Origin of the sequence: Pseudomonas soli (assembly GCF_021283165.2) — a bacterium.
In the GTDB taxonomy this organism is placed as follows: Bacteria; Pseudomonadota; Gammaproteobacteria; order Pseudomonadales; family Pseudomonadaceae; genus Aquipseudomonas; species Aquipseudomonas soli.
The window spans coordinates 5,190,001-5,303,767 of record NZ_CP128543.1 but is presented as its reverse complement, the minus strand read 5'-3'; the positions used below and the strand labels follow the sequence as shown (position 1 = coordinate 5,303,767).

At 64.2% G+C, this 113,767-nt stretch carries 103 protein-coding genes and 2 tRNA genes (2 of these 105 running past the window's edge); 49 read left to right on the top strand and 56 right to left on the bottom strand.

Annotation, left to right across the window (positions count from 1 at the left end; all coding sequences use genetic code 11):
* On the bottom strand, positions 1-1,044 hold the 5' portion of the coding sequence (locus tag LU688_RS24495; protein WP_094012228.1) for an Hsp70 family protein. It extends 228 nt beyond the left edge of the window; only the first 1,044 of its 1,272 coding nucleotides appear in the window; the start codon lies at positions 1,042-1,044; the stop codon falls past the left edge of the window.
* Positions 1,045-1,207: 163 nt separating this feature from the next.
* On the opposite strand from LU688_RS24495, the gene cbpA reads away from it, so the two are divergent.
* Both cbpA and LU688_RS24485 read left to right on the top strand, forming a co-directional pair.
* Positions 1,208-2,173, top strand: a complete 966-nt coding sequence (gene cbpA, locus LU688_RS24490; RefSeq protein WP_094012229.1) for a curved DNA-binding protein — start codon at positions 1,208-1,210, stop codon at positions 2,171-2,173.
* A 2-nt stretch (positions 2,174-2,175) separates the two neighbouring features.
* Positions 2,176-2,481: a chaperone modulator CbpM gene (locus tag LU688_RS24485; protein WP_023630087.1), complete on the top strand. Its 306-nt coding sequence runs from the start codon at positions 2,176-2,178 to the stop codon at positions 2,479-2,481.
* A gap of 33 nt (positions 2,482-2,514) precedes the next feature.
* Here the strand turns inward: LU688_RS24485 and LU688_RS24480 are convergent, their stop codons facing one another.
* From LU688_RS24480 to urtA, 6 genes are all read right to left on the bottom strand, one after another.
* Entirely contained in the window at positions 2,515-3,027 is a 513-nt protein-coding gene (locus LU688_RS24480; protein WP_023630086.1) for a GNAT family N-acetyltransferase, read from the bottom strand.
* 31 nt (positions 3,028-3,058) lie between these two features.
* Positions 3,059-3,757, bottom strand: a complete 699-nt coding sequence (gene urtE, locus LU688_RS24475) for an urea ABC transporter ATP-binding subunit UrtE (protein WP_023630085.1) — start codon at positions 3,755-3,757, stop codon at positions 3,059-3,061.
* Positions 3,758-3,802: 45 nt separating this feature from the next.
* Positions 3,803-4,660, bottom strand: coding sequence for an urea ABC transporter ATP-binding protein UrtD (gene urtD / locus LU688_RS24470; protein ID WP_094012231.1), 858 nt, complete (start codon positions 4,658-4,660; stop codon positions 3,803-3,805).
* Complete coding sequence (gene urtC / locus LU688_RS24465; RefSeq protein WP_062572703.1) at positions 4,657-5,736, bottom strand: urea ABC transporter permease subunit UrtC; 1,080 nt, start codon at positions 5,734-5,736, stop codon at positions 4,657-4,659. Before urtC ends, urtD begins: the two co-directional genes overlap by 4 nt.
* Positions 5,736-7,223: an urea ABC transporter permease subunit UrtB gene (gene urtB, locus LU688_RS24460; protein WP_177182943.1), complete on the bottom strand. Its 1,488-nt coding sequence runs from the start codon at positions 7,221-7,223 to the stop codon at positions 5,736-5,738. The genes urtC and urtB overlap by 1 nt, the downstream gene beginning before the upstream one ends.
* Positions 7,224-7,334: 111 nt before the next feature.
* A complete protein-coding gene (gene urtA / locus LU688_RS24455; protein ID WP_094012233.1) occupies positions 7,335-8,600 on the bottom strand; it encodes an urea ABC transporter substrate-binding protein in 1,266 nt (421 codons plus the stop codon).
* A 516-nt stretch (positions 8,601-9,116) separates the two neighbouring features.
* On the opposite strand from urtA, the gene LU688_RS24450 reads away from it, so the two are divergent.
* Positions 9,117-9,416 (top strand): hypothetical protein, encoded by a 300-nt coding sequence (locus tag LU688_RS24450; protein WP_028691297.1) that lies wholly within the window; start codon positions 9,117-9,119, stop codon positions 9,414-9,416.
* 86 nt (positions 9,417-9,502) lie between these two features.
* Here the strand turns inward: LU688_RS24450 and cycA are convergent, their stop codons facing one another.
* The 13 genes from cycA to cbiE all read right to left on the bottom strand — a co-directional run bounded on the left by cycA (position 9,503) and on the right by cbiE (position 21,341).
* The gene (gene cycA / locus LU688_RS24445) at positions 9,503-10,918 is read right to left on the bottom strand and encodes a D-serine/D-alanine/glycine transporter (RefSeq protein WP_094012234.1); all 1,416 of its coding nucleotides are present in this window, start codon (positions 10,916-10,918) and stop codon (positions 9,503-9,505) included.
* 246 nt (positions 10,919-11,164) lie between these two features.
* Positions 11,165-12,529: a PepSY-associated TM helix domain-containing protein gene (locus LU688_RS24440; RefSeq protein ID WP_104444852.1), complete on the bottom strand. Its 1,365-nt coding sequence runs from the start codon at positions 12,527-12,529 to the stop codon at positions 11,165-11,167.
* 58 nt (positions 12,530-12,587) lie between these two features.
* Complete coding sequence (locus LU688_RS24435; protein WP_160290815.1) at positions 12,588-14,654, bottom strand: TonB-dependent copper receptor; 2,067 nt, start codon at positions 14,652-14,654, stop codon at positions 12,588-12,590.
* A gap of 69 nt (positions 14,655-14,723) precedes the next feature.
* Complete coding sequence (locus LU688_RS24430) at positions 14,724-15,149, bottom strand: DUF2946 domain-containing protein (protein WP_023631117.1); 426 nt, start codon at positions 15,147-15,149, stop codon at positions 14,724-14,726.
* Between the two features lie 20 nt (positions 15,150-15,169).
* Positions 15,170-15,655: a copper chaperone PCu(A)C gene (locus LU688_RS24425; RefSeq protein WP_023631116.1), complete on the bottom strand. Its 486-nt coding sequence runs from the start codon at positions 15,653-15,655 to the stop codon at positions 15,170-15,172.
* A 47-nt stretch (positions 15,656-15,702) separates the two neighbouring features.
* The gene (locus LU688_RS24420) at positions 15,703-16,092 is read right to left on the bottom strand and encodes a DUF2946 domain-containing protein (protein ID WP_094012237.1); all 390 of its coding nucleotides are present in this window, start codon (positions 16,090-16,092) and stop codon (positions 15,703-15,705) included.
* 111 nt (positions 16,093-16,203) lie between these two features.
* The gene (locus LU688_RS24415; RefSeq protein WP_023631114.1) at positions 16,204-17,058 is read right to left on the bottom strand and encodes an SPFH domain-containing protein; all 855 of its coding nucleotides are present in this window, start codon (positions 17,056-17,058) and stop codon (positions 16,204-16,206) included.
* Between the two features lie 26 nt (positions 17,059-17,084).
* Positions 17,085-17,522, bottom strand: coding sequence for an NfeD family protein (locus tag LU688_RS24410; RefSeq protein WP_088852331.1), 438 nt, complete (start codon positions 17,520-17,522; stop codon positions 17,085-17,087).
* Between the two features lie 72 nt (positions 17,523-17,594).
* Positions 17,595-18,005, bottom strand: a complete 411-nt coding sequence (gene vapC, locus LU688_RS24405; RefSeq protein ID WP_028691288.1) for a type II toxin-antitoxin system tRNA(fMet)-specific endonuclease VapC — start codon at positions 18,003-18,005, stop codon at positions 17,595-17,597.
* Entirely contained in the window at positions 18,005-18,235 is a 231-nt protein-coding gene (gene vapB / locus LU688_RS24400) for a type II toxin-antitoxin system VapB family antitoxin (protein WP_094012238.1), read from the bottom strand. The genes vapC and vapB overlap by 1 nt, the downstream gene beginning before the upstream one ends.
* Before the next feature lie 82 nt (positions 18,236-18,317).
* Positions 18,318-19,046 (bottom strand): cobalt-precorrin-6A reductase, encoded by a 729-nt coding sequence (locus tag LU688_RS24395; protein WP_160290816.1) that lies wholly within the window; start codon positions 19,044-19,046, stop codon positions 18,318-18,320.
* On the bottom strand, positions 19,043-20,137 hold the full coding sequence (locus LU688_RS24390) for a cobalt-precorrin-5B (C(1))-methyltransferase (protein WP_094012239.1): 1,095 nt from the start codon (positions 20,135-20,137) through the stop codon (positions 19,043-19,045). The genes LU688_RS24395 and LU688_RS24390 overlap by 4 nt, the downstream gene beginning before the upstream one ends.
* Positions 20,130-21,341 carry a precorrin-6y C5,15-methyltransferase (decarboxylating) subunit CbiE gene (cbiE, locus tag LU688_RS24385; RefSeq protein ID WP_160290830.1) on the bottom strand — a complete coding sequence of 404 codons (1,212 nt, stop codon included), beginning with the start codon at positions 21,339-21,341 and terminating at the stop codon, positions 20,130-20,132. The genes LU688_RS24390 and cbiE overlap by 8 nt, the downstream gene beginning before the upstream one ends.
* A gap of 111 nt (positions 21,342-21,452) precedes the next feature.
* Between cbiE and cobG the strand changes: the two genes are divergently transcribed.
* From cobG to cobJ, 4 genes are read left to right on the top strand one after another with little or no spacing between them, the layout of a single operon-like run.
* Entirely contained in the window at positions 21,453-22,778 is a 1,326-nt protein-coding gene (gene cobG / locus LU688_RS24380; protein WP_038706878.1) for a precorrin-3B synthase, read from the top strand.
* Positions 22,771-23,397 (top strand): precorrin-8X methylmutase, encoded by a 627-nt coding sequence (locus LU688_RS24375; RefSeq protein ID WP_011535884.1) that lies wholly within the window; start codon positions 22,771-22,773, stop codon positions 23,395-23,397. The genes cobG and LU688_RS24375 overlap by 8 nt, the downstream gene beginning before the upstream one ends.
* Complete coding sequence (locus tag LU688_RS24370) at positions 23,397-24,128, top strand: precorrin-2 C(20)-methyltransferase (protein ID WP_031316572.1); 732 nt, start codon at positions 23,397-23,399, stop codon at positions 24,126-24,128. The genes LU688_RS24375 and LU688_RS24370 overlap by 1 nt, the downstream gene beginning before the upstream one ends.
* Complete coding sequence (gene cobJ, locus LU688_RS24365; RefSeq protein WP_160290817.1) at positions 24,116-25,816, top strand: precorrin-3B C(17)-methyltransferase; 1,701 nt, start codon at positions 24,116-24,118, stop codon at positions 25,814-25,816. The genes LU688_RS24370 and cobJ overlap by 13 nt, the downstream gene beginning before the upstream one ends.
* 12 nt (positions 25,817-25,828) lie before the next feature.
* On the opposite strand, the gene LU688_RS24360 is transcribed toward cobJ, so the two are convergent.
* From LU688_RS24360 to LU688_RS24310, 11 genes are all read right to left on the bottom strand, one after another.
* The gene (locus LU688_RS24360) at positions 25,829-26,425 is read right to left on the bottom strand and encodes a MarC family protein (protein WP_023633040.1); all 597 of its coding nucleotides are present in this window, start codon (positions 26,423-26,425) and stop codon (positions 25,829-25,831) included.
* A gap of 129 nt (positions 26,426-26,554) precedes the next feature.
* A complete protein-coding gene (locus LU688_RS24355) occupies positions 26,555-29,329 on the bottom strand; it encodes a hybrid sensor histidine kinase/response regulator (RefSeq protein WP_038706876.1) in 2,775 nt (924 codons plus the stop codon).
* Positions 29,330-29,465: 136 nt separating this feature from the next.
* Positions 29,466-30,758, bottom strand: a complete 1,293-nt coding sequence (gene purD / locus LU688_RS24350; RefSeq protein WP_038706875.1) for a phosphoribosylamine--glycine ligase — start codon at positions 30,756-30,758, stop codon at positions 29,466-29,468.
* 98 nt (positions 30,759-30,856) lie between these two features.
* Positions 30,857-32,464 (bottom strand): bifunctional phosphoribosylaminoimidazolecarboxamide formyltransferase/IMP cyclohydrolase, encoded by a 1,608-nt coding sequence (gene purH, locus LU688_RS24345; RefSeq protein ID WP_023630842.1) that lies wholly within the window; start codon positions 32,462-32,464, stop codon positions 30,857-30,859.
* A 79-nt stretch (positions 32,465-32,543) separates the two neighbouring features.
* Positions 32,544-32,864, bottom strand: a complete 321-nt coding sequence (gene fis, locus LU688_RS24340; protein ID WP_011535876.1) for a DNA-binding transcriptional regulator Fis — start codon at positions 32,862-32,864, stop codon at positions 32,544-32,546.
* Positions 32,861-33,874, bottom strand: a complete 1,014-nt coding sequence (gene dusB, locus LU688_RS24335) for a tRNA dihydrouridine synthase DusB (RefSeq protein ID WP_038706874.1) — start codon at positions 33,872-33,874, stop codon at positions 32,861-32,863. Before dusB ends, fis begins: the two co-directional genes overlap by 4 nt.
* A gap of 204 nt (positions 33,875-34,078) precedes the next feature.
* Entirely contained in the window at positions 34,079-35,398 is a 1,320-nt protein-coding gene (locus LU688_RS24330) for a DUF3426 domain-containing protein (protein ID WP_104444855.1), read from the bottom strand.
* 43 nt (positions 35,399-35,441) lie between these two features.
* Positions 35,442-36,320 (bottom strand): 50S ribosomal protein L11 methyltransferase, encoded by an 879-nt coding sequence (prmA, locus tag LU688_RS24325; protein WP_046854052.1) that lies wholly within the window; start codon positions 36,318-36,320, stop codon positions 35,442-35,444.
* Between the two features lie 167 nt (positions 36,321-36,487).
* Complete coding sequence (locus LU688_RS24320) at positions 36,488-39,298, bottom strand: FAD-binding and (Fe-S)-binding domain-containing protein (protein WP_160290818.1); 2,811 nt, start codon at positions 39,296-39,298, stop codon at positions 36,488-36,490.
* Between the two features lie 71 nt (positions 39,299-39,369).
* The gene (gene lldD / locus LU688_RS24315) at positions 39,370-40,515 is read right to left on the bottom strand and encodes an FMN-dependent L-lactate dehydrogenase LldD (protein ID WP_038706870.1); all 1,146 of its coding nucleotides are present in this window, start codon (positions 40,513-40,515) and stop codon (positions 39,370-39,372) included.
* A gap of 63 nt (positions 40,516-40,578) precedes the next feature.
* Complete coding sequence (locus LU688_RS24310; RefSeq protein WP_038706869.1) at positions 40,579-42,249, bottom strand: lactate permease LctP family transporter; 1,671 nt, start codon at positions 42,247-42,249, stop codon at positions 40,579-40,581.
* Positions 42,250-42,509: 260 nt separating this feature from the next.
* Between LU688_RS24310 and LU688_RS24305 the strand changes: the two genes are divergently transcribed.
* Positions 42,510-43,277 carry an FCD domain-containing protein gene (locus LU688_RS24305; RefSeq protein ID WP_104444857.1) on the top strand — a complete coding sequence of 256 codons (768 nt, stop codon included), beginning with the start codon at positions 42,510-42,512 and terminating at the stop codon, positions 43,275-43,277.
* 118 nt (positions 43,278-43,395) lie between these two features.
* Here the strand turns inward: LU688_RS24305 and smpB are convergent, their stop codons facing one another.
* Positions 43,396-43,878 carry an SsrA-binding protein SmpB gene (smpB, locus tag LU688_RS24300; RefSeq protein WP_023629355.1) on the bottom strand — a complete coding sequence of 161 codons (483 nt, stop codon included), beginning with the start codon at positions 43,876-43,878 and terminating at the stop codon, positions 43,396-43,398.
* Between the two features lie 161 nt (positions 43,879-44,039).
* Between smpB and LU688_RS24295 the strand changes: the two genes are divergently transcribed.
* Positions 44,040-44,474: a type II toxin-antitoxin system RatA family toxin gene (locus tag LU688_RS24295; protein WP_038706868.1), complete on the top strand. Its 435-nt coding sequence runs from the start codon at positions 44,040-44,042 to the stop codon at positions 44,472-44,474.
* A gap of 88 nt (positions 44,475-44,562) precedes the next feature.
* Here the strand turns inward: LU688_RS24295 and LU688_RS24290 are convergent, their stop codons facing one another.
* Positions 44,563-45,081: an outer membrane protein assembly factor BamE gene (locus tag LU688_RS24290; protein ID WP_023629354.1), complete on the bottom strand. Its 519-nt coding sequence runs from the start codon at positions 45,079-45,081 to the stop codon at positions 44,563-44,565.
* Between the two features lie 97 nt (positions 45,082-45,178).
* On the opposite strand from LU688_RS24290, the gene fur reads away from it, so the two are divergent.
* A complete protein-coding gene (gene fur / locus LU688_RS24285) occupies positions 45,179-45,583 on the top strand; it encodes a ferric iron uptake transcriptional regulator (protein WP_028691268.1) in 405 nt (134 codons plus the stop codon).
* 77 nt (positions 45,584-45,660) lie between these two features.
* Here fur and recN read toward each other — a convergent pair whose 3' ends face one another.
* Entirely contained in the window at positions 45,661-47,334 is a 1,674-nt protein-coding gene (recN, locus tag LU688_RS24280; protein ID WP_232888236.1) for a DNA repair protein RecN, read from the bottom strand.
* Positions 47,335-47,517: 183 nt separating this feature from the next.
* On the opposite strand from recN, the gene grpE reads away from it, so the two are divergent.
* The 8 genes from grpE to LU688_RS24240 all read left to right on the top strand — a co-directional run bounded on the left by grpE (position 47,518) and on the right by LU688_RS24240 (position 57,852).
* Positions 47,518-48,072 (top strand): nucleotide exchange factor GrpE, encoded by a 555-nt coding sequence (gene grpE, locus LU688_RS24275; protein ID WP_023629352.1) that lies wholly within the window; start codon positions 47,518-47,520, stop codon positions 48,070-48,072.
* Between the two features lie 101 nt (positions 48,073-48,173).
* Positions 48,174-50,099, top strand: a complete 1,926-nt coding sequence (gene dnaK, locus LU688_RS24270) for a molecular chaperone DnaK (RefSeq protein ID WP_023629351.1) — start codon at positions 48,174-48,176, stop codon at positions 50,097-50,099.
* A 212-nt stretch (positions 50,100-50,311) separates the two neighbouring features.
* A complete protein-coding gene (dnaJ, locus tag LU688_RS24265; RefSeq protein ID WP_028691264.1) occupies positions 50,312-51,436 on the top strand; it encodes a molecular chaperone DnaJ in 1,125 nt (374 codons plus the stop codon).
* 13 nt (positions 51,437-51,449) lie between these two features.
* Complete coding sequence (gene dapB / locus LU688_RS24260; RefSeq protein ID WP_038706867.1) at positions 51,450-52,256, top strand: 4-hydroxy-tetrahydrodipicolinate reductase; 807 nt, start codon at positions 51,450-51,452, stop codon at positions 52,254-52,256.
* 226 nt (positions 52,257-52,482) lie between these two features.
* Entirely contained in the window at positions 52,483-53,619 is a 1,137-nt protein-coding gene (gene carA / locus LU688_RS24255) for a glutamine-hydrolyzing carbamoyl-phosphate synthase small subunit (protein ID WP_023629348.1), read from the top strand.
* A 105-nt stretch (positions 53,620-53,724) separates the two neighbouring features.
* Positions 53,725-56,946, top strand: coding sequence for a carbamoyl-phosphate synthase large subunit (gene carB / locus LU688_RS24250; RefSeq protein ID WP_031314636.1), 3,222 nt, complete (start codon positions 53,725-53,727; stop codon positions 56,944-56,946).
* Positions 56,943-57,425 (top strand): transcription elongation factor GreA, encoded by a 483-nt coding sequence (gene greA, locus LU688_RS24245; RefSeq protein ID WP_023629346.1) that lies wholly within the window; start codon positions 56,943-56,945, stop codon positions 57,423-57,425. The genes carB and greA overlap by 4 nt, the downstream gene beginning before the upstream one ends.
* Positions 57,403-57,852, top strand: coding sequence for a hypothetical protein (locus LU688_RS24240; RefSeq protein ID WP_023629345.1), 450 nt, complete (start codon positions 57,403-57,405; stop codon positions 57,850-57,852). Before greA ends, LU688_RS24240 begins: the two co-directional genes overlap by 23 nt.
* A gap of 12 nt (positions 57,853-57,864) precedes the next feature.
* Here LU688_RS24240 and LU688_RS24235 read toward each other — a convergent pair whose 3' ends face one another.
* Complete coding sequence (locus LU688_RS24235) at positions 57,865-58,173, bottom strand: YhbY family RNA-binding protein (protein ID WP_027595032.1); 309 nt, start codon at positions 58,171-58,173, stop codon at positions 57,865-57,867.
* A 102-nt stretch (positions 58,174-58,275) separates the two neighbouring features.
* Between LU688_RS24235 and rlmE the strand changes: the two genes are divergently transcribed.
* The 16 genes from rlmE (at position 58,276) to LU688_RS24155 (ending at position 74,245) form a co-directional block, all read left to right on the top strand.
* Positions 58,276-58,902: a 23S rRNA (uridine(2552)-2'-O)-methyltransferase RlmE gene (rlmE, locus tag LU688_RS24230; protein ID WP_011532133.1), complete on the top strand. Its 627-nt coding sequence runs from the start codon at positions 58,276-58,278 to the stop codon at positions 58,900-58,902.
* A gap of 203 nt (positions 58,903-59,105) precedes the next feature.
* The gene (gene ftsH, locus LU688_RS24225; RefSeq protein WP_038706866.1) at positions 59,106-61,013 is read left to right on the top strand and encodes an ATP-dependent zinc metalloprotease FtsH; all 1,908 of its coding nucleotides are present in this window, start codon (positions 59,106-59,108) and stop codon (positions 61,011-61,013) included.
* A gap of 8 nt (positions 61,014-61,021) precedes the next feature.
* Positions 61,022-61,873, top strand: a complete 852-nt coding sequence (gene folP / locus LU688_RS24220) for a dihydropteroate synthase (protein WP_160290820.1) — start codon at positions 61,022-61,024, stop codon at positions 61,871-61,873.
* A gap of 16 nt (positions 61,874-61,889) precedes the next feature.
* Positions 61,890-63,230, top strand: a complete 1,341-nt coding sequence (gene glmM, locus LU688_RS24215) for a phosphoglucosamine mutase (RefSeq protein ID WP_077418147.1) — start codon at positions 61,890-61,892, stop codon at positions 63,228-63,230.
* 66 nt (positions 63,231-63,296) lie between these two features.
* The gene (gene tpiA / locus LU688_RS24210) at positions 63,297-64,052 is read left to right on the top strand and encodes a triose-phosphate isomerase (RefSeq protein ID WP_077418144.1); all 756 of its coding nucleotides are present in this window, start codon (positions 63,297-63,299) and stop codon (positions 64,050-64,052) included.
* Positions 64,053-64,055: 3 nt separating this feature from the next.
* Positions 64,056-64,448, top strand: a complete 393-nt coding sequence (gene secG / locus LU688_RS24205) for a preprotein translocase subunit SecG (protein ID WP_077418140.1) — start codon at positions 64,056-64,058, stop codon at positions 64,446-64,448.
* 20 nt (positions 64,449-64,468) lie between these two features.
* A tRNA-Leu gene (locus tag LU688_RS24200) sits at positions 64,469-64,554 on the top strand.
* A 98-nt stretch (positions 64,555-64,652) separates the two neighbouring features.
* Positions 64,653-64,729: transfer RNA gene (locus tag LU688_RS24195), tRNA-Met, on the top strand.
* Between the two features lie 129 nt (positions 64,730-64,858).
* Entirely contained in the window at positions 64,859-65,317 is a 459-nt protein-coding gene (gene rimP / locus LU688_RS24190; RefSeq protein ID WP_038707604.1) for a ribosome maturation factor RimP, read from the top strand.
* Between the two features lie 59 nt (positions 65,318-65,376).
* The gene (nusA, locus tag LU688_RS24185; protein WP_038706865.1) at positions 65,377-66,858 is read left to right on the top strand and encodes a transcription termination factor NusA; all 1,482 of its coding nucleotides are present in this window, start codon (positions 65,377-65,379) and stop codon (positions 66,856-66,858) included.
* Between the two features lie 27 nt (positions 66,859-66,885).
* Positions 66,886-69,423: a translation initiation factor IF-2 gene (gene infB, locus LU688_RS24180; protein WP_023629338.1), complete on the top strand. Its 2,538-nt coding sequence runs from the start codon at positions 66,886-66,888 to the stop codon at positions 69,421-69,423.
* Positions 69,424-69,540: 117 nt separating this feature from the next.
* Positions 69,541-69,939, top strand: coding sequence for a 30S ribosome-binding factor RbfA (gene rbfA / locus LU688_RS24175; RefSeq protein WP_023629337.1), 399 nt, complete (start codon positions 69,541-69,543; stop codon positions 69,937-69,939).
* Between the two features lie 3 nt (positions 69,940-69,942).
* Positions 69,943-70,860: a tRNA pseudouridine(55) synthase TruB gene (gene truB, locus LU688_RS24170; RefSeq protein WP_046854068.1), complete on the top strand. Its 918-nt coding sequence runs from the start codon at positions 69,943-69,945 to the stop codon at positions 70,858-70,860.
* Positions 70,861-71,010: 150 nt separating this feature from the next.
* Positions 71,011-71,280, top strand: coding sequence for a 30S ribosomal protein S15 (gene rpsO / locus LU688_RS24165; protein ID WP_023629335.1), 270 nt, complete (start codon positions 71,011-71,013; stop codon positions 71,278-71,280).
* 248 nt (positions 71,281-71,528) lie between these two features.
* A complete protein-coding gene (pnp, locus tag LU688_RS24160; protein ID WP_023629334.1) occupies positions 71,529-73,634 on the top strand; it encodes a polyribonucleotide nucleotidyltransferase in 2,106 nt (701 codons plus the stop codon).
* A gap of 260 nt (positions 73,635-73,894) precedes the next feature.
* Entirely contained in the window at positions 73,895-74,245 is a 351-nt protein-coding gene (locus LU688_RS24155) for a BON domain-containing protein (protein ID WP_023629333.1), read from the top strand.
* Between the two features lie 95 nt (positions 74,246-74,340).
* Here the strand turns inward: LU688_RS24155 and LU688_RS24150 are convergent, their stop codons facing one another.
* Complete coding sequence (locus LU688_RS24150; RefSeq protein WP_023629332.1) at positions 74,341-74,643, bottom strand: heme-binding protein; 303 nt, start codon at positions 74,641-74,643, stop codon at positions 74,341-74,343.
* Between the two features lie 60 nt (positions 74,644-74,703).
* On the opposite strand from LU688_RS24150, the gene LU688_RS24145 reads away from it, so the two are divergent.
* On the top strand, positions 74,704-75,117 hold the full coding sequence (locus LU688_RS24145; RefSeq protein ID WP_046854071.1) for a VOC family protein: 414 nt from the start codon (positions 74,704-74,706) through the stop codon (positions 75,115-75,117).
* A 111-nt stretch (positions 75,118-75,228) separates the two neighbouring features.
* Here the strand turns inward: LU688_RS24145 and LU688_RS24140 are convergent, their stop codons facing one another.
* The 16 genes from LU688_RS24140 to dksA form a co-directional block, all read right to left on the bottom strand.
* Positions 75,229-78,165, bottom strand: coding sequence for a DUF748 domain-containing protein (locus LU688_RS24140; RefSeq protein WP_160290821.1), 2,937 nt, complete (start codon positions 78,163-78,165; stop codon positions 75,229-75,231).
* 79 nt (positions 78,166-78,244) lie between these two features.
* Positions 78,245-79,114, bottom strand: a complete 870-nt coding sequence (locus LU688_RS24135; protein WP_232888235.1) for an oxygenase MpaB family protein — start codon at positions 79,112-79,114, stop codon at positions 78,245-78,247.
* Between the two features lie 31 nt (positions 79,115-79,145).
* Positions 79,146-79,499, bottom strand: coding sequence for an antibiotic biosynthesis monooxygenase family protein (locus tag LU688_RS24130; protein ID WP_160290823.1), 354 nt, complete (start codon positions 79,497-79,499; stop codon positions 79,146-79,148).
* A gap of 35 nt (positions 79,500-79,534) precedes the next feature.
* The gene (locus tag LU688_RS24125) at positions 79,535-80,518 is read right to left on the bottom strand and encodes a zinc-dependent alcohol dehydrogenase family protein (protein ID WP_160290824.1); all 984 of its coding nucleotides are present in this window, start codon (positions 80,516-80,518) and stop codon (positions 79,535-79,537) included.
* 183 nt (positions 80,519-80,701) lie between these two features.
* Positions 80,702-81,004, bottom strand: coding sequence for an ArsR/SmtB family transcription factor (locus tag LU688_RS24120; RefSeq protein WP_023631021.1), 303 nt, complete (start codon positions 81,002-81,004; stop codon positions 80,702-80,704).
* An 81-nt stretch (positions 81,005-81,085) separates the two neighbouring features.
* Positions 81,086-83,020, bottom strand: coding sequence for an acetate--CoA ligase (gene acs / locus LU688_RS24115; protein WP_160290825.1), 1,935 nt, complete (start codon positions 83,018-83,020; stop codon positions 81,086-81,088).
* Between the two features lie 156 nt (positions 83,021-83,176).
* Positions 83,177-84,841 (bottom strand): glucose-6-phosphate isomerase, encoded by a 1,665-nt coding sequence (gene pgi / locus LU688_RS24110; protein WP_038706862.1) that lies wholly within the window; start codon positions 84,839-84,841, stop codon positions 83,177-83,179.
* Between the two features lie 190 nt (positions 84,842-85,031).
* The gene (gene panC / locus LU688_RS24105) at positions 85,032-85,895 is read right to left on the bottom strand and encodes a pantoate--beta-alanine ligase (RefSeq protein WP_038706861.1); all 864 of its coding nucleotides are present in this window, start codon (positions 85,893-85,895) and stop codon (positions 85,032-85,034) included.
* Positions 85,892-86,692 carry a 3-methyl-2-oxobutanoate hydroxymethyltransferase gene (panB, locus tag LU688_RS24100; protein ID WP_094012256.1) on the bottom strand — a complete coding sequence of 267 codons (801 nt, stop codon included), beginning with the start codon at positions 86,690-86,692 and terminating at the stop codon, positions 85,892-85,894. The genes panC and panB overlap by 4 nt, the downstream gene beginning before the upstream one ends.
* Positions 86,693-86,942: 250 nt before the next feature.
* Positions 86,943-87,422 (bottom strand): 2-amino-4-hydroxy-6-hydroxymethyldihydropteridine diphosphokinase, encoded by a 480-nt coding sequence (gene folK, locus LU688_RS24095; protein ID WP_023632696.1) that lies wholly within the window; start codon positions 87,420-87,422, stop codon positions 86,943-86,945.
* Between the two features lie 2 nt (positions 87,423-87,424).
* The gene (locus LU688_RS24090; RefSeq protein ID WP_094012257.1) at positions 87,425-88,819 is read right to left on the bottom strand and encodes a polynucleotide adenylyltransferase PcnB; all 1,395 of its coding nucleotides are present in this window, start codon (positions 88,817-88,819) and stop codon (positions 87,425-87,427) included.
* Between the two features lie 759 nt (positions 88,820-89,578).
* Positions 89,579-91,021, bottom strand: a complete 1,443-nt coding sequence (locus LU688_RS24085) for a sigma-54-dependent transcriptional regulator (protein WP_038706859.1) — start codon at positions 91,019-91,021, stop codon at positions 89,579-89,581.
* Positions 91,022-91,025: 4 nt separating this feature from the next.
* The gene (locus tag LU688_RS24080) at positions 91,026-94,001 is read right to left on the bottom strand and encodes a sensor histidine kinase (protein ID WP_172670868.1); all 2,976 of its coding nucleotides are present in this window, start codon (positions 93,999-94,001) and stop codon (positions 91,026-91,028) included.
* A complete protein-coding gene (locus tag LU688_RS24075) occupies positions 93,985-94,161 on the bottom strand; it encodes a hypothetical protein (protein ID WP_003250005.1) in 177 nt (58 codons plus the stop codon). The genes LU688_RS24080 and LU688_RS24075 overlap by 17 nt, the downstream gene beginning before the upstream one ends.
* A gap of 209 nt (positions 94,162-94,370) precedes the next feature.
* Complete coding sequence (gene gluQRS, locus LU688_RS24070) at positions 94,371-95,258, bottom strand: tRNA glutamyl-Q(34) synthetase GluQRS (RefSeq protein ID WP_094012258.1); 888 nt, start codon at positions 95,256-95,258, stop codon at positions 94,371-94,373.
* 99 nt (positions 95,259-95,357) lie between these two features.
* The gene (gene dksA, locus LU688_RS24065; protein WP_046854085.1) at positions 95,358-95,804 is read right to left on the bottom strand and encodes an RNA polymerase-binding protein DksA; all 447 of its coding nucleotides are present in this window, start codon (positions 95,802-95,804) and stop codon (positions 95,358-95,360) included.
* Between the two features lie 213 nt (positions 95,805-96,017).
* Between dksA and LU688_RS24060 the strand changes: the two genes are divergently transcribed.
* Both LU688_RS24060 and sfsA read left to right on the top strand, forming a co-directional pair.
* Positions 96,018-97,190, top strand: coding sequence for a pyridoxal phosphate-dependent aminotransferase (locus LU688_RS24060; protein WP_038706857.1), 1,173 nt, complete (start codon positions 96,018-96,020; stop codon positions 97,188-97,190).
* A gap of 3 nt (positions 97,191-97,193) precedes the next feature.
* Positions 97,194-97,907 (top strand): DNA/RNA nuclease SfsA, encoded by a 714-nt coding sequence (gene sfsA, locus LU688_RS24055; protein ID WP_094012259.1) that lies wholly within the window; start codon positions 97,194-97,196, stop codon positions 97,905-97,907.
* Here sfsA and LU688_RS24050 read toward each other — a convergent pair.
* A complete protein-coding gene (locus tag LU688_RS24050; RefSeq protein WP_023631907.1) occupies positions 97,897-98,214 on the bottom strand; it encodes a Rieske (2Fe-2S) protein in 318 nt (105 codons plus the stop codon). The two genes, sfsA and LU688_RS24050, sit on opposite strands and share 11 nt — an antisense overlap.
* A gap of 162 nt (positions 98,215-98,376) precedes the next feature.
* On the opposite strand from LU688_RS24050, the gene LU688_RS24045 reads away from it, so the two are divergent.
* From LU688_RS24045 to LU688_RS24030, 4 genes are read left to right on the top strand one after another with little or no spacing between them, the layout of a single operon-like run.
* Positions 98,377-99,261 carry a heme/hemin ABC transporter substrate-binding protein gene (locus tag LU688_RS24045; RefSeq protein WP_232888234.1) on the top strand — a complete coding sequence of 295 codons (885 nt, stop codon included), beginning with the start codon at positions 98,377-98,379 and terminating at the stop codon, positions 99,259-99,261.
* Between the two features lie 50 nt (positions 99,262-99,311).
* A complete protein-coding gene (locus LU688_RS24040; protein ID WP_172670917.1) occupies positions 99,312-100,295 on the top strand; it encodes a FecCD family ABC transporter permease in 984 nt (327 codons plus the stop codon).
* Positions 100,295-101,062, top strand: a complete 768-nt coding sequence (locus tag LU688_RS24035) for a heme ABC transporter ATP-binding protein (protein ID WP_160290826.1) — start codon at positions 100,295-100,297, stop codon at positions 101,060-101,062. Before LU688_RS24040 ends, LU688_RS24035 begins: the two co-directional genes overlap by 1 nt.
* A gap of 12 nt (positions 101,063-101,074) precedes the next feature.
* Positions 101,075-101,968, top strand: coding sequence for a ChaN family lipoprotein (locus LU688_RS24030; protein WP_094012262.1), 894 nt, complete (start codon positions 101,075-101,077; stop codon positions 101,966-101,968).
* Positions 101,969-102,139: 171 nt separating this feature from the next.
* Here LU688_RS24030 and LU688_RS24025 read toward each other — a convergent pair whose 3' ends face one another.
* The 3 genes from LU688_RS24025 to LU688_RS24015 form a co-directional block, all read right to left on the bottom strand.
* Complete coding sequence (locus LU688_RS24025; RefSeq protein ID WP_023631425.1) at positions 102,140-102,424, bottom strand: TfoX/Sxy family protein; 285 nt, start codon at positions 102,422-102,424, stop codon at positions 102,140-102,142.
* A 263-nt stretch (positions 102,425-102,687) separates the two neighbouring features.
* A complete protein-coding gene (locus tag LU688_RS24020) occupies positions 102,688-103,041 on the bottom strand; it encodes a pentapeptide repeat-containing protein (RefSeq protein ID WP_094012263.1) in 354 nt (117 codons plus the stop codon).
* Positions 103,042-103,141: 100 nt separating this feature from the next.
* Positions 103,142-104,704, bottom strand: a complete 1,563-nt coding sequence (locus LU688_RS24015; RefSeq protein WP_094012264.1) for a bifunctional aminoglycoside phosphotransferase/ATP-binding protein — start codon at positions 104,702-104,704, stop codon at positions 103,142-103,144.
* 119 nt (positions 104,705-104,823) lie between these two features.
* Between LU688_RS24015 and mrcB the strand changes: the two genes are divergently transcribed.
* The 8 genes from mrcB to msrP all read left to right on the top strand — a co-directional run.
* The gene (mrcB, locus tag LU688_RS24010; protein WP_160290827.1) at positions 104,824-107,145 is read left to right on the top strand and encodes a penicillin-binding protein 1B; all 2,322 of its coding nucleotides are present in this window, start codon (positions 104,824-104,826) and stop codon (positions 107,143-107,145) included.
* 26 nt (positions 107,146-107,171) lie between these two features.
* Positions 107,172-107,951, top strand: a complete 780-nt coding sequence (locus LU688_RS24005; protein WP_046854095.1) for a tetratricopeptide repeat protein — start codon at positions 107,172-107,174, stop codon at positions 107,949-107,951.
* Entirely contained in the window at positions 107,948-108,280 is a 333-nt protein-coding gene (locus LU688_RS24000) for a YqcC family protein (RefSeq protein ID WP_038706850.1), read from the top strand. The genes LU688_RS24005 and LU688_RS24000 overlap by 4 nt, the downstream gene beginning before the upstream one ends.
* Before the next feature lie 407 nt (positions 108,281-108,687).
* Positions 108,688-110,412 (top strand): acetolactate synthase 3 large subunit, encoded by a 1,725-nt coding sequence (locus tag LU688_RS23995; RefSeq protein WP_094012269.1) that lies wholly within the window; start codon positions 108,688-108,690, stop codon positions 110,410-110,412.
* 1 nt (position 110,413) lies between these two features.
* Entirely contained in the window at positions 110,414-110,905 is a 492-nt protein-coding gene (ilvN, locus tag LU688_RS23990) for an acetolactate synthase small subunit (protein ID WP_003250040.1), read from the top strand.
* 54 nt (positions 110,906-110,959) lie between these two features.
* Entirely contained in the window at positions 110,960-111,976 is a 1,017-nt protein-coding gene (gene ilvC, locus LU688_RS23985) for a ketol-acid reductoisomerase (protein WP_038706849.1), read from the top strand.
* A 150-nt stretch (positions 111,977-112,126) separates the two neighbouring features.
* A complete protein-coding gene (pssA, locus tag LU688_RS23980) occupies positions 112,127-112,978 on the top strand; it encodes a CDP-diacylglycerol--serine O-phosphatidyltransferase (protein WP_028691215.1) in 852 nt (283 codons plus the stop codon).
* Between the two features lie 77 nt (positions 112,979-113,055).
* On the top strand, positions 113,056-113,767 hold the 5' portion of the coding sequence (gene msrP, locus LU688_RS23975) for a protein-methionine-sulfoxide reductase catalytic subunit MsrP (RefSeq protein ID WP_160290828.1). 302 nt of this gene lie beyond the right edge of the window; 712 of the gene's 1,014 nt are visible here — the first part of the coding sequence; the start codon lies at positions 113,056-113,058; its stop codon lies off the right edge, out of view.

Genomic DNA, 113,767 nt, shown 5'->3' with positions numbered 1-113,767 from the left:
ACCGTCAATTGCATCTTCGAACAGTGCCCGGGTCAGCTCGGCCGACAGCTGCGGTTCGATCCGGCCAAAGTCGATGCTCCGGCTGTCGCGCTCGGTCAGCTCGATCTTGCTGGCTTCCACCTCCATCGCCAACCAGTGCCCGGCGCGCTGCTCGATCAGCTTGAACAGTCGGTCGATGCCGAGGGTGTCCTCGATGTCATAGCGCATGCTGCCCAGGGCCAGTTGCGACTTCTGCGCATACAGGGCGTTGATGGTGTGCCAGGTGGCCAGGTTGAGGTGGTAGCTGGTGGGCATCAGCGCGCCGCTCTTCATCCGGCTGCCGTAGCCGAACAGCGGCATCACGCCCTGCAGGCTCAGTTGCTTGTCGAAGTCGGTACCGCCGATGTGCACGCCGCCGGTGGCGAGGATGTCGTCATGGCGCTCGGCCACCAGGTGGCGCTCGGGCGACAGGCGGATCAGGGTAAAGTCCGAGGTACCACCGCCGATATCGACAATCAGTACCAGCTCTTCACGGCTGATGCCCGACTCGTAGTCGAAGGCCGCGGCGATCGGTTCGTACTGGAACGACACGTCCTTGAAGCCGATCTTGCGCGCAACTTCCGCCAGGGTATCCTCGGCTTCCTGGTCGGCGGCCGGGTCCTCGTCGACGAAGAATACCGGGCGGCCCAGCACCACCTGGTCGAATTCGCGGCCGGCATCGGCTTCGGCGCGCTTTTTCAGTTCGCCGATGAACATGCCCAGCAGGTCCTTGAACGGCAGGGCGCTGCCCAGCACGCTGGTGTCGTGCTTGATCAGCTTGGAGCCCAGCAGGCTCTTGAGCGAGCGCATCAGGCGGCCTTCGTAGCCCTCCAGGTACTCGTGCAGGGCCAGGCGGCCATACACCGGGCGACGTTCCTCGATGTTGAAGAAGACCACCGACGGCAGGGTGATCTTGCCGTCTTCCAGGGCGATCAGCGATTCGGCGCCAGGGCGGTGCCAGCCGACCGTGGAGTTGGAGGTGCCGAAGTCGATGCCGAGGGCGCGGGCCGGGGATACGTCAGACATGAAGGAGAGCTTCCGGAGGCAAAACGGCCGCGCAGTTTATGCCAGTCTGCGGCTAAATCAAGACCGGTCGTCTGCGATAGCGCAACCCCGGATGAACCTTGAAAGGCTATGCTTGACCCCAATCTTCAGTAGCAATACGTACATTCACATCGGTGATCCATAGATGGACTTCAAAGACTATTACAAGATACTCGGCGTCGAGGCGAGCGCGGACGAGAAGGCGATCAAGGCCGCTTACCGCAAGCTCGCGCGCAAGTATCACCCGGATGTCAGCAAGGAGCGTGACGCCGAGGACAAGTTCAAGGAGGCCAACGAGGCCTACGAAGTGCTTGGCGACAAGGACAAGCGCGCCGAGTACGACGAGATCCGCAAGTATGGCGGCCAGCATGGCCGGCCTTTCCAGGCACCGCCTGGCTGGCAGTCCCGTGGCGGCAATGGCGGCGGCGGTGGCTTCGAGGGCGGCGATTTTTCCGATTTCTTCAGCTCGATCTTCGGCGCCCGGGGTGGCAACCCCTTCGGTGGCGGCGGTGGCCGGCAACAACGCAGTACCGGCAGGCGAGGGCAGGACGTGGAACTGGAGCTGGCGGTGTTCCTCGAGGAAACCCTGAACAAGGAATCCAAGCAGATCAGCTTCCAGGTGCCGCAGACTAACGCTGCCGGCCAGCGCACCGGGTTCACCACCAAGACCCTGAACGTGAAGATCCCTGCCGGGGTGACCGACGGCGAGCGCATCCGCCTCAAGGGCCAGGGCGCGCCGGGCGTGGGCGGTGGCGCCAATGGCGACCTGTTCCTGACCATCCGCATGGCACCGCACCCGCTGTTCGATGTCGAAGGTCATGACCTGATCATCACCGTGCCGCTGGCACCGTGGGAGGCAGCGCTCGGCGCCAAGGTGGCCGTGCCGACCCTGACCGGCAAGATCAACCTGACCATCCGCCCCGACAGCCAGAGCGGCCAGCGCCTGCGGGTCAAGGGCATGGGCCTGCTGAACAAGCAGGGCGAGCGCGGCGACCTGTACGCCCAGCTCAAAGTCGTGATGCCCGCCCAATCCGATGACGCAACGCGTGCACTGTGGACCCAGCTCTCCGAGAAAGCCGCGTTCAATCCGAGGACTCAATGGAGTAAGTGATCATGAGCAGCACCCTGATCGTTCAACTGGACATGCGTACCCTTTGCCAGGAAGCCGACCTCACGGCCGATTGCGTGATCGAGATCGTCGAGCACGGCATTGTTGAACCTTCGGGGCGAACGCCGGAGGAATGGGTGTTCGACGACCGCGCGCCGGTCACCCTCAAGCGCGCGGTGAAGCTGCATGATCAGCTGGAGCTCGAATGGGAAGGGGTGGCCCTGGCGCTGGAATTGCTGGAGGAAGTGCAGCAGTTGCGCAGCGAGAACCACATGCTGCGCCAACGGTTGGGCCGGTTTACCCAGATGTGAACGTTGTGGGGCCGCACGGCGGCCCCTCGGGTTTCACGGCTGCGCCCCTGGATCGAGCATCAGTTGCATGAAGGTCAGGTCCAGCCACCGGCCGAACTTCACGCCCACCTGCGGCATCTGCCCGGTCACCACGAACCCCAGCCGCTCATGCAGGCGCACCGACGCGGCATTGCCGCTTTCGATGGCGGCGACCATCACATGCTTGCCACAGCCCCTGGCCCGCTCGACCAGTGCTGCCATCAGCACCGGCCCCAGACCTTTGCCGCGCTGGTCTCCACGGATGTACACCGAATGTTCGACCGTATGGCGAAAGCCCTCGAACGGCCGCCAGTCGCCGAATGAGGCGTAACCGAGCACGCCGCTGTCATCCACCGCCACCAGGATCGGATAACCCTGCTGCGCACGGGCCTCGAACCAGGCCAGGCGATTGGCCAGGTCCACCGGGGTTTCGTTCCAGATCGCCGTGGTGTTGGCCACGGCGTCATTGTAGATGTCGAGGATGCCCGGCACGTCGTCGATCAGGGCGTCGCGGATCTGGTAACTCATGACAGCGTCTCGCAAGGGAAGTGGTTGCAGATTAAATGGTAACCAGGCCGCGCACACCTTCGGCCTGCATGTTTTCGCCGCGGCCGCGCTGGACGATTTCGCCACGGGCCATGACCAGGTACTGGTCGGCCAGTTCCTCGGCGAAGTCGTAGAACTGCTCCACCAGCAGGATGGCCATGTCGCCACGGTCGGCGAGCTTGCGGATCACCGCGCCGATCTCCTTGATCACTGAGGGTTGGATACCTTCGGTGGGCTCGTCGAGGATCAGCAGGCGCGGGCGGCTGGCCAGGGCGCGGCCGATGGCCAATTGTTGCTGCTGGCCGCCGGACAGGTCGCCGCCACGGCGTTGTTTCATCTGCTCCAGCACCGGGAACAGTTCGTAGATGAATGCCGGCACATCCCGTGCCTCGCGGGCGGGGAACCGCGACAGGCCCATCAGCAGGTTTTCCTCCACGGTCAGGCGCGGGAAGATCTCGCGGCCCTGGGGCACGTAGGCGATGCCGGCCTGCACTCGTTGTTGTGGCTTGAGTGTGGTGATCGCTTTGCCTTCCCATTCCACGCGGCCCTCGCGGGCCGGCAGCAGGCCCATCAGGCAGCGCAGCAGGGTGGTCTTGCCCACGCCGTTGCGGCCCAGCAGGCAGGTGACCTCGCCGACCTTGGCCTCGAAGGACAGGCCGCGCAGGATGTGGCTACCGCCGTAGTACTGGTGCAGGGTGTCGATTTTCAGCATGTCTTGCCCTTGTGTGATTTGTGCGTGAGAGCGGGCTTCATAGGCCTATCTACCGAGGTACACCTCGACCACTCGCTCATCCTCCTGCACCTGCGCCAGCGACCCTTCGGCCAGCACACTGCCCTGATGCAGCACCGTCACATGGTCGGCAATGCTGCCGACGAACCCCATGTCATGCTCCACCACCATCAGCGAATGCCTGCGCGCCAGCGAGCGGAACAGCTCGGCGGTGAACTCGGTCTCGGCATCGGTCATCCCCGCCACCGGCTCATCAAGCAGCAGCAGCTTCGGCTCCTGCACCAGTAGCATGCCGATCTCCAGGAACTGCTTCTGCCCGTGGGACAGCAACCCCGCCTGGCGCTGGGCCAGGGGCAGCAGCCGCAAGGTGGTCAGCACCTCGTCGATGCGCTGGCGCTGCTCGCCGCTCAAGCGTGCCAGCAGGCTGGCCCACACCGACTTGTCGGCCTTGAGCGCCAGCTCCAGGTTCTCGAACACCGTCAACGCCTCGAACACCGTGGGCTTCTGGAATTTGCGGCCGATGCCGGCCTGGGCGATCTGGCATTCGCTCATGCGGGTCAGGTCGAGGGTGTCGCCGAAAAACGCGGTCCCCGTGTCGGGCCGAGTCTTGCCGGTGATCACGTCCATCATCGTGGTCTTGCCGGCGCCGTTGGGGCCGATGATGCAGCGCAACTCACCGACGCCGATGTACAGGTTCAGGTCGTTGAGCGCCTTGAAGCCGTCGAAACTGACGCTGATGCCCTCCAGGCTCAGCACCGTGCCGTGGCGGGTGTCGAGCCCAGTCTCGCGGCGCCGACCGAGGCCGATCGCCTCGCGACCGCTGCCGATCTGGTCGAAGATCGGTTCGAGCATGAATTCCGGATGTACCGGGGGCACGCTTCTCATGGCTGGCTCCTTTTCTTCACAAGGCCGACCACGCCCTTGGGCAGGTACAGGGTGACGAGGATGAACAGCGCGCCGAGGAAGAACAGCCAGAACTCGGGAAACGCCACGGTGAACCAGCTCTTCATGCCATTGACCAGGCCGGCGCCGAGCAGTGGCCCGATCAACGTGCCGCGCCCGCCCAGGGCCACCCACACGGCGGCCTCGATGGAGTTGGTCGGCGACATCTCGCTGGGGTTGATGATGCCCACCTGCGGCACGTACAGCGCCCCGGCCAGGCCGCACAGCACGGCGCTGAGCACCCATACCAGCAGCTTGAAGCCACGCGGGTCGTAGCCGCAGAACATCAGGCGGTTCTCGGCGTCACGCACGGCAGTGAGCAGGCGCCCGAACTTGCTCTGGGTCAGGCGCCAGCACAGGAACAGGCTGCCCAGCAGCAGGCCGACCGTGAGCAGGAACAGCACGGCCCGGGTGCCCTGGGCGGCGATGTCGAAACCGACGATGGTGCGGAAGCTGGTGAAGCCGTTGTTGCCGCCAAAGCCTGTCTCGTTGCGGAAGAACAGCAGCATCCCGGCGAAGGTCAGGGCCTGGGTCATGATCGAGAAATACACGCCCTTGATCCGCGAGCGGAAGGCGAAGAAGCCGAACACCAGCGCCAGCAGCCCCGGCGCCAGCACCACCAGGCACAGCGCCCAGGCGAAATGCTGGGTGCCGGCCCAGTACCAGGGCAGCTCGCTCCACGACAGGAAGGTCATGAACCCCGGCAGGCCGTCGCCGGCCGCCTGGCGCATCAGGTACATGCCCATGGCGTAGCCGCCCAGGGCGAAGAACAGGCCATGGCCGAGCGACAGCAACCCGGCGTAGCCCCAGACCAGGTCCAGGGCCAGGGCGACGATGGCGTAGCAGAGGACCTTGCCGACCAGGGTCAGGGTGTAGGCCGAGACCTGCAAGGCGTGCCCGTCGGGCAGCAGCGACAGCAGCGGCAGGGCCAGCAGCACCAGGACGACAACGGCGCCGACGGCCATTGAAACCCGGGTGCCGGCCTTGCGCGTGGCAGTGACAATCAATGGCTGGTTCATCAGTCGATTACCCGTCCCTTGAGGGCGAACAGGCCTTGCGGGCGCTTCTGGATGAACAGAATGATCAGCGCAAGGATGAGGATCTTGCCCAGCACCGCACCGATCTGCGGCTCCAGCAGTTTGTTGGCGATGCCCAGTCCGAAGGCCGCCCACAGGCTGCCAGCCAGTTGGCCGACACCGCCGAGCACCACCACCAGGAACGAGTCGATGATGTAGCTCTGGCCCAGGTCCGGCCCCACGTTGCCGACCTGGCTCAAGGCCACGCCGCCGAGCCCGGCGATGCCTGAGCCGAGGCCGAAGGCGAGCATGTCGACGCGGCCGGTGGACACCCCGCAGCAGGCGGCCATGTTGCGGTTCTGGGTGACCGCGCGCACGTTCAGGCCCAGCCGCGTGCGGTTGAGCAGCAGCCAGGTGAGCAGCACCACGGCGAGGGCGAAGCCGATGATCACCAGGCGGTTGTACGGCAGCACCAGGTTGGGCAGCACCTGGATGCCGCCGGACAGCCAGGCCGGGTTGCTTACCTCGACGTTCTGCGCGCCGAAGAGCAGGCGCACGGCCTGGATCAGGATCAGGCTGATGCCCCAGGTGGCCAGCAGGGTCTCCAGCGGGCGGCCATACAGGTGGCGGATCACCGTGCGCTCCAGGGCCATGCCGACCCCGGCGCTGACGGCGAAGGCCACCGGCAGGGCGATCAGCGGGTAAAACTCGATGGCACCGGGGGCATAGCGCTGCAGCAGCACCTGGACCATATAGGTGCTGTAGGCGCCGAGCATCAGCATCTCGCCGTGGGCCATGTTGATCACCCCGAGCAGGCCGAAGGTGATCGCCAGGCCCAGTGCCGCCAGCAGCAGAATCGAGCCCAGCGACAGACCGCTGAAGGCCTGGCCGAGCAGTTCGCCCACCAGCAGCTTGCGCTGTACCTGGGCCAGGCTGGTTTCGGCGGCGGTGCGCACGGCTGCGTCGGTTTCGGCGTTGGGTTGTAGTAGCGCTTCAAGCCGGGTGCGGGCCAGCGGGTCACCGGTTTCGCCGAGCAGACGCACGGCGGCCAGACGCACTGCCGGGTCGCTGGCGCCCAGTTGCAGGTTGGCCAGGGCCAAGCCGAGGGCCGCGTGCACGGCGGCGTCGGGTTCGGCGGCGAAGCGCCGGTCGAGGAAGGCCATCTGTGCCGGCTGGGCGCTTTTCTGCAACTGCTGGGCGGAGGCCAGGCGGATTGCGCTGTTGTCGCTGAGCAGCTGGTGGCTGGCCAGGGCGTTGTCGATCAGGCCGCGCAGGCGGTTGTTCAGGCGTAGTTTGCGGGTGTCATTTTCAGCGATGCGGCCCTGGCGCAGGTTGTCCAGCAGCGGCAGGCGGGCGGCGTCGGGTTGCGCGGCCCAGGTTTCGAGCAGGCGCGCCTGTTCGGCGGGTTTGGCGCTGAGGAAGAATTCGCCTTCGCTGGCTTGGGTGGCCAGGGGCAGTAGCAGTAGAAAGGTGAGCAGGAGTCTGAGCATGCGGGCCATCCTGGAAATCGGCGGTGGATTCATCGCGGATGAATCCGCTCCTACACGGACCTGTAGGAGCGGATTTATCCGCGATAGGGCTGCGCAGCAGCCCCAGTGCACTCAGTTACCCTTCACCGCATAATCCGGCCGCTTGTCATTCCCCGGAATGAACGGGCTCCACGGCTGCGCCCGCAACGGCTCTTCTGTCTGCCAGACCACACTGAACTGCCCGTCATCCTGGATCTCGCCGATCATTACCGGCTTGTGCAGGTGGTGGTTGCTCTTGTCCATGGTCAGGGTGAAGCCCGACGGTGCCTTGAAGCTCTGCCCGGCTAACGCTTCACGTACTTTGTCGACGTCCGTGGACTTGGCTTTCTCGGCGGCCTGCGCCCACATGTGAATGCCCACGTAGGTGGCTTCCATCGGATCGTTGGTCACCGCCTTGTCGGCCCCGGGCAGGCCCTTGGCCTTGGCGTAGGCCTTCCAGTCGGCGACGAACTTCTGGTTCACCGGGTTATCCACCGACTCGAAGTAGTTCCACGCCGCCAGGTGGCCCACCAGCGGCTTGGTGTCGATGCCGCGCAGCTCTTCTTCACCCACCGAGAACGCCACCACCGGCACATCGGTGGCCTTCAGCCCCTGGTTGGCCAGCTCCTTGTAGAACGGCACGTTGGAGTCGCCGTTGACCGTGGAGATCACCGCTGTCTTGCCGCCCGCCGAGAACTTCTTGATGTTGGCGACGATGGTCTGGTAATCGCTGTGGCCGAACGGCGTGTAGACCTCTTCGATATCCTTGTCGGCCACGCCCTTGCTGTGCAGGAATGCGCGCAAGATCTTGTTGGTGGTGCGCGGGTAGACGTAGTCGGTGCCCAGCAGGAAGAAGCGCTTGGCGCCGCCACCGTCCTCGCTCATCAGGTATTCCACCGCAGGGATCGCCTGCTGGTTGGGCGCCGCGCCGGTGTAGAACACGTTCGGCGACATCTCTTCACCCTCGTATTGCACCGGGTAGAACAGCAGGCCATTGAGCTCCTCGAACACCGGCAGCACCGACTTGCGCGACACCGAGGTCCAGCAGCCGAACACCACCGCCACCTTGTCCTGGGTCAGCAACTGGCGGCTCTTCTCGGCGAACAGCGGCCAGTTGGACGCAGGGTCCACCACCACCGCCTCGAGCTGCTTGCCGTTGACCCCGCCCTTGGCGTTGATCTCGTCGATGGTCATCAGCGCCATGTCCTTGAGCGAGGTCTCGGAAATGGCCATGGTCCCGGAAAGCGAATGCAAGATGCCGACCTTGATGGTCTCGGCGGCCTGGATGCTCCAGCTCAGGCCCATTGCGGCAATCGATGCGCTGAGGGTGAAGGCCTTGATCAGACTGCGTCGCTTCATGTGCTCACTCCGATGTGATGGTGGGTGTTGGCCAGATCGGAGATTGCAAGGGCTGTGCCGAGCGATGGAATGTGCTTGGTAGAGCGGTTATGCGACGAATCGGGGCGCGGGGTGTGGCCAGGATGGTGCTTGCTGCACAGGCTTGCACAGGATTGGGGCCCGGGGCGATGAACACTTTTGACACATAAGCGGTACTTGAGTACCGTGCCGCACCGCAGTAGTTTCTGCGGTTCGGGATTGGCGTCCCGCTGTCAGAACCGGGCACATCGCACCTGCGATAGCGTGTCCTGCATGGTTGCACCCGTTATGGGCGGAGCCGTGTGTGGGAGCCTTCGGGCTCACCGGACCTTCTGACCGGCAACGCCAACCCGCACGGCTCCGTCCACCCATATTGGCGTATGGGCACGGAGATACACTTCAGAAGGCTGCAAGGAGTCGCACCATGCTCAAGAAGATCGTTCCAGATCCACCGTTCGCATTTGTCGAGATCGCCACCTTTCATCGAGAGGTGCAGCCATGAACCAGGAATCGTTGGTCAACCTTACCCCGCGCAAATCACGTCCCGTCACCGCTTGTTCCCACTTTGGCACCTGCAATCACGCCCATGATCCGATTCTCTCGGTACGTGCTGGCGTTGATAGCGAGGATGCGCTGGTGTGCGCCGTGGCGGCGTTGAAGGCGGCGTATGAGACCAATGCTGCCGCGTTGGAGAAGGCGGGGGAGCCGTTGCGCAGTTTGCTGACGGCGACGGAGAACTCGCTGGAGAAAGGCCTGGCGTTGGCCGAAGCCGTGCTTGAAGGGTTGGAGCAAGGCTAGCGGGCCTCATAGCGGGGCAAGCCCGCTCCCACGCCGACCTCACACGGCAGGCGTGGGAGCGGGCTTGCCCCGCGATGGGTTCAGGATCAGTTGTTCGACGCCCCACGCACGGCGGTACGCGGCTGACGCCTGCTGCGCACGAACTGATAGGTCACCGCCAGAATCACGAACCAGATCGGCGTGACCACCAGCGCCGAGCGCGTATCCGCCTCCAGGCTCAACAGCACCAGAATGCCGGCAAAGAACACCAGGCACACGTAGCACATGAAACGCCCGCCGGGCATCTTGTAGGTGGACTGCTCATGCAGCGCCGCGCGCTGTTTGCGGTAGCTCAGGTACGACAGCAGGATCAGCGTCCATACGAACATGAACAGCACCGCCGACACCGTCGTCACCAGGGTGAAGGCTTCGATCACATTGGGTACCAGGTAGATCAGCACCGCGCCCAGCAGCAGGCATGTGCAGGAGAAGTACAGGCCGTTGGCCGGCACCGCGCGGCGCGAGAGTTTCTCGAACGCCTTGGGCGCATCGCCCTCCTGGGCCAGGCCGAACAGCATGCGGCTGGTGGAGAACACGCCGCTGTTGGCCGACGAGGCCGCAGAAGTCAGCACCACGAAGTTGATGATGCTTGCCGCCGCCGGCAGGCCGGCCAGCACGAACAGCTCGACGAACGGGCTCTTGCCCGGCACCACGTCGCGCCATGGGGTCACGGCCATGATGGCGATCAGCGCCAGCACGTAGAACACGATGATGCGGATCGGGATCGAGTTGATCGCCCGCGGCAGGGTGCGCTCGGGGTTCTTCGCTTCGGCGGCGGTGGTGCCCACCAGTTCGATACCGACGAAGGCGAATACGGCGATCTGGAAGCCGGCGAAGAAGCCCAGCAGGCCATTGGGGAACATGCCGCCGTCATTCCACAGGTTGGTCAGGGTGGCGGTGTGCCCACTCGGCGACTGGAAGCCGGTGATGACCATGTACAGGCCGGTGGCGACCAGGCCCATGATGGCGATGATCTTGATCAGGGCGAACCAGAATTCCATTTCGCCGAACATCTTCACCGTCACCAGGTTCAGCGACAGCAACAGCGCCACGCAGCTCAGCGCCGGTATCCACTGCGGCAGGTCGGGGAACCAGAATTGTGTGTAGGCGGCAATCGCCACCACGTCGGCGATGCCGGTGACCACCCAGCAGAACCAGTAGGTCCAGCCGGTGAAGTAGCCGGCCCAGGGGCCAAGCAGGTCGGCGGAGAAATCGATGAACGACTTGTAGTTGAGGTTCGACAGCAGCAGCTCGCCCATGGCGCGCATGACGAAGAACAGCATGAAGCCGATGATCATGTAGACGAAGATGATCGACGGGCCGGCCAGGCTGATGGTCTTGCCCGAGCCCATGAACAGGCCGGTGCCGATGGCGCCGCCAATGGCGATGAGCTGGATGTGGCGGTTGGTCAGGTTGCGTTGCAGGTGCTGCTCTTCGGAGGGTGTCTGGGAGGTCCGGGTCATAGGCTGCATTCCATTGAGGGTCAGTCTTTTTGTGAGCGAAAGCCGAGTAGGCTATCACGTCGCGTTCCAATCGCGGGTGTGGCAGATCGGCACGATCTTGGCGGTACAGCGCGATGCTCGACATGACTGGAGTCAATGGTTGCATGGGCTGGCATCATCGCTGGCAAGCCGGCTCCCACAGGGATCGCATCCACCCTTGTGGGAGCCGGCTTGCCGGCGATCAGGCCGGAACAGCCAAGCAAGGTCTCAGGCCCGGGCCAAGGCCCGCTGCCGCACCACCAGGCTATCCACCCCCCACATCACCACCATGGACAACCCCACCAGCGGGAAGGCGAGGCCCAGCACCAGCATCACCGCCACCGCCGTCTTCCAGCGCGGCAGGTCATGGCGCAGTGGCGGCACCCCCAGCCCACCGGCCGGCTTGCGCTTCCACCACATCACCAGCCCGCTTACCGAACCCAGCAAGATCATCAGGCACACCAGCAGGATGACGAGCTGGTTCAACGGCCCGAACATCTTGCCCTCGTGCAGCATCACCCCCAGCTCCGTGGCGCGGGCCACCGGGCTGTAGTCCTGCCAGCGCACGTCGGCCAGCACCTGCCCGGTGTACTGGTCGACATGCAGGGTGGCGTCGTTGCGCGGATCGTCGGCGAACACCGCGATGGTGAACACGCCGTCGGCACTGGTCGGCAGGGTGATGCTGTAGCCCGGTTCGACCTTGCGCAGGGTGGCGACATCCTCGACTTGTTGCAGGCTGACCTGCGGCGCCGCTGGTGCGTGATCCATCATGTGATGCCCGGCATGCTCGGCATGGGCGCCGGACACTGGCATCGGCGTGTTCTCCATCGCCCACGGCACGGTCTGGCGGTGGGCGCTGTTGAGGTCGCGGGCTTCTTTGTCGGACTTGGGCACGTCGTTCCACATGGCCGCCGGGAAGCGGTTCCACAGGTCGGCGTACTGTTTGCCCCACAGCCCGGTCCAGGTCATGCCGCTGAGCAGCATCAGCAGCAGCAGGGCCGAGCCCCAGAAACCGGTGACGGCATGCAGGTCGCGCCACAGCAAGCGGCCGCGCGCGCTGAAACGTGGCCACAGCACGCCCGCGCTGCTGCGCCCGCGTGGCCACCAGAGATAGAGCCCGGACACCACCAGCACAATGCCCCAGCCCGCCGCCAGTTCAACCAGCCGGTCACCGACCGTGCCGACCATCAGTTCGCCATGCAAGGCGCGTGCGATGGCCTGCAGGTTCTGTTTGCCATCCTGCTCGCCCAGTACCTGGCCGCTGTACGGGTCGACGAAGACATTCAGCTCGCGCCCGCCGTCATGCACCACGAACTGTGCGCTGCGCTCGGCGCTCACCGGCGGCAGATACTGTCCCACCTGGCCTTGTGGATAAGCCTGGCGCACGTTGGCCAGCAGCGTGTCGGCGCCCTGTCGGTGATGGCCGGCCTCGACCACCATCAGCTCGCGGTACATCAACGGATCGAGTTGCGGCTTGAACAGGTAGATGATCCCGGTAAGCGCCAGCAGGATCATGAATGGCGCCACGAACAGCCCGGCATAGAAATGCCAGCGCCACGCAAGGTTGTAGAAGGAAACGTTTGGTTTGCTCATTAGAGCCTCCCGTAGACCTTAAGTGGGCGCGGTCAGGTCCCGCGCCCGTTTGTTGTTGTCAGAAGCTGAAGTCGACCTTGGTCCAGAAGGTCCTGCCTGGCTCGTTCACCGGGTCCGTGGCGCTGGCCGGGTAGCCGAACCCGGCGTTCCCGGCCAGGTTCAGGTGCTCGGCGTAGGCCTTGTCGAACAGGTTGTCGACGCCCGCGCTGAGCTTGAGGTTGTTGTTGACCTTGTAGGCGCCGTTGAGCGAGAACACGCCGAAGCCTGAGCTTGCGTCGTAATCCTTGCCGACCACGTTGCCCTGGTTTTTGGCAATGCGGGTCTGCTCGGCGACCAGGCGCCACAGGGCACCGACGCTCCAGGTGTCGCGGCTGTAGGTCAGCCCCAGGCGGCTTTCCAGCGGTGGCATCTGTGGCAGGGCCTTGCCGTCGCTGCTGTTCTTGCCCCAGGCGTAGGCCAGGGTGGCGTCGGCCTTCCAGTTCTCGGTCAGTTTGTAGGCCGCGCCCAGTTCGCCGCCCATGATGCGGGCGTCGACGTTCTGCGCCTGGGAGGTGAGCGAGCCCATCATGTTGCGCTGGTAGTCGAACAGGATGTAGTCGCGGACCTGCCCGACATAACCCGAGGCCCAGGCCTCCAGGCGCTCGTCGCGGTACTGGATGCCGAAGTCGAGCTGGGTGGTCTTCTCCGGCTTGATGCCGTCGAAGGCGTTGACCGAGCCGGCCGGGGCGCGCTTGGGCGAGAACAGCTCCCAGTAGTCGGGGAAGCGCTGGGTGTGGCCGAGGCCGATGTAGGTGGTGGCCGGAATCGCCGCCAGGTCGTGCTCGTAGCGCACGAAGCCGCTGGGCAGGGTGTCGGCGCGGGTGTCGCCTTCGGTGGCGCTGCCCTTGCGGAAATCGCGGGCCGAGGCACGGTCCAGGCGGGCGCCGGTGACCAGGCGATCCTCACCGGTCGCATACCAGGTGAGCTCGCCGAAGGCGCCGTAGTTGTGGAAGTCGGCGTCCTTGGTCCAGGGCTGGCCCTTGTGCGCGTTGACGCCCATGCCGCCGCGCTGGCGGTGTTCGTTGGTCTGCGCGTCGATGCCGCTGATCAGTTGCACGTCGGCCCAGCGCCAGGTGGCCTTGATCCGTGCGCCCATGGTACGGCGGTCGACGTTGCTGACCATGGGCATGCCCATCATGCCGGTGCCCGACGGAGTGCGCAGGGTGTAGTTGTCCATCACGTGGTCAGCGTAGTTGTAGTAGACCTGCGCCTCGACCTTGTCGAGCACCTCGCCCAGGTTGGACTTCTCGAAGCGCAGCCCCAGGCTCTCGCGCTTGAACTGCGAACCGTCCATGCCGCGTCCGGCGGAGCGAGCCTCGCCGTCGCCCTTGCCAGCGGTCAGTTCCAGCAAGGTGTCGGCGTCCGGGGTCCAGCCGAGGCTGACGTCGCCGTTCCACTTGTCCCAGCGCGACGGCACGGTATCGCCGTTGCCGTCCTCGAAGTCGTCCGAGTGCGACTGGTTACCGATGAAGCGCACGTAGCCGAGCTGGTTGCCGGCCGCGGCGTCGAGGACCTTGTCGAAGCGGCCGTTGGAGCCAGCCAATACGCTGCCGTTGACCCGGCTACCCAACTCGCCGAACTTCTCCGGCTCACGCTCGAAGAGAATGGTGCCAGCCGAGCCGCCCGGCCCCCAGATCACGCTCTGCGGGCCCTTGATCACGGTGAGGCGGTCGTAGGTTTCCGGCGAGATGTACGAGGTTGGCGCGTCCATGCGGCCCGGGCAGGCGCCGAGCATCATGCCGCCGTTGGTGAGGATGTTCAGGCGCGAACCGAACATGCCGCGCAGCACCGGGTCGCCATTGGTGCCGCCAGCGCGGATCACCGAGAACCCGGGGATGGTCTTGAGGTAGTCACCGCCGTCGCTGGCCGGCACGGGCTGGCGCGGGTCCTTGGGGTTGGTGACCACGGTCAGCGGCGAGCTCGGGGCGATGGCGGTGATCACCGTCGGGCTCAGTTCGGCCGCGTCGTGGATGTGGCCTTCGTGGCCGGTTTCGGCGGCAAGGGCCAGTGGCGCGAGCAGCGAGCCGCAGAGCACGGCGATGGTGCCGCGCAGGGAAAGGGCAAAAACAGGGGTGCAGCCGGACATAATGATTCCAGTCGATCAGTCATGAGTCAGCGCGAAGCCTCCTGGCTTCGGGCGTTTATCGGGTTGTGTTCAGGCGACGATCGAACCGGGCGGCGCGCGGCTGCGGGCGCCGGGGAATACAGCCTGCCGGGCATGGCCCTGGCGCGTGGCATTGGCGAGGTGGACAGGGGGGAGTTGGCTGCCCGCAGTCAGCGGGCTGAGGGTCTGGGGCAGGGCGGGGCAGTTGAACAGCAGGCTGCAGTAGCCGCACTTCTCCCACATGACATGCAGCTGGCCATCGTTGCCGTGGCCATGGTGCTCGTCGTGAGCGTGGGCCATGGGCATGCTCATCGACATGTCCATGGGCATGCCGGCGTGGTGCTCCATTGGCATCGACTGGGAAACCAGCGGGCCGATGAAGATCATCCACATGGCGAACAGGCTCAGCCAGCCGCCACCGACGCGCCTGCGATCAGGGCGGGTGCTGCGGGCGGAGCTGTAGCGCGGCAGGCTCATGGCGAGCGCCTGTCAGTCGGTCAGTGCGTGTGTTCGTGCGCTGCGGCTTGTTCGGCCGGCGGCTGCTTCTGCACCGCGACGTCGACCGTGACGTCACCGGCTTTCTCGAAGTGCAGGGTCAGCGGGAAGCGTTTGCCATCGGTGAGCAGGCTGCGGTCCTTGGGCTGCATGATCATCACGTGGTAGGCGCTGGGGGCGAACACCACATCCTTGCCGGCCGGGACCAATACGCTAGGTACATGCTGCATCTTCATGGCGCCGGCGGCGCTCATCACATGCTCGTGCAACTGGGCGTCGTCGGTGATGGGGCTTTGCACCGAGAGCAGGCGGTCATCGGCCTTGCCGTTGTTGTGCACGACAAAGTAGGCCGCGACGTTAGGCGCGTTCGGCGGCAGCTCCAGCGACCAGGGGTGGGCGATGTGCAGGTCGCCGACGCTGTACTCGTGGGCGTTGGCGTAGGCGCCGGGCAGCAGCAGGGCGGCCAGGACGAGGGCTTGCTTGAGCATGGGTGAGTCTCCGGTCTGTTCAGTTTCTGAAGGACAGCGTAGTGAAATCAGACCAGCGGAGAGGCACGAGGATTGAGCGCGGGCCAGAGCTGGCGCGGCGTGGGTTGGTAGTCGGCGAGGTGCGGCAGGTGCCTGGCGATCAGAAGCGGCGGGTTGTGCAACTGTGGCGGGTAGCTGGGCAAGGCCAGCAGTGGCGCCGCGCCCAGGCAGCACCAGCAGTTCATCATGCTGGCGCTTTCGTCGCTTTGCTGCCCCAGGTCGATCTTGGCCAGGGCCTGGACATCGACCTTGGCCTTGTTGGCCATGCTGGAGCAGAAAGCCCCCCACAGCAGCTGCTCGGCCGGGCCTTTGGGCGCGGCAGAAGACAGCGGCATGGCCAGCAGGTTGAACAGCACTGCAAGGCAGGCTATCCAGGCAATGTGCCGACGTGGGGGCATGGAGAGATCCGGTCAGGAATCGTGATGGCTATTGTACGGCGGAGTATAGGTAAAAAAGCCGGGGTGCGGTGAAGTGCCGCACCTGGGGCTGCACAGCAGCCGCAGGTGATATCAGGCCTTGCCGCGCCCCATCAGGCCGCGCACGGTTTCCTGCAGGTCAGCCGGCAGCACCACGACTTTCGAATTGTCGCTGGCCGCCAGGTTTTCCATTGCGCCAATGTAACGCTCACCCAGCAGGTACATGGCCGGCACGGTCTCGCTACCCACGGCTTCCTTGACCAGGGTGATCGCCCGCGCCGACGCCTCGGCCAGGTTCACCTGGGCCTCGGCATCCAGCTTGGCCGCCTGCAGGCGCGCTTCGGCCTCGAGAATCGCCGCCTGCTTGTTGCCCTCGGCGCGGGTCACGTCGGCTTTACGTTCACGCTCGGCGGCGGCCTGACGCTCCATGGCGGTCTGCATGCTCGGCGACGGCTTGATGTCCTGGATCTCCACCGAGCGCACGGTCACGCCCCAGTCTTCGGTTTGCTCGGACATCGCCTCGCGCAGGCGCGCCTTGATCTGCTCGCGGCTGGACAGCGCCTCGTCCAGGTCCATGGCGCCGACGATGGCGCGCAGCGAGGTCATGGTCAGGCTGGTGACGGCGAACGAGAAGTTCTGCACGCCGTACGAGGCTTTCTGTGGGTCGACCACCTTGGCGAAGCACAGGGCGTTGGCGACGATCACCGCATTGTCCTTGGTGATGATTTCCTGCTGTTGCACATCGAGGATGATGTCCTTGGTCGGCAGGCGGTAGGCGACCACGTCCATGTACGGAATGACGATGTTCAGGCCCGGCTTGAGAGTGCTGTGGTAGCGGCCCAGGCGCTCGACGATCCATTCCTCGCCCTGGGGCACGATGCGCACGCCCTTGAACACGGTGATGAGGACGAATACAGCGAGGGTGGCGACGACGATGAGGCTGGTCATGGTGCGAACTTCCTTTTAGTGCGGATTCAGGCCCGGGTAACCCGGGCGGTGTTGCCTTCGATGGCGGCCAGGCGCACGCGCTCGCCGGCGGGGATGTCGCTGTCGGCGACGCAGGTCCATTCCTCGTTGCCGAGGATCGGTTTCTGGAAGCGCACCCGGCCTTTCTGGAACTGCGACACGTTGGCGGTCAGCAGGCCGACCTCGCCGATCACGCTGTCGGCGGTCCAGCGCACGTCTGGCTTCTTGCGGCGGAACACCTTGAACCAGAGCACGGTGGTGATCGATGAGAACACCACCCACAGCAGGCCCTGCATATCGAGTTGCAGGCTGGGCGCGAGCAGCGAGACGAGCGACACCAGCACGGCGCCGATGCCGAACCAGAGGATGAAGAAGGTGGGGAGTACCAGTTCCAGCAGGATCAAGGCCACGCCGAAGACGAGCCAGATCCACCATTGCATTTCCATATGGGTGGAGCCTTCCAGAAGGGGAGAGGTGATTTTACGGCAGGATCAAGGCACAGGGCCATCTCGCGACCGTCAGCGTGGATGTGTCACCCAATCTTCCACACGCAGCCCCGGAACACGCTGGAACTCGCGCAGGTTGTTGGTCACCAGCGTGAGGCCGCGCGCGCGGGCGTGGCCGGCAATCATTCTGTCGTAGGGGCCGATGGGCGTGCCGGCCTTGGCCAGTTCCGCACGTAGCTGCGCGGTGTGAGCTGCGCCCTGAATGTCGTAGTCAAGCACATCGAGCCGTGCGGCGAACCCCTCGACAATGGCCAGATTACGCTCCGGCGCGGCGGACTTTTCCGCACCGTAGATCAACTCCATCAGGGTTACCGTGCTGATGGCCAACTGGCCGTGGTGCCGATTGAATGCCTCGCGCACCACTTGTGGCTTGTTCTTGATGGTGAAAATGCAGATGTTGGTATCGAGCATGTACCTGAGCATCAGAATCCTTCGCGCTCCTGGTCGGCTGGCTGTTCCCTGCTCGCCATGAAGTCCGAACTCACATCGTCACCCTCGAACCAGCTGTCCCAGCTTTCGCCGGCAGGCGAGATGATACGGGAACGGCCCACCGCGACGATGTCCACTCGGGTGACGTCGTCTGGAAGGGCGAGGGCTTTTGGCATGCGGATAGCCTGGCTGCGGTTGCTTTTGAAGACTGCACCTTGCTCCATGATGGGCCTCCTTGAAAGCGCAAATGTATGTCCGGAGTTTAATTCCAGGAGTGGATATGTCAATGGGATATACGTAGCATGATCAGGCCTTGAACAGGCCGAGTGCCTCTAGCAGCGACCCTGCATCGTGAAATGCCCGATCCACTTCCGGCAGCACCGGCCGCTCGAGCACCAGTACTGGAATCCCGCGCTCCCGCGCCACTTCCAGTTTCGGCTCGGTGGCCGTGCTGCCGCTGTTCTTGCTCACCAGCACGTCGATCTGCCGACGTTCGAACAGGGCACGTTCATCGTCGATGAGGAATGGCCCGCGCGCACCGATCACTTCGCAGCGGTCATTGCCGGGGCACGCCTCGAGGGCGCGCAGGGTCCAGAACTGGTGTGGCGGGATTTCGTCCAGGTGTTGCAGGGGCCCTCGACCCAGGGTGAACAAGGGGCGTTCGAATGGGGCCAGCGCCGCGATCAGCCCGGCCCAGTCCTCGACTTCGCGCCAGTCATCACCGGGCTGCGCCTGCCATGCCGGACGGCGCAGGGCCCAGCAGGGAATGCCGGCGCAGTGTGCGGCGAGGGCGGCGTTGCGGCTGATCTGCGCGGCATAGGGATGGGTGGCGTCGATCAGCAGGTCGATGCCTTCGGCGCGCATGTACTCGGCCAGGCCTTCGGCGCCGCCATAGCCGCCGACTCGCACCTGGCAGGCCAGGTCCTGGGGAATGCGGCCGATGCCGGCGAGGCTGTAGACATGTTGCGGACCCAACTGGCGGGCGATGGCCAGGGCTTCGGTGACGCCGCCGAGGAGCAGGATGCGCCCGTTCATGCCACACCCGCCTTGCCGACGATGCCACCCTGGCGGTCGATGGCGAACACTTCCACCTGCACCTGGGCCGGCACCACGCTGCGGGCGAAGACCAGGGCGTGGCGGCACACCTCGTCACCCAGGGCGATGCCGGCGGCATGCGCCAGGGCGAGGGCCTGCTGGCTGGTGTTGGCGGCGACGATCGCCTGTTGCAGGGCCTGGTCCGCGCCAATGGCCGCCGCCCAGCCCGCCAGTTGCGGCAGGTCGATGCTCGAATGACGGCTGTGCAGGTCCATGTGCCCGGCGGCCAGCTTGCTGATCTTGCCGAAGCCGCCGCACAGCGTGAGGCGCGGCACGGGTACCTTGCGCAGGTGCTTGAGCACGGCGCCGACGAAGTCGCCCATCTCGATCAGGGCGATTTCCGGCAGGTCGTAGACCCGGCGCATGGTGTCTTCGCTGGCGTTGCCGGTGCAGGCGGCGATGTGCGTGTAGCCGTTGGTGTGGGCGACGTCGATGCCCTGGTGGATCGAGGCGATGTAGGCCGAGCAGGAAAACGGCCGGACGATGCCGCTGGTACCGAGGATCGACAGCCCGCCGAGGATGCCCAGGCGCGGGTTCATGGTCTTCAGGGCCAGCGACTCGCCGTCCTGGACATTGACCGTGACTTCAAAACCGCCGTCATAGCCACATTCGCAGGCCAACTGTTGCAAGTGGTCGCCGATCATCCTGCGCGGTACCGGGTTGATCGCCGGCTCGCCGACGCCCAGCACCAGCCCCGGGCGGGTCACGGTCCCCACGCCTTGCCCGGCGACAAAGCGAATGCCGGGCTCGGCCAGCAGGCGCACCTGGCTGTAGAGCAGGGCGCCATGGGTGACATCGGGGTCGTCGCCGGCATCTTTCAGGGTGCCGGCTTCGGCGGCTTCGCCTTTGAGATGGCAGAACTCCAGGCGCATCTCTACCACCTTGCCCTTGGGCAGGGTGATGTGCACCGCGTCATTGTGCTGGCCGGTCAGCAGCAGGCGCGCCGCCGCCAGGCTGGTGGCGGTGGCGCAGCTGCCGGTGGTCAGGCCGCTGCGCAGGGGCGCGGGCTGTTCGCGGGTTTCTTCACGCATCGACGGGTTTCACCACATCGAGCAAAGTGATCGGCAGGGCCTGGCGCCAGGTGTCGAAACTGCCCAGCGGCTGGGAGTGGGCGATATGGATACGGGTCAACTCGCCGCCATGCTGGTCGCGAAACTGCGCCAGGGCGACCTCGCTTTGCAGCGTGACGGCGTTGGCAACCAGGCGCCCGCCCGGCAGCAGGCGCTGCCAGCACAGGTCGAGCACGCCTTCGCGGGTGACGCCGCCGCCGATGAAGATCGCGTCCGGACGCTCCAGCCCGGCCAAGGCCTCGGGTGCCTTGCCGCGGATCAGTTGCAGGCCGGGCACCCCGAGGGTGTCGCGGTTGTGTTCGATGTAGCCCTGGCGGCCTTCGTCTGCCTCGATCGCAAGGGTGCGGCAGCTGGGATGGGCGCGCATCCATTCGATGCCGATGGAGCCGCAACCGGCGCCTACGTCCCACAGCAGTTCGCCCGGCTGCGGTGCCAGGCGGGCCAGGGTAATCGCTCGTACGTCGCGCTTGGTCAGCTGGCCGTCGTGACGGAAGGCGCTGTCGGGCAGGCCGGCCACGCGAGGCAGGCGTGGGGTATCAGGTGAGGCCTGGCATTCGATGGCGACCAGGTTGAGCAGGGCGATGTCGGTATGTGGCCAATCGTCGGCGGTGCCGCTCAGCGTTCGTTCCAGTGGGCCGCCGAGGTGTTCGAACACCTGGAGACGGCTGGGGCCGAAGCCACGTTCGCGCAACTGCGCGGCAATGGCCGCGGGGCTGCTTTCGTCGTTGCTCAACACCAGCAGGCGCATGCCGCTGTACAGGTGGGCATTGAGCGCCGCCAGCGGGCGGGCGACCACCGAGACCACCTGCACGTCCTGCAGCGGCCAACCCAGGCGGGCGGCGGCCAGGGCGCAGGAGGAGGGCATCGACAGCACCTGCAGTTCCTCGGCGGGCAGCTGGCGCGCCAGGCTGGCGCCGACGCCGTAGAACATCGGATCGCCGCTGGCCAATACGCATACCGGCTCACCGCGCAGGGCCAGGACCGGGGCCAGGGAGAAGGGGCTGGGCCAGTGCAGTTGCTCGGCGGTGACGCAGCGGGGCAACAGGGCCAGCTGGCGCGGGGCACCGATGATGCGCGTGGCTGCTAGCAGGGCGCGCCGGGCCTGTTTGCCCAGGCCGCTGAAGCCGTCTTCGCCGATGCCTATTACTGTCAGCCAGGGGGCCATCTGTTCCTCGTACCGTTCATTGATCGCGGGGCGTTCGACCACCGGTTTTTCATGCCGCCGGACAAAGCAGGCATAATACCGCGCCTTCTACACTGAAGCGCACTTTCACGATTGCCGGATGCCCCCTTGACGCCGCCCCTGCCCCCCGAAGTTTCGCCCCGTCCCTCGGCCTGCCCGGGGTTGTGGCGTATCGTCGCCGCGCGCGATGGCGGCATCTGCCGGATCAAGCTGCCCGGTGGCCTGCTGCTGGCCGACCAGGCCGATGCCGTGGCCGACGCCGCCGAGCGTTTTGCCGGAGGCGTGATCGAGGCGACCAACCGGGCCAATCTGCAGATTCGCGGCATCGGTGATGATCACCGGGGCCTGGTCGAGCATCTGCTGGTTGCCGGGCTCGGCCCGCGTGACGCGGCCGGTGATGATGTGCGCAACCTCATGGTCAGCCCATTGGCCGGTCTCGATCCGGCCATGGTGTTCGACACCCGACCGTTGGCCGGGCAGGTTCTCGACCTGCTGGAAAGTACACCCAGGTTCCACAAGCTGTCGGCCAAGTTCGCCATGCAACTCGATGGCGGCGAAGCGCTGGCGATGCTCGAGCACGCCCATGATCTGTGGCTGTCCGCGATGCAGCGCGAAGGACGCATCTGGTTGCGGTTCGGGCTCGCCAGCAGCCTGTCGAATAGCCAGGCGCTGGGCGCGGTGCCGGTGGACCAGGGGCTGGCGTTGGTGCGTGCAGTGCTGGAGCGCTTCCTCGACCTGGCGACGCCCGAGCAGTCGCGCATGCGTCAATTGCTGCAGGTGTGCCCGGTGGAGCACTTCCTTGAAGGGCTGCCCCTGCAAATCGACACCTCATCGCTGGCTTGGCAGCGCCCGGCAACGACAAGTGCCTGGCTTGGCGTGCTGCCCCAGCGCCAGGGCGTGGCCCTGGGCGTCGCGCCACCCCTTGGTCGCCTGACTCCGGCCATGCTGCGCGGCGCCGCCCATGTCGTCCGCCAATGGGGCGATGGCAGCTTGCGCCTGACGCCTTGGCAGAGCCTGGTACTGACCAACCTGAACCCGACCCATGTGCAGCCTGCCCGCGAACACCTTGCGGCCCTGGGCCTGCTGTGCCACAGCGAGCACCCGCTGGCGCGGGTCGTCGCCTGCACTGGCTCCAGCGGCTGCGCCAAGGGCCAGGCCGACACCAAGGCCGATGCCGTGACCCTGGCCGGCTTGCTGCACCACGGCGCCCCAGGCAGCGTGCACCTGTGCGCCTGCCCACGTTCCTGCGCCATGGCCCACACGGCCCCGGCCACCCTGCTGGCCCGCGCCCCGGGCCGCTATGACCTTTACTTGCGCGATGCGCGCCAGCCGGGCTTCGGCAGGCTGCGCGGCGCCGACCTCACCCCAGAAGAAGCAGGCGCCATGCTCGACCTGCCGACGGAGCACCTTGATGATTGACTACATCCGCGATGGTCAGGAGATCTATCGCAATTCCTTCCGCATCATCCGCGAGGAAGCCCGGCTCGAGCGGATCCCCGCCGATCTTGAAAAGCTCGCTGTGCGCGTGATCCATGCCTGCGGCATGGTCGAGGCCATCGATGGCCTGCAGTTTTCCGAAGGCGCCGGCACTGCCGGTCGCGAGGCCCTGGCCAAGGGCGCGCCGATCCTCTGCGACGCGCACATGGTCGCCGAAGGCATCACCCGCGCCCGTCTGCCTGCCAACAACCCGGTGATCTGCACCCTGCGCGACCCGAGCGTGCCGGACCTGGCCAAGGCCGAAGGCAACACCCGTTCCGCCGTGGCCCTGGAGCTGTGGCGTCCGCACCTGGAAGGCAGCGTGGTGGTGATTGGCAACGCGCCGACCGCGCTGTTCTACCTGCTGGAAATGCTCGATGCCGGTGCACCGAAACCGGCGTTGATCCTCGGCTTCCCGGTCGGCTTCGTCGGCGCCGCCGAATCCAAGGCGATGCTCGCCGCCGACAGCCGCGGCGTGCCGTTCGTGATCATGCAGGGCCGCCTGGGCGGCAGCGCGATGGCCGCCGCGGCAGTCAACGCCCTGGCCACGGAGGTGGAATAATGCAGGCACGCGGACGACTGCTGGGCCTGGGCGTGGGCCCAGGCGACCCTGAGCTGATCACGGTCAAGGCCTTGCGCCTGCTGCGCGAGGCTCCGGTGGTGGCGTACTTCGTCGCCAAGGGCAAGCGCGGCAATGCCTTCGGCATCATCGAAGCGCACCTGCAGGCCGAACAGACCCTGTTGCCGCTGGTGTACCCGGTGACCACCGAAGCGCTGCCCGCGCCGCTGTCCTATGAGCAGGTGATCAGCGACTTCTACGACGAAGCCAGCCTGCAGGTGGCCGAACACCTGGATGCCGGCCGTGACGTGGCGGTGATCTGCGAGGGCGACCCGTTCTTCTACGGCTCCTACATGTATCTGCACGACCGCTTGGCCTCGCGCTACGAGGCCCAGGTGATCCCGGGCGTGTGCTCGATGCTCGGCGGCGCCTCGGTGCTCGGAGCGCCGCTGGTGTATCGCAACCAGACCCTCACCGTGCTTTCTGGCGTGTTGCCCCATGAGGAGCTCAAGCGCCGTCTGGCCGATGCCGACGCCGCAGTGATCATGAAACTGGGACGCAACTTCCCCAAGGTGCGCCTGGTGCTCGCCGAACTGGGCATGGATAGCCGTGCGCTGTACGTGGAGCGGGCGACCATGGCCAACCAGAAGATCGTCGCGCTGGACGAGGTCGACCCACAGTCCTCGCCTTACTTCTCGCTGATCATCGTGCCGGGTGAGAAATGGCAGGGATGAACAAGGCTCCGGCAATCGTCATTCTCGGCCCGGGCAGCCTGGCCACCGCGCGGCGTATCCAGGCCTGTTATCCACAGGCGCTGATCCATGGCCTGGAAGGGCGCGTTGAAGGGGCCGACCGCTACTACGCAGCATTTGGCGACACCCTGCGGGCGCTGTACCAGCAGGACACGCCGATCATCGCCCTGTGCGCGGCGGGTATCGTCATTCGCACCCTGGCGCCGCTGTTGAGCGAAAAAGGCGTCGAGCCACCGGTACTGGTTGTGGCCGAGGACGGCAGCGCCGTGGTGCCGCTGCTCGGTGGCCTGGGTGGGGTCAATGTCATGGCCCGAGAGATTGGTGAGGCGCTGGGTGTGAGCGCGGCGATCACCACCAGTGGCGAACTGCGCTTTGGCACCTGCCTGCTCAACCCGCCCGAGGGTTACGCGCTGGGGGACCTGGAGCAGGGCAAGCGCTTCGTCTCCGACCTGCTGGCGGGCGAGACGGTGCGTGTCGAAGGCGACGCGCCGTGGCTCGAACACGCGCAGTTGCCCGCCAGTGACGAGGCGCAACGCACTATCCACGTGGGCAGCGCACTGCGTCCGGCCAGCCGGGACGAACTGCTGATCCATGCGCGTTGCGTGGTGGTGGCGGTCACGGCCGGTAGCGCCGACCTGGTGCACCAAATACGCGAGGAACTGCTGCGGGCGAACATCGCCGAGCCCGCGCTGGCCTGCCTGCTGGCGAGCGAAGCCGAGATGACGGAGCCGGCGCTGCACGAAGCTGCACAGGCACTGAATGTCGCACTGCGCTTCGCCCCGGCTGCCGAAAGCCTGGAGCGGATGCTGGCTGATGCAGTGCCGCAAGCGCGGGTAGGTTCGGCCGTCGGGCTCGCCCACGCCGTTTGCCCGGCACCTGTCGACATCGGCCGCGTTGGCCGGCGCCGTGGCCGCCTGGCCGTGATCGGCCTGGGCCCTGGTGCCGCCGAGCTGATGGTACCGGCGGTCAAGGCTGAGCTGGCGCGTGCGCAGGATGTGCTGGGTTACGAAACCTACGTGCGCATGGCCGGCCCCTTCCGCAACGATCAGGTGCTGCATTGCACCGACAACCGCGAAGAGATGCAGCGCGCCCGCCATGCCTTCGAGCTGGCGGCGCAAGGGCGTTCGGTGGTGGTGGTGTCGTCGGGCGATCCGGGCGTGTTCGCCATGGCTGCCGCAGTGCTCGAAGCGCTCCACGAATCCAGTGACCCGGCCTGGCAGCGCGTCGAGCTGGAGATCCTGCCCGGTGTCTCGGCCTCGCTGGCTACCGCAGCCCAGGCAGGGGCGCCACTGGGCCACGACTTCTGCGTGATGTCGCTGTCCGACAACCTCAAGCCCTGGTCGATCATCGAGAAACGCCTCGACCTGGCGGCCCAGGCGGATCTGGTTCTGGCGTTCTACAACCCGATCTCCAAGTCCCGGCCGCATCAGCTGGGCGTGGCGCTGGAGCTGGTACGCCGCCATCGCGACGCAGGCACCCCCGTGGTGCTGGGCCGTGATATCGGCCGGCCAGGGCAGACCCTGCGGGTGGTGACCTTGGGCGAACTGCTGCCGGAGATGGTCGACATGCGCACCATGGTGCTGGTCGGCTCCTCGACCACCTGCACCTTCCCCCGTGCCGATGGCGGCCAGTGGGTGTACACGCCGCGCTGGTACCCCGCCAAGCCCTGAGCGCAGCCGGGGTCAGGGCAGCAGGTAGCCCTTGATCCCGGTGAAGATGATCTGCGCCGCGAGGGCGCAGACGAACAGCCCCATCAGGCGGCTGACGATCTGCAGACCCTGGTCGCCCAGGATCCGTTCGATACGGTGCGAGAGGTACAGCACCAGGCCCACGGTGAAGCTGGCCAGGGCGATGCTGACGATGGCCAGCAGCTTGTCGTCCCAGTGTGGCTGGCCCACGCCCATCACCAGCAGCGCGCCGATGGTGCCGGGGCCGACGGTGAGCGGAATGGTCAGCGGCACGATGGTCACGTCCTGCTGCACGTTGTCGGTCTGCACCGCCGACTTGCCCTGGGCCATGCCCAGCGCGGAGATGAACAGCACCGAGCCTGCGCCGATGCGGAAGGCGTCGGCGGTGATGCCGAATACCCCGAAGATCACCCGCCCGAACAGGTACAGCAGCACGCTGGCGACCAGCGTGGCAATGGCTACCCGCCAGGCCAGTTGCTTGCGCTCCTTGCTGGAGTGGCCGCGGGTCAGGCCGATGAAACATGAGAGCACGAAGAAGGGGCTGTAGAGCACGAGCATTTTCAGGTAGACGCTGAACAACTCATGGAGCATGGCGCTGGGTCCGCGACGGGAATGGGTGGCACCTGTATAGCACGGAACCTGTAGGAGCGGCTTCAACCGCGATCACCCGCGAAGCGGGTGCAAGATTGTGTGGTGGTTGCCTCGCGGCTGAAGCCGCTGCTACAGGATCTGCGTGGTGCCGTCGGACACCACCTGCCGCTGCCCCGCCCAGAACTGCACCAGCTCGCGCAATTGCGACAGCTCCACCGGCTTGGCCATGTGCCCGTCCATGCCGGCCAGGCGCGCGCGTTCCTTGTGCTCGTTGAGGATATGCGCGGTCAATGCCACCACCGGGGTGCGCGGGCGCTGGTTGGCGGTCTCCCAGGCGCGCAGCTGCTGGGTGGCGGAGAAACCGTCGAGCACTGGCATCTCGCAGTCCATCAGTACCAGGTCGTAGTGCTTGGCCTTCATCGCCTGCAGGGCCTCTTCGCCGTTGCTGGCGGTATCCGGCTCGAGGTTGAGCTTGCCGAGCATGCCGCGGATGACCTTGGTCGAGATGCTGTTGTCCTCGGCCACCAGGATGCGGAAGTCGCCGGGCAGGTCCAGCGGCACCGGGGTGCCGACCGGCAGTGGCGGCGCGGCCTGCTCGCGGCCGCGCAGGGCGAGTTCCTCGGCAAGGGTGGTCTTGAGCGTGTAGCCGGCCACCGGCTTGGCCAGGATGCGCTTGACCCCGGCGTTGCGGGCGATGATCTTGCTCGGCGCGTTGCTGATGCCGGTGAGCATCACCACCAGGATGTCGTGGTTCAGGCTCGGGTCTTCCTTGATCTTCGCCGCCAGTTGCATGCCGGTCATGCCGGGCATGTTCTGGTCGAGCAGCACCGCGTCGAAATAGTCGCGCAGGTGCGCCTTGGTGCGCAGCAAGGCCAGTGCCTCCTTGCCCGACGGCACCGCGCTGACGTTCATGCCCCAGGCGCTGCATTGCTGCACCAGCACCTTGCGGCAGGTGTCGTTGTCGTCCACCACCAGCACCCGGGCGTCGCGCAGCGGGCCGTCGAGGTCGGTAGGCGGCTGCTCCAGGCGCAGCGGGTCGAGCGGCAGGGTCAGCCACAGGGTGTTGCCCATGCTGGTGCTGGTCTTGATGCCGAACTCGCCCTGCATCAGGCCGATCAGTTGCTTGGCGATCACCAGGCCCAGGTGGCCACCGAGCTTGTTGCTGGAGAGGAAGTGGCGGCTGTGCAGCTCGGCCTGAAGCAAGGCGTCGCGCTCGGCCGGCGGCATGGGCTCGCCGCTGTCCTGCACGGCGATGCGCAGGCGCGGGCTGTCGCCACGCTGGTCGAGGGCCACCACCAGCAGGATCTCGCCCTGGGTGGTGTTTTTCAGGGCGTTGTCCAGCAGGCTCGACAAGGCCTGGCGCAGGCGCGTCGGGTCGCCGCTGACCACTCGCGGCACTTGTGGCTGGGTGAAGCTGATCAGCTCGATGTTCTGCTGTTCGGCCTTGGCCCGGAAGATGTTCAGGCAGTCCTCGATCAGGGCGTTGAGGTCGAACTGCACGTCGTCCAGCTCGATCTGCCGCGACTCGAGCTTGGAGATGTCGAGGATTTCGTTGATCAGGGTGAGCAGTTCGTTGCCGGCGCTGTGGATGGTCTGCACATAGTCGCGCTGCTTGACCGACAGCGGCGTGCCGAGCAGCAGCTCGGTCATGCCCAGCACGCCGTTCATGGGGGTGCGGATCTCATGGCTGATCTTGGCCAGGAACTCGGCCTTGGCGTTGATCTCGGCGTCGCTGGCGGCCAGGGCGCGGCTGGCGCGGAAGCGCTCCTCGCTGATCCGGCGCAGGCGCTCGCTGACCGCGAGGTTGAGCAGCAGGCCGCTGACCACGGTCAGCGCCATGAGGATGCACAACAACCAGGGCGTGGAGGTGCGGGTGAGGCCCAGCAGGGCCGGTAGCAGCACCAGGCCGCCGAGGTTGAACACCAGCATCGCCACGGCGAACAGGCGCGCCGGGCCGTAGCCCTTGTACCAGTGATAGCCGCTGACCAGCAGCATGCTCACGCTGCCCAGGGCGAGCAGGGCATAGGTCATCAGGTTCAGCGGCAGCGTATCGACGAACAGCAGCACCAGGCCGCTGACGGCGGCCACCAGCATCTCCATGTGCAGCAGGCGGTTGAGCCGCGCCGAACTGCAGGGGGAGAAGAAATGCAGGGTGAAATACAATCCGGCCAGGCCAGCCAGTACCAGGGTCAGGTAGGCTGCCGGGGTCTGCGCGCTGTGCCACAGGTGCCACCAGGGGCCACTGAGGTTGAGCAGGATCAGCGCGCTGAGCAGCATCAGGCCGTGGTACAGCGCCAGCACCAGCGTGGTGCTGGAGCGTGTGTAGCCGAAGCGGATCAGGTTGTGCAGGATCAGCATGGCCAGCCCCCCGAACAGCAGGCCGAACAGCAGCGACTGGCGCTGGTCGGCGGCGGCGTGGGCGGTGGTCTCGACAGTGATGGCCGGGCGCAGCTGGTGTTCGGAAACCAGCCGCAGGTAGATATCCAGCGGTTGGTTGCTGTGCGGCAGTGGCAGCACGTGGTCCCTGCCGCGCAGGGTGGGGCTGAGGCCGTCGCCCTGCCGGCCATGGTGCAGCTGGCGCAGCAGTTTGCCGCCTTCCAGGGCGTAGAGGTCCAGGCGTGACAGGTCGGGGGCGAAAATGCGTACCAGTTGTTCCTGGTCGCTCGGATCCAGGCGGTAGTGCAACCACAGGGCCTGGTCGGGGAGGGCGGCATCCAGTTCTTCGAGGGCCAATGGGCTGAACTGGTTGCGGTAGCGTTCGGAGCGCACGTCGGACAGCTGCAGGTTGGCCTGTTCATCGAGCAGCGCCGACCAGCCCGCGGCCTGTTCGGCGTGTGCCGGGAGCAGGCAGAGCAGGGTCAGCAGGCTGACGATCAGGGCTATGGCAATCCGAAGCCGACGCACGACGAAATCCCTTCTTAGCTAATGTGCCGGATATCCACTATGCGCGGCGCGCCAAGGCGAAGGCAAGGCCCCGGCGGGGCCTTGACGACGAGCCGAAGGCCGTGCGCCGGGAACGGCACGACCGTTGGCTGCACTTTTACTGCTGCTCACCGCGCTCGCGGGCGATGGCCCGGTAGCCGATGTCGTTGCGGTAGAAGCTGGCGTCCCACTTGACCTGCTCGGCCAGGCGGTAGGCCTGCTGCTGGGCGGCTTCGACGGTGTCGCCCATGGCGGTGGCGCACAGTACGCGGCCACCGGCGGTGACCACCTGGCCGTCCTTCAGCGCGGTGCCGGCGTGGAACACTTTGCCTTCAAGCTTGGCGGCCGCGTCGAGGCCGCTGATCACGGCGCCTTTGGCGTAGTCGCCCGGGTAGCCACCGGCGGCCAGCACCACGCCCAGGCTAGGACGCGGATCCCACTGCGCCTCGACCTTGTCCAGGGCCTTGGCGAAGGCGGCTTCGATCAGCAGTACCAGGCTCGACTCCAGGCGCAGCATGACCGGCTGGGTTTCCGGGTCGCCGAAGCGGCAGTTGAACTCGATGACCTTGGGGTTGCCTGCCTTGTCGATCATCAGGCCGGCATACAGGAAGCCGGTGTAGACGTTGCCTTCCTCGGCCATGCCGCGCACGGTTGGCCAGATCACTTGGTCCATCACGCGCTGGTGCACGTCGGCGGTGACCACGGGGGCAGGGGAGTAGGCACCCATGCCGCCGGTGTTCGGGCCGGTATCCTGGTTGCCGACACGCTTGTGGTCCTGGCTGGTGGCCATGGGCAGCACGTTGTGGCCGTCGACCATGACGATGAAGCTGGCTTCTTCGCCGTCGAGGAACTCTTCGATCACCACGCGCGAACCGGCTTCACCGAAGGCGTTGCCGGCGAGCATGTCGCGCACGGCGTCTTCGGCTTCCTGCAAGGTCATGGCGACGATTACACCTTTACCGGCGGCCAGGCCGTCGGCCTTGATCACGATCGGCGCACCTTTTTCACGCAGGTAGGCCAGGGCCGGCTCGATCTCGGTGAAGTTCTGGTAGTCGGCAGTCGGGATCTTGTGGCGGGCCAGGAAGTCCTTGGTGAAGGCCTTGGAGCCTTCTAGCTGGGCCGCGCCCTTGGTCGGGCCGAAGCAGTCCAGGCCGCGGCTGCGGAACAGGTCCACGACACCGATCACCAGCGGCGCTTCCGGGCCGACGATGGTCAGGTCGACGTTCTTCTCGGCGAAGTCGGCCAGTTGCTCCAGGGCGGTGACGTCGATGGCGACGTTCTCGCACTTGGCTTCGCTGGCGGTGCCGGCGTTACCTGGCGCCACGAAGATTTTCTCGACCCGTGGGTCCTGGGCGACTTTCCAGGCCAGGGCGTGTTCGCGACCGCCGCTGCCGATGATCAAAACTTTCATGTCAAAACCTCGAAATCTGTCGAACGAGAGGCAGCACCCCTCGCTGTACGAGGTCGCACTGAAGCAGATGCCTGCTTCAGTGCGGCCGATTGCCATAATCAGTGGCGGAAGTGGCGCATGCCGGTGAATACCATGGCGATACCGGCTTCGTCGGCAGCGGCGATGACTTCGGCATCACGCATCGAACCACCTGGCTGGATCACCGCGCTGATACCCACTTTAGCCGCGTTGTCGATGCCATCACGGAACGGGAAGAACGCATCCGAAGCCATTACCGCGCCCTGCACTTGCAGGCCGGCATGTTCGGCCTTGATCGCGGCGATGCGCGCGGAGTTGACGCGGCTCATCTGGCCGGCGCCGACGCCGATGGTCTGGCGCTGCTTGGCGTAGACGATGGCGTTGGACTTGACGAACTTGGCCACTTTCCAGGCAAACACCAAGTCGTGGATTTCCTGCTCGGTCGGCGCACGCTTGGTGACGATCTTCAGGTCGTCGGCAGTGATCATGCCGATATCGCGGCTCTGCACCAGCAGGCCACCGTTGACGCGCTTGAAGTCCCAACCGGCGGCGCGCTCGGCTGGCCACTCGCCGCACTCCAGCAGACGCACGTTCTGCTTGGCGGCCACGACTTCGCGGGCGGCCTGGGAGATTTTCGGGGCAATGATCACTTCGACGAACTGGCGCTCGACGATGGCTTTGGCGGTTTCGCCGTCCAGCTCGCGGTTGAAGGCGATGATGCCGCCGAATGCCGACTCGGTGTCGGTAGCGTAGGCCAGGTCGTAGGCCTTGCGGATACCGCCTTCGTCTTCAGGCACCACGGCCACGCCGCACGGGTTGGCGTGCTTGACGATCACGCAGGCCGGCTTGACGAAGCTCTTCACGCACTCCAGCGCGGCGTCGGTATCGGCCACGTTGTTGAACGACAGCTCCTTGCCTTGCAGCTGGATGGCGGTGGAAATGCTGGCCTCGCCCTTCTTGGCCTCGACGTAGAACGCCGCGCTCTGGTGCGGGTTCTCGCCGTAGCGCATTTCCTGGGCCTTGACGAACTGGCTGTTGAAGGTGCGCGGGAACTCGCTGCGATCTTCGGTGGACAGGGTGTCCTTTGCCTGGTCGATGGTGCCCATGTAGTTGGCGATCATGCCGTCGTAGGCGGCGGTGTGCTCGAAGGCCTTGAGCATCAGGTCGAAGCGCTGGGCGTAGGTCAGGCCGCCGGCTTTCAGGCCTTCGACAATGCCGGCGTAATCGCTGGCGTTGACCACGATGGCCACGTCCTTGTGGTTCTTCGCCGCGGAACGGACCATGGTCGGGCCGCCGATGTCGATGTTCTCGATGGCTGTCGGCAGGTCGCAGCCCGGCTTGCTGATGGTGGCTTCGAACGGGTACAAGTTGACCGCGACCAGGTCGATCGGCTTGATGCCATGCTCGTTCATGATGGCGTCGTCGGTGCCGCGACGGCCGAGAATGCCGCCGTGGATCTTCGGATGCAGGGTCTTGACCCGGCCGTCCATCATTTCGGCGAAGCCGGTGTAGTCGGCCACTTCCACCGCGTTCACGCCATTATCCTTGAGCAGCTTGTAGGTGCCGCCGGTGGACAGGATCTCGACACCGAGCTGTTGCAGCTCCCGGGCGAATTCGAGGATACCGGTCTTGTCGGAGACGCTGATCAGGGCGCGGCGGATCGGCAGGCGGGTAGTCTGGTCGGTCATTTCAGATTCCATAACGCGGTGGAGTCAGCAAAAAAGGCGCCTTTTTGCATGAGCGCCTTTTCTGGTTGGGGTTCTGGCCTTACAACAGATCGTACTGCTTGAGCTTCTTGCGCAGCGTGCCTCGGTTGAGCCCGAGCATCTCGCTGGCTTTGGTCTGGTTGCCCTTTACGTAGTTCATCACGCATTCGAGCAGCGGCGCCTCGACTTCCGAGAGCACCAGGTTGTACACGTCCGTGACGGTAGCGCCTTCCAGGTGGGCGAAGTAGTTGTGCAGCGCCTTCTCGACGCTGTCGCGCAGGGTCTGGCCCTCCTCGCTCGGCGTGTTCAGGTGCTGCTTGAGGTTGGCGTTGTCGCTCACGGGCGTTGTTCCACTCACTAATGTCTCGGTCATCATCGTCATGCGGCCACCCCTTGTTCGTCCTCTGTCCCAAGGCTCTGTCGACGTTCGGCAAAATAAGCCTGAACGTTGGCGCACTGCGCTTGTGTGTCTTGCAAAGCGTTGAACTGGCTGCGGAACTCCTTGCCGCCAGGTCGGGTTGCCAGGTACCAGCCAACGTGCTTGCGGGCGATCCGCACGCCCATCACATCGCCATAGAAGGCATGCAGCGCGGCCAGGTGTTCCAGCAGAATGCGTTCCACTTCGTCCAGCGCCGGGGTGGGCAGGTGCTCGCCCGTGCGCAGGTAATGCTCGATCTCGCGGAAAATCCACGGCCGCCCTTGGGCGGCACGGCCGATCAGCAGGCCGTCGGCGCCGGTGGCATGCAGCACCGCCCGGGCCTTTTCCGGCGAAGTGATGTCGCCGTTGGCGAAAACCGGGATCGACACCGCCTGCTTGATCGCGGCGATGGTGTCGTACTCGGCGTCACCGGTGTACAGGTCGGCGCGTGTGCGGCCATGCACCGCCAGCGCCTGGATGCCGGCCTGTTCGGCGATCTTCGCCACGTTCAGGCCGTTCTTGCTTGCCCGGTCCCAGCCGGTGCGGATCTTCAGCGTCACCGGCACGTCCACGGCGCCGACGACGGCGTGGAGGATTTCGGTGACCAAGGCTTCATCTCTCAATAAAGCAGAGCCTGCGGCCTTGTTGCAGACTTTTTTCGCCGGGCAACCCATGTTGATGTCGATGATCTGCGCGCCGGCCTCGACATTGGCCCGGGCCGCCTCGGCCATCATCTGCGCATCGCCGCCGGCGATCTGCACCGAGCGTGGCTCGGGATCGCTTTCATGTATGCGGCGCAGGCTCGACTTGCGGCTATTCCACAGACGCATGTCGCTGGAGACCATCTCCGAGACCACCATGCCCGCTCCCAGACGCTTGCACAGGGTACGGAAAGGTTGGTCCGTGACGCCGGCCATCGGGGCCAGGATCAGGTTGTTCTGCAGTGTGTAAGGGCCGATGCGTACCGCCGACATAGGTGTTCCCTGTTGTGGGGCCGAATCATTGGAGTCGAAAAAGGGATGGCATGATACCCGCTCTCGATGACCGGATAAAGATGAATCTGGATAAAATCTGAACAGTTGCGGCGTTATGACATCCAGTGCCAAGCGGCAAGCTTCAAGCTGCAAGAGGGCTGCGGACAGGCATTTACCTGCGGTGTGAAGCTTGCCGCCTGTCGCTTACTCCGGCGAACGGAAGCTCAGGCTGTAGTTCACCGCCTTCGGCCCAGGGTCGAGGATGTCCAGGGCGATGTGGATCGGCGTCTGGCTGGGCATCTCGCCGCGCCCGGCCAGCTCGCCCGACAGGTACTCGCTTGGTTTGAAGCGCCGGCTGGCGATCAGCTGGCCGTTGAGGTCGGCGAAGCGCAATTCGAGAAGGGGGAAGGGCTGGGCGAAGGGCGCGCGGTTGTAGATGATCGCGTCGACGATCAGCGCCCCTTTGAAGTCCGGGTGGCTGCGCACTACCAGATTGCTGCTTTTGATCCGCGAGATGTCTACGCGGGTCGGCACCTGGCAGCCGAACATCGGGCACAGCTGCTGGAACCAAGGGCGATACTGGTCCTGGCGGGCCATTTCGTCGAAGTGGAACCAGACGTACTGGAATGCCAGCAGGCCCGCGGCCAGCAGTGTCAGGAAACCCCACAGCAGGCGTTTTCCCCAGTTCGGGGCGGGCTTTTCCCAGCCCAGCTGCAACGGGTCGTCGACCACGTCGACCAGCGGCTCCTTGCGCGCGCGTTCGGGCTTGGTGGCCAGGCTCGGTTCCAGGCGTTGCCCGGGATGTTCTTCGGGGTCATAGTCGCGGGCCGAGAACGGCGCGCTGTGCACCTCGTCGTCAAGCGCCGAAAGGCCCTTCTCCGGCAAGGGTTCGTCGTGGTTGGGCAACTGCCGCGAGGGTTCGTCGAGTGGCTGATTGCGCACTGGAGGCTCATCGTCCAGCTCGAGGCTGGTCGCGCCGAGGGTAGGCTCGGTGCGCTCGTCGTCGGCCGGCGCCAGGTCCAGCGGCTCCTGCTCGACCAGCATCGGTGCGTCCTCGCGCTCCTGCGCAGGCTCACGGTCGCCGTCAGTGGCGGTGCCGAACGGTTCATCGCCAGGCCCATCGCCGAGCTGATCGTCGCGGCGGGCCTGGAGCATGCCTTTGGCCGGGGCGGCGCGCCGATCACCCGGGCTGCGCCGTTCAAGGCGCGCCAGCTCCTGGTCGAGATCGAGGGCATCCAGTTCCTCGGCCGTGACCGTCCAGTTGTCCTCGCTCGGTGCCGGCGGGGCGGCCTCCGGTTGCACGGCTGCGGGCGCTGGCACGGCCGGCTCGGCTGCCGGCGCCGGCGCACGGGTGTCGCCTTCGCCAGCCGCGGCGCGGTTCTGCTCCAGCAGTTGTTTCGCCGCGTTGAACACCTGCAGGCATTGGCCGCAGCGCACCACGCCGCGGGCCACGCTCAACTGGTGATGGGTGACGCGAAAGCTGGTCTGGCAATGCGGGCACTGGGTGACGAAACTGTCGGTCATGCGGCTGTCCGGGAAGCTGTGCAGGAGTTGAGTCTAGGCGCGCTTAGCGGCGGCGACCACTGATACGTACCCAGCCGTCGCGCACGACGATCGGGTCCAGGTCGAAGTCGGCGGCATAGGCGGCGGCCACTTCCTCACCCTGTTCGGCGAGGATGCCCGACAGCGCCAGCAGGCCGCCGGGGCGAACCAGGCCGGATAGCTGCGGCGCCAGCGATACCAGCGGGCCGGCCAGGATGTTGGCGACCAGCACGTCGGCCTGCATGGCCGGCATCTGCTCGGGCAGGTACAGGTCGAACGTGTCGTCGGCAATGCCGTTGCGCTGGGCGTTGTCACGGGAGGCCTCGATAGCCTGCACGTCGATGTCGGTGCCGACCGCGTGGCGGGCGCCGAGCAGCAGCGCGGCAATGGCCAGGATGCCCGAGCCGCAGCCGAAGTCGAGCACTTGCGTGCCTTGCAGCTGCTGGCCGTCGAGCCATTCCAGGCACAGCGCGGTGGTCGGGTGGGTACCCGTGCCAAAGGCCAGGCCCGGGTCGAGCAGCAGGTTCACCGCGTCCTTTTCCGGGGCTTCGTGCCAGCTTGGCACGATCCACAGGCGCTGGCCGAAGCGCATCGGCTGGAAGTTGTCCATCCAGCTGCGCTCCCAGTCCTGGTCCTCGATCACCTCGGCGTGGTACTCGGGCAGCTCGGCGCCGGTCAGCAGGCGCAGGTGGGCGAACACCTGCTCGGGCTCGGCATCGGCCTCGAACAGCGCCAGCAGGTGCGTGTGCGACCACAGCGGGGTGGTGTTGAGGTCCGGTTCGAAGATCGGCTGGTCTTCTGCGTCCATGAAGGTCACCGAGACGGCGCCCACTTCAAGCAGGGCGTCTTCGTAGGTTTCGGCTTGTTCCGGGCTGATGGCCAGGCGTACTTGCAGCCAGGGCATGGCGGGCACCTTTGGTAAATCGACAGGGGCAGCCCGAGGCTGCGCGAAAAGGCCGCCAGTTTACTTGAGTGCGTGGGGTTTGTGCAGGACGCAGTTGTGCTGGCGGCTTTGCCGGCGCCATCGCGGGGCTGGCCCGCTCCCACCAGAGAGCGGGGCTGCCTTGCGGTTCAGAGACTGCGCGCCCGCGTCACCCGGTCCACCAGGTACACAAGCCCGTGATAATCGATGCCACTGTGGCTCGACAGGCCGATCTCGCAGGTGCGGCTGGTGGAGATCCCCTCGCTGCAATACTGCACCGCGTCCTTGAGGGTACGCAGCGAATGGGCGTTGAGCTCCGGTGTGGTGAAGCCCTTGTCGCCGGCGAAGCCGCAGCAATGGATGCCTTCGGGGATCACCACCTGCTTGCTGCAGCGCCGCGCCAGGTCGATCAGCGCCTGGCTTTCGCCCAGGTGCTGGGTGCTGCAGGTCACGTGCACCGCCACGGGCTCGTCCTGGGGGGTGAACTCCAGCTTGTCGACCAGGTGGGTGCGGATGAAGCGCACCGGGTCGTACAGGTCCAGCCGCGATTCGCCCAGGTCCTGCACCAGGCGCAGGGTGCAGGGGCTGGTGTCGCAGTAGATCGGGTCAAGGCCGCCGCGGCTGGCGTGCAGCAGTGCGTTGATCAGTTCCTGGCGCTTGTGCTCGGCCTGCTCGGGGTAGCCCTTGGAGGCGAACGGCTGGCCGCAGCACAGACTGTCGGCGTTGTCCGGGAACACTACCTGGTAGCCGGCCTTCTCCAGCAGGGCACGGGTCTTGTCCAGCAGCGAACTCTGCTCGCGGTCGGCATAGGCCGGGCCCATCACCCGCGAAACACAGGCGGCCAGGTAGACCACGCGAGGGCGGGCGTCGTGGCTCGCGGTGCTGAGCTCGACGGCCCGCAGCGGCTGCGGCATGGCGGGGGTCCACTGCGGCAGGCGGCCTTTGCTGGCCTTGCTCAGGCGGGCGCTGAGCCGGCTCATGCGCGGGGCGCCGAGCAGCTTGCGCGCGCCATTGGCGGCGGCCAGCGTGAATCGCGCGCCGCGCAAGGTGGCGTGAAAATGCTCGGCCAGCCAGTCGGCGGCCTTGCCGTGCTCGGCCGCCTGACCGCGCAGCTTCTTCACCAGCTCGCCGGTGTTGATGCCCACCGGGCAGCGCTGGGCGCACAGGCCGGTGGCGGCGCAGGTGTCGATGCCCTGGTACTGGTAGGTGCGCAGCAGTTCGCGGGTATCAACGCCGGCGCGTTTCTTCGCCTGGATGTCGCGCCACATGACGATGCGCTGGCGCGGGCTCAAGGTAAGGCCTTTTGACGGACACACCGGCTCGCAGAAACCGCACTCGATGCACTTGTCGACGATCTCGTCGGCGGCCGGCAGCGGCTTGAGGTTCTTCAGGTGGATGTCGGGGTCCTCGCTCAGCACCACATCGGGGTTGAGGATGCCGTTGGGGTCGAGCAGGCGCTTGAGCTTCCACATCAGCTGGTAGGCGTCATGCCCCCATTCCAGTTCGACGAAGGGCGCCATGTTGCGCCCGGTGCCGTGCTCGGCCTTGAGCGAGCCGCCGAATTCCACTGCCACCAGCTGCGCCACGTCGTCCATGAAGGCCTGGTAGCGCGCCACTTCCTCGGCGCTGTTGAAGCCCTGGGTGAAGACGAAGTGCAGGTTGCCTTCCAGGGCGTGGCCGAAAATGATCGCCTCGTCGTAGCGGTGCTTGTCGAACAGCTGGATCAGGCGGTTGACGCCTTCGGCCAGTTGCTCGATGGGGAAGGTCACGTCCTCGATGATCACCGTGGTGCCGGTCTGGCGCACGGCGCCGACGGCGGGGAAGGTATCCTTGCGGATCTTCCACAGCTGGTTGTACACCGCCGGGTCTTCGCTGAACGCGACCTTCTGCTCCAGCGGGTAGTCGTCGATGGACGCCATCACCTGCTCGAGCTGCTCGTGCAGCAGGCTCTGGCTGGCGGCGCGGCACTCGATCAGCAGGGCGCAGGCGTTGGCCGACAGGTCCTTGACCCACGCCGGCATGCCCGGCATCTCCTGCACCGAGCGCAGGCTGCGGCGGTCGAGCAGCTCCACGGCGGAGACTGGCTGGCGCTTGAGCACGGTCACGGCGCGGCAGCAGCTTTCGACGCTGGGGAACACCAGCAGCGCGCTGGCCTTGTGCGGGTGGTCGGGCACGGTGTTGTAGGTGACGGCGCTGATGAAACCAAGGGTGCCTTCGGAACCGACCAGCAGGTGCTGGAGGATATCGAGCGGCTGGTCATAGTCCACCAGTGCGTTGAGTGATAGCCCCGTGGTGTTTTTCAGCCGGTACTTGTGCCGGATGCGCTCAGCCAGCGCGGTGTTGGTGCGGGTCTCGCGGCCAAGGCGGGCCAGTTCGTCCAGGAGGCCGGCGTGGCTGTGCTCAAAGGCGGCGACGCTGGCCGGGTCCTCGCTGTCCAGGCGAGTGCCGTCGGCCAGCACCAGGCGCAGACCGGCGAGGGTGTGATAGGTGTTCTGCGCGGTGCCGCAGCACATGCCGCTGGCATTGTTGGCGACGATGCCGCCGATCTTGCAGGCGTTGATCGATGCCGGGTCCGGGCCGATCTTGCGCCCATAGGGGGCCAGCCAGGCATTGGCCTGGGCGCCGATCACGCCGGGCTGTAGTCGGATCTGCCCGCCCTGGTGGCGAATCTCCCGGCCATTCCAGTTGTCGCCGAGCACGATCAGCACCGAGTCGCTGATGGCCTGGCCGGACAGGCTGGTGCCGGCGGCGCGGAAGGTCACCGGCACCCGGTCGCGCTGGGCCAGCTGGATCAGCGCGACCACTTCGTTCTCGGACTCCACGCGCAGCACCAGCTTGGGGATCAGCCGGTAGAAGCTGGCGTCGGTGCCGAAGGCCAGGGTCGAGGTCGGGTCGTCGAAGCGGCGTTCGGCGGGGATCAGGCGCTCGGCATCACGCAGGAACGCGGCGGGCAGGCTCATGCAGTCTCCTCGCGGGGCCGCGGCGTCTGGTGCGCGGCGTGCCCCGGGTATTCAGGCGTTGGTGGGCGCGCTCAGGCGCCCAGTTCGCGGACCAGCGAGTCTTTGCTGATCTCGCCGATGGACTTGGCGCCGGTCAGCACCATGGCCACGCGCATCTCTTTCTCGAACAGCTCCAGCAGGTTCTTCACCCCGGCCTCGCCGTGGGTGGCCAGGGCATAGAGGAAGGCGCGGCCGATCAGCACGCTGTCGGCGCCCAGGGCGATCATGCGCACCACATCGAGGCCGCTGCGGATGCCGGAGTCGGCGAGGATCTTGATATCGCCCTTCACCGCGTCGGCGATGGCCGGCAGGGCGCGGGCGCTGGACAGCACGCCATCGAGCTGGCGGCCGCCGTGGTTGGAGACGACGATACCGTCGGCGCCGAACTTGACCGCGTCGCGGGCGTCATCGGCGTCGAGGATGCCCTTGATGATCATCGGACCATCCCAGAATTCGCGGATCCACTCCAGGTCTTTCCAGGAGATGGACGGGTCGAAGTTGTTGCCCAGCCAGCCGATGTAGTCGGCAAGGCCCGTGGGGTTGCCGCGGTAGGCGGAGATATTGCCCAGGTCGTGGGGGCGGCCCATCACGCCGACGTCCCACGCCCATTGCGGGTGGGTCATCGCTTGCAGCACGCGGCGCAGCGGGCCGTTGGCGCCGCTCATGCCGGAGTGGGCATCGCGGTAGCGCGCGCCGGGCACGGGCATGTCGACGGTGAACACCAGGGTCTTCACTCCGGCGGCCTTGGCGCGCTCCAGGGCGTTGCGCATGAAGCCGCGGTCCTTGAGCACATACAGCTGGAACCACATCGGCCGGTCGATGGCCGGGGCCACTTCTTCGATCGGGCACACCGATACCGTCGACATCGTGAACGGAATGCCATGGGCCGCCGCTGCGCGTGCCGCCTGCACTTCGCCACGGCGGGCGTACATGCCGGTGAGGCCGACCGGGGCCAGGGCCACGGGCATGCTCAGGGTTTCGTCGAACAGCTGCGTCTGCAAGCTCAGCTCGGACATGTTCTTCAGCACGCGCTGGCGCAAGGCGATGCCGGCCAGGTCCGAGACGTTGTGGCGCAGGGTGTGTTCGGCGTAGGCGCCGCCGTCGGCGTAGTGGAACAGGAAGGGAGGCAGCTTGCGTTGGGCCGCGGCGCGATAGTCGGTGGAGGCGGAAATGATCATGGATTCTCGCAGCGTTGCTTGTGGGGAATGCCGGGCGCGTCAAGGCGCCCGGCCCCTTTCACTTTAGTGATGAACCAGCATGCCAGTGAGCCAGTAGGCCTGGACCAGAGTGATCAGGCCGACGATGGTGGCGAAGAACAGGCTGTGCTTGACGGTGAAGCGGAACAGGTCGGATTCCTTGCCGACCAGGCCTGTGGCGGCGCAGGCCACGGCGATCGACTGCGGCGAGATCATCTTGCCGGTCACGCCGCCACTGGTGTTGGCCGCCACAAGCAGGGTGTCGTTGACGCCGATCTGGTGCGCGGTAGTAGCCTGCAGCGAGCTGAACAGGGCGTTGGACGAGGTATCCGAACCGGTCAGGAACACGCCCAGCCAGCCGAGGAACGGCGAGAAGAACGGGAACGCCGCGCCGGTGCCGGCCAACACCAGGGCCATGGTCGAAGACATGCCCGAGTAGTTGGTGACGAAGGCGAAGGCCAGCACCATGCCTATCGACAGGATCGGCCAGCGCAGTTCCCAGAAGGTTTCTTTGAAAGTGGTAAGACCAGTTTTGAAGTTGATCTTCAGCACCCACATCGAGATCAGTGCCGAGAGGAAGATCGCGGTGCCGGTGGCGGAGATCGGGTCGAGCTTGAACACCGCCGGCATGGCGGTGGGCGCTGTGACGATTGGTGCGGTCTTGACCACCAGCTGGTCGAGGTGCGGGATGGCGAAGTTGAACACGAAGTTGTACATCGCGCCGCCTGGGGCGAAGGCCGCCTTGAACGGTTTCAGGGTCCAGATGGTGACCAGTACGGTGAGGATCAGGAATGGCGACCAGGCCTTGAAGATCTCGCCAAAGCTGTACGGGCTCGGTTGGCTGCCGCTGGATTGCACGACGGCGGCGCCGACACTGCCCTTGGCCTCGGCGAATGCGCGCTTGGGCTGCCAGACCTTGAGGAACAGGGTCAAGGCGATCAGGCTGGCCAGGGCCGAGGTGATGTCGGGCAGCTCCGGGCCGATGAAGTTGGAGGTGAAGTACTGGGTGACGGCGAAGCTCAGGCCGGCCACCAGGGCGGCAGGCCAGGTCTCTTTCACGCCGCGCACGCCGTCCATCATGAACACCAGCCAGAACGGCACGAACAGCGACAGCAGCGGCAGTTGGCGGCCGGTCATGGCGCCGATGTGGAAGGCATCGATGCCAGTCACCTGGCCGGCGACGATGATCGGGATGCCCAGGGCGCCGAAGGCCACCGGGGCGGTGTTGGCGATCAGGCACAGGCCGGCGGCGTACAGTGGGTTGAAGCCCAGGCCCACCAGCAGCGCGGCGGTGATCGCTACCGGGGCGCCGAAGCCGGCCGCGCCTTCGAGGAAGGCGCCGAAGCAGAAGCCGATCAGCAGTACTTGCAGGCGCTGGTCGTCGGTGATCGACAGTACCGAGCTGCGGATGACTTCGAACTGGCCACTCTTGACCGTGAGTTTGTAGAGGAACACCGCGGCGACGATGATCCAGGCAATCGGCCACAGGCCGTAGAGGAAGCCATAACCCGCAGCGGCCAGTGCCATGTCGACAGGCATCTGGAAGGCGAAGATCGCCACCAGGATCGACAGTGCCAGGGTGATGCTGCCGGCGACGTGGCCCTTGAGGCGGAACACGGCGAGGGCGAGGAAGAAGAACACGATTGGGATGACCGCCGCCAGCGCGGACAGGCCAAGGCTACCAAGCGGGGTATAGAGTTGTTGCCAGGTTTGCATATGGGGTGGCCCCTAATTGTTGTTGGTCAAGGCACTGGCATTGGATAATTGGTAAGACCAATTTACAATGGCTGGTCGCTAGGTTAAGAGCGCCACGCAGGGTGTGTCAATTTGTCCTGTGGGAAACTTTGGTCGGATGCCGATGAGCGGGCATCTGATTGGCTGGGAAAAACGCCGCCTGACGGCTGTCGGCGCAAGCCGGATAGGCGCAGAATAGGCGCCCCCGGATTGGCATCCCCGGGGTTCGTGGAGAGCATGTGATGGTTTTTGATCAGGTCCGCCAGCGGCGCCTGTCCGACGACATCGTCGATCGGTTGGAAGGGATGATTCTCGAAGGCACCCTCACCTCGGGTCAGCGCCTGCCGGCCGAGCGCGCCCTGGCCGAGCAGTTCGGCGTGTCGCGGCCGTCGTTGCGCGAGGCTATCCAGAAGCTGGTGGCCAAGGGCTTGCTGGTCAGTCGCCAGGGCGGCGGCAACTATGTGGCCGAGTCATTGGGCTCGACCTTCAGCGACCCCTTGCTGAAGCTGCTCGAATCCAGCCCCGAGGCGCAGCGTGACCTGCTGGAGTTTCGTCATACGCTGGAGGCGTCCTGCGCCTACTACGCGGCGCAGCGCGCCACCGGGCCGGATCGTGAGCGGCTGAAGACTGCGTTCGACGCCTTGCAGGACTGCTACAACCGTGTCGGTGAGGTGGATCGGGCGGAGGAGGGGGCTGCCGATGCTCGCTTCCATCTGGCCATTGCCGAGGCCAGCCACAATGCCGTGTTGTTGCACACTATTCGCGGGTTGTTCGACCTGCTCAAGCGCAATGTGGTGACCAACATTGGCGGCATGTACCAACAACGCACTGAGACCCGCGACATGCTGATCAGCCAGCATCGCGAGTTGTACCTGGCGATTGTCGAAGGGCGTGCGGAGGACGCGCGGGAGGTTTCCAGCCGGCACATCCTGTATGTGCAGGAGGTGCTGCAGGAGGCGCAGCAGGAAGCACAGCGGGTTGCGCGGGCGGAGCGGCGCAGCGGGCGCTGATTCTGGGCTTCGTGGGAGCGGGCTGGCCCCGCGATCGCGCTAGCATGGGCAGCGGTGCTGCCTGGCCTGGCGCGATCGCGGGGCAAGCCCGCTCCCACGGGAAAGGTCAGGCCGAGCCTTACTCTTCCTTGCCCTTGTTGCGCATCGTGCGCTGCAGCTCGCGGTTGGAGTCGCGCTCGCGCACGGTATCGCGCTTGTCGAACTCCTTCTTGCCCTTGCCGAGTGCGATCTCACACTTGATCAGGTGCTTGCTCCAGTACAGCGACATCGCCACGCAGGTGTAGCCCTTCTGCGCCACGGCCGCTTCCAGGCGCTCGAGCTCGCGCTTGTTCAGCAGCAGCTTGCGGGTGCGGATGGGGTCGGCAATGACGTGGGTGCTGGCGGTGTTCAGTGGGGTGATGTGGCTGCCGAACAGCCAGGCTTCGCCATCCTTGAGCAGCACGTAGCTGTCGGTCAGGTGCGCCTTGCCGGCCCGCAGGCTTTTTACTTCCCAGCCGGACAGGACCAGCCCGGCCTCGAACTTGTGTTCGATGAAGTAATCGTGTCGCGCTTTCTTGTTCTGCGCGATGGTCCCGGTCGGATGCTTCTTTTGTTTAGCCATAGGGGCGGCATTATAGGCAGTCGCCGCGTCCTCGGCTACGGGGTTTAGCTGCGCTTGAGCCTGTTGTGTGAATCCCGGACAATGCAACCCACGCTCTGCCGCGCAGAGCCGTTTTCAAGGCGCTGACAAGCGCTGCCGCCCAGTTTGGAAGTGACGCCTGGATGACTACCCATATTCAACGCTCCGCTCTGCTGCCGTACCCTGCCCAGGCGCTCTACGACCTGGTCAACGATGTGGCGAGCTACCCGGAGTTCCTGCCCTGGTGCTCGGCGTCCACAGTGCTCGAGGCCAGTGATACGCACATGCGCGCCAGGTTGGAAGTGGCCAAGGGTGGCATGAGCCAGCAGTTCATCACGCGCAATGTGCTGGTGCCGGGGCAGTCGATCGAGATGAACCTTGAAGAGGGGCCGTTCACCCAGTTGCATGGGCTGTGGGTGTTCAAGCCGCTGGGAGAAAAGGCCTGCAAGATCAGCCTCGACCTGTCGTTCGACTACGCCGGTGCCCTGGTGCGGGCCACCTTGGGGCCACTGTTCAACCAGGCAGCCAACACCATGGTCGATGCCTTCTGCCAGCGGGCCAAGCAGCTCAATGGTTGAGGGTGCGCGTGGCGGGTGAGTAAACTCCGTCATTCATGCAGGCAATAAAAAGCCCGGAAACGATCCGGGCTTTTTAGTATCGGCGCATTTACTGCGGCGAAGTTTCCAGCGGTGCTGGTGTTGGCACCGGGGTGGTCTCGACGTTGTCGATTTCCTTTTGCAGCGAGTCTTCCAGCGAGCCTGGCTTGGCCGGCTTCTCGGACTGGCTCGGTTGCTTGTCCGGGTTGACTGTAGTGTCGCCGCTGCCGCCGAGGATTTCCTGGTCGCGGCTGACGCCTGGCATGAAGTCGCCTGAGAGGTTGACCAGTTGGTCGTTCTCGTTGAAGAAAATGCTCATGCGCTCTTGCTGGCGCTGGCCGCCGCCAGGCTGCAGGCTGTAGAGGTAATCCCAGCGATTGGTGTGGAAAGTGTCCTGCAGCAGGGGGTTACCCATGATAAACCTTACTTGTCGGCGGGTCATTCCCGGGCGCAATTGGTCTATCATGTCCTGCGTGACGACATTGCCCTGCTGGATGTCGATTTTGTAAACCCCGGGAAACGAGCAACCGGCGAGTGCGAGCAGTCCCACGAGGGTGAGGCTGTTTAGCAAGAGCTTGGTGTTTTGCATCGGTGGGCGACTTCCACTATCTTGGCTGGACAACGTAAACCCCGATCATACCCGTATTAAGAGAAGCTGCGAAGCAGCATCGGCGAGAAAGCTGACCATGGTTGAAAATAGCGAATTGCGCAAAGCGGGCCTCAAGGTAACCCTGCCTCGAGTAAAGATTCTTCAGATGCTCGACTCCGCCGAGCAGCGTCACATGAGTGCCGAGGATGTGTACAAGGCGCTGATGGAAGCTGGCGAAGATGTCGGTCTGGCGACCGTGTACCGCGTACTGACCCAATTCGAAGCGGCGGGCCTGGTGGAGCGCCACAACTTTGATGGCGGCCACGCGGTGTTCGAGCTGGCGGATGGCAAGCACCACGATCACATGGTCAACGTGGACAGCGGTGAAGTCATTGAATTCTTCGATGCCGAAATCGAGAAGCGCCAGAAAGAGATTGTTGCCGAGCATGGCTTCGAGCTGGTGGACCACAATCTGGTGCTGTACGTACGTAAAAAGAAGTAACGATTGAATCGTTATTGACGACAAAGGCGACCTTCGGGTCGCCTTTGTGCTTTTTGGGTTGGGCTCGCTTCGGCCGCTCAGGTCTTGCTGGTCACCACCATCTTGCGCGCATGGGCCAGCGACTCCTTGGTGAGGTCGATGCCGCCCAGCATCCGCGCCACTTCCTCGACCCGCTCGCGCTTGCCCAGGCTGGCCACGGCGGTGTGTGTGGTGTCGCTGTTGCGCACCTTGTGCACGAACAGGTGGTGATGCCCTTGGGCGGCTACCTGTGGCAGGTGGGTCACGGTCAGCACCTGGCCGCGTTCGCCGAGGCGGCGAAGCAATTGGCCGACGATCTCGGCGGTCGGGCCGCCGATACCCACGTCGACTTCGTCGAATACCAGGGTCGGAATGCGTGAAGTCTGTGCGGTGATCACCTGGATCGCCAGGCTGATGCGTGACAGCTCGCCGCCTGAGGCCACCTTGGCCAGGCCCTTGAGTGGCTGACCAGGGTTGGCGCTGACCAGCAGCTCGATCTGCTCCAGGCCGTGGGGCGAGAGGTCAGTGCTTTCGAAGGGGGTGAGTTCGATGCAGAAACGCCCGCCTGGCATGCCCAGGCGCTGGATTTCCTGCTCCACTGCGGTGGCCAGCTGTTTGGCCGCCTGCTGGCGCAGGGCGCTGAGCTCAATGGCCTTCTCTTTATAGTGCTGGGCGAAGGCCGCGAGCTCCTCGCCCAGTCGCTCGATCGATTCGTCGCTGGCATTCAGGCCCTCCAGCTCTTCCATCAGCCGCTGGTGCAGGTGCGGAAGTTCGGTGGGGTGCACGCGGTGTTTGCGCGCGAGGGTATAGATAGTGTCCAGGCGTTCTTCGAGGGTCTGCAGGCGCATCGGGTCGGCATCGAAGTTGTCGAGGAAGCGGTTGAGTTCGCCGACGGCCTCCTCCACCTGGATCTGCGCGCTGGCAATCAGGTTGACCGCCTCGCCCAGTGCCTTGGGTGCATTGCCTACCGCGCCGAGGCGATTGAGGCTCATGGTCAGGGCGCTCAGTACGTTGCCCGAATCGCTTTCGCTGCACTGCTCGATGACCTGGCGGCAGATGCCGAAGAGTGCCTCGGCGTTGGTCAGGTTCTTGTGCTCCTGCTCCAGCTGTTCCAGCTCGTTTTCGCCAAGGCCGAGGTTGTCGAGTTCTTCCAGCTGGTAGCTGAGCAACTGGTGGCGCGCCCGCTGCTCGTCGCCGGAGTTGCTCAGGCGCTCCAGCTCCTGGCGCGTCTGGTTCCAGCGCTTGGCGGCCAACTGCACCTGGCGGGCCAGGTCGGTGGCGCCGGCGTACTCGTCCACCAGGCGGCGATGGGTGTCGGTTTTCAGTAGTGACTGGTGTTCGTGCTGGCTGTGGATGTCGATCAGCAGCTCGCCCAGCGCCTTGAGGTCGCCCAGCGGGCAGGGGGTGCCATTGATGTAGCCGCGGCTGCGGCCCTCGGCGGTGATCACCCGGCGCAGGATGCACGGGCCGTCGCTTTCCAGGTCGCGCTCGGCGAGCCAGGCGTGCGCTTCGGGGATGTCGACCAGGTCGAAGGTGGCGAGGATGTCCGCCTTGTCGGTGCCCGGACGCACCACGCCACTGTCGGCGCGGTCGCCAAGGGCCAGGCCGAGGGCGTCGAGCATGATCGACTTGCCGGCCCCGGTCTCGCCGGTGATGACGGACATCCCGCGGGCGATCTCGAGGTCGAGGTGTTCGACGATGGCGTAGTTGTGGATGGACAGGTGCACCAGCATTGGGGCGGCTCCCGAGGGGTCGTGTCTGGATATTTATACAGTGCTTTTCGCGAGTCTGCCAATAGCCGGTCGACGAATGTGGAAAAGCACCTGCCCCCTTGAACCTGGTTTTTCCGACCCCATATAGCCGGCAAGACATGGCGAGCCTGGCTCGCACGACAGAAATCGTGGAGGAGAAACCCAATGGCTGACGAACAGCTGGATGAGAAGAACCTGAATTCCGAAGAAGCCGGTGCAGCAACCGCCGACGCGCGCGTTCTGGAGCTCGAAGAGCAGCTGGCCGCCGCCAAGGACCAATCCCTGCGCGCCGCCGCCGACCTGCAGAACATCCGTCGCCGTGCCGAGCAGGACGTCGAGAAGGCGCACAAGTTCGCCCTGGAGAAGTTCTCCTCCGACCTGCTGCCGGTGATCGACAGTCTGGAGCTGGCCCTGGCGCACTCCAGCGCCGAAGACGAGAACGTCAAGAAGATCCGTGAAGGTGTCGAGCTGACCCTGAAGATGTTCCAGGACACCCTCAAGCGCTACAACCTTGAGGCCGTCGATCCGCACGGTCAGCCGTTCAACGCCGAACACCACCAGGCGATGGCCATGCAGGAAAGCGCCGATGTCGAGCCGAACAGCGTGATCAACGTGTTCCAGAAGGGCTACCTGCTCAACGGCCGCCTGCTGCGCCCCGCCATGGTGGTGGTCAGCAAGGCGCCGAGCGCTGCGCAACCTTCGATCAATGAAAAGGCTTGAAATCTTTCCGGGCGCCCCCATCTAGGTGTCAAGCCTTCAAGTATTAGTGCAGATGGCCAAAGCAGTCACTGCTACCAAATTCAAGTTTCGGGAGAATCATCATGGGTAAAATCATCGGTATCGACCTGGGGACCACCAACTCCTGCGTCTCCGTGCTGGAAAACGGCACTGCCAAGGTCATCGAGAACGCCGAAGGCGCGCGCACCACGCCTTCGATCATCGCCTACGCCAACGACGGCGAAATCCTGGTTGGCCAGTCGGCCAAGCGCCAGGCGGTCACCAACCCGCACAACACCCTGTTCGCGGTGAAGCGCCTGATCGGCCGCCGCTTCGAAGAAGACGTCGTCCAGAAAGACATCAAGCTGGTGCCTTACAAGATCGTCAAGGCCAACAACGGTGATGCCTGGGTCGAGGCTTCCGGCAAGGAAATGGCGCCGCCGCAGATCAGCGCCGAAGTCCTGAAGAAAATGAAGAAGACCGCCGAAGACTACCTCGGCGAGCCTGTCACTGAAGCGGTCATCACCGTGCCGGCCTACTTCAACGACAGCCAGCGCCAGGCAACCAAGGACGCCGGCCGCATCGCTGGCCTGGACGTCAAGCGCATCATCAACGAACCGACTGCCGCCGCGCTGGCCTACGGCATGGACAAGGGCAAGGGCGACCACACCGTCATCGTCTATGACCTGGGTGGTGGTACCTTCGACGTGTCGGTCATCGAAATCGCCGAAGTCGACGGTGAGCACCAGTTCGAAGTACTGGCCACCAACGGCGACACCTTCCTGGGTGGTGAAGACTTTGACATGCGCCTGATCGACTACCTCGTCGACGAGTTCAAGAAAGAGTCCGGCATGGACCTGAAGAACGATCCCCTGGCCCTGCAGCGCCTGAAAGAAGCCGCTGAAAAAGCCAAGATCGAGCTGTCCTCGGCCCAGTCGACCGACGTCAACCTGCCGTACATCACTGCAGACGCAACCGGTCCGAAACACCTGAACGTGAAGATCTCCCGCGCCAAGCTGGAGTCGCTGGTCGAAGACCTGGTCAACCGTACCATCGAGCCATGCCGAATCGCCCTGAAGGACGCCGGCATCGATGCCAGCAAGATCGACGACGTGATCCTGGTCGGTGGCCAGACCCGTATGCCGATGGTGCAGAAAGCCGTTGCCGACTTCTTCGGCAAGGAAGCGCGCAAGGACGTCAACCCGGACGAAGCCGTCGCCATGGGTGCCGCCATCCAGGGCGCCGTTCTGGCTGGTGACGTGAAGGACGTACTGCTGCTGGACGTCAGCCCGCTGACCCTGGGTATCGAAACCATGGGTGGCGTGATGACCGCGCTGATCGAGAAGAACACCACCATCCCGACCAAGAAGTCGCAGGTGTTCTCGACCGCCGATGACAACCAGGGCGCCGTGACCATCCACGTGCTGCAGGGCGAGCGCAAGCAAGCTTCGCAGAACAAGTCGCTGGGCAAGTTCGACCTGGCCGATATTCCGCCGGCTCCACGTGGCGTACCGCAGATCGAAGTGACCTTCGACATCGACGCCAACGGCATCCTGCACGTCGGTGCGAAGGACAAGGCCACCGGCAAGGCGCAGTCGATCGTGATCAAGGCCAACTCCGGCCTGTCCGACGAAGAAATCGAGAAAATGGTGCGTGACGCCGAGGCCAATGCCGAGGAAGACCGCAAGTTCGAAGAGCTGGCCGCCGCCCGTAACCAGGGTGACGCGCTGGTCCACTCGACCCGCAAGATGATCACTGAAGCGGGTGACAAGGTCACCGCCGAAGAGAAAACTGCCATCGAGGCCGCCGTGGTAGCCCTGGAAGCCGCCGTCAAGGGCGACGACAAGGCTGCCATCGACGCCAAGGTCGAGGAGCTGTCCAAGGTTTCGGCCCCTGTTGCCCAGAAGATGTACGCCGAGCAACAGGCCGAGCAACCGCAGGGCGGCGCCCAGCAGGCCGAGCCGGAAGCCAAGCATGACGACGTGGTTGACGCCGAGTTCGAAGAAGTAAAAGACAACAACAAGCAGTAAATCCTGCATGTTGTCGCCCAGTTCACCGTCGTTTGCCGGTGAGCTGGTAGGATGTCGCCGCGCGGGGGCTTGCTCCCGCGTTGGCGTGTCTGGAACACGAGAATTATTTACAGCATCTGTCTGGGCGCATTCGCGTATGGCGGCAGGTGCTGACGGCATGGCGCACCGATGCGCAGAGGTATGCCGAACGCCCCCAAGAGTGCAAATGACCTATGGCAAAGCGTGATTTTTATGAAGTCCTGGGTGTCGAGCGTGGCGCCAGTGAAGGTGATCTGAAGAAGGCCTACCGCCGTCTGGCGATGAAGTACCACCCTGACCGCAACCCGGGTGACAAAGAGTCCGAAGACCTGTTCAAGGAGGCCAACGAGGCCTACGAAGTGCTGTCGGATGCCAGCAAGCGTGCGGCGTACGACCAGTACGGCCATGCCGGCGTCGACCCGAGCATGGGCGGCGGCGGTGCCGGCTTCGGTGGTGCCAACTTCTCCGATATCTTCGGCGATGTCTTCAGTGATTTCTTCGGCGGTGGTCGTGGTGGTGGTCGTGGCGGCGCCCAGCGTGGCAGCGACCTGCGCTACACCCTCGAGCTCAATCTCGAAGAGGCGGTGCGCGGTACCACGGTCAATATCCGCGTCCCCACGCTGGTCAACTGCAAGCCGTGCGATGGCTCCGGCGCCAAGAAGGGCTCGACCCCGTCGACCTGCCCGACCTGTGGCGGTATCGGCCAGGTGCGCATGCAGCAGGGCTTCTTCGCGGTGCAGCAGACCTGCCCGCGCTGCCACGGCCAGGGCAAGATCATCACCGACCCTTGCGGCTCGTGCCACGGCGAAGGCCGTGTCGAGGAATACAAGACCCTGTCGGTCAAGGTGCCGGCTGGCGTCGATACCGGCGATCGCATCCGCCTGTCCGGCGAAGGCGAGGCGGGTGCCCATGGCGGCCCTACCGGTGACCTGTACGTGGTCGTCAATGTGCGCGAGCACCCGATCTTCCAGCGCGACGGCAAGCACCTCTACTGCGAAGTGCCGATCAGCTATACCGATGCCGCCCTGGGGGGCGAGCTGGAAGTGCCGACCCTCGATGGTCGCGTGAAGCTGAAGATCCCCGAAGGCACCCAGACCGGCAAGCAGTTCCGCTTGCGCGGCAAGGGCGTGGCACCGGTGCGCGGTGGCGCGGCAGGCGACCTGCTGTGCCGGGTGGCGGTGGAAACGCCGGTCAACCTCAGCCGTCGCCAGCGCGAGCTGCTCGAAGAGCTGCGCGATTCGCTGGAAGGCGACAGCTCCCATTCGCCCAAGGCCAGCGGCTGGTTCGAGGGTGTGAAGCGCTTCTTCGGCGATCTCTGAGAAGGAACAGGCTATGCGACGTATTGCGGTAATGGGCGCGGCGGGGCGGATGGGCAAGACCCTCGTCGAGGCTGTGCAGCAGCAGGCGCCCCAGACCGGGCTGACGGCGGCGATCGATCGCCCGGACAGCTCGCTGGTCGGGGCCGATGCCGGCGAACTGGCGGCCCTGGGGCGTATCGGCGTGCCGATCTGCGATGACCTGGCCAAGGTCGCCGACGAGTTCGATGTGCTGATCGATTTCACGCATCCTTCGGTGACCCTGAAGAACCTGGCGTTCTGCCGCAAGGCGGGCAAGGCCATGGTCATCGGCACCACCGGTTTCACGCCGGAAGAGAAAGAGCTGCTGGCGGAGGCGGGCAAGGAAATCCCGATCGTCTTCGCCGCGAACTTCAGCGTGGGCGTGAACCTCAGCCTCAAGCTGCTGGACATGGCGGCCCGGGTGCTGGGCGATGATGTGGATATCGAGATCATCGAGGCCCATCACCGGCACAAGGTCGATGCGCCGTCGGGGACCGCGCTGCGCATGGGTGAAGTGGTTGCCAATGCGTTGGGGCGTGACCTGCAGGAAGTGGCGGTTTATGGGCGCGAAGGCCAGACCGGTGCTCGTGATCGCAAGACCATCGGTTTCGCCACCGTGCGTGCCGGTGATGTGGTCGGTGACCACACCGTGCTGTTCGCCGCCGAAGGCGAGCGCCTGGAGATCACCCACAAGGCCTCCAGCCGCATGACGTTCGCCAAGGGCGCCGTGCGCGCCGCGCTGTGGCTGGAAGGGCGCGAGCCTGGCCTGTACGACATGCAAGACGTGCTCGAACTGCGTTGATGCCGTGGGGCTGCCTGGCAGCCCCTTGTCGCATTGGTGTGTTTTAGAGACACATCTACGGTAGACCGAAAACGCACTTTTCTGTAAGCTACAGCTTTAGTGTGTCCACTAAAAGCGCGCAGCGAATTGAATTCAGCACTTAAAAGCGGGGTGACGTGTCCATACGTCACTCCGCTTTTTTGCAACCTGCGATCGCCCTTTCATGCTTGATTTACGGGAGGTCTTCTTGACAAAGCCAGCCATACTCGCCCTTGCCGACGGCAGTATTTTTCGCGGTGAAGCCATTGGTGCCGACGGTCAGACCGTTGGCGAGGTGGTATTCAACACCGCTATGACCGGCTACCAGGAAATCCTTACAGACCCTTCCTACTCGCAGCAAATCGTCACCCTGACCTACCCGCACATCGGCAATACCGGCACTACCCCGGAAGACGCCGAATCCAACCGCGTCTGGTCCGCCGGCCTGGTCATCCGCGACCTGCCGCTGCTGGCCAGCAACTGGCGCAATACCCAGTCGCTGCCTGAGTACCTCAAGGCCAACAACGTTGTCGCCATCGCCGGTATCGATACCCGTCGCCTGACCCGTATCCTGCGTGAAAAGGGCGCCCAGAACGGCTGCATCCTCGCCGGTGACAACATCACCGAAGAGCAGGCCATCGCCGCTGCCCGTGCCTTCCCGGGCCTGAAGGGCATGGACCTGGCCAAGGTCGTTTCCACCAAGGAGCGCTACGAGTGGCGTTCCAGCGTGTGGGAACTGAAGACCGACAGCCACCCGACCATCGACGCTGCCGACCTGCCTTACCACGTGGTTGCCTTTGACTACGGCGTCAAGCTGAACATCCTGCGCATGCTGGTCGCGCGTGGTTGCCGCGTGACCGTGGTGCCAGCCCAGACCCCGGCCAGCGAAGTGCTCGCGCTCAACCCCGATGGTGTGTTCCTGTCCAACGGCCCTGGTGATCCGGAGCCATGCGACTACGCCATCCAGGCGATCAAGGAAATCCTCGAAACCGAGATTCCGGTCTTCGGCATCTGCCTCGGCCACCAGCTGCTGGCCCTGGCCTCCGGCGCCAAGACCGTGAAGATGGGCCATGGCCACCACGGTGCCAACCACCCGGTCCAGGACCTGGACACCGGCGTGGTCATGATCACCAGCCAGAACCACGGCTTTGCCGTCGACGAAGCCACCTTGCCGGCTAACGTACGCGCCATTCACAAGTCGCTGTTCGACGGCACCCTGCAGGGTATCGAGCGCACCGACAAGAGCGCGTTCAGCTTCCAGGGCCACCCTGAAGCGAGCCCGGGCCCGACCGACGTCGCGCCACTGTTCGATCGTTTCACCGATGCCATGGCCAAGCGCCGCTGAGCATCCTGCTTCAAGGCCCCGGGCCGGCTTGTGCCGCGCCCGGAAGCGCCTGACCCAGATTGTTCAAAGCGGCTTGCCGACTGACCCCGGATTTGAGTGACCACCATGCCAAAACGTACAGACATCAAAAGCATCCTGATTCTCGGCGCTGGCCCGATCGTGATCGGCCAGGCCTGTGAGTTCGACTATTCCGGCGCCCAGGCCTGCAAGGCCCTGCGCGAGGAAGGTTTCCGCGTCATCCTGGTGAACTCCAACCCAGCCACCATCATGACCGACCCGGCCATGGCCGACGCCACCTACATCGAGCCGATCAAATGGCAATCGGTGGCCAAGATCATCGAAAAAGAGCGCCCGGACGCCGTCCTGCCGACCATGGGCGGCCAGACCGCGCTGAACTGCGCCCTGGACCTGGAGCGCCATGGCGTTCTGGAAAAGTTCGGCGTAGAGATGATCGGTGCCAACGCCGACACCATCGACAAGGCCGAAGACCGCTCGCGCTTCGACAAGGCCATGAAGGATATCGGCCTTGAGTGCCCGCGCTCGGGTATCGCCCACAGCATGGAAGAGGCCAATGCGGTCCTCGAGAAGCTCGGCTTCCCATGCATCATCCGCCCGTCCTTCACCATGGGCGGCACCGGTGGCGGTATTGCCTACAACCGTGAAGAGTTCGAAGAAATCTGCACCCGTGGTCTGGACCTGTCGCCGACCAAGGAACTGCTGATCGACGAATCGCTGATCGGCTGGAAGGAATACGAGATGGAGGTGGTCCGCGACAAGAAGGACAACTGCATCATCGTCTGCTCCATCGAAAACTTCGACCCGATGGGCGTGCACACCGGTGACTCGATTACCGTGGCTCCGGCACAGACCCTGACCGACAAGGAATACCAGATCATGCGCAACGCCTCGCTGGCGGTGCTGCGTGAAATCGGTGTCGAAACCGGTGGTTCCAACGTGCAGTTCGGCATCTGCCCGAACACCGGCCGCATGGTCGTGATCGAGATGAACCCGCGTGTTTCGCGTTCGTCCGCCCTGGCGTCCAAGGCCACCGGCTTCCCGATCGCCAAGATCGCCGCCAAGCTGGCCATCGGCTACACCCTGGACGAACTGCAGAACGACATCACCGGCGGCCGTACCCCGGCGTCCTTCGAGCCGTCGATCGACTACGTCGTCACCAAGCTGCCACGCTTCGCCTTCGAGAAGTTCCCCAAGGCCGACGCCCGTCTGACCACCCAGATGAAGTCTGTTGGTGAAGTCATGGCCATCGGCCGTACCTTCCAGGAATCCCTGCAGAAAGCCCTGCGTGGCCTGGAAGTCGGCGCCTGCGGCCTCGACCCGAAAGTCGACCTGGCCAGCCCGGAAGCCGCCAGCATCCTCAAGCGCGAACTGACCGTGCCGGGTGCCGAGCGTATCTGGTATGTCGCCGATGCCATGCGTTCGGGCATGACCATCGAGGAAATCTTCCAGCTGACCGGCATCGATCTGTGGTTCCTGGTGCAGATGGAAGACCTGATCAAGGAAGAAGAGAAGGTCAAGACCCTGGCCCTGTCGGCGATCGACAAGGACTACATGCTGCGCCTCAAGCGCAAGGGCTTCTCGGACCAGCGCCTGGCCAAGCTGCTCGGCATCACCGACAAGAACCTGCGCCGTCACCGCCACAAGCTGGAAGTGTTCCCGGTGTACAAGCGCGTCGACACCTGCGCCGCCGAGTTCGCCACCGACACCGCCTACCTGTACTCGACCTACGAGGAAGAGTGCGAGGCCAACCCGTCGACCCGTGACAAGATCATGATCCTGGGCGGTGGCCCGAACCGTATCGGCCAAGGCATCGAGTTCGACTACTGCTGCGTGCACGCAGCGCTGGCACTGCGTGAAGACGGTTACGAGACCATCATGGTCAACTGCAACCCGGAAACCGTCTCCACCGACTACGACACCTCCGACCGTCTGTACTTCGAGCCGCTGACCCTGGAAGACGTGCTGGAAGTCTGCCGCGTCGAGAAGCCGAAGGGCGTCATCGTCCACTACGGCGGCCAGACCCCGCTGAAACTGGCCCGTGCCCTGGAAGAAGCCGGCGTGCCAATCATCGGCACCAGCCCGGACGCCATCGACCGCGCCGAAGACCGCGAGCGTTTCCAGCAGATGGTTCAGCGCCTGAACCTGCTGCAGCCGCCAAACGCCACCGTGCGCAGCGAAGACGAAGCCATCAAGGCGGCCGGCACTATCGGCTACCCGCTGGTGGTGCGCCCGTCCTACGTACTGGGCGGCCGTGCGATGGAGATCGTCTACGAGCTGGACGAGCTCAAGCGTTACCTGCGTGAAGCGGTGCAAGTGTCCAACGACAGCCCGGTGCTGCTCGACCACTTCCTCAACTGCGCCATCGAGATGGACGTGGATGCGGTCTGCGACGGCACCGACGTGGTGATCGGCGCGATCATGCAGCACATCGAGCAGGCCGGCGTTCACTCCGGTGACTCGGCGTGCTCGCTGCCACCTTACTCGCTGAGCAAGGAAGTGCAGGACGAAGTCCGCGTACAGGTCAAGAAAATGGCCCTGGAACTGGGCGTGGTCGGCCTGATGAACGTGCAGCTGGCCCTGCAGGGCGACAAGATCTACGTGATCGAGGTCAACCCGCGCGCCTCGCGTACCGTGCCGTTCGTGTCCAAGTGCATCGGCACCTCGCTGGCGATGATCGCCGCGCGCGTCATGGCTGGTAAAACCCTGAAAGAACTGGGCTTCACCCAGGAAATCATCCCGAACTTCTACAGCGTGAAGGAAGCCGTCTTCCCGTTCGCCAAGTTCCCAGGGGTTGACCCGATCCTCGGCCCTGAGATGAAATCCACCGGTGAAGTCATGGGTGTCGGCGACAGCTTCGGTGAAGCCTTCGCCAAGGCCCAGATGGGCGCCAGCGAAGTGCTGCCGACCGGCGGTACCGCGTTCATCAGCGTGCGCGACGACGACAAGCCGCAAGTGGCTGGCGTTGCCCGCGACCTGATCGCCCTGGGCTTCGAAGTGGTTGCAACTGCAGGTACCGCCAAGGTTATCGAAGCGGCCGGCCTGAAAGTGCGCCGTGTGAACAAGGTGACCGAGGGTCGCCCACACGTGGTCGACATGATCAAGAACGACGAAGTGTCGCTGATCATCAACACCACCGAAGGCCGCCAGTCGATCGCCGACTCCTACTCGATTCGTCGCAATGCGCTGCAGCACAAGATTTACTGCACCACCACCATTGCGGCCGGTGAAGCCATCTGCGAGGCGCTGAAATTCGGTCCGGAAAAGACCGTTCGTCGCCTGCAGGATCTGCATGCAGGACTCAAAGCATGAGCATTACCAAGTACCCGATGACCGTCCAGGGCGCTCGCGCCCTGGAAGAAGAGCATCTGTTCCTGAGCAAGACCGAGCGCCCGCGCCTGAGCCAGGCTATCGGTGAGGCCCGCGAGCTGGGCGATCTCAAGGAAAACGCCGAATACCATGCCGCCCGTGAGGAGCAGGGCATGGTCGAGGCGCGTATCCGCGATATCGAAGGCCGCCTGCAGAACTCGGTGGTGATCGACGTCACCACCATCGCCCACACCGGCAAGGTGATTTTCGGTACCACCGTGGTGCTGGCCAACACCGAAACCGATGACGAGGTGACCTACCAGATCGTCGGTGAAGATGAAGCTGACGTGAAACAAGGCAAGCTGTCGAGCAGCGCACCGATCGCCCGTGCCATCATTGGTAAGGAAGAAGGTGACACCGTGGTGGTGAAGACGCCAAGCGGTACGGTCGAGTACGAGATTGTCGAAGTCAAACACATCTGACCGGCGCCTGCGGGCGCCATCCCTCGAGGGGATCCTCTGGCAGCTGGCCCAGGTTTTCTGGGTCGGCGGCCTGTGGGTGTTCCACGTGGGGCTGGTGCCTGCGCTGAAAGTCAGTGGCCTGGCGCCGTTGCTGGTGCACGACATTGCTGCACAGATCGACCGTTGGTTGATCGGCGTGGCAATGCTCGGGCTGTTGACCCAGCTGGCGGTATTGGCGAGGGTGGATGGCCTGGCGGCCTGGTGGCGGCAATTTCGCGGCCAGATGCTGTTGCTCGGTTTTGCTGCCTGCGTCAGCTACTACACTCTGCGCTACGGGATCTCCGTGGGCGAACGCTGGCAGATGTTCTGCTTTTTGGTGCTGGGTTTTTCCGGCATTGTGCTGGTGGCCCAGCCGGTTCCGGTCAGGGCGCGCAAGGCGCGCCACTGATCGGCGCCACCGTTACTTGAAGCGGTGGATGTTGGACAGCTGCTTGTTCGGCTGTGGGTTCTTGCGGTAGATCAGCGCCTTCTTGCCGATGGTCTGCACCAGCTCGGCGCGGCCGACCTTGCACAGTTCGGCGATCGCCGCGGCGCGCTCTTCACGGTCTTCCGAACGGATTTCGACCTTGATCAGCTCGTGATCGGCCAGGGCGCGTTCCAGTTCGGCGGCGACGCCTTCGTTCACACCGTTGCCAGCAACGATCAGGACCGGCTTCAGGTCATGACCAATGGACTTGTATTGCTTCTTCTGCTCGTTATTGAGCGGCATAATCTGACCCTTTTCGTCTGATTCTGTAAAATTGACGGGCATTTTACCCGAGGGCCCCTGGCTCCGCCCAGTCAAACACGACGCATATCATCGAGGTGCCCCGTGGTACAACGTTCCAAAAGCAGCGCAAACTGGCTGCGAGAGCATTTCAACGATCCTTTTGTGAAACAGGCGCAGAAGGATGGCTACCGCTCGCGTGCGAGCTACAAACTGCTGGAGATCCAGGAAAAAGACCGCCTGATCCGCCCCGGCATGAGCGTGATCGACCTCGGCGCAGCGCCAGGTGGCTGGTCGCAGGTGACCAGTCGTCTGATTGGTGGCCAAGGGCGGTTGATCGCCTCGGACATCCTGGAAATGGACTCGATCCCGGACGTTACCTTCATCCAGGGCGACTTTACCCAGGACGAAGTGTTGCAGCAGATCCTGCAGGCGGTCGGTGATTCGCACGTAGACCTTGTGATTTCCGATATGGCCCCCAATATGAGTGGTACGCCCGCGGTGGACATGCCGCGTGCCATGTTCCTCTGTGAACTGGCCCTGGATCTGGCGACCCGCGTGCTCAAGCCCGGCGGGGATTTCCTGATCAAGATCTTCCAGGGCGAGGGTTTCGACATGTACCTGAAGGACGTGCGCAGCAAGTTCGACAAGGTGCAGATGCGCAAGCCGTCGTCCTCGCGGGATCGCTCCCGCGAACAGTACCTGTTGGGCAAGGGTTTCAAGGGAGCGTGAAAGGCGTGCTGCGGGGTTGCCGATAGTTATTTCCAATCGGCGGCTCCGTCTGGATCGTCCGAACTTCGTGTAGTCTAGCTTTCACAAAGGGTTACAGACGGTGCCTGCGGATGCGTGGGTAATGTAGTAAGTTAGGGCGATGAATATCATGCGAGGCACGGCTGCGTCGTGCGCCGGCCTCAGAGGGTAGCGAATTGAACGACATGGCAAAGAATCTGATCCTCTGGTTGATCATCGCCGCCGTCCTGGTGACGGTGATGAACAACTTCTCGAGCCCTAACGAGCCGCAGACCCTCAACTATTCCGACTTCATCCAGCAGGTCAAGGATGGCAAGGTCGAGCGCGTGACCGTCGACGGCTACATCATTACCGGCAAGCGCACCGACGGCGACAACTTCAAGACCGTCCGCCCGGCCATCACCGATAACGGCCTGATCGGCGACCTGGTCGATAACCACGTCACCGTCGAAGGCAAGCAGCCTGAGCAGCAGAGCATCTGGACCCAGTTGCTGGTGGCCAGTTTCCCGATCCTGGTGATCATCGCCGTGTTCATGTTCTTCATGCGCCAGATGCAGGGCGGTGCCGGTGGTAAAGGCGGCCCGATGAGCTTCGGCAAGAGCAAGGCGCGCCTGCTGTCCGAAGATCAGGTCAAGACTACCCTGGCTGACGTTGCTGGTTGCGACGAGGCCAAGGAAGAAGTTGGCGAGCTGGTCGAGTTCCTGCGTGACCCAGGCAAGTTCCAGCGCCTGGGTGGCCGCATTCCTCGCGGTGTGTTGATGGTCGGCCCGCCCGGTACCGGTAAGACCCTGCTGGCCAAGGCCATCGCCGGCGAAGCCAAGGTGCCGTTCTTCACCATTTCCGGTTCCGACTTCGTCGAGATGTTCGTCGGCGTGGGTGCCAGCCGCGTGCGCGACATGTTCGAGCAGGCCAAGAAACACGCTCCTTGCATTATCTTCATCGACGAGATCGACGCCGTCGGCCGCCACCGTGGCGCCGGCATGGGCGGCGGTCACGACGAGCGTGAGCAGACCCTGAACCAGTTGCTGGTCGAAATGGATGGCTTCGAGATGAACGATGGCATCATCGTCATCGCCGCCACCAACCGTCCCGACGTGCTCGACCCGGCGCTGCTGCGTCCCGGTCGCTTCGACCGCCAGGTTGTGGTCGGCCTGCCGGACATCCGTGGTCGCGAGCAGATCCTCAAAGTGCACATGCGCAAGGTGCCAATCGGCGAGAACGTCAACGCGGCGGTCATCGCCCGCGGTACTCCTGGCTTCTCCGGTGCCGACCTGGCCAACCTGGTCAACGAGGCGTCGCTGTTCGCGGCCCGTTCCAGCAAGCGCGTAGTCGAGATGAAGGAGTTCGAGCTGGCCAAGGACAAGATCATGATGGGCGCCGAGCGCAAGACCATGGTCATGTCCGAGAAAGAGAAGCAGAACACCGCTTACCACGAAGCTGGCCACGCCATCGTCGGCCGTGTCGTCCCCGAGCATGATCCGGTGTACAAGGTGTCGATCATTCCGCGTGGTCGTGCCCTGGGTGTGACCATGTTCCTGCCGGAAGAAGACCGTTACAGCCTGTCCAAGCGTGCGCTGATCAGCCAGATCTGCTCGCTTTACGGCGGTCGTATCGCTGAAGAGATGACTCTGGGCTTCGATGGTGTGACCACTGGCGCCTCCAACGACATCATGCGTGCGAGCCAGATTGCCCGGAACATGGTCACCAAGTGGGGCCTGTCCGAAAAACTCGGGCCGCTGATGTACGCCGAAGAAGAGGGCGAGGTGTTCCTCGGCCGCAGCGCGGGTAGCCAGCATGCCAGCGTTTCCGGCGAGACGGCGAAGATGATCGACTCCGAAGTGCGCAGCATCATCGACCAGTGCTATGCCACGGCCAAGCAGATCCTCACCGACAATCGCGACAAGCTCGACGCCATGGCCGAAGCCTTGATGAAGTACGAAACCATCGATGCCGACCAGATCGACGACATCATGGCGGGCCGCACTCCACGTGAGCCACGTGACTGGGACAACGATGCCGGGACCTCTGGCAAGCAAGCTTCCCAGGATGATCGCCCGGAGTCGCCGATCGGCGGTCCAGCGGCTCAGCACTAAGGGTTTCTATGACCTCACAGCAGTACCCGACCCGGTTGCCTTGCGGCAACCGGGTTCTTGATTTGTCCCGTACCCATGTCATGGGTATCCTCAATGTCACCCCAGACTCGTTCTCCGATGGTGGACGCTTCAGTCAGCGCGATGCGGCCCTGCGTCATGCCGAGGAGATGGTGGCGGCCGGAGCGACCCTGATCGACGTGGGGGGCGAATCCACCCGCCCGGGTGCCCGCGCCGTTTCGCCTACCGAGGAGCTGGAGCGTGTGGCGCCGATTGTCGAGGCGATCAACAGCCGGCTCGACGTGGTCATTTCGGTCGATACCTCGACACCTGCTGTCATGCGCGAATCCGCGCGCCTCGGTGCTGGCTTGATCAATGACGTGCGCGCCCTGGAGCGCGACGGTGCGCCTGATGCGGCGGCGGATACCGGCTTGCCGGTGTGTCTCATGCACATGCGTGGCGAGCCGGGCAACATGCAGGACAATCCACAGTACGAAGATGTGACAGCCGATGTTACGCGCTATCTTGAACAGCGTATGGCCGCCTGTGCGGCGGCGGGCATCGGGGCTGAGCGCATCATCCTCGATCCGGGGTTCGGCTTTGCCAAGACCCTCGAGCACAACCTCAGCCTTTTCAAACACATGGAAGCGCTCTATCGCCTCGGCAGGCCGCTACTGGTAGGTGTCTCGCGCAAGAGCATGATCGGCCTCGCGCTGGGCCGCCCCGTCGGTGAGCGCCTGTACGGTAGCCTGGCGCTGGCGGCATTGGCCATGACCAAGGGTGCGAGCATCCTGCGGGTGCATGACGTGGCGGAAACCGTCGACGTGGTGCGCATGATCGCGGCCGTGCAGAGCGCCGAATAAGAACATTGGAGTCACTATGAGCAGAAAATACTTTGGTACCGATGGTATCCGTGGTCGCGTTGGCCAGTTCCCCATCACCCCGGACTTCATGCTGAAACTCGGCTGGGCGGCGGGCATGGCCTTCCGCAAGCAAGGCAATTGCCGTGTGCTGGTGGGCAAGGACACCCGTATCTCGGGCTATATGTTCGAATCCGCGCTGGAGGCCGGACTGTCTGCGGCCGGCGCCGACGTGATGCTGCTCGGGCCGATGCCGACGCCTGCCATCGCCTACCTGACCCGCACCTTCCATGCCGAAGCGGGTATCGTCATCAGTGCTTCGCACAATCCGCATGATGACAACGGCATCAAGTTCTTCTCCGGTGCCGGTACCAAGCTGCCGGACGAAGTCGAGCTGATGATCGAGGAACTGCTCGACCAGCCGATGACCGTCGTCGAGTCCAGCAAGCTGGGCAAGGTTTCGCGCATCAACGACGCGGCGGGGCGCTACATCGAGTTCTGCAAGAGCAGCGTGCCCAGCAGCACCAGTTTCGAAGGCCTCAAGATCGTGGTGGACTGCGCGCATGGTGCCACCTACAAGGTGGCGCCGAGTGTGTTCCGTGAGCTGGGTGCCGACGTTACCGTGCTCCACGCCGCACCGGATGGTCTGAACATCAACGAAAACTGCGGTTCGACCCATATCGAGTCGCTGCAGGCGGCGGTGCTGGTCGGGCATGCGGACATCGGCATCGCCTTCGACGGCGACGGTGACCGTGTGTTGATGGTCGATCATACCGGCACCATCGTCGATGGCGACGAGCTGCTGTTCATCATCGGTCGCGACATGCAGGAGCGCGGCAAGCTGCAAGGCGGCGTGGTCGGAACGCTGATGAGCAACCTGGGTCTGGAGTTGGCGTTCAAGGAGCTTGATATTCCGTTCGTGCGCGCCAAGGTTGGTGATCGCTACGTGATGGCCGAGCTGCTCGAACGCGAATGGCTGCTGGGTGGCGAAAATTCCGGGCATGTCGTCTGCGGCAGCCACACCACCACGGGAGATGCGATCATCGCCGCGCTGCAAGTGCTGATGGCGCTCAAGCGCCGTGGCGAGAACCTCGCCCAGGCCCGCCAGGCGGTGCGCAAGTGCCCGCAGGTGCTGATCAACGTGCGCTTTGCCGCGGGCAAGAGCGATCCCCTGGAAAACCCGTTGGTCAAAGAGGCCAGCGCCAAGGCGACCGAGGCCATGGCCGGTCGCGGTCGAGTGCTGCTGCGCAAGTCCGGTACCGAGCCGTTGGTGCGGGTGATGGTCGAAGGTGATGACGAAACCCAGGTGCGCGGCCATGCCGAGGCCCTGGCCAAGCTCGTTGAAGAAGTTTGTGCCTGAAAGAGGCTTGCCAGCGCAGATCGGGTTGGGTAAGATCTGCGCCCACTTTGACCGACGAGGTAAAGCATGCGTCGCCCCATGGTAGCTGGTAACTGGAAGATGCACGGTACCCGCGCCAGCGTCGCTGAGCTGACTCAGGGGTTGGGCAAAATGCTCATTCCCGACGGTATCGAAGTCGCGGTGTTTCCACCGGCCCTGTTCATCAATGAAGTTGTTGATGGGCTGAAAGGCAAGGGGATCATCGTTGGAGCACAGAATTCTGCGGTACAGCCCGAACAGGGTGCACTGACCGGTGAAGTTGCACCGAGTCAGTTGTCAGAAGTCGGTTGCAAGTTGGTGTTGATCGGCCATTCGGAGCGTCGCCAAATTATCGGTGAAAGCGACGAAGTGCTGAATCAAAAGTTTGCAGCCGCACAGAAAAGTGGTTTGACGCCAGTGCTCTGTGTAGGGGAAACTCTCGCCGAGCGTGAAGCAGGCAAGACGCTAGAAGTTGTAGGGCGTCAACTAAGCAGTGTAATCGACGTGTTCGGTATCGCCGCTTTTGCCAATGCAGTAATTGCCTATGAGCCTGTTTGGGCCATTGGTACAGGTTTGACGGCCTCGCCCCAGCAAGCCCAGGATGTGCATGCAGCCATCCGCAAGCAGTTGGCGGAAAAGGACGCCGAAGTTGCCCGCAAGGTGCGGCTTCTCTACGGCGGCAGCGTGAAGGCGGCTAATGCGGCCGAACTGTTCGGCATGCCGGATATCGATGGGGGGCTCATTGGTGGAGCGTCCCTGAATGCAGACGAATTCGGTGCAATTTGTCGCGCCGCAGGAAACTGAAAAATGCTGGAAACAGTCGTAGTTGTTTTTCATCTGTTGGCAGCACTGTCACTGGTAGTCATGGTGCTGCTGCAACAGGGTAAAGGTGCGGAAGCAGGTGCATCTTTCGGCGCAGGTGCTTCAAATACTGTGTTCGGAAGTCAAGGTTCCGCTACCTTTTTGAGTAAAGTTACTGCTATACTTGCTGCCACTTTCTTTTTGACTGCACTTGGGTTAGGATACTTCGCCAAGCAGCAAGCACACCAGCTGACTCAAGCCGGTTTGCCAGATCCAGCAGTGCTGGAAGTCAAAGAGCCAAAGCCGGCAGTCAATGATGATGTACCGGTGCTCCAGCAGCAGAAGAGCGAAACCACCAACTCTGGTGATGTACCTCCTCCAGCCAAAGAGCAGCAGTAACGGGTTTCAAATGTAGTATTGCCGAGGTGGTGGAATTGGTAGACACGCAACCTTGAGGTGGTTGTGCCCATAGGGTGTAGGGGTTCGAGTCCCCTTCTCGGTACCAATTGAAGCATGAGAGCCCGCTTTAGCGGGCTTTCTTGCAGGTGGAGGTCGGATTGACCCAGCACTGGGTTCAGTCTTATACTTTCGCCCCAGCTTTGTCGCGGGGTGGAGCAGCTTGGTAGCTCGTCGGGCTCATAACCCGAAGGTCGTTGGTTCAAATCCAGCCCCCGCAACCAGCTTCAGCAGAGCCCCTTTTCAGGGGCTTTTTGCTAGCCGAACAGTTTTGGCGTCGTTGTCCAACGGCGCTTTCAGGGATGGGCGCTTCGCCCATTTTTTATTTGCACAGCATGCACGAGGGGGTTCAGGTGTCGAGCAAGCTAGAACAGTTGCAGGCCTTGTTGGCCCCGGTTGTCGAGGGCCTGGGCTACCAATGCTGGGGGATCGAATACGTCTCCCAAGGCAAGCATTCGGTACTGCGTATCTACATCGACAAGGAAGGCGGCATCCTGGTGGAAGACTGCGAAGCCGTCAGCCGTCAGGCCAGCGCCATCCTCGATGTGGAAGATCCGATCAGCTCTGAATATACCCTCGAGGTGTCCTCTCCAGGCATGGACCGCCCGCTGTTCACGTTAGAACAGTTTGCAGCGCATGCCGGCGAGCAGGTGAAGATCAAGCTGCGTACGCCCTTCGAGGGCCGTCGTAACTTCCAGGGCCTTCTCCGCGGTGTGGAGGAACAGGATGTGGTGGTGCAAGTGGACCAGCACGAGTTCCTGTTGCCGATCGACTCGATCGACAAGGCCAATATTATTCCCAGTTTTGACTGAGACGTGCCGGGCCCGGCGGATGTTCCGGGGCCAATGGCTTGCGCAAGGCGAGGCGTACGATGAGCAAAGAAGTACTGCTGGTTGTTGAATCGGTATCCAACGAGAAAGGTGTACCGCCAGGCGTCATTTTCGAAGCGCTGGAAGTGGCCCTGGCCACTGCAACCAAAAAACGTTTTGAGGACGAAGTCGACCTGCGTGTGGAAATCAACCGCCACACCGGTAGCTACGAGACCTTCCGCCGCTGGACCGTGGTCGACGAAAACGACCTGGACGATCCGGCGATCGAGACCTGGCTGGAAAAGATCCAGGACACGCACCCGGATGCCAAGATCGGTGACGTGATCGAAGAGAAGATCGAGTCGATCGAGTTCGGTCGCATCGCCGCGCAGACCGCCAAGCAGGTCATCGTGCAGAAGGTCCGTGAGGCCGAGCGCGCCCAGGTGGTCGATGCCTACCGCGAGCGCGTGGGCGAGATCATCTCCGGTACCGTCAAGAAGGTCACCCGCGACAACGTCATCGTCGACCTGGGCAACAATGCCGAGGCGCTGCTGGCGCGCGAAGACATCATTCCCCGTGAGACCTTCCGTGTCGGCGTGCGCCTGCGTGCGCTGCTCAAGGAAATCCGCACCGAGAACCGCGGCCCACAGCTGATCCTGTCGCGCACCGCGCCGCAGATGCTGATCGAGCTGTTCCGCATCGAAGTGCCGGAAATCGCCGAAGGCCTCATCGAAGTCATGGCCGCCTCCCGTGATCCGGGTTCGCGTGCCAAGATCGCCGTCCGCTCCAAGGACAAGCGCATCGACCCGCAGGGTGCCTGTATCGGCATGCGTGGTTCGCGCGTCCAGGCCGTATCCGGCGAGCTGGGTGGCGAGCGTGTGGATATCGTCCTCTGGGACGAGAACCCGGCGCAGTTCGTCATCAACGCCATGTCGCCGGCAGAGGTTGCCGCGATCATCGTTGACGAGGACGCCCATGCGATGGATATCGCCGTTGCCGAGGACAACCTGGCCCAGGCGATTGGCCGTGGTGGCCAGAACGTCCGCCTGGCCAGCCAGCTGACCGCCTGGACCCTGAACGTGATGACCGAGAAGGACATCCAGGCCAAGCAGCAAGCTGAAACCGGCGACATCCTGCGTAATTTTGTCGAGGAACTGGAAGTCGACGAGGAGCTGGCGCAAGTGCTGGTCGACGAAGGCTTTACCAGTCTCGAAGAAATTGCCTACGTACCGTTGGAAGAAATGCTCAACATCGATGGCTTTGACGAGGAAATCGTCAATGAGCTCCGCGCTCGAGCCAAGGACCGTTTGTTGACCAAGGCCATCGCTACCGAAGAAAAACTGGCAGACGCCCATCCGGCCGAAGACCTGCTCTCCCTCGAGGGCATGGACAAGGACCTGGCGGCGGAACTGGCGGTGCGCGGCGTGGTTAACCGCGAAGACCTGGCCGAGCAGTCGATCGACGACCTGCTCGACATCGACGGCATCGACGAAGAGCGTGCCGGCAAGTTGATCATGGCCGCCCGAGCCCACTGGTTCGAGTAATTAGGCGCGGCCTGAGGAGAGAAGTGCATGACGCAAGTCACGGTGAAAGAACTGGCCCAAGAGGTCGAGGCACCGGTAGAGCGCCTGCTGCAGCAGATGCGTGAGGCAGGTCTGCCGCACACCGACGCCGGTCAGGTAGTGACCGACAATGAGAAGCAGACCCTGCTGACTCATTTGAAGAGCAGCCACAAGAGCAAGGCGGAAGAGCCGCGCAAGATTACCTTGCAGCGCAAGACCACCAGCACTCTGCGTGTCGCCGGTAGCAAGAGCATCAGCGTAGAAGTACGCAAGAAGAAAGTATTCGTGCAGCGCAGCCCGGAAGAGATCCAGGCTGAGCAGAAGCGCGAACAGGAAGAGCGCCGTGCGGCTGAGAACGCAGCCCGCGAGAAAGTCGAAGCCGAAGTCCGCCAGCGCAACGAGGAGCAGGCACGCCGTCAGGCCGCTGAAGCTCCGACCGCCGCGCCAGCGGCCAAGGCTGAGCCTGTTGCCGTTGCCGCTCCGGTAGTGGCCAACGCGCCGGTATCCGAAGACGCCGCTGCGCGTGCTGCCGAACGCAAGAAAGACGAGACTCGTCGCAACGAGAGCCGTAGCCGTGATGACGATCGTCGCGGTGGTGGCCAGGCTACCGCCGGCCGCGGCGAAGCGCCGCGCATGTCGGTCAAGGTCAAGGTCAAGGAGAAGGAAAAGGCTCCGACTCCGCGCGCCGCGCCGCGTACCACCGATGAAGAAAGCGATGGCTTCCGTCGCCGCGGTGGCAAGGGTAAAGGCAAGAAGCGCAATGCCCATGGCTTCCAGAGCCCGACTGGCCCGGTTATCCGTGACGTGGCGATTGGCGAGACCATCACTGTCTCCGATCTGGCCAACCAGATGTCCGTCAAGGGCGCTGAAGTGGTCAAGTTCATGTTCAAGATGGGTACTCCGGTCACCATCAACCAGGTGCTCGACCAGGAAACCGCTCAGCTGGTAGCAGAAGAGCTGGGCCACAAGGTCACCCTGATCAGCGACACCGCCCTGGAAGATTCCCTGGCCGAATCGCTGAAGTTCGAAGGCGAAACCACTTCGCGTGCGCCGGTCGTGACCGTCATGGGCCACGTCGACCACGGCAAGACCTCGCTGCTCGACTACATCCGTCGTGCCAAGGTTGCTGCTGGCGAGGCCGGTGGTATCACCCAGCACATTGGTGCCTATCACGTCGAAACCGACCGTGGCATGGTTACTTTCCTCGACACCCCTGGCCACGCTGCGTTCACGCAGATGCGCGCCCGTGGTGCCAAGGCGACCGACATCGTCATCCTGGTGGTGGCGGCGGACGACGGCGTGATGCCGCAGACCCGCGAAGCCGTGCAGCATGCCAAGGCAGCTGGCGTACCGCTGGTAGTTGCAGTGAACAAGATCGACAAGCCAGGCGCAGACCTCGACCGCATTCGCAACGAGCTGTCCGTCGAAGGCGTGACCTCCGAGGAATGGGGTGGTGACACGCCGTTCGTCAAGGTTTCGGCGAAGATGGGTACCGGCGTCGACGAACTGCTCGAAGCGGTACTGCTGCAGGCCGAGATCCTCGAACTCAAGGCCACCCCGACCGCACCTGGTCGTGGTGTCGTGGTCGAGTCGCGTCTGGACAAGGGCCGTGGCCCGGTGGCGACCATCCTGGTTCAGGACGGTACCCTGCGTCAGGGCGACATGGTCCTGGTCGGCTCCAACTATGGCCGCGTGCGTGCCATGCTCGACGAGAACGGCAAGCCTGTGAAGGAAGCCGGCCCGTCGATCCCGGTCGAGATCCTCGGCCTGGATGGTACGCCGGACGCCGGTGAAGAGATGTCGGTGGTTGCCGACGAGAAGAAAGCGCGTGAAGTTGCGCTGTTCCGTCAAGGCAAGTTCCGCGAGGTCAAGCTGGCCCGTGCTCACGCCGGCAAGCTGGAAAACATCTTCGAGACCATGGGTCAGGAAGAGAAGAAGACCCTCAACATCGTCCTCAAGACCGACGTGCGCGGTTCCCTCGAGGCGCTGCAAGGTTCGCTCGGCGGCCTGGGCAACGACGAGGTCCAGGTTCGCGTCATCGGTGGCGGCGTCGGTGGTATCACCGAAAGCGATGCCAACCTGGCGCTGGCGTCCAACGCTGTACTGTTCGGCTTCAACGTGCGTGCCGATGCCGGCGCGCGCAAGATCGTCGAGCAGGAAGGTCTGGATATGCGTTACTACAACGTGATCTACGACATCATCGAAGACGTCAAGAAGGCCCTGACCGGCATGCTCGGCAGCGATGTTCGCGAGAACATCCTGGGTGTCGCCGAAGTCCGTGACGTGTTCCGTTCGCCGAAGTTCGGCGCCATCGCTGGCTGTATGGTCATCGAGGGTACCGTGTACCGCAACCGTCCGATCCGCGTTCTGCGCGACGACGTGGTGATCTTCGAAGGCGAGCTGGAATCGCTGCGTCGCTTCAAGGACGATGCGTCCGAAGTACGCAACGGCATGGAGTGCGGTATTGGCGTCAAGAGCTACAACGACGTCAAGGTCGGCGACAAGATCGAAGTGTTCGAGAAAGTCCAGGTGGCTCGTACCCTGTAAGGGCCGAGCGTGGTGCAGGCCCCGCCCCAGGGCGGTTGCCTGAACCTCTGAAGGTAGCGCCCGGTCAGGCTTCGAGCTTGACCGGGCGTTTGCCGCTTTAAGATACAGGTAGCAAGAATGGCAAAAGAATATAGCCGTACCCAACGTATCGGTGATCAGATGCAGCGTGAGCTGGCAGAGCTGATCCGCCGTGAAGTCAAAGACCCGCGTGTCGGCCTGGTGACCATCACCGCCGTCGACGTCAGCCGTGACCTGGGCCATGCCAAGGTCTTCATCACCGTCATGGGTGAAGAAACCCCGGACGCTGTCAAGCAGTCGCTCAAGGCCTTGAACAGCGCCGCCAGCTTCCTGCGACTGCACCTGGGCCGCTCGATGCAGCTGCGCAGCGTGCCGCAGCTGCATTTCCACTTCGATGAAAGCGTGAGCCGCGGTGTGCATCTGTCAGCGCTGATCGAGCGTGCGGTGGCCGAAGACCGCCAGCACCAGGATGCCGACGCGCCGGACACCAAGGAGTAAGTGGTGGCCCAGGTCAAACGTATCCGCCGCAACGTCAGCGGCATCATCCTGCTCGACAAGCCGCTGGGGTTCACCTCCAACGCTGCCCTGCAGAAGGTCCGCTGGCTGCTCAACGCCGAGAAGGCTGGCCACACCGGCAGCCTCGACCCGCTGGCCACCGGCGTGCTGCCGTTGTGCTTCGGGGAGGCCACCAAGTTCTCGCAGTACCTGCTCGATTCCGACAAGGGCTACGAGACGGTTATGCAGATGGGCCAGACCACCACCACCGGGGACGCCGAAGGCGAAGTGCTGAAGACCCGCGACGTGACCGTTGGTCGCGCCGACATCGAAGCGGTGATCCCGCGTTTTCGCGGTGAAATCCAGCAGGTGCCGCCGATGTACTCGGCCCTCAAGCGCGATGGCCAGCCCCTGTACAAGCTGGCGCGCGCAGGAGAGGTAGTGGAGCGTGAGGCGCGTTCTGTTACTATTGGCCGGTTGGACTTGCTGGAGTGCGAAGGCACCCGGGCACGTCTGTCGGTTGGCTGTAGCAAGGGCACCTATATCCGCACCTTGGTGGAGGATATGGGCGAGGCGTTGGGCTGTGGTGCCTACGTCGCCGAGTTGCGCCGCACCCAGGCCGGCCCTTTCGAGCTGGCCCAGACCGTCACGCTCGAAGAGCTGGAACAGGCTCACGCCGAAGGTGGCAACGAAGCGCTCGATCGCTTCCTGATGCCCTCGGACAGCGGCTTGCAGGACTGGCCATTGGTGGTATTGTCCGAGCACAGCGCGTTCTATTGGCTGCATGGCCAGGCAGTACGTGCGCCGGACGCACCGCAATTCGGCATGGTCCGCGTACAGGATCACAATGCTCGCTTCATCGGTATCGGTGAGGTGAGCGAAGACGGGCGCATTGCGCCGCGTCGACTGATTCGGTCGGAATGACCGATACCACAGGGCGAGGTCAACGCTTTGCCCTGCGGATTCGAGGATGGCTGTCAGTAGGCACGGTCATTACTCTTTTTATTAATACAGGGATCCAGTCCCTGGCCTATTGGACCCCGCTTGCGGGATCCGTTTATCAGGAGAAGCCAAATGGCCCTCAGCGTCGAAGAAAAAGCGCAGATCGTTGCAGACTATCAGCAAGCCGCCGGCGACACCGGTAGCCCGGAAGTACAGGTTGCCCTGCTGACCTTCAACATCAACAAGCTGCAAGGCCACTTCAAGGCCAACGAAAAAGACCACCACTCCCGTCGTGGTCTGATCCGTATGGTCAACCAGCGTCGTAAGCTGCTGGATTACCTGAAGGGTAAAGACACCACTCGTTACAGCGCCCTGATCGGTCGCCTGGGCCTGCGTCGCTAATAGCGGCCTGGCCAGTGGTGTTGCATGGTGTGTCGCATTCTTCGGCAACGCTGTCTTTCAGCGCTGCCGTTGGACACGCCGCGCGATCTGCGAGGTTGGCAGCCTGGTGTGCCGAGCGGTTTATCCGCCCGGCGCCAGGCTCCCAGCCTCGTGTTGTATCTGGACGGTCAATGGGGCCGATTCCCCGTTCTGCCCAAGAATTCGCAAGAACCAGTTCCCCCAAGAGCCACTGAAAAAGGTAGGAAACCGTGAACCCGGTAATCAAGCAATTCCAGTTCGGTCAATCGACCGTTACCCTCGAAACGGGCCGCATTGCCCGTCAGGCCACCGGCGCCGTGCTGGTCACCGTCGACAACGATGTCACCGTGCTGGTGACCGTGGTCGGTGCCAAGCATGCCGATCCGAGCAAGGGCTTCTTCCCGCTGTCCGTGCACTACCAGGAAAAGACCTACGCCGCTGGCAAGATCCCAGGTGGTTTCTTCAAGCGTGAAGGCCGCCCATCCGAAAAAGAAACCCTGACTTCGCGCCTGATCGACCGCCCGATCCGCCCGCTGTTCCCTGAAGGTTTCATGAACGAAGTGCAGGTTGTCTGCACCGTGGTTTCCACCAGCAAGAAGACCGATCCGGACATCGCTGCGATGATCGGTACCTCGGCTGCCCTGGCCATCTCGGGCATTCCGTTCGAAGGCCCGATCGGCGCCGCCCGCGTTGCCTTCCACGAAAGCACCGGCTACCTGCTGAACCCGACCTACGAGCAGCAGGCCGCTTCGAGCCTGGACATGGTCGTTGCCGGTACCGAGTCGGCCGTACTGATGGTTGAATCGGAAGCCAAAGAGCTGACCGAAGACCAGATGCTGGGCGCCGTGCTGTTCGCCCACGATGAATTCCAGGCCGTGATCAAGGCTGTCAAAGAGCTGGCTGCCGAAGCCGCCAAGCCGACCTGGGACTGGAAACCTGCCGTTGCCAACACCGAACTGTTCAACGCCATCCGCGCCGAGTTCGGCGAAGCGGTGTCGCAAGGCTACACCATCACCGTCAAGGCCGACCGCTACGCGCGCCTGGGCGAGCTGCGCGATCAGGCGATCGCCAAGTTCTCCGGTGAAGAAGGCCAGCCATCGGCCGGTGAAGTCAAAGACATCTTCGGCGAGATCGAATACCGTACCGTTCGCGAAAACATCGTCAACGGCAAGCCACGTATCGACGGTCGCGACACCAAGACCGTGCGCCCGCTGAACATCGAAGTCGGCGTTCTGCCGAAGACCCACGGTTCGGCCCTGTTCACCCGTGGCGAAACCCAGGCCCTGGTCGTCGCGACCCTGGGTACCGCCCGTGACGCCCAGCTGCTGGACACCCTCGAAGGCGAGAAGAAAGACCCCTTCATGCTGCACTACAACTTCCCGCCGTTCTCGGTAGGTGAGTGTGGTCGCATGGGCGGTGCTGGCCGTCGTGAAATCGGCCACGGCCGTTTGGCCCGTCGTTCGGTACAGGCCATGCTGCCGGCCGCTGACGTGTTCCCGTACACTATCCGCGTAGTATCGGAAATCACCGAGTCCAACGGCTCCAGCTCCATGGCTTCGGTCTGCGGTGCCTCCCTGGCGCTGATGGACGCGGGCGTGCCGATGAAGGCGCCGGTTGCCGGTATCGCCATGGGCCTGGTCAAGGAAGGCGAGAAGTTCGCCGTACTGACCGACATCCTGGGTGACGAAGACCACCTCGGCGACATGGACTTCAAGGTAGCCGGTACCGCCAAAGGCGTCACCGCGCTGCAGATGGACATCAAGATCAACGGCATCACCGAAGAGATCATGGAAATCGCCCTGGGCCAGGCCCTGGAAGCGCGCCTGAACATCCTCGGCCAGATGAACCAGATCATCGGCGAGTCGCGTACCGAGCTGTCGGCCAACGCACCGACCATGATCGCGATGAAGATCGACACCGACAAGATCCGTGACGTCATCGGTAAAGGCGGCGCCACCATTCGCGCCATCTGCGAAGAGACCAAGGCTTCGATCGACATCGAAGACGACGGCTCGATCAAGATCTTCGGCGAAACCAAGGAAGCCGCGGACGCTGCCAAGCAGCGCATCCTGGGCATCACCGCCGAGGCCGAGATCGGCAAGATCTACGTCGGCAAGGTCGAGCGCATCGTCGACTTCGGTGCCTTCGTCAACATCCTGCCGGGCAAGGACGGCCTGGTGCACATCTCCATGCTGAGCGATGCTCGCGTCGAGAAGGTCACCGACGTGCTGAAGGAAGGCCAGGAAGTCGAAGTACTGGTACTGGACGTGGACAACCGCGGCCGTATCAAGCTGTCGATCAAGGACGTTGCCGCTGCCAAGGCATCGGGCGTCTAAGCCTTTCAAGGCTAAAGGAAGGACCCTCCGGGGTCCTTTTTTTATGCCCGCCGCAAAATAGTTGAGAGCATGCATCTTGCACGTGGCTTTTTTACCGGGATTGCAAAATGCACGGTAACGGCTTCCTCTATCTTTGCTTAACTCATTGATTTCAAAGGTTTTATAGGGCGTGCAAAAACTGGCACAGCCCCTGCAACTACCTTACTACCTGACGCCAGGACCCAAGGCGCAGACCTTTCGAAAAAACAGGAGTGACCCATATGAAGAAGTTCGCCATTGCTGCCGCTACTGCTACCGCGCTGACCCTGACCATGGCTAACGCGGCATTTGCTGCCCAGTCCACCCAGGCCCCGATGACGCTTGCGGCCGGTGAGGTGACCAAAGCCAAGGAAGCCACTTCCGACACCTGGATCACCACCAAGGTGAAGGCTGACCTGATGACCGAGAAAGGCGTGCCAGGCAGTGACATCAAGGTCGAAACCAACAAAGGCGTAGTGTCCCTGTCTTCGGACGTGGCCATTACCGATGCACAGAAAGACATGGCGGTTGCCATCGCCAAGAAGATCAAGGGCGTAAAGGCCGTCTCGGCTGACGGCCTGAAAGCCGAATAAGGATTGTCCCGTCGGCCAAAAGGATTTGGCCACCCCTTCAAGCAAAAGCCCCGGCCATCGCCGGGGCTTTTCTATTGGCATTCTGGAAGGCCGCTTCAGCTCACCGGGTTGCGGGCGATCACATCGCTCTCGAAGCACACCTGCTCTTCGATCAGCGGCTCCACCAGGGGGCGGCTGTCGCGAAAATGTGCGGTCCGGGTATGCGCCTCGTACGCCTCATCGTCCTGGTAGATCTCGTACAGGTAGATGACTTCGGCATCATCCCGGTCCTGCGAGACATCGAATACCAGGCAACCCGGCTCGGTGGCGACCGACGCCGCTGCGTTGGCATTGATGGCTGCCAGGAAGGCATCGGCGGTACCGGGTTTCACCCGCGTCTTGATAAATAGGCAGTACACATGACGCTCCTTTTGTTTTAAATTCTATTATAAATTGTATACAAAAAAGGAGCCGCGCTCATGTCCGATCTACCTGCCCGCCCAGGCCGTCTCAATGGCCTGCGGCACATCGCCCTGCTGGTGCCCAACCTGGAGGAGTGCGAGCGCTTCTACGTGGATGTGCTGGGCATGGAGGTGCTCAACCGTGCCAACGAAGACCTGGTCTACCTCACTTGCGGCAACGACAACCTGTCGCTCGGGCGCGGCGCAGGCGCGGCCAACGGCCTACAGACCTTGGATCACTATGGTTTCATCGTCGACAGCGTGGAGGAACTGGAAGCCTGGTACCAGTACTTCAAGGCCCATGGCGTGACGCTGCTGGACCGCCCGTTCAATCACGGCGATGGCGCGCGCAGCTTCCATTTGCTGGACCCGGCGGGGAACAAGGTGCAGCCGCTGTATCACCCGGCGGTGTCGGGACAACGGCTGGCCTGACCGTATCTATCACTTGCGCTGCCCTTATCGCCGGCAAGCCGGCTCCCACAGAGGTACAGTGTGTATCTGTGGGAGCCGGCTTGCCGGCGATAAGGGCTACTCGGTCGAGAGCTACTCGGCATCCAGGTGCATCGGCGTCACCACGCGGCCATCGCTCTCGGCCTGGCCGAGGTTGGTGTCGATGAAGTACACGCGGTCATCTTCCAGCTGGCCCTTGTCCACCAGGTAGTCCTTGATGCTGCTGGCCCGCTCCTGGCCCAGGTTGCGCAGCAACACGGCGCTTTCCGCCCAGGACTTGATGACCGCTTCACGCAGCTTGGCGCTGCGCTCGTCACGGCCCAGGTTCTGCCAATCAGCTGGAGGCTGCTGTTTCAGGCGTGCACGATAGATGCCCTCGAGCATCGCCGGTTTGTCGCTGTCGTCCACCACCAGCAACGAGGCATTGGCTGGGACCTTGTCGCCCCGACGCTGTAGGATTTTGTACCAGGTGGCCTGGTACTCGCGCTCCAGGCGCTGCTGGGCGATCAGCGGGCCGTCACTGCTCTGGGCCGCCGTGCCTTCGATTTCCAGGCGCAATTCAGGGCGTTCCTTGAGGGCAGAGGCGAGCTTGTCCAGAGAGGCTTGCACATCCGGCGTGAGGTCGCTCGAGCCTGCGGCGAAAGACACGTTGCCGAGATCTTCCGCGCCACCCCCCGAGACCAGCCCGCCAAGCAGTTTGAACGGCGCCTGCGCCGCGCGCAGCACCAGGTTGCGCAGGGTCTGCCAGACGATCGGCATCACGCTGAACTGAGGGTTGTTCAGGTCGCCCGAAACCGGCAGTTCGATGGAAATCTTGCCTTCGGTATCCTTGAGCAAGGCCACCGCCAGGCGGATGGGCAGATCCACCGCGTCAGGGCTGTCGACTTTCTCACCCAGCTGCAGTTGCTCGACCACCACTTTGTTTTCGGCCTTGAGCTGGCCATTGGTGATCAGGTAGTGAAGGTCCAGGTTCAACCGCCCCTTGCGGATGCGAAACCCTGCGAACTTGCCCGAGTAGGGCGTCAGGGTGGTCAGCTCGACGCGTTTGAAGCTGGTGGCGATATCGAGACTGGCCAGCGGGCTGAACGGGTTTAGTGCCCCCTTGATGGTCACAGGCGCGTAACGGTCGACCTTGCCCTTGATGTCCACCTTGGCGGGCGTGGGCTTGCGGTTGTCGATGGTTCCGATCTGGCCGTTGAGCTGCTGTACCGCAGTGGCGAAGTTAGGCGTCAGGGTCAGGTCGGCGAAGTTGGCCGAGCCATCGTTGATGCCGATCTGGCCGATGCGGATGCCCAGCTCCTTGCCGCTACCGGCAGCAGCGGGCTTGCTCGGGGCCGAGGCAGGCTTGTCGGCGGGTTGCGGGATCAGCAGGTCGTCGACGTTGGTGGTGCGGTCTTCGTTGATGATGAAGCGCGCGTAGGGTTGCAGCAGGGTGACCTTGTCGATCGACAGGGCATCGCCATGCACGTACGACAGGCCATCGACGTTGACCTGTTGCCATTTGACGAAGTCGCGGTTCTTGATGGTGTCCAGGGTGTGCAGTTGGTTGGCCTGGGCCTTGCCGGTGATGGTGAAGGCCAGCGGGTCGGTGCTCTTGAGGTCGACCTTGAGGTCGCTGGAGAGCATGCCACTGCGCAGCTCCAGGCGGATGAACGGGCTGATGTAGGCCTGGGCCACCCGTAGGTCGATATCGCGGGTGGCAACGTCGAGCTTGGCCGAGACCGGTGCCAGGTTGACCTGGCCTGCGGCCTGTAGCTTGCCCTGCCTGCCCACGCCGGTGTCGAGCTTGAGGGTGAAGGGCGACTGGTTGAGGCTGTCGAAATTCTGCACGTCGAGGTTGAGCGGGCCGACATCCAGGGCCACGGGCTCTTTCTGGCTGCGATCGGCCAGATGGACCATGTAGTTGCGCGCCTGCACGTCCTTGAGCAGGACCTGCCAGGGCTTGCTCGGCTCTTTGGCAGCCTGTTCTTCCGGGGTGGGTTCGGCGGCGGCGGGCTCGGCCTTTTCCTTTGGCGTGGCCTTGGCCGGCTGGCTGGCGAACAGCTTCTGCCAGTCGAGCTGGCCGTCCTTCTCCAGGGCTGCCCAGGTTTCCAGCTTGTCGCTGCGGATCTTGCCGACGGTGACCAACTGCTTGGCCAGGTCGATGGAGGTTTCACTGACCTCCAGGCTGGCCAGGCGCGCCAGTGGGCGGCCATCCTGTGCCTTGATGGCAAAGGGCGCGACCCGCACCGAGGTGTTGTCGAGCAGCAGCTCGGTTTCCTTGGAAAGGTTGAGCTTGTAGTGGGTGTCGAGGCTGACCATGCCGTCTTCCAGCACCAGCGGCACGGCGTCGCGCACGTAAGGCCAGAACAGCTTCATCTTGCCGTCGGTGACTTTCAGCGTGCCCTCGGAAGCGATCGGCGTCAGGCTGAGCGTGCCGCTCCAGTCGATACGCCCACCCGCCGGGCCGTTGGCCACCAGGGTCATGTCGGCGTTGTCGTCGGGGAGGGTGCTGAGGTTCTTCAGCTCCAGGTTCATCGAGTCGTAGAGAAACTCGATCGGCTCGCTCGGGCGTAGGTCCTGGAAGTGCAGGTAACCCTCGCTCAGCTTGATGCTGGCAATGCGCAGCGGGAACGGGTCGCTTGGCGGTTCCTCGGCCTTGGGCTCGCTGGGCGGGAGCTTGAACAGCTGGGCCAGGTTGAGGCTGCCGTCCTTGGCGAACAGCAACTCGGTACGCGGCTTGTCCAGCTCCACCGCGTCGAGGCGCAGGGCCTTGGTCCACAGGCTGTCGAGGGACAGGTTGGCGTAGAGACGCTCGAAGCCGACCTGCTCCTTGCCGGGCTCGCCGATCTGCAGGCCCCACAGGGTCAGTTCGAGGCTGAACGGATTGAGTTCGATGCGCTGCAGATGCGCCGGCACCGTGGCGTACTGCGCCAGTTGCTGGTTGGCGATGCGCAGGGCGATGCCGGGGAGAATGAAAAAGCCGAGCAGGCTGTACAGGGCCACGAGGGCCACGAGTGCGCCGAGGGCGCGGGTCAATCCTTTGGGCATGTGTCGCTTCGTCTGTATCAGGCTGGAGTGCTTGGAGTATGGCACGTTAAATCGGTTCCGATGAACGGACCAAAATACCTCATTCGACGCCCATGCGCCGCCTGGCGCGCTGCGCCGAGCCATTGCGCATGGCCCAGCGCAGCACTGGCGCGGTATTGCTCAGGCCCAGGCGGATCATGCGCCGCTCGACCGCGCCCTGGTGCAGGCCGAGCATTGCGCTGGCCCAGTCCGGCAGCAGGTCGATGCCGGCCTTGAGCATCAGCTTGCCCACCGGCTCGGCGAGGTGGCTGGGGGCCGGGGCCTTGAGCAGGATATCGACCACCTCGAGGCTGCGCGCATCGCACTGCAACTGCGGGCGCATGCGCCGCAGGTAGGCATCCACCTCGGCACAGGAGCGGGGCACGTCGCGCGCGCCCAGGCGCTCGGCGATCAGGGCGATCTCGTGGTAGTAGGCGTCCTGCGCGCTACGCGGCAGACCAGGATTGCGGTAGCGCAGGTGGGCGGCAAGGAAGCTGCTGACTTCGGCCACATGCACCCAGGTCAGCAGGTCGGGGTCGCTGGCGGCGTAGGGGCGGCCATCGGCCGCGGTGCCGACCACCTTGAGGTGGATGGTGCGAACCTTGTCGATCAGCCACTCGGCGTCACGGGTCGAACCGAAGGTGGTGCCGGAGATGAACTGGCTGGTGCGGCGCAGGCGGCCGAGCAGGTCCTGGCGAAAGTTCGAATGGTCCCAGACCCCGGCCAGGGCCAGTGGATGCAGCAGTTGCAGCATCAGCGCGCTGATCCCGCCCACCAGCATGCTGGGGAAGTCGCCGTGTACCTGCCAGCTGATGCTCTGTGGGCCGAACAGGCCGGGATCGCCCTTGGGCGACTCCAGGTCGAGCTGACCGAGGGCCAGCCCGGTGAGGCTCATGACTTGGGTTTCGATGCGGCGACGCAAGGCTTCCATGGCGACCTGTGCTGGCCGCCATGGCGGCCGTCTATGGGGTTGGGCGATTGTCGTCCAGTCGGGCACCGCCCGGGCTGGTGGGCGCGTGCGTTTCGAACGCGCCGCCCTGTACATGATAAACCGTGGGCTCCTCGGAAAAATATGGTGTCAGGTGGGCCATGAAGACCTCATGGTCTTCACTGGCCTCGAAACCCGGCGTGTGGTCCTCGAGTGTCTGCCATTGCACGATCAGGTTGAACTGATGAGGGCTCTCGATCCCTTGCGTGAGCATATGGCTGACGTGACCCTTGGCTCGGCTGAGCAACGGGGCGACCTCGGCGAATGCGTGCGTGAAGGTATCGACGTGGGTCGGACGAATGGGAAGCAGGGCAATTTCGTAGATCATGGCGGTCCTTGAAGTCGAAAAGGGTGGCAGGTGCTTCAAGCGCTGGCGGGATCGGCCATGGGCGCGACCGCAATGGCGATCTTCCCTTGCAGGCCATTGTTGGCGCTTTGCAGCCGGGCATGGGCGAGGGGAACCTCAGCGAGGGAGTAGACGGCGCCCACGTGTGGCTTCAGTTGCCCGCGTTCGACCAGCGCGCTCAACTCGTCGAGCTTGCCGCGGTGCTGCCGGGTGAAGACGAAGTGGTAACTCGCGTTGCGGCCCCAGGCCTGGATCAGGTTCTGCGGTTGCGCGATGTCCACGATCGACACCACGCGCCCCAGTTGCGCCAGGACGTCCGGGCTGCGTGCCAGGGTATCGCCACCGATGGTGTCGAAGACCACGTCGACGCCTTGGCCCCCGGTTTCCCGCTGGACGACATCGACATAATCCTGATGCTCATAGTCGATGACCACGTCCGCGCCCATTTGCCGCACGAATTCGGCATTGGCCTCGCGCACGGTGGTGAACACCCTTGCGCCCATGGCCTTGGCCAGCTGGATCGCCACGTGGCCGACACCACCTGCGCCGCCGTGAATCAGGATGCGCTCGCCCACCCTGAGCGCCGCACGCACTACCAGGGCCTCCCAGGCCGTGCCGCCGACCAGGCTCAGGCTGGCTGCCTCCAGGTGGCTCAGCGAAGGCGGCTTCAGGCCGATGATGTCTTCGGCGGCGACGTGGTACTCGGCATAGCTGCCCGCCCCGTCGAAGATCTGCGGCGTGTACCACACCTCGTCGCCCGGCCTGAACGCGGTCACACCCGGCCCGACGGCTTCGACGACGCCGGAAACGTCGTGCCCGGTAATGGCCGGGAGGGGCACCAGGTCGGGGTAGTCGCCACGCCGAACCTGGTAATCCAGGGGGTTGATGGAGGTGGCATGCACCCGGACCAGCACCTGTCCGGCCTGCGGCACCGGTTTGGCGACATCGCGATAGGCGAATGCGTGCGGGCCGCCAAAGGAATCCAGTATCAACGCTTTCATGGTGTTTCCTCGCTTCGATAAAAAGGGATATCGGGAAATATCGATATATCAAGTAGAGTTAAGTTGCTGTTCTATGCCTTGGCACCTGCCAGGTGCCGCAGTTGTTGCCTCCTTGGGTGAGATAAAAGGGTTCGCTAAAACGGGATATCGGGAAAAGTCGATGTATAGATATAAAAGTAAAACCTACAACTCACTCCCGATCAGCTCGGCGAGCGCGCTGATGGCTGCTTCGTTACGCTTGTAATAGGTCCACTGGCCAATTCGCCGGACTTCGACCAGGCCTGCACGCTGCAGGGTGGCCAGGTAGTCGGACACCGTCGACTGCGACAGCCCGACGCCTTCCTGGATGCTGCTCACACAGACGCCCACGGTATGAACGTCACCTTCGTCCTGGGGAGGAAAGTGTTTCACCGGGTCTTTCAGGCCTTTGAGGATCTCGAGACGGGTACGGTTCGAGAGTGCCTTGAATATGTCGAGCAGTTCCATGGCGCGATAATATCGGGATTTACCGATATGTCAATGCGGTAAAGGATGATCGGGGCGGCGGTGGCGGCCGCCCCAAGGGTTCTACTGGTTGAGACGTTTGTCGATCAGGCCCTGGACCACGCTGGGGTCGGCGAGGGTGGATGTATCCCCCAGGTTGTCCAGCTCGTTGCAGGCGATCTTGCGCAGGATGCGCCGCATGATCTTGCCCGAGCGGGTCTTGGGCAGGGCGGGCGCCCACTGGATCAGCTCGGGCTTGGCGAAGCTGCCGATTTCCTTGCTGACCAGGGCCAGCAGTTCGGCCTTGAGCGCATCATCCGGTTCTATACCGTTCATGGGGGTGACGAAGGCATAGACGCCCTGGCCCTTGAGGTCATGGGGATAACCGACCACCGCGGCTTCGGCGACGCTGTCGTGCAGCACCAGCGCGCTCTCCACCTCGGCGGTGCCGATGCGGTGGCCGGAGACGTTGAGTACGTCGTCGATGCGCCCGGTGATCCAGTAGTCGCCATCGGCGTCGCGGCGGGCGCCGTCGCCGGTGAAGTAATAGCCGGGCATGGGCTTGAAGTAGGTGTCGACCATGCGCTGGTGATCGCCGTAGACGCTGCGGATCTGCCCGGGCCAGCTGGCCCTGATCGCCAGCAGGCCGGCGCCTGGCCCCTCGATGAGCTTGCCCTTTTCATCCAGCAGCACAGGCTGCACGCCGAACATCGGTTGGGTGGCGCAACCGGGCTTGAGCCTTTGTGTGCCGGGAAGGGGCGTGAGCATGATGCCGCCGGTCTCGGTCTGCCACCAGGTGTCGACGATGGGGCAGCGTTTCTGCCCGACCGCCTCGAAGTACCATTCCCAGGCCTCCGGGTTGATCGGCTCGCCGACGCTGCCGAGCAGGCGCAGGCTCTGGCGCGAGGTGCCCTGCAGCGGGCCGGAGCCTTCACGCATCAGGGCCCGCAACGCGGTGGGCGCGGTGTAGAAGATGTTCACCTTATGCTTGTCCACCACCTCCCAGAAACGCGAGGTGTCGGGGTAGTTGGGCACGCCTTCGAACATCAGCGAGATCGCGCCGTTGGCCAGCGGACCATAGACGATATAGCTGTGGCCGGTGACCCAGCCGACGTCGGCGGTGCACCAGAACACTTCGCCGTCGCGGTAATCGAATACCACTCTGAAGGTCATCGTGGCCTGCAGCAGGTAGCCGGCGGTGCTGTGCAGCACGCCCTTGGGTTTGCCGGTGCTGCCGGAGGTGTAGAGGATGAACAGCGGGTCCTCGGCGTTCATCGGTTCGGGCGGGCAGTCGTCACCGGCCTTTGCCGTTGCCTCGTGGTACCAAAGGTCACGGCCTTCGCTCCAGCTGACGTCGCCGCCGGTGCGCTTGACCACGAGCACACTGCTGACGGCCGGGCAGCTGGCCAGCGCCTTGTCGACATTCTGCTTGAGCGGTATGCGCTTGCCGCCGCGCACCCCTTCGTCGGCAGTGATCACGGTGCGGCAATCGGCGTCGAGGATACGGTCGCGCAGGGCATCGGGGGAGAAGCCGCCAAACACCACCGAGTGAATGGCGCCGATGCGGGTGCAGGCGAGCATCGCATAGGCGGCCTCGGGGATCATCGGCATGTAGATGCACACCCGGTCGCCTTTGTTCACACCCCGGGCTTTCAGGGCATTGGCCAGCCGGCACACCTGGCGGTGCAGCTCGCGGTAGCTGATGGCCTTGCTGTCCTTGGGGGCGTCGCCCTCCCAGAGCAGCGCGGTCTGTTCGCCGCGCGTGGCCAGGTGGCGATCGATACAGTTCTGGCTGACATTCAGCTGGGCGCCATCGAACCAGCGCGCCGTGCCGGTCTTCAGGTCGCATTGCTGCACGCTCGACCAGGGCTTGATCCAGTCCAGGCGCTTGGCCTGCTCGGTCCAGAAGGTGTCGGGGTCGTCCACCGACTGGCGATAGAGGCGGCGGTAGTCGTCGTCGGAGAGTGTGGCGGCCTGGCTGACGGCCAGTGCCTCGGGATAGTCGCGGATATCGAACATGGCGGGTGGTCCTGCTCTTGTTAGGGGCGAGGGACTGCAACGGCTATTCGATGGACAGTGTAGAAGGTGGGGGTGTTCCCGGGCCGAAAGCATCGCGGGGCAAGCCGCATCGGCGCACCGATGCGATTTGCCCCGCGATTGACGGCTACAGGGCGATCAGCCGCGGTGACGGCCGCGGAAGTAGTTGATCAGTCCTTGGGTCGAGCCATCCTCGGCGCTGTCTTCCTGGGCCCCGACCAGGCGCTGGTACACGCCCTTGCCCAGTTCCTTGCCCAGCTCCACGCCCCACTGGTCGAAGGCGTTGATGCCCCAGACCACGCTCTGCACGAACACCTTGTGCTCGTACATTGCCACCAGCGCGCCAAGGCGGCGCGGGCTGATGCGCTCGACCACCAGGGTGTTGCTAGGGCGGTTGCCTGGGATCACCTTGTGCGGCGCCAGCTTGGCGATGTCGTCCTGGTTCAGGCCCTTGGCGCGCAGTTCGGCCTCGGCTTCCTCGCGGGTCTTGCCGAGCATCAGTGCCTGGCTCTGCGACAGGCAGTTGGCGTACAGCCACTGATGATGGTCGGCCACCGGGTTGAAGCTCACCACCGGCACGATGAAGTCGGCCGGGATCAGCTGGGTGCCCTGGTGCAGCAGTTGGTGGTAGGCGTGTTGGCCGTTGCAGCCGACGCCGCCCCAGATTACCGGGCCGGTTTCGGTCTGCACCGGCGTGCCATCGGTCAGCACGCTCTTGCCGTTGGACTCCATGTCCAGCTGCTGCAGGTGCTTGGTGATGTTGCGCAGGTAGTGGTCGTACGGCAGGATCGCGTGGCTGCGGGCGCCCCAGAAGTTGCCGTACCATACGCCCAGCAAGGCCAGCAGCACCGGCATGTTCTTCTCGAACGGCGCGGTCTGGAAGTGCTGGTCCATGGTGTAGGCGCCGGACAGCAGCTCCTTGAAGTTGGCGGTGCCGATGGCCAGGGCGATCGGCAGGCCGATGGCCGACCACAGCGAGTAACGCCCGCCCACCCAGTCCCACATCGGGAAGATGTTCTCTTCGCGGATGCCGAAGGCCACGGCCGCAGCCTTGTTGCTCGACACGGCGATGAAGTGGCGGTACAGCTCGGCTTCCGAGCCGCCCTGGGCCAGGTACCAGGTACGCGCGGCCATGGCGTTCTTCAGGGTCTCGAGGGTGTTGAACGACTTCGACGACACGATGAACAGGGTGGTCTCGGCGCGCAGGTTGGCCGACAGTTCATGGAACTCGCTGCCGTCGATGTTCGCCAGGTAGTGGCAGCGCACGCCGCGCTGGGCGTAGGGCAGCAGAGCCTCGGAGACCAGCTCCGGGCCCAGGAACGAGCCGCCGATGCCGATGTTGACCACGTCGGTGATCGGCTTCTCGCTGTAGCCGCGCCACAGGCCATCGTGGATGCGCCCGACCAGTTCGGTGATCTGGTTGAGCACCTTGTGCACTTCGGGCATCACGTTGACGCCGTTCACGCTGAGCTTGTCGCCGACCGGGCGGCGCAGGGCGGTGTGCAGCACCGGGCGGCCTTCGGAGGCGTTGATGATCTCGCCGCTGAACATCGACTTGATGGCTGCTTCCAGGTCGACTTCCTTGGCCAGGTTGACCAGCAGGTCTCGGGTCTGCTCGGTGATCAGGTTCTTCGAGTAGTCGAGAAACAGGCCGCAGCTGCTCAAGGAGAATTGGTCGAAGCGCTTGCCGTCGGCGGCGAAGGCTTCGCGCATGCTGAAGCCCTGCATGGCGTCGCGGTGTTGCTGGAGCGCCTGCCAGGCGGGCAGCGCCGTCACATCGTGGGGGGTACGGTAATACGCCATTGCGGGTGGTTTCCTTGTTGCATGGTCAGGCTTGGACAGCGGCAGTCATTGCCGGTTGCAAGCTGGACATTATAGGCATTGGCGCCAAGGCGGGAATGGGGGGAGGCGGGCGGCGCGGATTAAAAATTGTCACCGGCCTGATACCCAAGGTACGCGTGGGGCGGCGTTGAGCCGCTCCCACGCGTCGAGCTCAGGCGGTCTGCTCTTCCAGGTGCAGATAAAGATTGTCGATCAGCCGAGTGTTACCCAGGTAAGCTGCGGCGATCACCACCAGGTCACGGTCATCGACCTGCGCCGGGCGCAGGGTGACGGCGTGGCGCACTTCCAGGTAATCCTTACGGAACCCGGCGGCTTCGAGTTGCGCCTGGCCCTCGGCGATCAGCGCCGCGTAGTCGCGCTGGCCACGGCGCAAGGCCTCGACCATGCCGCCCAGCACACGGTACAGCGCCGGCGCGGCGGCACGCTGCTCCGGCGTCAGGTAGCCATTGCGCGAGGACAGCGCCAGGCCATCCTCGGCGCGCACGGTCGGCTCGCCGATGATCTGGATCGGCATGTTCAGGTCGCGGACCATGGCGCGGATCACCGCCAGTTGCTGGAAATCCTTCTCGCCGAACACGGCCAGGTCTGGCTGGACCATGTTGAACAGCTTGCTGACCACGGTCGCCACGCCCTCGAAGTGGCCAGGACGGCTGGCGCCGCACAGCCCTTCGGACAGTTGCGGCACGCTGACGCGGGTCTGCACGGTCATGCCGTCGGGGTACATCTCCTCGACGGTAGGGGCGAACAGCAGGTGGCAGCCGGCCTGGAGCAGTTTCTCCTGGTCGGCGGCGAGGGTGCGTGGATACTTGTCCAGGTCTTCGCCGGCGCCGAACTGCAACGGGTTGACGAAGATGCTGGCGACCACGAAGTCGGCGCGCTGTGCGGCCTTGGTCACCAGGGCGGCGTGGCCGCTGTGCAGGTTGCCCATGGTCGGCACGAAGGCGATGCGCTTGCCCTCGCCACGGGCGCGGGCCACGGCGGCGCGCAGCTCACGGACGGTCTTGACGGTATTCATGCGCTGAACCCATGTTCGCTGCCGGGGAAGCTGACGTCCTTGACCGCGCGGACATAGGCGGCCAGGGCACTCTGGATGTCCGGTTGGCCGACCATGAAGTTCTTCACGAACTTCGGCACGCGGCCGCTCAACGACAGCCCGAGCATGTCGTGCAACACCAGCACCTGGCCATCGGTGGCGCTGCCGGCACCGATGCCGATCACCGGAATGCTCACGGCCTGGGAGATTTCTGCGGCCAGCTCGCTGGGCACACACTCGAGCAGCAGCATGGCCGCGCCGGACTGTTCCAGGGCGATGGCGTCGGCGCGCATCTGACGCGCCTGGGCTTCCTGGCGACCCTGGACCTTGTAGCCGCCCAGCACGTTGACCGTCTGCGGGGTCAGGCCCATGTGCGCGCACACCGGCACGCCGCGTTCGGCCAGCAGGCGGATGGTTTCGCCCAGCCAGGCGGCGCCTTCGATCTTGAGCATGTGGGCGCCGGCACGCATCAGTTCGGCGGCGTTGGCGAAGGCTTGCTCGGGGGTGGCATGGGCCATGAACGGCAGGTCGGCGAGGATCAGCGACCCCTCGTTGCCGCGCTTGACGCAGGCGGTGTGGTAGGCCATGTCGCGATTGGTGACGGGCAAGGTGCTGTCATGGCCCTGCAGGACCATGCCCAGGGAGTCGCCCACCAGCAGCACCTCCACGCCGGCCTGGCTGGCTGCCTTGGCGAAGGTCGCGTCATAGCAGGTCAGCATGGTGATTTTTTCACCCTTGGCCTTCAGGCCGTGCAGGGTAGTCAGGGTTACTTCAGGCATGTAGGGGAGTCCTCGTTCAGGCGCTGTGAACAACAACTGCGTACAACGCGTGTATTCATCTTCCGGAGCGGCACATCATCGGTCGTGATGTTCGGGCACAGATCCGTCCGAGCCTAAATGGGTGATAGCGGCACAGTGGCGCCGCGGGACGCCTATAGTCGTGAGCGAGGTGGGGGAAGTCAACCAGCCGTGTTACCGCATTGTTACGGCGTGGGTGTTACTGGCGTTACCGCCGTCTGAAACGCCCGATTTACAGGCGTTCCAGGCCGACGAACGGGCAGCCCTCGAGCAATTGCGCGAGGGGGCGGCCGTCGGCAAGGCAGAAGCTTTCGGGAACCAGCTCGGCGAGCGGGTAGAGCACGAAGGGACGGGCCTGCATATGGTAGTGCGGGACTTTCAGGCGTGGTACGTCGATGACCTGGTCGCCGAACAGCAGCATGTCCAGGTCGAGGGTGCGTGGGCCCCAGCGTTCCTTGCGTACGCGGCCCTGGTCGTTCTCGATGGCCTGCAGGGCGTCCAGCAGGTCCAGCGGTGCCAGTGCCGTGTCGATGGCCGCCACGGCGTTGGTGTAGCGTGGCTGGCCCGGCAGCAGCGAATCGCTGGTGTAGAGCGCCGAGGCCGCCGCCAGGCGGGTCTCGGCGATCAGGTCCAGCGCCTGCAGGGCGCTGCGCAGCTGCTCGGCGGGCTCATCCAGGTTGCTGCCCAGGCCGATGTACGCACGGGTGGTCATGCTCAGTCCCAGGCCTGCTCGTCGTCACGCTTGCGCTTGCCGCCACTGCGCTTGCGCTTGCGTGGGCCGGCACCCGCGCCAGCGGCGTCGTCACGGTTGCCCAGCTCGCGGATCATGTCGCGGCGCTGGCTGTCGTTGGCATCCTGGTAGTCGGTCCACCATTGGCCCAGCCCATCGGTTTCCTCGCCGGCGCTTTCACGCAGCAGCAGGAAGTCGTAGCCGGCGCGGAAACGCGGGTTGTCCAGCAGCATGTCGGCGCGCTTGCCGCTGCGCCGTGGCAGGCGCTCCTGCATGTCCCAGATCTCGCGGATCGGCAGGGTGAAGCGCTTGGGGATGGCGATGCGTGCGCACTGTTCGGCGATCAGGTCGTGGGCCGCGCCGTTCATGGCCGGAATCGGCGGCACGCCCTGGCTCTGCAGGTACAGTACGCGGCTTGGCAGGGCAGGCCAGAGCAGCGCGGCGAACAGGAAGGCGGGCGTCACCGGCTTGCCCTGCTTGACGCGCAGGTCGGTGTTGGCCAATGCCTGGCTGATCAAGCTGTGGGTGTAGCTCGGGCGTTCTTCCAAGGCATGGCTGCTGGCCGGGAACAACGGCTCGAACAATTGCAGGTCGACCAGCATCTCGAAGGTGATCGCCCCCTGGCCGTTGAGGAACAGCTTGAGGCTTTCCTCGAACAGGCGCGCGGGTGGGATGTCGCGCAGCATCGGCGCCAGCTCGCGGATCGGCTGCACGGTGTGCTTCTCGATGCCGAAGTCCAGCTTGGCGGCGAAGCGCACGGCGCGCAGCATGCGTACCGGATCTTCCTGGTAACGGTGGGTCGGATCGCCGATCAGGCGCAGCAGCCGGTTACGGATGTCGTGGACACCGTTGGCGTAGTCGAGGATGCGCTCGCTGACCGGGTCGTAGTACAGGGCGTTGATGGTGAAGTCGCGGCGTTGCGCGTCTTCTTCCAACGTGCCGTACACGTTGTCGCGCAAGATGCGACCGCTGGCATTGTGCGACGAACGGTGGCTATCGGACTGGTCTTCATCGGAGTGGGGCGCACGGAAGGTGGCGACCTCGATGATGTCACGGCCGAAATGCACGTGGACCAGCTTGAAGCGCCGGCCGATGATACGGGCGTTGCGGAACTCCGCGCGGACCTGCTCGGGGGTGGCGCTGGTGGCGACGTCGAAGTCCTTGGGCGTGATGCCCAGCAGCAGGTCGCGCACGCAGCCACCGACCAGGTAGGCCTGATAGCCGGCCGCCTGCAGGCGCTCGACGATGCTCACGGCATGGCGGCTGAACTGGCTGCGCTGCAGCGAGTGCTGGCTCTTGTTGATCACTTCAGGCGTGGTACGCCTGTGGTGCTGGCCACGAACGGGCGGGCGGAACGACTGGAACAGCTTCTTCAGCATGGGATGCACTGTTTGAAGGAATGATCGGCCAAGGATAGGAGAATGGCCGCATGATGGGCGGGGATTCTAGCATTTACTGGGGGAATGGTGTAGGCGGTGTGGCAAGGGTGATGCGAAGGGGAGAAACGACATGGGGAGCCGAAGCTCCCCATCAAGTCGTTGCGTGCTCTTATTGTTCTTCTGCTGGGCTTCTTGTTTTTGTTGAGTGCCCTGTCCACAAATCTTGAAGCTTGTGGACGACCCCCAAACCGGGGGTAAAGAGCAAACGGATTGCTTTGGTCGCCGAGTTGATGCTGATCTGTCGATCCAATCAGTTCAGGTGCTGCTTTTGAGTGCAGTTTTTGTTGTTCTCTGCCTGATCGTGGGACAAGCCCCAAACACAACGCCTCTCCAAAAGAATCAGTTAGCTGCGCCTCCGCCGTCTTGTTTTTATTGTGCGTGAGCCGTTTCGTCTTGTTCTTATTCTGAGTTGCAGTGCTTGTTATTGTTCTTGTGCCAGAGATATAGCAGGTGCCGTGCCAACTTTTGAAGATCCAATGAAATCGGGGCTTTCAGCGTTCCAGGCAGCTTTTGCCGCGGGGCAAATGTAGAAATTTCGTTACCTTACGCCTCGGGGGATGTTACGCCCGCCAGGGTAGGTAACAGATTTTTGCGGTAACTGATGTGTTACCCCAAACAACAGCGGGGCAAGCCCGGCTCCCACGGACCAGGCAAGACTGGCGTGGAAGCGGGCTTGCCCCGCGATCGGATTACACAGAATCAGTTGTCGCTGGTGGCGTTGCTCTTGCGCCGCGGGATGCCCAGGCGCTGGCGGCGTTCCCACAGACATTTGCGGCTGACGCCCAGCTTGCGGGCCAGTTCGGTTTCGGTCATGTGGTCCTGGTGCTCGAGCACGAAGTGCTGGAAGTAATCCTCCAGCGACAGGTCCTCGGTCGGCTCATGGCTGGCGCTGTTGCTGCTGGCCAGCGCCGGCAGGTTGTCCAGCATGTCGTCGTCTTCCAGGTCGCTCAGCTCGATGTCGATGCCCAGCAGGTCGGCGGAAATTTCCGCGCTTTCGCTGAGAATCACAGCGCGCTCCACCGCGTTTTCCAGTTCGCGCACGTTGCCCGGCCAGCTGTAGTGGCGAATGGCTTGTTCGGCATCGTGGGAGAAATGCAGGTCGTCGCGGCCGATCCGTGCGCTCTGGCGGGCAAGGAAGGCATTGGCGATCTCGTTGACGTCGCTGCCACGCTCGCGCAGGGCCGGCAATTTCAGGGCGATCACATGCAGGCGGTAGTAAAGGTCTTCACGGAACTGCCCGGCCTTTGCCAGGTTCTTCAGGTCGCGGTGGGTGGCCGCGATCAGGCGCACGTCGACCTTCTGCGATTGTACCGAGCCTACCCGGCGGATCTCGCCTTCCTGCAATACGCGCAGCAGGCGGGCCTGGGCTTCCAGTGGCAGCTCGCCGATCTCGTCGAGGAACAGGGTGCCACCATCGGCGGCTTCGACTAGCCCCGCCCGGCCCGCGCTGGCGCCGGTGAAAGCGCCCTTCTCGTGGCCGAACAGTTCCGACTCGATGAGGGTTTCCGGGATCGCCGCGCAGTTCACCGAGATCATCGGTGCCTTCGCCCGGCGCGAGAGGTTGTGCAGGGCGCGGGCGACCAGCTCTTTGCCGGTGCCGGATTCGCCCTGAATCAGAACATTGGAGTCGGTTGGCGCGACCTTGCGAATCTTCACGAACATGTCCTGCATCGGCGGGCAGGAGCCAATGATGCCGATCTCGCCATTGGCGGCGGCGGGGCTGGTCTTCTCCGCGCTGGCCTTGCCATTGGCGGCCCGGGGCTCGCCGGCCGGCGCCGAGGCCGGGGCGTTCACCCGGTCGCGCAGGATACGCGCCACGGCCTGGAGCATCTCGTCGTGGTCGAAGGGCTTGGCGATGTAGTCCACCGCGCCCATTTTCATCGAGTCCACCGCCGAGCGCAGGCTGGCGTAGCTGGTCATGATCAGTACCGGCGTGCCCTGGCCGAGCTTGATCAGCTCGGTACCCGGGGCACCCGGCAGGCGCAGGTCACTGACGATCAGGTCGAAGGTGGCAATGCTGAAGCGTTCCTGGGCTTCCTGCACCGAGCCGGCTTCGCTGACCTGGTACTGGTTCCGCTCGAGCAGGCGACGCAGGGCCGAACGGATGATGGTTTCGTCTTCGACGATCAGAATATGCGGCATTGATTCAATTCTCTCGACGGTCTCGAATTTCAGGGGACGTCGCTACGACATGCCGGGGCAGGGTCACGCGGATCCGGGTACCACGTTGGCGCTCGATGTCGGCCGGGCTGTCGATGGTGATTTGCCCATAATGCTCTTCCACGATGGAATAGACCAGAGCGAGCCCGAGTCCGGTTCCTTCGCCCGGGTCCTTGGTGGTGAAGAAGGGTTCGAACAGGCGGTCCATGATGCTTTTCGGAATACCGCTGCCTTCGTCCTCGACCACCAGGTCGACGGTGTGCTCGTTGATTTCACTGCGCACGCGCACGGCGCTGCCGGGTGGCGAGGCGTCGCGGGCGTTGGAGAGCAGGTTGATCAGCACTTGGGCCAGGCGTTGCGGGTCGCCCTCGACCCAGTGTTGCGGGTCGCAGAGGTTGAAGAACTGTACTTCGAAATTGCGCCGGTTCAACGCCAGCAGACCAATGGCATCCTGCGCCACCTCGGCCAGGCACACCGGCTCTTCGCTGTTCTGCTGGCTGCCGCCGGCGTGGGCGAAACTCATCAGCGACTGGACGATGCGCGACACGCGCTTGGTCTGCTCGAGGATCTGGCTGGACAGCTCGATGATCTCGCCGTCGCCCTCGCGCTCCTCGCGCAGGTTCTGCGCCAGGCAAGCGATGCCGGTGATCGGGTTGCCGATCTCGTGGGCCACGCCCGCGGCAAGGCGGCCGATGCTCGCCAGGCGCTCGGAGTGCACCAGCTTGTCCTCCAGTGCCTGGGTCTCGGTGAGGTCCTCGACCAGCAGCACCAGGCCACTGTTGCCCGGGGCCAGCGGCTCGTCGATGGCGGCCTTGTGCAGGTTCAGCCAGCGCGGCTGGCCATCGAGGACCAGGCGCTGCTTGTGCAGGTGTTCGTCGGGCACGTTGATGAAGCCTTGCAGCAGGCCGCGCCAGGGTTCGGCGATGGTCACCAGGCGCGAGCCGACCACATGCTTGGCGGCGATGCCGGTGAGCTCCTCCATCGCCTTGTTCCACATCAGGATCTCCTGGTCCTTGGCCAGCGAGCACACGCCCATGGGCAGTTCCTGCAGGGTCTGGCGGTGGTAGCGGCGCAGGGCGTCGAGCTCGGCGGCAAGGCCGGTCAGGCGCGAGTGATAGTCCTCGAGGCGGCTCTCGATGAAGTGGATGTCCTCGGTGACGTAGTTCTCGTTGCCGGACTTGTACGGCAGGAAGGTCTCGACCATGTCCTGCGCCACGCTCGGCCCCATCAGGCCGGACAGGTTGGCCTCGATGCGGTCGCGCAGGCGCCGCAGCGCATAGGGGCGGCGTTCGTCGAAGGGCAGGTAGAGGTCGCGCAGGGCCTGCTCCACCTCTTTTTGCGCAGCCTTGGCACCCAGCGGCTTGGCCAGCTGGGTGGCGAACTCCTGGGGCGAGGCTGCGTGCAGTTCGCGGCGTTGCGGGCGGCGCACGTTATCCACCGCGCAGGCCTCGGCGGCGCTGACCTCTTCGCTGCTGGCATTGGTGAACAGCGAGATCAGGGTGAACAGCAGGACGTTGGCCGCAAGCGAGGCGATGGCCGCCATGTGCCAGCTGGTGTCGTCCAGCACGTAGATCATGTCCAGCAATGGGATGTAGAAGCCCTGCAGGTTGCCCAGCAGCGGCAGCAGCATGGTCACCATCCACACCAGCATGCCGGCCAGCAGGCCGGCGATGAACCCTCGTCGGTTGGCGGTCGGCCAGTACAGCACCGAAAGCACCCCGGGCAGGAACTGCAAGGTGGCGACGAAGGCGACGATGCCCAGGTTGGCCAGGCTCTGGTGGTTGTTCTGGGTGAGGTAGAAGACGAAACCGGCGGTGATGATGGCGACGATCAGCGCCCGGCGGGTCCACTTCAGCCAGCGGTAGATGTTGCCTTCGGCCGGCGGCTGGTACAGCGGCAGCACCAGGTGGTTCAGCGCCATGCCCGACAGCGCCAGGGTGGTGACGATGATCAGTCCGCTGGCGGCCGACAAGCCACCGACATAGGCCAGCAGCGCCAGCGCTTCGTTGTTGGCGGCGATGCCCAGGCCCAGGGTGAAGTACTCGGGGTTGGTGCTGGCGCCCAGGCGCAGGCCGGCCCACAGCACCAGCGGCACCGCCAGGCTCATCAGCAGCAGGAACAGCGGCAGGCCCCAGCTGGCGCTGACCAGCGAGCGCGGGCTGAGGTTTTCGGTGAAGGCCATGTGATACATGTGCGGCATGACGATCGCCGAGGCGAAGAACACCAGCAGCAGAGTGCGCCAGGGGCCTTCCTGCAGCGGCGTGTGCAAGGCGGCGAGGGCGGTCTGGTTCTGCAGCAGCCAGACTTCCAGCCCATGCGGGCCACCGAACACGCCGTACAGCGCATAAAGGCCGATACCACCCAGCGCCAACAGCTTGATCACCGATTCGAAGGCGATGGCGAACACCAGGCCTTCGTGTTTTTCGCGGGTGGCGATATGGCGTGAGCCGAAGAAGATGGTGAACAGGATGATCAGCACGCAGAAGGCGAACGCCACCCGCGCCTTGACCGGCTCGCCGGTGAGGATGCTGATCGAGTCGGCCACCGCCTGGATCTGCAGGGCCAGCAGGGGCAGCACGCCGATCAGCATGAAGATGGTGGTCAGCGCGCCGGCCCAGGTGCTGCGAAAGCGAAACGCCAGCAGGTCGGCCAGTGACGACAGCTGGTAGGTGCGGGTGATCTTGAGGATCGGATAGAGCAGCACCGGGGCCAGCAGGAAGGCCCCGGACACCCCCAGGTAACAGGCAAGGAAGCCGTAGCCATATTGATAGGCCAGGCCGACCGAGCCATAGAAGGCCCAGGCACTGGCGTAGACGCCCAGCGACAAGGTGTAGGTCAGGGGGTGGCGAATGATCGCCCGCGGGATCAGCCCGCGCTCGCTGATCCAGGCCACGCTGAACAGCACCAGCAGGTAGGCGGCGCTGATCAGGATCATCTGGGTCAGGCTAAAGCTCATCGGCATCTCGTTGGCTCTGCAGGATGAAGGTGACGACGATGAGGATCAGCCAGAGCAGGTAGGGGCGGTACCAGGCACCGGTCGGCTCGATCCACCAGTCCATGATGGCGGGGGAGAACAGGTAGATCCCCACCACCAGAAGCAGGACCAAACGATAGATGTACATGCTGGCCTCGAAGGGTTGGGCGCTGCGGTTTGGACTTATTATTGGCGCAAATGGCTGGGGCGATGCTAGCGGGAATCGGGGCTGTTAGCCAAGGGTTTGAATTTGTTGGGCTTTTGAGCCTGGTTTTGCTTGTTCTGGCCCTGTCGCGAGCCTGCGCATAGCCAGGCATCGTGGGCGCGGGCTTGCTCCGCGATAGGGCCGCTACTGCCTCAGCGCAAATCAGCCTCGGGCACGGTCATCTGCCGTGCAATGTGCTCCGGCCGCCACTGCTGGCGTGCCACCGCCAAAACCTCGGCCGGACTGGCTCCTGTCAGTGCCGGATCGATCTGCTGCCCCAATGCCCGCAACGCTCGCAGCAGCAAGGGCGTGGCCTGGTCCGCCTCAAGCGGCGGCGATCGATACGACTTGCCCAGCTTGTGCCCGTCAGGCTGCACGATCAATGGAATGTGCAGGTAACGCGGCTGCGAGAAGCCCAGCAACTCCTGCAGGTACAGCTGGCGGGGCGTGTTGTCCAGTAGGTCGGCGCCGCGCACGATGTCGGTGACGCCCTGCCAGGCATCGTCCAGCACCACTGCCAACTGGTAGGCGTAGAGCCCGTCGCGGCGCTGGATGACGAAGTCGCCCACCTCGCGCCCGAGGTGCTGTTCGAACGTACCCTGGACGCGATCCGTGAAGCGGTAGATCAATTCCGGCACGCGCAGGCGAATGGCCGCGTCTTGCCGAGGATGCCCGGCGTTACGGCAAAAGCCTGGGTAGATACCGTCGTACCCTTCCAGTTGCTTGCGCGAACAGGGGCAGGCATAGGCCAGGCCCATGCTGAACAAACGGTCGACCACGGCGGCATAGGCCTCATGGCGCTGGCTCTGGAACACTACCTCGCCGTCCCACTCCAGGCCGTAGCGCTCCAAGGTCTGCAGGATCGCATCGCGTGCCCCGGGCATTTCCCGGGGCGGGTCGGTGTCTTCCATGCGCAGCAACCAGAGGCCATCGACCGCGCGAGCGTCTAGCCAGGAGGCGAGGGCGGCCACCAGCGAGCCGAAGTGCAGAAAGCCGCTGGGGGTGGGGGCGAAGCGGCCGATGTAGCGGGAGTCGTTCATGGATTGCACAGCTATATAAATGAAGACGGGGCGTACCGATTGCAGGAGCGGGCAAGCCCGCCTCCACAACCAGTACGCCCCGTCTGCGAGGTTCTGGAATCAGCCTTTACCGACAGTCTTTTCCTTCTTCTCGGCAATTTCCTTGCAGTCGAAGCACAGGTCGGCGGTCGGGCGGGCTTCGAGGCGGCGCAGGCCGATCTCGATGCCACAGGAGTCGCACCAGCCGTACTCTTCGTCCTGAATCTTCTGCAGGGTCTTGTCGATTTTCTTGATCAGCTTGCGCTCACGATCGCGGTTGCGCAGTTCCAGGGCGAACTCTTCTTCCTGGCTGGCACGGTCAGCCGGGTCTGGGAAGTTGGCTGCCTCGTCCTTCATGTGCGTCACGGTCTGGTCCACGCTCGTCATCAACTCAAGCTTCCATGCTCCCAGAAGCTTGGTGAAGTGCTTGCGCATGGGCTCCCCCATGTACTCTTCGCCCTTGGTTTCTTTATAGGGCTCTACACCGTACATGGACTGACTGGTTTTTTGCTTTTCTACGGTGGACATGAATAGACCGCCTCTCACTCATCTGATCCAATGCGCAGGCTTGCTTCCATCGCCGGCACCCGCCGGCCCTGCGACTGCGAGCCGCCGAACTTACCAGATAGATCCGGGGTGCGCTACCCCGCCCTATGCCTGCTATTGACAGCAGGGCGGGCGGCACGTTCGCTGCGGTGCACAGGTAGAATCACCAGTTTACACCCAATTGAGAGAAGGCCCATGGCTCAGCCACACAGTGCGCGCAGTCGCGCCATCGAACCCTTCCACGTGATGGCCCTGCTGGCGCGTGCCAACGAGCTGCAGGCTGCGGGCCACGACGTGATCCACCTCGAGATCGGCGAGCCGGACTTCACCACCGCCGCGCCCATCGTCGCCGCGGGCCAGGCTGCCTTGGCCGCCGGGCACACCCGTTACACGGCTGCCCGCGGCTTGCCGCAACTGCGTGAGGCAATCGCCGGGTTCTATGGCCAACGCTACGGTGTGGACCTCGACCCGGAGCGCGTGCTCATCACCCCGGGCGGTTCCGGCGCGCTGCTGCTGGCCAGCAGCCTGCTGGTCGATCCGGGCAAGCACTGGCTGCTGGCCGACCCGGGCTACCCGTGCAACCGCCACTTCCTGCGCCTGGTGGAAGGCGGCGCGCAGCTGGTGCCGGTGGGGCCGGAGGTCAATTACCAGCTGACCGCCGATCTGGTCGAGCGTCACTGGGACAAGGACACGGTCGGTGCCCTGGTGGCGTCGCCAGCCAACCCGACGGGCACGGTGCTCGACCGCGACGAGTTGGCCAGCCTTTCCAAGGCTACCCGCGAACGCCATGGGCATCTGGTGGTGGACGAGATCTATCACGGCCTCACCTACGGCATGGATGCGCCGAGCGTGCTGGAAGTCGACGATGAGGCCTTCGTCCTGAACAGTTTTTCCAAATATTTCGGCATGACCGGCTGGCGCCTGGGCTGGCTGGTGGCGCCGCCGTCGGCGGTAGCGGACCTGGAAAAGCTGGCGCAGAACCTCTACATCAGTGCTCCGAGCATGGCCCAGCATGCCGCGCTGGCCTGCTTCGAGCCGCAAACACTGGCCATCCTCGAGGAGCGCCGCGCCGAGTTCGCCCGCCGCCGCGACTACTTGTTGCCGGCATTGCGTGAGTTGGGCTTCGGTATCGCCGTGGAGCCGCAAGGCGCCTTCTATCTGTATGCCGATATCAGCGCGTTCGGCGGCGATGCCTTCGCGTTCTGCCGGCACTTCCTCGAAACCGAGCACCTGGCATTCACCCCGGGGCTGGACTTCGGTCGTCACCAGGCCGGCCACCATGTGCGTTTTGCCTACACCCAGAGTCTGCCGCGCCTGGAGGAGGCGGTGCAGCGCATCGCCCGTGGCCTGAAAAGCTGGCAGGGCTGACGGATGCTGTTTCCGCAACTGGAGCAGGCGCGCCTGCTGCGCCGCTATAAACGCTTCCTGGCCGACATCGAACTGGCCACCGGCGAGCAGCTGACCATTCACTGCCCCAACACTGGCTCCATGCTCAATTGCATGCGCGAAGGCGGGCAGGTGTGGTTCAGCCGCTCCAACGACCCCAAGCGCAAGCTGCCCGGTACCTGGGAGATCAGCGAAACGCCCCAGGGGCGGCTGGCCTGCATCAATACCGGGCGCGCCAATGCGGTGGTGGAGGAAGCGCTGCGGGCCGGAGTGATCACGGAGCTGACCGGGTTCACCACGCTCAAGCGTGAAGTGGCGTATGGCGAGGAACGTAGCCGTATCGACTTCTACCTGGAGTTCGCCAATGGCGACAAGGCCTACGTCGAGGTCAAGAGCGTGACCCTCGGTTACCCCGATACTCCCGTGGCGGCGTTCCCCGACGCCGTCACCCAGCGTGGGGCCAAACACCTGCGAGAGCTGGCCGCCCTGGCACGCCAGGGCATCCGTGCGGTGCAGCTGTATTGCGTGAACCTGACCGGCATCGAGGCCGTGCGCCCGGCCCAGGAGATCGACGCCGCCTACGCCCAGGCACTGCGCGCCGCGGTGGCGGAAGGGGTCGAGGTGCTGGCCTACGGCACGCGCCTGGATGCCCAGCAACTGGTCATCGACCGGCCGCTGCCGGTATTGCTCAATCCGTAAGCCAGATGCCCTGGCTGTCTTCCCGGCAGTCCAGGGCTTCCAGCCATTCGCCCGCGCAGGGGCCAGTAATGCATTCGCCGCTTTCTATCAGGAACTGGGCCCCGTGATGGGCGCACTGGATCAGGCTCGCGCTGTCATCGAGAAAGCTGTCCGCCGCCCAGTTCAGCGGGATGCCCCGGTGCGGGCAGCGGTTGCGATAGAGGTGGACCGTGCCCTGGCGGCGCACGCCGAACAGCGCTATGCCGGCTACGCTGAAGGCGCGGCTGTGGCCCTCGGCGAGGTCGTTGGAGGCGCAGAGAAAATGCATCGCAGCGGAGTCTTCCGGTTAAGCCGTGTGACAAAGGGATGGCTTGACGCTTCAATGCGAATAATTATCAAATTGCCCGCATTCGTCGCGCCAGGCTGTCTATGGTGCGCACTTGTGCCGCCCGCCACAAGGTGTGCTGCCCGCCCTCTGCAAAGGAATCCGATGATGCGCCGTCCCGCTGCCTTGATTGCCCTGTGCGCCGGTCTTGCCCTGTCTACCCACACCATGGCCGCCGAGCTGCCACAGCGCTGGGTGAGCGCCGGTGGTGCCTTGAGCGAGTGGATCAGCGCCCAGGGCGGTGAGCAGCGCCTGGTCGGCGTCGACACCACCAGCCAGCACCCCGAGTCGCTCAAGGCGCTGCCCAGCATCGGTTACCAGCGCCAGTTGTCGGCCGAAGGCATCCTCAGCCTGCGCCCTGACGTGCTGGTGGGCACTGAGGAAATGGGGCCACCGCCGGTGCTGGCGCAGATCCGCAAGGCCGGGGTGCGGGTCGAGCTGTTCTCCAGCAAGGCCGAAGTGGGCGCGGTTGACGAGAATCTCAAGCACTTGGGGGCATTGCTCGGCGACGAGCACAAGGCCAAGACGTTGGCTGCCGATTACCGCCAGCAGCTGGAGGCGTTGCACAAACAGGTCGAGCAGGCCCAGGCCGGGCAGAAGGCGCCTGGCGTGTTGCTGCTGGTCGGGCATGCCGGCGCCAAGCCGATGATCGCCGGGCAGGGCACTGCCGGGGACTGGGTGCTGCGTCAGGCGGGAGGGCGCAATCTTGCCGACCACCAGGGCTACAAGAACTTCTCGGTGGAGGCCCTCGCCGCGCTTAACCCGGACGTGGTGGTGTTCTCCGACCGGGCCCTCAGTGGCGAACAGGCCTTGCAGGCACTGATCAAGGAAAACCCGGCCCTGGCGACGTCCCGTGCGGTGCGCGACAAGCGCCTGCTGTCGCTCGACCCGACGTTGCTGGTCGGCGGCCTCGGCCCGCGCCTGCCGGCCACCCTGCATGAGCTGGCCGCCAGCTTCTATCCCGCCGCCAAGGCCAACCTCAATCCATGATGCCGCGGGTTCGACCACGTACGTTGTTCATTACCCTGGCCTTGCTGTGCCTGCTGGCGGTGTGGTTGTCGCTGGCGCTGGGGCCGGTCAGCCTGCCGCTGTTCGATACCCTGCGCGCCGGCCTGCGCCTGGTCGGGTTGCCGGTCAGCGGCGAGGGCCTGGAGCAGGCCGAGATGATCCTCGGCCAGATCCGCCTGCCGCGTACCCTGCTGGGGCTGGCGGTCGGCGCGGTGCTGGCATTGTCCGGCGTGGCGATGCAGGGGTTGTTCCGCAACCCGCTGGCCGATCCGGGGCTGGTCGGTGTCGCCAGCGGCGCCGCCCTGGGGGCCGCGGTGGCGATCGTCGGCGGCAGCTGGCTGGGCGGCATTCCTGACTGGTTCGCGCCTTATCTGTTGTCGTTGTGTGCCTTCGTCGGCGGTCTGGGCGTGACAGCGATGGTCTATCGCCTGGGGCGCCGCGACGGCCAGACCAACGTGGCGACCATGCTCCTGGCCGGTATCGCGATGACCGCGCTGGGCGGCTCGGCGGTGGGCCTGTTCACTTACCTGGCCGACGACGCCACCCTGCGCACCTTGACCTTCTGGAACCTGGGCAGCCTCAACGGCGCCAGCTACGAGCGGCTGTGGCCGTTGCTGCTGGTGGCGGCGGCCGTGGCCTTGTGGCTGCCGCGCCGGGCGCAGGCGCTCAACGCCTTGCTGCTAGGCGAGTCGGAGGCCCGGCACCTGGGTATCGAGGTAGAAAAGCTCAAGCGCGAGCTGGTGTTCTGCACCGCGCTCGGCGTGGGGGCGGCGGTCGCCGCGGCCGGCCTGATCGGCTTCATCGGCCTGGTGGTGCCGCACCTGGTGCGGCTGGTGGCGGGGCCGGATCATCGGGTGCTGCTGCCGGCTTCGTTGCTGGCGGGCGGTACCTTGCTGCTGTTCGCCGACCTGGTCGCGCGCCTGGCCCTGGCCCCGGCAGAGTTGCCGATCGGCATCGTCACCGCCTTTATCGGGGCGCCATTCTTCCTGTTCCTGCTGGTGAAGGTGCGCAACTGATGCTCGACGTCCAAGGGCTGTCTCTCAAACGTGGTGGCAGCCAGGTGCTGCACGACATCAACCTCACGTTGCGGCCAGGGCAGGTGCTAGGTGTGCTCGGGCCCAATGGCGCCGGCAAGAGCAGCCTGCTCGGCGTGCTGTGTGGCGAACTGGCGCCCACTGCCGGGCGCGTGCACCTCGAGGGCCTCGCGCTGGACGATTGGCCGGGCCAGGAGCGTGCCCGGCGCCTGGCGGTACTGCCGCAGGCGTCCAGCCTTGGCTTTGCCTTCAGTGTCGCGGAAGTGGTCGGTCTCGGCCGCCTGCCCCATGCCAGCGGCCGTCAGCGCGACCGGGAAATCGTCGAGGCGGCGCTGGCGGCGGCGGATGCTCAGCACCTGGTCGAGCGCAGCTACCTGGCGCTGTCCGGGGGGGAGCGCCAGCGCGTGCACCTGGCGCGGGTGCTGGCCCAGCTGTGGCCGGGCGAGCCCGGCACCACGCTGTTGCTGGATGAACCCACTTCTGCGCTGGACCCCCTGCATCAGCACACCACGCTGCAGGCGGTACGCAGTTTCGCCGACCGTGGCGCGTCGGTGCTGGTGATCCTGCATGACCTGAACCTGGCGGCGCGCTACTGTGACCATATTCTTTTGCTGGAGCAGGGCCGCGGCCATGCGCTGGGCACACCGCAACAAGTGCTGACTCCGACGGCGCTGCGGGCGGTGTTCGGCATCGACGTCCTGGTGCAACCTCACCCGGAGCGCGGCCATCCGCTGATCATCACTCGCTAGGAGGCATTCGCCATGCGCCATCCCTTGCTGTCCGGCTTGTCCATCTGTTTGGCGCTGGCGCTCGGCGGTTGCCAGGCGAGCCTGCCGCCCGTGCCGGCCTGGCAGGGTACCGAAGGCCGCGACAACGTCCAGCTGGGGCAGATCATCGAGTTGTCCAGCGGCCAGGTATTGAGCCCCGGGCAACTGGTCCAGCGCCTGGCCAATGCGCCACGGGTGCTGGTGGGTGAAAAGCACGACAATCCCGACCACCACCGCTTGCAGCTGTGGTTGCTGCGCGCCCTGGAGAGCCGCCGCGCGCAGGGCAGCCTGCTGCTGGAAATGCTCGAGCCGCAACAGCAGGCGCTGGTCGATGCGCAGAAGGGCAAGGCATCGCCTGCAGCCGACCTGCCGAAGGCGCTGGCCTGGCAGCCTGGCTGGGATTGGACGCTGTACGGGCCTATCGTGCGCGAGGCCCTTGGCCAGCCATACCCGCTACTGGCGGCGAACCTGTCGCCCGATGAAATCCGCCAGGCCTATCGCCAGCCGGCGACACCACCTGGCGACCGCTCCAATGCGCCGGCAGTGGTGCAGGCGCTGCTGGCTCAGGTGCGTGCCGGCCACTGCAACCTGCTGCCGGAAAGCCAGCTACCGGCGATGCTGGCGGTGCAGCAGCAGCGTGACCGGCGCATCGCCGAGCGCTTGCTGGCCGCGCCGCAGCCGGCGCTGTTGCTCACCGGCAGCTACCATGCGCGCAAGGATCTCGGCGTGCCGCTGCACCTGGCCGACCTCGACGCCAAGTCTGAAGACAAAGTGCTGTTGCTGGCGGAAGTGGGGGAAACGGTCGAGCCGGCCATGGCTGACTTCGTCTGGTACACCCCGGCGACACCGGAGCAGGACTACTGCGCCCAGCTGCGCAAGGGCCACTGAATCGCAGGCAAAAAAAGACCCGGCAAAAAGCCGGGTCAATAACCGTGATTAGCCTGATGAGGAGATAATCTGAGCGTCCGAACCAGGGAGCATTCAGGTTACCCAACCGGTCTCGCGACCAGTTGTGATAATCATAACGATTCTCATTTCGTAGTCAATGCCTTTCCGAGATTAATTTTCGTTCTTCTGGGATGGGGGTTGGCACTTGGCATCGAGCTGCTGGTTCAACGCCTGTTTGCGTTCGACCGGCAGGTCATTCCAGTGCATGTCTAGCAGGGCGCCCTCGATGGCATACAACAACACCTTCGAAGCCCGGAAACCTCGCGTTCTCACAGCCTGATAGGCACCCACCGCGCCGAGCCGGCGCAGGTCCGATGCACTGTGGATGCCGACAGCATGCAGCCATTGCGCGGAGGTTTTGCCAAGGTTTTTCAGATGCTGCAATTCATCGTTCATCGAGCCTCCTTGCGATGGCTGAACGGGTCGTGGGGATAAATCGCGAGCAGGTCAATGAGGAGTGTAGCGGGGGTTATGGATTACGCGGCCTTTTGCCATCGGCGCCGACGGGATGCAATACGGTTGCGGGACCTTGGGCTTCGTTGGGGCGGGCTTGCCCGGCGATGGCGATAGCAGGGGCTGACGCTATCGCGGGGCAAGCCCGCCCCCAAGTGTGTCCGATCCACAAGGTTCGTGGCCACCGCCTTGTGCAGGCCGGACGCTTACCCTTGGCGTGGGCTGCGATAACGCATCCGTGTCCCGAACTTCACCGACATCAGGATCTCGTCGGCGCTCAGCTCGGCCGGGAAATACGTCCCGGAGATCTGCGCATGGGCCAGGCTCGCCCCTTCCAGGCCGTTTTCCCGCAGGTCCAGCCCGCGCAGGTCGGCGGCACGGAAGTAGGCGTCGGCAAAGTCGATGCCGCGTACATCCAGATCGCGCAGGTCGAGGCCGCGGAAATCACCGCCGCGAAAGTCGATCGGCGCATCACTGGGCTTCTCGCGGTTGAACGCCGCGATCTTCTCGTCGCGGATCATCGAGTACAGGACGTTGTCCAGCTGACGGGGCTGATTCATGGCGGCGCCTCCTCCGTGGGGTGTGATGATATTGTAATGACATCACTGGAGAGGCGCCGGACTTCAGGCGTGAACTGTCGACTGCTTCACGCCTGAAGGCTCAAAAACCGGGGAAATGCTGGCGGATCTGTTCGATCAACTGGTCCATGCTGGCGCTTTCCTGGGTATTCACCCGCTTGCTGTGCTTTTGCTCCTCGGCATCGAGCGGATCGCGTGTCGCTTGTTGCGCCTTGACCACCTCCAGGGTGGCGTCCGACGGGTCGATGGCCTCGGCCTGGCGTTGCGCCAGCCAGCTGGCGATCACTGCGTCCGGGGCCTGGCAGTCGAGGATCAGGAACGGCACGCCGGTCTCGCTGGCGACCTCGGCCGCGGCCTTGCGCTGCTCATGCTTGAGGTAGGTGGCGTCGAGCACCACCGGGAACCCGGCGTGCAGGATGATCTCTGCAAGTTCGTGCAGACGCTGGTAGGTGGCAACGCTGGCCTGCTTGTCGTAGATGCCGGCCTCCAGATGACCGGCATCGGCCACCGATTGCTTGCCGAACAGGCGCTTGCGCTCCACGTCCGAACGCACGCGGACTGCGCCCAGGGCTTCGACCAGGCGCATGGCCACGTGGCTCTTGCCCACTGCCGAGACGCCCTGGGTGATGGCGAGCAGGCGCGAAGGGATGGCGCTGTAGCTTTCGGCCAGGTTGGCATAGTTGCGGTAGGTACGCAGGGTGGTGGCGCGCTGCACGCCGTCCGCCTCGGCCGGCATGCTGAACAGCGCGACCTTGGCCCGCACCAGTGCGCGGTAGGCCTTGTAGAAGTTCAGCAACTCCAGGCCCTGGTAGTCGCCGGTGAGCTCCAGGTACTGGCTGACGAAACGCCGCGACAGGCACTTCAGGCCGCGGTCCTCGAGGTCCATGGCCAGGAAGCCGACGTCGGCGTAGACGTCGGTCAGGCGGAAGGGTTCGTTGAATTCGATGCAGTCGAAGATCACCACCTTGCCGTCGATCAGGGTGGCGTTGCCCAGGTGGATGTCACCGTGGCATTCGCGAATGAAACCATTGGCCTTGCGCGCTTCCAGCAGACCGTGCAGGCGCTTGAAGCTGTCCTGGGCCCAGGCTTGCAGTGCGTCGAGCTGCTGCAGGTCGGCCTTGTCGCTGAGGAACGGACGGATCTGTTCGAAGTTCTGCTCCACCGGTGCCATGACCGCGTCCGGCGTGCCCAGCGGGTGCTCGACCGGCACCTTGGGCGCCTGCAGGTGGAACTCGGCGATCTGCCGCGCCATCTGGTCGATATGCCCGGCATTCAGCTCGCCGTTGGCCTGAAGGGTGCTGAGCATCTGGCCCTGGGGGAACTGGCGCATTTTCAGCGCGTACTCGATCGCCGGGCCTTCGCCGCCGATCTGCGGCGCTTCGACGCTACCGGTGATCGGCAGCACTTCCAGGTACAGACCTTCGGTCAGGCGCTGGTTCAGGCGCAGCTCTTCGTTGCAAAAATGCCCGCGCTGGTCGAGGCCGGTGAAGTCGAGGAAGCCGAAGTTCATCGGCTTCTTGATCTTGTAGGCAAACTCGCCGGTGAGCAGGACCCAGGAGATATGCGTCTCGATGAGCTCGAAGCCCGCAACCGGGTGCGGATAGAGGGCGGGGTTCTGCAGCGCGCTGATCAGGGCTTGGCTCACGGATCATCCTTTAAGGGGGTCAGGGAATTCGAATCGAACATTATGGTCAATGGTGCCGTCCCTGCAAACCGCCGAGGGGCGCCTGCCTCCCTTTTCCAATGTGCGTATAATCCGCCGCCATGACTCGTACCCGAAATTCCCGCACCTCTAAAAAACGCCCGACCGGCCGCGCCCGTGCCTGGCTGGGCTGGGCGCTCAAGCTCAGCCTGGTCGGCCTGGTACTGATCGCCGGCTTCGCGGTCTACCTCGACGCCACTGTCCAGGAGAAGTTCTCCGGCAAGCGCTGGACCATCCCGGCCAAGGTGTATGCCCGGCCGCTGGAGCTGTTCGTCGGCCAGAAACTGAGCCGCAACGACTTCCTCACCGAGCTCGATGCCCTCGGCTACCGTCGGGAAAGCGCGGCCAACGGCCCGGGCGCGGCGTCGGTCAATGGCAACACCGTCGACCTAAATACCCGTGGCTTCCAGTTCTACGAGGGCATGGAACCGGCGCAGTTCGTGCGCGTGCGCTTCTCCGGCGATTATGTCGCGGGCCTCAGCGGCGCCAATGGCGGCAAGCTCGACGTGGTGCGCCTTGAGCCGCTGATGATCGGCGGCATCTACCCGAAGAATCTCGAAGACCGCATCCTGATCAAGATCGATCAGGTGCCGCCGTATCTGGTGGAAACCCTGATCGCCACCGAGGACCGCGACTTCTACAGCCACTTCGGTGTGTCGCCCAAGTCCATCGCCCGCGCGGTGTGGGTCAACACTTCGTCCGGCGCCATGCGCCAGGGCGGCAGTACCCTGACCCAGCAGTTGGTGAAGAACTTCTTCCTTACCAACGAGCGCAGTCTCAGCCGCAAGCTGACCGAAGCGATGATGTCGCTGCTCCTGGAAGTGCACTACGACAAGCACGAGATCCTCGAGGCCTACCTGAACGAAGTGTTCATCGGACAGGACGGCCAGCGCGCCGTGCACGGCTTCGGTCTGGCCAGCCAGTTCTTCTTCAGCCAGCCGCTGCAGGAGCTCAAGCTGCACCAGATCGCCCTGCTGGTGGGCATGGTCAAGGGCCCGTCATACTACAACCCGCGCCGCCACCCCGAGCGCGCCCTGCAGCGGCGCAACCTGGTGCTCGACCTGCTCGCCGAGCAAGGCGTGGCCACTCAGGACGTGGTCGACGCGGCGAAGAAGATGCCCCTGGGCGTGACCAAGCGCGGCAGCCTGGCCGACAGCTCGTTCCCGGCCTTCCTCGATCTGGTCAAGCGTCAGCTGCGCCAGGACTACCGCGACGAAGACTTGACCGAAGAAGGCCTGCGCATCTTCACCAGTTTCGACCCGATCCTGCAGATGAAGGCCGAAACCGCCATGAGCGAGACCTTCAAACGCCTGGCCGGGCGCAAGGGCGCCGACGAAGTCGAGTCGGCGATGGTCGTCACCAACCCGGAAACCGGTGAGGTGCAGGCGCTGATCGGCAGCCGCCAGTCGGGCTTCGCCGGTTTCAACCGCGCCATCGATGCAGTGCGGCCGATCGGTTCGCTGGTCAAGCCGGCGGTCTACCTGACTGCGCTGGAACAGCCGAGCAAGTTCACCCTCACCAGCTGGGTGCAGGACGAGCCGTTCTCGGTCAAAGGCGCCGATGGCCAGGTATGGCGGCCGCAGAACTACGACCGCCGGCCCCATGGCACCATCTACCTGTACCAGGGCCTGGCCAACTCCTACAACCTGTCCACCGCCAAGCTGGGCCTTGAAGTGGGCGTGCCCAACGTGATCAAGACCATCGCCCGGCTCGGCGTGCAGGTCGACTGGCAGGCGTTCCCGTCGATGCTGCTGGGCGCCGGCGGCATGTCGCCGATGCAGGTGGCGACCATGTACCAGACCATCGCCAACGGCGGCTTCAATACGCCGATGCGCGGCATCCGCAGCGTGCTCACCGCCGAAGGCGAGCCGCTCAAGCGCTACCCGTTCCAGATCCAGCAGACCTTCGACCCGGGCTCGATCTACCTGGTGCAGAACGCCATGCAGCGGGTGATGCGTGAAGGTACCGGGCGCTCGGTGTACAGCACGCTGCCGAGCTCGCTGACCCTGGCTGGCAAGACCGGCACCAGCAACGACTCGCGCGACAGCTGGTTCTCCGGTTTCAGCCAGGACCTGCTGGCGGTGGTCTGGCTGGGCCGCGACGACAACGGCAAGACGCCGTTCACCGGTGCCACCGGCGCGTTGCAGGTGTGGACCAGCTTCATGAAGAAGGCCGACCCGCTGCCGCTGGACATGCCCCAGCCGGACAACGTGGTGCAGGCCTGGATCGACCCTTACAGCGGCCAGGGTTCCGACGGCAGCTGTCCGGGAGCGGTGCAGATGCCGTATATTCGCGGCAGTGAACCGCCCGCAGGCGCCGCCTGTGGCGGCGAGCAGAACCCGGCCGAACAGGTGATGGACTGGGTCAAGGGCTGGATGAATTGAGCGCGAGCTTCTGAAGAGGGTGTGAAGTGAACAAGTGGTGGATTCCTGCCGTGGCGGCAGTGACCGTTCTGCACGGCTGTGCCAGCGTCCCGCGTGGCAACATTCCGGTGGTCGATTCGAGCACCCGGGTCTCCAACAGCGAGCGCGTCTCGGCCAACCGCACGTCGGCCTATCCGACCAGCGGCGGCAGCAGCCAGGCCCAGTCATTGCCGGAAGACTCCGGCGTCACCGTGATGATCCCGCAGGGGACAGGCGGCGCGCCGATCCAGTCGTTCCCGGCAGGCACCGGGCCTGCGCCGATCAGCACCGGCCCGATCACCCCGGGCCCGGTCAGCAGCGGGCCGATCACGACCAATCCCAACCCGATTGCCGACGAACCGTTCGACATCGCCTCGATGAGCAACCCGGCGCCGGTGACCAGTGCCCCGACTGGTATCCCGCGTGGCAACGCCTCCAGTGGCGGCCTGTCGGCCGACGAGCAGCTCGACGGCCCGGTGCTGGCCTTGCTCACCACTGCCCAGCAGCAGCAGGGTAGCGGCGACTTCAACGGCGCCGCGTCGAGCCTGGAGCGTGCCCAGCGCATTGCCCCGCGTGAGCCGCAGGTGCTGTTCCGCCTGGCCCAGGTGCGCCTGTCCCAGGGCGATGCGGCGCAGTCCGAGCAACTGGCGCGCCGTGCCCTGACCTACGCCAACGGTCGCCCAGACCTGCAGGCCCAGCTGTGGAACACCATCGCCCAGGCCCGTGAAAAGCAGGGTGACAGTGCAGGGGCGGCCCTGGCGCGGCAGAAGGCGCGGGTCAACCTGTGATGGAACAGCGCATTCTCGATATCGCCGACCAACTGCTGCTGATCGAGCAGGAGCTCAAGGTCCAGGGCTGGTGGAGCGACGCCACCCCCAGTGCCGAGGCGTTGGCCAGCGTGGAGCCGTTCGCGGTGGACCGCATGAGCTTCGAGCAGTGGCTGCAGTGGATCTTCCTGCCGCGCATGAAGCTGATCCTCGAGCACGGGCATCCGTTGCCCAACGCCTCGGGCATCCTGGTGATGGCCGAGACGGTGTTCGTCGACCGCCCGGAACAAAGCCGCGAGCTACGGCGTTTGCTCGCAACTTTCGACCAATTGATCGCGCCTTGCGCCTGATTTCTACCGTTTTTCCTTCAAGGGCCGCAGATTGTGGCCCTTTTTTATGGAAATCTTATTTTTCCTGCTGCTGCTCGCGCCATTAGTGGTGGTGAGAATTCATCTTGAAGAAAAATTGGCAATAATTTCTCTTGACTTGTGAGCGCCGAATCACAAGAATCCAGATTCCGCTGTAGAGGGACTGCCAGAAGCAGACCCGCTAAGCAGATCATGAGGCGCACACCCGCGCCGACTTGTAACACCCCGCAACGCGTTACCTCGCGCTGGGTGGGAAGGCCCGCAACACACCAGGGTATTCCCAATACTTGCTCAGTCAGTGCTGACGTTCGCTCATGCTCTGCTTGGCAGTAAACCTAATAAGACCCGCTCAGTGAGGGCGGTATTCTGGCGTTTTAGAGGTGAACAACGTGGAGCTCTTATCCGGCGCTGAAATGGTCGTCCGCTTTTTGCGCGACGAAGGCGTTAAGCACATCTACGGGTACCCTGGCGGTGCTCTCCTTCATGTTTACGATGCCTTGTTCAAGGAACCGGAAGTCCAGCACATCCTGGTTCGTCACGAGCAGGCTGCCACCCATATGGCGGACGGTTACGCCCGTGCCACCGGCAAGGCCGGCGTGGTACTGGTGACTTCCGGCCCAGGCGCGACCAATGCCATCACCGGCATTGCCACCGCCTACATGGATTCCATCCCGATGGTCATCCTGTCTGGCCAGGTGCCCAGCACCATGGTCGGCACCGATGCGTTCCAGGAAACCGACATGATCGGTATCTCCCGGCCGATCGTGAAGCATAGCTTCATGGTCAAGCACGCCTCGGAAATCCCCGAAGTCCTGAAAAAAGCCTTCTATCTGGCGCAGTCCGGCCGTCCCGGCCCGGTCGTGGTCGACATTCCAAAAGATATGACCAACCCGGCCGAGAAGTTCGAGTACATCTACCCGAAAAAGGTCAAGCTGCGTTCCTATAGTCCGGCCCTGCGCGGCCATTCCGGGCAGATCCGCAAGGCAGCCGAAATGCTCCTCGCGGCCAAGCGCCCGGTGGTCTACTCCGGTGGCGGCGTGATTCTCGGCGGTGGCTCCGAAGCCCTGACCGAAATCGCCAAGTCGTTGAACCTGCCGGTCACCAACACCCTCATGGGCCTTGGTGGCTTCCCAGGCACCGACCGCCAGTTCCTCGGCATGCTCGGCATGCACGGCAGCTACACCGCCAACCTGGCCATGCACAACGCCGACGTGATCTTCGCTGTCGGTGTGCGTTTCGACGACCGCGTGGTCAACGGCCCGGCCAAGTTCTGCCCGAACGCCAAGATCATCCACATCGACATCGACCCGGCGTCGATCTCGAAGATGATCAAGGCCGACGTGCCGATCGTCGGTCCGGTCGAGAGCGTGTTGAGCGAAATGCTCGGCATCCTCAAGGAAATCGGCGAGCAGCCCGACAAGGCGGCGCTCGATGCCTGGTGGAAGCAGATCGACGAATGGCGTGGCGACGGCGAGCTGTTCCCCTACGACAAGGGCGACGGCAACATCATCAAGCCGCAACAGGTCATCGAGACCCTGTGCGAAGTGACCAAGGGCGATGCCTTCGTCACCTCCGACGTGGGCCAGCACCAGATGTTCGCGGCGCAGTACTATCGCTTCAACAAACCCAACCGCTGGATCAACTCCGGTGGCCTGGGCACCATGGGCTTCGGTTTCCCGGCGGCCATGGGCATCAAGCTCAACTTCCCCGACCAGGACGTGGCCTGCGTTACCGGTGAAGGCAGCATCCAGATGAACATCCAGGAGCTGTCCACCTGCATGCAGTACGGCCTGCCGGTGAAGATCGTCAACCTGAACAACGGTGTGCTGGGCATGGTTCGCCAATGGCAGGACATGTCCTACAACGGTCGCCACTCGCATTCCTATGTCGAGTCGCTGCCGGACTTCGTCAAGCTGGCCGAGGCCTATGGCCATGTGGGCATGCGCATCACCAGCCTGAAAGACCTCAAGCCGAAACTGGAAGAGGCTTTCGCGATGAAGGACCGCCTGGTGTTCATCGACATCGCGGTCGACCGGACCGAGCACGTCTATCCGATGCAGATCAAGGACGGCTCGATGCGTGACATGTGGCTGAGCAAGACGGAGCGTACCTGACATGCGGCACATCATCTCCCTGCTGCTGGAAAACGAACCCGGTGCCTTGTCTCGCGTGGTCGGCCTGTTCTCCCAGCGCAACTACAACATTGAAAGCCTGACCGTGGCGCCGACCGAAGACCCGACCCTGTCGCGTCTGACGCTGACCACCGTTGGCCATGACGAAGTGATCGAACAGATCACCAAGAACCTCAACAAGCTGGTCGAAGTGGTCAAGCTTGTCGACCTGTCGGAAAGCGCCCACATCGAGCGCGAACTGATGCTGGTCAAGGTCAAGGCCACGGGTGCCCAGCGCGCCGAGATCAAGCGCACCACGGATATCTTCCGTGGCCAGATCGTCGACGTGACCGCCAGCGTGTACACCGTGCAGCTGAGCGGCACCAGCGACAAACTGGACAGCTTCATCCAGGCCATCGGCACCGCATCGATTCTCGAAACCGTGCGCAGTGGCGTCACCGGCATTGCCCGTGGCGACAAAGTGCTCAGCATCTAACTTCAAAAATAGCGATGGCTCCGCAGGGGCCGAGATATAACCAGGGGTATTTTCATGAAAGTTTTCTACGACAAAGACTGCGACCTCTCCATCATCCAGGGCAAGAAAGTCGCCATCATCGGCTACGGCTCCCAGGGTCACGCCCAGGCGTGCAACCTGAAGGACTCCGGTGTGGACGTTACCGTCGGTCTGCGTAAAGGTTCGGCTACCGTTGCCAAGGCTGAAGCCCACGGCCTGAAAGTGGCCGACGTGGCCAGCGCCGTCGCTGCCGCCGACCTGGTCATGATCCTGACCCCGGACGAGTTCCAGGGCCAGCTGTACAAGAACGAGATCGAGCCGAACATCAAGAAGGGCGCCACCCTGGCCTTCTCCCACGGCTTCTCGATCCACTACAACCAGGTCGTGCCGCGTGCCGACCTCGACGTGATCATGATCGCGCCGAAGGCCCCGGGCCACACCGTGCGCTCCGAGTTCGTCAAAGGCGGCGGCATCCCTGACCTGATCGCCATCTACCAGGACGCTTCGGGCAACGCCAAGAATGTCGCCCTGTCCTACGCCGCTGGCGTCGGTGGCGGCCGTACCGGCATCATCGAAACCACCTTCAAGGACGAGACCGAAACCGACCTGTTCGGTGAGCAGGCCGTTCTCTGCGGCGGTACCGTCGAGCTGGTCAAGGCCGGTTTCGAAACCCTGGTCGAAGCGGGCTACGCCCCGGAAATGGCCTACTTCGAGTGCCTGCACGAGCTGAAGCTGATCGTTGACCTCATGTACGAAGGCGGCATCGCCAACATGAACTACTCGATCTCCAACAACGCCGAGTACGGTGAGTACGTCACCGGCCCTGAAGTCATCAACGAAGAATCCCGCAAGGCCATGCGCAACGCTCTGAAGCGCATCCAGGACGGCGAGTACGCGAAGATGTTCATCAGCGAAGGCGCCACCAACTATCCTTCGATGACCGCCAAGCGCCGCAACAACGCCGCCCACGGCATCGAGATCATCGGCGAGCAGCTGCGTTCGATGATGCCGTGGATCTCGGCCAACAAGATCGTCGACAAGACCAAGAACTGAGTCTTGCGTCGATAATGAAAAACGCGGCTTCGGCCGCGTTTTTTCGTTTGCGCGGTCAGCTTCTGGTATAAAGCGACCAGTGGCTCGCTGTCAGAACCGTTTTGCAGAGCCCATGTCGAACATATTCCACCCTGTTGCAAGGTACTTTTCATGAGCGAACGTCCCGAAGAGCCGAACAAGCCCTCCGACGCCGAAAGCCTGCTACCTGTCGATGAGCACGTTGAAGAAGGCCACGACGCCGAAGGGCGCAAGGTGCGTCACCGCGGTATCTATCTGCTGCCCAACCTGTTCACCACCGCGAACCTGTTCGCCGGCTTCTATTCCATCATCAGCTCGATGAGCGCGCAGAGCGCCCTGAGCGCGGGTGATCCACGCGAGGCGAGCAAGTACTTCGCCTTCGCCGCCATCGCCATCTTCGTCGCCATGGTCCTCGACGGCCTCGACGGCCGCGTGGCGCGCATGACCAATACGCAAAGCGCCTTCGGTGCCGAGTACGACTCGCTGTCGGACATGGTCGCCTTCGGCGTGGCCCCGGCGCTGCTGGCGTTCGGCTGGGCCCTGGGCGACATGGGCAAGGTCGGCTGGATGGTCGCCTTCATCTATGTGGCCGGCGCGGCCCTGCGCCTGGCGCGCTTCAACACCCAGGTCGGCACCGCCGACAAACGCTACTTCATCGGCCTGGCCAGCCCGGCGGCGGCCGGCGTGGTGGCCGGTACCGTCTGGGCGTTCAGCGACTACGGCATCCAGGGTTCCAAGCTGTCGTTCCTGGTGGCGCTGCTGGTGGCGGCCGCCGGCATGCTGATGGTCAGCAACATCAAGTACAACAGCTTCAAGGAGCTCGACCTCAAGGGCCGCGTGCCCTTTGTCGCGATCCTCGCAGTGGTGCTGGTGTTTGCCGTGGTGTTCAGCGACCCGCCGCGCATCCTGCTGCTGATCTTCCTCGCCTATGCTGCATCGGGGCCGATCCAGTTCCTGTTGCGGGCGCGCCGTCGCAAATCCTGACAAGGATTTAATCGCGGAATAACCTGCCGGCTCCATAGTCTTACGTGTACATCAGTTACCCGTACTGTGGAGCCGCCATGCTCATCAAGCTTCCCCGATCCAGCGACTGCAAGTCGTCCGAGATCACCCCCGAAAGTTTCTACCTCTCCCGTCGCAAGCTGCTGGGCGCCAGCCTTGCAGGTGCAGCCCTGGGCGCCTTGCCCCGGTTGGGCGCCGCGGCGGAGGTTTCCCGCTATGCCGATGTCGAGGCGGGCAGCACGCCAGGCTGGTTCAGTGACAAGCTCGGCGCCACGCGCTGGCAGGCGGTCACCGTCAACGGCGAGGCGATCACGCCGTTCAAGGATGCCACCCACTACAACAACTTCTATGAGTTCGGGCCCGACAAGGGTGACCCGGCGGCCAATGCCGGCAGCCTGAAGACCGAGCCGTGGAGCCTGGTGGTGGATGGCGAAGTGGCCAAGCCCGGGCGTTATGCGCTGGAAGACTTCGTCAAACCGTACCAGCTCGAGGAGCGCATCTATCGCCTGCGCTGCGTGGAAGCCTGGTCGATGGTGATTCCCTGGCTGGGCTTCCCGTTGGCCGAGGTGCTCAAGCAGGTCGAGCCGACCTCCAAGGCGCGCTATATCCGTTTCGAAACCCTGGAAGACCCCAAGCGCATGCCTGGGCAGCGCTCCGGCTTCGCCCTGATCGACTGGCCCTATGTGGAAGGGCTGCGTCTGGATGAGGCGATGAACCCGCTGGCGATCCTGGCGGTGGGCATGTATGGCCGTGAACTGCCCAACCAGAACG

Bases quoted from the DNA above. Each gene is read 5' to 3' on its own strand.
- cbpA (WP_094012229.1), top strand. From the start codon at position 1,208: ATGGACTTCAAAGACTATTACAAGATACTCGGCGTCGAGGCGAGCGCG.
- LU688_RS24485 (WP_023630087.1), top strand. From the start codon at position 2,176: ATGAGCAGCACCCTGATCGTTCAACTGGACATGCGTACCCTTTGCCAG.
- LU688_RS24480 (WP_023630086.1), bottom strand. From the start codon at position 3,027: ATGAGTTACCAGATCCGCGACGCCCTGATCGACGACGTGCCGGGCATC.
- urtE (WP_023630085.1), bottom strand. From the start codon at position 3,757: ATGCTGAAAATCGACACCCTGCACCAGTACTACGGCGGTAGCCACATC.
- urtD (WP_094012231.1), bottom strand. From the start codon at position 4,660: ATGAGAAGCGTGCCCCCGGTACATCCGGAATTCATGCTCGAACCGATC.
- urtC (WP_062572703.1), bottom strand. From the start codon at position 5,736: ATGAACCAGCCATTGATTGTCACTGCCACGCGCAAGGCCGGCACCCGG.
- urtB (WP_177182943.1), bottom strand. From the start codon at position 7,223: ATGCTCAGACTCCTGCTCACCTTTCTACTGCTACTGCCCCTGGCCACC.
- urtA (WP_094012233.1), bottom strand. From the start codon at position 8,600: ATGAAGCGACGCAGTCTGATCAAGGCCTTCACCCTCAGCGCATCGATT.
- LU688_RS24450 (WP_028691297.1), top strand. From the start codon at position 9,117: ATGAACCAGGAATCGTTGGTCAACCTTACCCCGCGCAAATCACGTCCC.
- cycA (WP_094012234.1), bottom strand. From the start codon at position 10,918: ATGACCCGGACCTCCCAGACACCCTCCGAAGAGCAGCACCTGCAACGC.
- LU688_RS24440 (WP_104444852.1), bottom strand. From the start codon at position 12,529: ATGAGCAAACCAAACGTTTCCTTCTACAACCTTGCGTGGCGCTGGCAT.
- LU688_RS24435 (WP_160290815.1), bottom strand. From the start codon at position 14,654: ATGTCCGGCTGCACCCCTGTTTTTGCCCTTTCCCTGCGCGGCACCATC.
- LU688_RS24430 (WP_023631117.1), bottom strand. From the start codon at position 15,149: ATGAGCCTGCCGCGCTACAGCTCCGCCCGCAGCACCCGCCCTGATCGC.
- LU688_RS24425 (WP_023631116.1), bottom strand. From the start codon at position 15,655: ATGCTCAAGCAAGCCCTCGTCCTGGCCGCCCTGCTGCTGCCCGGCGCC.
- LU688_RS24420 (WP_094012237.1), bottom strand. From the start codon at position 16,092: ATGCCCCCACGTCGGCACATTGCCTGGATAGCCTGCCTTGCAGTGCTG.
- LU688_RS24415 (WP_023631114.1), bottom strand. From the start codon at position 17,058: ATGACCAGCCTCATCGTCGTCGCCACCCTCGCTGTATTCGTCCTCATC.
- LU688_RS24410 (WP_088852331.1), bottom strand. From the start codon at position 17,522: ATGGAAATGCAATGGTGGATCTGGCTCGTCTTCGGCGTGGCCTTGATC.
- vapC (WP_028691288.1), bottom strand. From the start codon at position 18,005: ATGCTCAGGTACATGCTCGATACCAACATCTGCATTTTCACCATCAAG.
- vapB (WP_094012238.1), bottom strand. From the start codon at position 18,235: ATGGAGCAAGGTGCAGTCTTCAAAAGCAACCGCAGCCAGGCTATCCGC.
- LU688_RS24395 (WP_160290816.1), bottom strand. From the start codon at position 19,046: ATGAACGGGCGCATCCTGCTCCTCGGCGGCGTCACCGAAGCCCTGGCC.
- LU688_RS24390 (WP_094012239.1), bottom strand. From the start codon at position 20,137: ATGCGTGAAGAAACCCGCGAACAGCCCGCGCCCCTGCGCAGCGGCCTG.
- cbiE (WP_160290830.1), bottom strand. From the start codon at position 21,341: ATGGCCCCCTGGCTGACAGTAATAGGCATCGGCGAAGACGGCTTCAGC.
- LU688_RS24375 (WP_011535884.1), top strand. From the start codon at position 22,771: ATGATTGACTACATCCGCGATGGTCAGGAGATCTATCGCAATTCCTTC.
- LU688_RS24370 (WP_031316572.1), top strand. From the start codon at position 23,397: ATGCAGGCACGCGGACGACTGCTGGGCCTGGGCGTGGGCCCAGGCGAC.
- cobJ (WP_160290817.1), top strand. From the start codon at position 24,116: ATGGCAGGGATGAACAAGGCTCCGGCAATCGTCATTCTCGGCCCGGGC.
- LU688_RS24360 (WP_023633040.1), bottom strand. From the start codon at position 26,425: ATGCTCCATGAGTTGTTCAGCGTCTACCTGAAAATGCTCGTGCTCTAC.
- purD (WP_038706875.1), bottom strand. From the start codon at position 30,758: ATGAAAGTTTTGATCATCGGCAGCGGCGGTCGCGAACACGCCCTGGCC.
- purH (WP_023630842.1), bottom strand. From the start codon at position 32,464: ATGACCGACCAGACTACCCGCCTGCCGATCCGCCGCGCCCTGATCAGC.
- fis (WP_011535876.1), bottom strand. From the start codon at position 32,864: ATGACGATGATGACCGAGACATTAGTGAGTGGAACAACGCCCGTGAGC.
- dusB (WP_038706874.1), bottom strand. From the start codon at position 33,874: ATGTCGGCGGTACGCATCGGCCCTTACACACTGCAGAACAACCTGATC.
- LU688_RS24330 (WP_104444855.1), bottom strand. From the start codon at position 35,398: ATGACCGACAGTTTCGTCACCCAGTGCCCGCATTGCCAGACCAGCTTT.
- prmA (WP_046854052.1), bottom strand. From the start codon at position 36,320: ATGCCCTGGCTGCAAGTACGCCTGGCCATCAGCCCGGAACAAGCCGAA.
- LU688_RS24320 (WP_160290818.1), bottom strand. From the start codon at position 39,298: ATGAGCCTGCCCGCCGCGTTCCTGCGTGATGCCGAGCGCCTGATCCCC.
- lldD (WP_038706870.1), bottom strand. From the start codon at position 40,515: ATGATCATTTCCGCCTCCACCGACTATCGCGCCGCGGCCCAACGCAAG.
- LU688_RS24310 (WP_038706869.1), bottom strand. From the start codon at position 42,249: ATGCAAACCTGGCAACAACTCTATACCCCGCTTGGTAGCCTTGGCCTG.
- LU688_RS24305 (WP_104444857.1), top strand. From the start codon at position 42,510: ATGGTTTTTGATCAGGTCCGCCAGCGGCGCCTGTCCGACGACATCGTC.
- smpB (WP_023629355.1), bottom strand. From the start codon at position 43,878: ATGGCTAAACAAAAGAAGCATCCGACCGGGACCATCGCGCAGAACAAG.
- LU688_RS24295 (WP_038706868.1), top strand. From the start codon at position 44,040: ATGACTACCCATATTCAACGCTCCGCTCTGCTGCCGTACCCTGCCCAG.
- LU688_RS24290 (WP_023629354.1), bottom strand. From the start codon at position 45,081: ATGCAAAACACCAAGCTCTTGCTAAACAGCCTCACCCTCGTGGGACTG.
- fur (WP_028691268.1), top strand. From the start codon at position 45,179: ATGGTTGAAAATAGCGAATTGCGCAAAGCGGGCCTCAAGGTAACCCTG.
- recN (WP_232888236.1), bottom strand. From the start codon at position 47,334: ATGCTGGTGCACCTGTCCATCCACAACTACGCCATCGTCGAACACCTC.
- grpE (WP_023629352.1), top strand. From the start codon at position 47,518: ATGGCTGACGAACAGCTGGATGAGAAGAACCTGAATTCCGAAGAAGCC.
- dnaK (WP_023629351.1), top strand. From the start codon at position 48,174: ATGGGTAAAATCATCGGTATCGACCTGGGGACCACCAACTCCTGCGTC.
- dnaJ (WP_028691264.1), top strand. From the start codon at position 50,312: ATGGCAAAGCGTGATTTTTATGAAGTCCTGGGTGTCGAGCGTGGCGCC.
- dapB (WP_038706867.1), top strand. From the start codon at position 51,450: ATGCGACGTATTGCGGTAATGGGCGCGGCGGGGCGGATGGGCAAGACC.
- carB (WP_031314636.1), top strand. From the start codon at position 53,725: ATGCCAAAACGTACAGACATCAAAAGCATCCTGATTCTCGGCGCTGGC.
- greA (WP_023629346.1), top strand. From the start codon at position 56,943: ATGAGCATTACCAAGTACCCGATGACCGTCCAGGGCGCTCGCGCCCTG.
- LU688_RS24235 (WP_027595032.1), bottom strand. From the start codon at position 58,173: ATGCCGCTCAATAACGAGCAGAAGAAGCAATACAAGTCCATTGGTCAT.
- ftsH (WP_038706866.1), top strand. From the start codon at position 59,106: ATGGCAAAGAATCTGATCCTCTGGTTGATCATCGCCGCCGTCCTGGTG.
- folP (WP_160290820.1), top strand. From the start codon at position 61,022: ATGACCTCACAGCAGTACCCGACCCGGTTGCCTTGCGGCAACCGGGTT.
- glmM (WP_077418147.1), top strand. From the start codon at position 61,890: ATGAGCAGAAAATACTTTGGTACCGATGGTATCCGTGGTCGCGTTGGC.
- tpiA (WP_077418144.1), top strand. From the start codon at position 63,297: ATGCGTCGCCCCATGGTAGCTGGTAACTGGAAGATGCACGGTACCCGC.
- secG (WP_077418140.1), top strand. From the start codon at position 64,056: ATGCTGGAAACAGTCGTAGTTGTTTTTCATCTGTTGGCAGCACTGTCA.
- nusA (WP_038706865.1), top strand. From the start codon at position 65,377: ATGAGCAAAGAAGTACTGCTGGTTGTTGAATCGGTATCCAACGAGAAA.
- infB (WP_023629338.1), top strand. From the start codon at position 66,886: ATGACGCAAGTCACGGTGAAAGAACTGGCCCAAGAGGTCGAGGCACCG.
- rbfA (WP_023629337.1), top strand. From the start codon at position 69,541: ATGGCAAAAGAATATAGCCGTACCCAACGTATCGGTGATCAGATGCAG.
- rpsO (WP_023629335.1), top strand. From the start codon at position 71,011: ATGGCCCTCAGCGTCGAAGAAAAAGCGCAGATCGTTGCAGACTATCAG.
- LU688_RS24155 (WP_023629333.1), top strand. From the start codon at position 73,895: ATGAAGAAGTTCGCCATTGCTGCCGCTACTGCTACCGCGCTGACCCTG.
- LU688_RS24145 (WP_046854071.1), top strand. From the start codon at position 74,704: ATGTCCGATCTACCTGCCCGCCCAGGCCGTCTCAATGGCCTGCGGCAC.
- LU688_RS24140 (WP_160290821.1), bottom strand. From the start codon at position 78,165: ATGCCCAAAGGATTGACCCGCGCCCTCGGCGCACTCGTGGCCCTCGTG.
- LU688_RS24135 (WP_232888235.1), bottom strand. From the start codon at position 79,114: ATGGAAGCCTTGCGTCGCCGCATCGAAACCCAAGTCATGAGCCTCACC.
- LU688_RS24130 (WP_160290823.1), bottom strand. From the start codon at position 79,499: ATGATCTACGAAATTGCCCTGCTTCCCATTCGTCCGACCCACGTCGAT.
- LU688_RS24125 (WP_160290824.1), bottom strand. From the start codon at position 80,518: ATGAAAGCGTTGATACTGGATTCCTTTGGCGGCCCGCACGCATTCGCC.
- LU688_RS24120 (WP_023631021.1), bottom strand. From the start codon at position 81,004: ATGGAACTGCTCGACATATTCAAGGCACTCTCGAACCGTACCCGTCTC.
- acs (WP_160290825.1), bottom strand. From the start codon at position 83,020: ATGTTCGATATCCGCGACTATCCCGAGGCACTGGCCGTCAGCCAGGCC.
- pgi (WP_038706862.1), bottom strand. From the start codon at position 84,841: ATGGCGTATTACCGTACCCCCCACGATGTGACGGCGCTGCCCGCCTGG.
- panC (WP_038706861.1), bottom strand. From the start codon at position 85,895: ATGAATACCGTCAAGACCGTCCGTGAGCTGCGCGCCGCCGTGGCCCGC.
- panB (WP_094012256.1), bottom strand. From the start codon at position 86,692: ATGCCTGAAGTAACCCTGACTACCCTGCACGGCCTGAAGGCCAAGGGT.
- folK (WP_023632696.1), bottom strand. From the start codon at position 87,422: ATGACCACCCGTGCGTACATCGGCCTGGGCAGCAACCTGGATGAGCCC.
- LU688_RS24090 (WP_094012257.1), bottom strand. From the start codon at position 88,819: ATGCTGAAGAAGCTGTTCCAGTCGTTCCGCCCGCCCGTTCGTGGCCAG.
- LU688_RS24085 (WP_038706859.1), bottom strand. From the start codon at position 91,021: ATGCCGCATATTCTGATCGTCGAAGACGAAACCATCATCCGTTCGGCC.
- LU688_RS24080 (WP_172670868.1), bottom strand. From the start codon at position 94,001: ATGCCGATGAGCTTTAGCCTGACCCAGATGATCCTGATCAGCGCCGCC.
- LU688_RS24075 (WP_003250005.1), bottom strand. From the start codon at position 94,161: ATGTACATCTATCGTTTGGTCCTGCTTCTGGTGGTGGGGATCTACCTG.
- gluQRS (WP_094012258.1), bottom strand. From the start codon at position 95,258: ATGAACGACTCCCGCTACATCGGCCGCTTCGCCCCCACCCCCAGCGGC.
- dksA (WP_046854085.1), bottom strand. From the start codon at position 95,804: ATGTCCACCGTAGAAAAGCAAAAAACCAGTCAGTCCATGTACGGTGTA.
- LU688_RS24060 (WP_038706857.1), top strand. From the start codon at position 96,018: ATGGCTCAGCCACACAGTGCGCGCAGTCGCGCCATCGAACCCTTCCAC.
- sfsA (WP_094012259.1), top strand. From the start codon at position 97,194: ATGCTGTTTCCGCAACTGGAGCAGGCGCGCCTGCTGCGCCGCTATAAA.
- LU688_RS24050 (WP_023631907.1), bottom strand. From the start codon at position 98,214: ATGCATTTTCTCTGCGCCTCCAACGACCTCGCCGAGGGCCACAGCCGC.
- LU688_RS24045 (WP_232888234.1), top strand. From the start codon at position 98,377: ATGATGCGCCGTCCCGCTGCCTTGATTGCCCTGTGCGCCGGTCTTGCC.
- LU688_RS24035 (WP_160290826.1), top strand. From the start codon at position 100,295: ATGCTCGACGTCCAAGGGCTGTCTCTCAAACGTGGTGGCAGCCAGGTG.
- LU688_RS24030 (WP_094012262.1), top strand. From the start codon at position 101,075: ATGCGCCATCCCTTGCTGTCCGGCTTGTCCATCTGTTTGGCGCTGGCG.
- LU688_RS24025 (WP_023631425.1), bottom strand. From the start codon at position 102,424: ATGAACGATGAATTGCAGCATCTGAAAAACCTTGGCAAAACCTCCGCG.
- LU688_RS24020 (WP_094012263.1), bottom strand. From the start codon at position 103,041: ATGAATCAGCCCCGTCAGCTGGACAACGTCCTGTACTCGATGATCCGC.
- mrcB (WP_160290827.1), top strand. From the start codon at position 104,824: ATGACTCGTACCCGAAATTCCCGCACCTCTAAAAAACGCCCGACCGGC.
- ilvN (WP_003250040.1), top strand. From the start codon at position 110,414: ATGCGGCACATCATCTCCCTGCTGCTGGAAAACGAACCCGGTGCCTTG.
- ilvC (WP_038706849.1), top strand. From the start codon at position 110,960: ATGAAAGTTTTCTACGACAAAGACTGCGACCTCTCCATCATCCAGGGC.
- pssA (WP_028691215.1), top strand. From the start codon at position 112,127: ATGAGCGAACGTCCCGAAGAGCCGAACAAGCCCTCCGACGCCGAAAGC.